Source organism: Paenibacillus sp. J31R120, from assembly GCF_056269225.1.
On record NZ_JBWDNN010000011.1, the window covers coordinates 55,938 to 159,319 of the forward strand.

A 103,382-nucleotide genomic window follows, 5' to 3' on the forward strand; every position below is an offset into this window, starting at 1 on the left:
TATGCCTTTCAGCGCCTGGAAGTTGTCGTAGCTTTTGGTTACATCGGTTATGTCGAGCAATATGTTGGTACCGGATGCTTGTGTCATGATGTTGCCTCCTTGCGGCGAAGCAGCAGCTCTATCGCCAATATGATGAGAATGACAATGAGGGAGCTTGTTACGGTAGCCGCGGAGGCATAGCCGAAGTTCAAGTCCTCGAATGCCTTATTGATCGCGACGGGAAGCGTCACGAACTTCGGCGGGAACAAGATCGAGCTGACAGCCAGATCGAATATGCTTGCGCCGAATGCCGCAAGACCAGCCGACAGCAGCGCTCCACGGATAAGCGGAAGGAGAATATAGCGCATCCGGTGCATAAAGCTGTCACCTTGAAGCTGGGCAGCCGATAGCAGGTTGCCAGGCACCTTGGCCATCGCTCCCGTCATAAGACGGGTAATAACCGGGATCGCTCCTGCGATGGCGGCCAGGACGAGAATCCAGGGCGTACCGTATAGAAGCAGCCCAAGAGGTTCCAGCCACTTTTGATTCCAGACGAAAATATAGCCGATGCCAAGCACGACGCCAGGAACGGCAAGCGTAATGATCGAGAAGACTTCAATGGACCGTTTGAATTGGAAGCGCGAATAAGTCAGCACATACGCAACGCCCAGGCCGATCAGCAGTCCCAGAATTGCGGCGGCTCCGGCAATCGCTAGCGAGTGCCATAAGCCGGTCAGCAGACTGCTCGACGTGCTGAATAAGCTGCGGTAATGCTCCAAGGTTAAATTGTCCATCGTAACGCCGCCGCCTTGCGTCTTCAGCAGGGAGCTGACGACGTTGGAGCCGACAGGAACTCCAATAACCAGCAGCAGGAACAGGAGGTTCAGCACCGTCAGCAGAGGCGTGAAGCGTCCTGCGGATTTCGGAACGGAGCGCGAGGCTCTCGCCGTCAGAAAGTCGTAGCGGGACCGCTTAAGCGCATAGAATTGCAGCATCATTGCCAGCCCGATCAGCGCGACCAGATAGAACGACAGCACGCCGGCCATATCGAAGCGGATCGGCGACGTATAGATGGCCGAATAGATGGAATAGGGCAGCGTGGGGAAACGATAGACAGCCGCGATGGAGGCGGGCATGCCGAAGTCCCCGATCGTATCCATGAACACAAGCGCGGCGCCGGCCAGTAGAGCCGGGAGTAGCAGCGGAGCATGGATGGTGCGCCATGTCGTCCATGCGGATGCGCCGCATAAGCGCGCAGCCTGCGAGAGCTGATCGACCTTCCACTCCAGAGCGGCGTGTACGCTTAAGTAAGCGAACGGGAATTTGCTCAGCGTCATCATAAAGATCAGCCCTGCGGGAGTGAAGATGCCATTCTTCACCCAATCCCAGCCGAATAGCTGGACGGCGATGCCGCCGCCGGATGCGAAGAGCACCCAGCCTTGCGCCAATATGAAGGACGGCGTAATGAGCAGCAGCCAGACGGAAGCGTCCAGCAGCTTCGCCGTCGGGAAGGACCAGCTGGAGCGGATAGCGGCAAGCGCCGCGCCCAGTAAGGTGCCCAGCAGCGTCGTGCCGATGCCCAGCATCAATGAGTTCTCAAGCGATTTTTGCCATAATGGCCGGTGAAAGATTTGGAGCAGCAGCTTCCAGTCGCCGAGTTGCCAATTGCCGAAGAAAACCCCTGGCAGCAGCACTTGTATCATGACTGCCGCCAAGGGGAGCATTACGAGGACGATGAGGATGGCGCTGACGCTCCATCCCAGCTTGTCCCTGCCAATCGATCGCATCGGTTATTGTACGGATTGGTCGGCGAACCATTGCTTGATCGCCGCTTCATTCTGGGATGCCCAGGAAGCGTCGGCTGCTACGAGCTTCGCATGGGCTGCGCGGTCCGGTCTAGGCGTAACGCCCTTCGCCGAAGGCTGGAAGTAGCTCTCGTCCCCTTCGTCGACCAGTGCTTGCTGCGTAGCTGGATCGAGCAGGAATTCGATAAATGCCTTGGCGGCATTCGGATTTTTGGTATCCTTCTGAATGGCGGCTACCCGCACGGATGCAGGCGCGCCTTCCTCCGGCCATACAATTTCAATTGGCTCGCCTTTGTTGACCATCGCATAGGCGTTGCTTTCCTGAAGCGCCGCAATGGAAATCTCGCCGCTGGTCAGAGCGCTGACCACGTTAGGATTTTTCGGATAGACCCTCAGGCCGCTCTTCATCAGTCCGTCGAAGTATTGCTGCGCTTTGTCCATACCAAGATTGTTGAAGAACCAGGACACGTACGGATAAGCGGGAGCGGCAATCGCGGGATCTGCCATGCCGATCATTCCCTTGTACTTCGCATCGTCGAATTGTTCCCATGAAGCGGGAGCGTCTTCCGCCTTGACCTTGTCCTTGTTGTAGACGATGACGCCGGCGGCATGAGCGCCAGTCGGGAAGTACCAGTGCTTCTCCGGCACGAAGCCTTGGGCGAAGTCGTCCAGATTGCCCAGATTGTCCGGCGTCCACTCCATCAGCTGGCCGGCCTCGCCCAGTCCGTGAATGGAAGGCATCGCATCCATCCAGAGTACATCCCAGTGCGGATTGCCCTTCTCGGCTTCGACGCGCGACATGATTTCCGCTCCGTTGCCTACCACCAGTTCGACCTTATAGCCGGTAGCGGCTTCGAAAAGCGGGGCGATCATATCGTCGAAGTCGTTCAGATAGACGGTTAATGTTCCTTCGTCTTGCGCGGCCGGCGTCTCGGACGGCTGGCTGCTCTGCTCCGGGGTTGCCGAAGGCGCCGTTGTGCCCGCGCCTGTATTCGCGCCCTTATTTCCATTGCCGCTGCCGCATGCGCTTAAGACGAGCGCAAGCGCCAGAATGAGCAAGAGGCTAAGCTTGCTGTTGCGGTACGTATTCATTGATTGATTCCCTCCACAAACGTTATTGGCCCTGCATGTCTAACTCTACCAACGGTTTGTCAGTTGAACGTTAACGGGATGTCGAGTTTTTGTTAAATAACATCTATATGTATTGATAAATATATAGATATCATCTATATTTTAGGCAATCGAAACGGTAGAGGGGATGCAGCATGAATATTCAGCAGTTGAAGGTGTTTATCGAGATGTGCGGAGGGAGGACGCTGGCGGAGTCGGCGGACAGGCTGGGTCTAAAGCAGCCTACCGTCAGCTTCCACTTGCGCAAGCTGGAGCAGGAGCTTGGGGTGGAGTTGTTCCGCAAGCAATCTCGAAGCCTGCACCCGAACGAAGCGGCGGCGGAGCTGCTTCCCTATGCACGGCGAATTGTGCATCTGACCGAGACGGCAAGCGGGGCTATGGCGGCTTATGGCAGCCAGAAGGGAGGCAGGCTGCGGATCGGGGCGAGCTACACGCCAGCAACCTATGTGTTGCCTCCGCATTTTGCATCCTATCGGAACCTGAGTCCGGATGTTTCGCTTATGCTGACGGTGAAGCAAGCGGAGTCGGTGCTGGCGATGCTGCGGGATTATGAGATTGATGCGGGAATTGTTTCGCTTGGCGCACTGGAGGAGAGGGGGCTGATCATTGTGCCGCTCGTTCAGGATGAGCTGAAGCTGTTGCTGTCGCCGCTTAATTCGTTGTCGGAAGCTGACCCTATTACGGTCGATCAGATACGGGAGGAGACTTTTTTGCTGCATGAGGTGGGTTCGACCTCGCGGACGCTGTCCGATGAATGGGCTAAGGGAAATGGCCTGCAGTGGGGTCAAGTAATGGAGCTGGGGGCGATCGAGACGATCAAGGAAGCGATCAAATGCAATATGGGGATCGGTATACTGCCTGCCCGCAGCGTAAGGCGGGAGGTGGAAGCGGGAGAGCTGATCATGCGCAGTCTCCCGCACTATGAGAATAAGCGGCATATTTGCCTTGCGTACCGGGATGAGGAGCAGCTTTCGGGTGTGGTGCGTTCCTTTATCGCGTTCATCCGGCAATCTCTGCGCACCGAGGACGGCAGCTGAGAGCCGCCACCTTTATCCTTTCATTTTCGTCACCCAGAATCCCGCAATGACCATGGCAAGTCCGGCATAGGTATTCCATTTTGGCACTTCCTTCATGAAGAAGAAGCCCAGTACAACGCAGACGATAATTTCGACGCCTTTGGACAGGGTGAGGGCAAACGTCAGGTTGCCGAATACCTGATGAACAAATTTAACCCCGTAACCGATCATCAGATTGGCGGCAAAAAAGAGCGGGATCAGCTTGGTCTGATACCAGACGGTCGTCCAGAAGGCAGGATCGATGTGCTTGCTCTGGTAGGCGAATATGCCGTTGACCGCAAATAATCCGACAAGTAGTAAAGCAAGAGCGTAAATGAGCAGCATGTCAGCCTCCGTCTCGTCATGTTGTAGCTTGCCGGACTTATGTTTCCCTCGGGAAAGTTTTTTAACCGTCATCAACTGGTGAACCGAACAGACATCTTGTCTGGTGTCCACTATCGGAACCATTCTACAACACTGATCATACTGAGCAATCCCAGCAAAAACGCAAAGGTCGCCGATCGCTCATAGCCATGCCCATGCGTCTCGGGAATGAGCTCCTTGTAGACGATAAAAAGCATGGCGCCGGCGGCAAAAGCAAGGCCATACGGGACAAGTGAAACCGCAAAGCTGGCCAAATGATAACCGAGAAAGGCGGCTACCATCTCGATCAATCCCGTTAATGCCGCGATGAGCACCGCTGTGCGCCGTCTCACGCGCTGATTCACAAGAAACAACGCGACGAGGAAGCCTTCGGGCGCATTCTGCAGCCCGATGGACAGCGAGACGATGACGCCGAGATTATCGCTTTCGCTGGCAAAGCTGGCCCCCACCGACAACCCCTCCGGCACATTATGAAGCGCCATCGCCATGACCAGCGTCAGTGATTCCCGCGGCAGCGCAACGCCTCCTCTCTCGTGATGAAGATCCACATGCGGCACGAATTGCTCCAGCAGACTAAGCAGCAGCGCCCCCATCAGCACGCTGAAGAAGAGCACATACAGATTAGTTAGCTTCAGCGATGCAGGAATAAGTCCATACGTAGACGCTGCGACCATGACCCCGGCTGTATAGGCCAGCAAGATATCCATTCGTCTATGGGAAATTCGGCGGAACAGCAAGACCGGAACGGCGCCGATGCCGGTAGAGAGCGCACACAGCACCATTCCCATTACATGTCCGTTCATGGACGCTAATTCCCCCTTTTTTGCTCCAAAAATACCATCCCGAATTCATTCCATCTTTAAGCTATATGTACAAGCCCGCATGAAAAGAAGTCCAAAAAAAGGTTGACAAATTGCCCTATGTCTACTATTTTGTATTTAACCATTAGTTTTGCCTTAAGGAAAAACTTTTGTAAACATTCACATTTTGTTGCCTTGGTCAACTAGGGTCGAGGGGAATCAGGAGGAGAGAGAAACGTGAAAAACGGGTTGATTGGGAAAAAGAGAGGTTGGACAGCCGTCCTGCTTGTATTGTCATTATCTTTGGTGCTAGCCGCATGCAGTGACGGAGGGAAGAAGCCGGGCAAGAGCGAGAGCGGCAAAATCAATATCGTCACGACCATTGCGCAGATCGCCGAGCCGCTGTCCGTCATTGGAGGCGACAAGGTGGAGGTACATAGCCTGATGGGGCCGGGCGTCGATCCCCATCTGTACACGGCTACGCAAGGGGATATTGCGACGCTTGAGAACGGCGACATGATTTTTTACAGCGGGCTGCATCTGGAGTCCAATATGCTGAAGGTATTCGAGGAGATCGGCAAGAACAGACCCGTCCTCGCCATCGGGGAAGTGATTCCGGAGGAGAAGCTGCTGAAGGACGAAGGCGGAGCGATCGATCCGCATATCTGGTTCGATATCGACCTGTGGAAGCAGGCGCTTTCGGCCGCTACGGATGAACTGAAGAAGGCCTATCCGGATGACGCGGATTACTTCGAGGGCAATCGGAAGAGCTACTTCGAGAAGCTAGACTCTTTGAAAGAAGACGCGGTCCAGAAGGTCAGCCAGATTCCGCAAGACAAGCGAATTTTGGTTACCGCCCATGACGCATTCGGTTACTTCGGCCGCTTGCTGGGCATTCAAGTGGTCGGCTTGCAGGGACTTAGCACGGAGGATGAGATCGGGCTGTCGGATATCGACGACACCATTACTACGCTGGTTGAGCATGATGTTCCTGCCGTCTTTATCGAGAGCAGCATCAATCCGGCCTCCATCAACGCCGTCATTGAAGGGGCGAAGAAGCAGGGGCTGAATGTGTCGCTAGGCGGAGAGCTGTTCTCCGATGCGATGGGCGAAGCGGGAACGAAGGAAGGCACTTACCTCGGGATGTATGCCCATAATGTAGACACGATAGCCGGAGCACTGAGCGGAGAGGAGAAGTAAATATGATGCCAGTCTTAAGCGTAAGCGGCTTATCCGCTTCTTACAGAAAGAACAAAGTGCTGAATGATGTCAGGTTCGATGTGCAGCCGGGAACGCTGACGAGCATCGTCGGACCGAACGGAGCGGGCAAGTCCACGCTGTTGAAAGTGATGCTGGATCTGCATCCGCGGCTGTCCGGCTCGGTCCAATTTTTCGGAACGGATTACAGCAAGGCCAAGTCCAGAATCGGCTATGTCCCGCAGCGGGGCTCCGTCGATTGGGATTTCCCGACGAATGCGCTGGATGTGGTCATGATGGGATTGTATGGCAAGATCGGCTGGCTGAAGTGGCCGAAGCGCACGCATCGCGATCTGGCCATGAACGCGCTGGACGAGATGGGCATGGCCGCATTCGCCGATCGCCAGATCAGCCAATTGTCCGGCGGGCAGCAGCAGCGGGTATTCCTGGCGCGGGCGCTCGTGCAGGATGCGGATCTGTATTTCCTCGACGAGCCGCTTGCCGGGGTTGACGCAGCTACCGAGCGGGCCATTATGGATACACTGAAGGTGCTTAAGAACAAGGGGCGCACGGTCATGGTCGTCCATCATGACTTGCAGACGGTAGAGGATTACTTCGATCAGGTGCTGATGCTGAATCGAAGCGTCGTGGCGCATGGACCGACGGCGGAGACCTTCACAAGGGAAAATATATTCCGCACCTATGGTGGAACGCTCAGATGGATGGGGGAGAAGCTGGGATGAGTATTGCATTGTCGCATAATGCCCAATGGGTGCTCTTCAGTACCTTGATTCTGGGAATGGCAGCCGGCGTGATGGGATGCTTCGCCTATTGGAAGCGGCAAAGCCTCATGAGCGACGCCTTGTCGCATGCCGCGCTGCCGGGCGTCATTATTGGATTTATGATCGCAGGGAGCAAGAGCCTGCCGCTTATGATCGCAGGGGCGGCGGCAAGTGCGCTGCTGGGGGCGCTGCTGATCCAGTGGATTCGCTCCTCCAGCCGGGTGAAGGAGGATGCCGCGATGGGGATGATCCTGTCCGTCTTCTTCGGGTTAGGCATTATGCTGCTGACCTTCGTGAACCGGATGGGCGGCGGCAGCCAAAGCGGCCTCGACAGCTTCATCTTCGGCCAGGCGGCTTCGATGGTCCGCAAGGATGTATTCACCATGTCAGGGGTTGCGCTGCTTGTGGTCTTTATCTCGATTATCGCATTTAAGGAATGGAAGCTCTATCTGTTCGATCCGCAGTTCGCGAAGGGTCTCGGACTCTCCAGCCGCTGGATGAGCAGCATTTATATGACGGTGCTTGTACTGGTCATCGTCATCGGCATTCAAGCGGTAGGCGTCATTCTGATGGCGGCGCTGCTTATCATACCGGCGGTCAGCTCCAGATATTGGACCAACTCATTCCTGTGGATGGTCGTGCTGTCGGGCGTCTTTGGCGGAGTGTCTGGAATGGCGGGAACGTTGATCAGCACCTTCGGTAAAGGATGGCCGACAGGCCCGTTCATTGTTATCGCAGCGTCTTCGATCTTCATCGTCTCCCTTGCATTCGGTGCGCGCAAGGGCATGCTCGTCCTGTTCCTGCAGCGATATGCGCAGAAGAAATCGCTCGAGCGGTCAGTACCTGCGCAGCGGGTGCTGGAGAGGGGGGAAGCGAGATGAGCTATGCAGGCTGGATATTGTTGACGGCATCGCTTGTGGGACTTTCCTGCGGCATCATCGGCGTATTGCTTATCTTGCGGAGAATGGCCATGATGGCCGATGCGATCAGCCATACGGTGCTGCTCGGCATCGTCGTTGCGTATTTGGTAACAAGGGAGCTTAGCGGCGTGCATATGCTCATCGGAGCCATCGCGGCTGGTTTGGTGACATCGGTGCTGGTGCAGTGGTTCCATGCCAGAGGTGTGCAGCAGGAGGCGTCCATCGGCGTTGTGTTCACCACGCTGTTCGCGATTGGCGTCGTGCTCATTGCGACGAAGGTCGGCAATGCGCATCTGGATGTGAAGCATACGTTGATGGGAGAGATCACCTTTATCCCTTGGGAGCGCATCGAGCTGCCATGGATCGGTTCTATTCCGGAAGCCGTCTTTATTCTGTCGATTGTACTGATTGTTGTTCTGGTCGCTGTGCTCGCTTTCTACAAAGAGTGGAAGATTACGTCCTTCGACCCGGCGCTTGCTGCTAGTCTGGGCTTGCCGGTCGTGCTGATGCATTATGTCTTTATGTCGCTTGTATCCGTGACGACGGTAGCGTCCTTCGACGCGGTCGGCGCGATTATGGTCGTGGCGATGCTAATTACGCCGGCTGCGGCAGCGTACCTATGGACGGACCGGCTGCTGGTTATGTTCGCGCTTAGCGGCGGGTTCGGCGTAATGTCTGCCGTGGCGGGATATTACGTAGCGGCTTGGCTCGACACCTCGATATCCGGTTCGATGGCCTTCGCGACAGGCATCGTCTTTATGATCAGCTTCATCGCCTCGCCCCGCCATGGCCTTGCGTCGCGCTGGTTCCGGCCACGCGCTGCCGCGATGCCGGAGGCGTAAAGGGTGGTGCGATGACGCTGACGCCGGTTATGGAGGATCATCTGAAGCAAATTTATATGCTGTCGAGAACAACGGGCTGCGTAAGAGTGTCGGAGGTAGCGGAGGCACTATCCGTCCATTTGTCCACCGTATCCAAGATGGCGCTGAAGCTGCGGGAGTCCGGTTATGTGATCTATGAGAAGTATGGGCAGATTGCGCCTACGTATGCCGGATTAAGGATGGGCAAGCAGCTCCTCGGCAAGCACCGGACGCTGGTCAGGCTGCTTATGCATGCGGGCGTGCCGGAAGACCTGGCCCTGAGGGAAGCGGAGCGGCTGGAGCATCATATCAGCTGGGAGTCGGCCTCCAGGCTGGAGGCGCTCCTTGGAATGATGGAGGAGAGCGCAAGTCTGGAGCCGCTGAGGAAGGCCGAGAATGACCATAGGGAAAAGCTGAATCTCGCAAAGCCATAGAAGCCTTCACACTTGCATCAAGCGGGTGTGAAGGCTTCCTCGCCTTTCAACCATGAACGCGGTCCCCAGTCGAACGCGTTCGTCCTTTACAGCTGCCTAATAGAAGATTCCCTCACAGCTACAGCTTTACAAAAAAACGAACCATCGCTTTGATCATATGCTCCCGTCCGATCGGCCCCCAAGGGTCCCATTCCCTGCTGTCAGGATAATAGACTCTATTCTCTCTGACGGCTCTCAGCTGCTGCCAGCGGGGATCGGCGCTGAACTGATGAATGACGGGCTCTTCGCTCCAGATGACGAGGAGCTGCTCCGGGTCCCATTCTACCAGCTGCTCGAAAGCGTCTTCCAGGTAGGTGCCGTGGCTGATCCGCTCTTCCGCCTGGAATTGGAGTCTTCCATAGAACAAGTCCGTCAATGCATGCTCCTTCACCCCATAAATGCGGCAATTGCCGGGAAGCAGCCGGATGATCGTCCATTTGCCTTGCTTCGTGACCGGCTCCAGCTTGCGCCTCGCTTCTTGCTCCAGCACAGACATGGCGCGGATCGAGCGTTCCGCCTCCGCCATCCGGTCAACCCGGCTGGCAATCGCACGGAAGTAATGCTCCCAGCTTGTCGAATGGTCGATGAGAATGGCGCTGCCCTCTTCGCCCCAATGCTTGTCGCCAAGATCATGCCTGAGCTTGGTGCGCAGAATAAGATCCGGTCCCAGCGGCACGACATCGCTGGATCGAATCGGATTCTCCGCATTGAGCGGGACTGTGCCGGCTAACCGCTCATGCAGATAGCTTGGGAAGCCCGACGGAGTCAAATGATAGGTCGGAAAGCTTGGAGCGGCGATAGGCAGAATGCCCAGCGCCAGCAAGTGGTCCTGCAGCGCAAGACTGCTTACGACGGCGATCTTGCGGTCGCGGCGCTTCAGGTAGACGGACGGGGAGATGCCCTCCGTCTTCTTGAAGACACGGCTGAAGTAGAGCTCGTCCTGATAGCCGACACTGACGGCGATATCGCGCAGCGATGCCTGCTTGTCGGTCATCAGCTCCTTCGCCTTCAGCATGCGCAGCTTGGTCAGATAGCTGCCGGGAGACAAGCCGGTCAGCTTCTTGAACGCCCGGCAATAGGAGCTTGGCGTCATCCCCGCCAGTCTTGGCAGCTCGCTGATCTGGAGCGGCTTGGCCAAGCGGCGCTCCATATATTCGATTGTCGTCTGAATGGAATCGGTGCCTGCCCGCGACGGTGCATGCTGATGAGCGTCCAGATGCAGCAGCAGCTCATATAGGGCAAGCTGCTTGCGCATATCGCCGATCACGCCGGATTCATTCAGCGCCAGACGCAGATTGGAGAGAAGAGACTCCGTTTGCGCGGAAGCGGCGCGGTAGGAGCAATGATCGCCTTGGACGAGCTCATACCCGCCAGCCGTCAGTCGATTCTCATCCAGCTGTGCGGCTGCATAATGGACCAGACTGAGCTTGAGGCTGCCGCCGGGATCAGCCATCAGCTCGAAGCTGATGGCGCCGGGCTGAGCGAAGAAGAAGGAGCCTTCCTGCAGCGGACAGGAGCGGCCATTGCTCAGGAACAACATGCCGGCTCCGCTCTGCACGATGCCAATTAAGCCGTGCTCCGCCTGCTGGGGCTCCGAGCGAAAACCTTCTTTATAATGATAAGTCGAGATATGAAGCGGGTAGCAAGAGAAATAAGAACGGGGGTTCATGGCACGGCAGTCCTTTGCTATTAGAAGTGCGATAATAGGCGCAGAAGTATAATATGATATTGATAATTATTATCACTCACAATTTTAGCAATATATTGGTTGGGCGGCAATAGAAATCTGACAAGCAGAATATAGAGTGGCTGAATCGTTTGAAATTTTTGTCCATGCGAATCGGGCAATATCGTGTATGGGAAACGAAAAACGGGCTAGGTACAATAGGTAATGAAAATGATTATCATTCACATGGAGTTTGGAGGTTGTGGAACGATTCGCTACATAATGCTCATGATGTTGGTTGTCTTCCTCTTGACTGGCTGCAGCGCAGGCGCTTCGGATACGAAGACGGAGCCGGGCGCGGTCGTCGCCGATGGCGGCGCGCAGACCGATAGCAAGCAGGATCGACTGGCCCTAATAGAGGCTGCCCAGATAGACGATGTGCTACTTGCGGCGGAAGAATTGTCCGGCTTGATCAAGACGTTCAAATCAGCGGTAGAGTCTGATGACCGCGACGAAGCCGTTCGCCAGGCTGAACGCATGGCGGCGCTCTGGAAGTCGCTCAGCGAGAAAGCGGCAAGCGCGCAGCCGGAGAAGCTGCAGCAGATCGAAGCAGATCTGGGCGGCGTACTGGAGGAGGTCGCTGCTTCGGAATGGGACAAGACGCGGCTGATTGATTTGGATTATTCCCTGTACCAAGGCTTTCGCGACGTGAAGCCCGCTTTGACAAATTAATGATAGGTTAGGAGATTGTGAACAAAATGATGAGAAGAAAATTATTATCCCTGCTAATGGCGGTGGCGCTTGTCGTTGGTCTCGTACCGGCTACGGCAGCGGTTGCCGCAGGCAAAACTGTCAGCGTAACGATCGACGGCAAGAAGCAATCATATAGTGTAAATCCCCGCATTGAGAACGGACGCACGCTCGTCCCTTACCGCGCTATCGCGGAAGCGCTGGGCGGAACAGTAAGCTATGACGCGAAGAGCAAAAAAGCTACGATCAAAAAGAGCGGTCAAACGATCGAGCTGACGCAAGGCAGCAAGTCGGCCCGCATTAACGGCTCGGCTGTAACGCTGGATGCCGCTCCGCTGAACGTAAGCGGAACGCTGCTTGTGCCGCTTCGCTTCGTAGGCGAATCGCTGGGCGTATGGGTAACCTGGAACGGATCTTCTTCCACAGCTGTACTGGAGACAAAGCGTACCTTCAAGCATGACCTTGGCAGCACGACGCTAAGCAGCGTTCCAAAACGCGTAGTCGTATTGTTCAATGGCGGCGTCGATATCTCTGTCCTGCTTAAAGTGAAGCCGGTAGGTGCGGTTGAATCGTATATCCAACAGCCGTTCTATGAATACATCCGCTCCAATCTGATCGGCGTGAAAACGCTTGGCGACGAGACGCAGCCGAACGTCGAAGCGATTGTTGCCCTAAAGCCTGACGTCATTATTGCAACAAAAGACCGTCATGAAGGCATCTATAAGCAGCTGAACAAAATCGCTCCGACAATTGTGACGAAGGATCTGGCAGATTGGCAAGACAATCTGCAAGTGATGTCCAAAGTATTGAATAAAGAAGATATCGCCGCTTCATTCCTGGCGGATTGGAAGAAGCAAGTTGCCGATTTCAAACGCAAGCTCCCTGCGAAAGATAAAGGCGCGGCGATCTCTATTATCCGTGTGAACCCGAATGGTACGGCACGTGCCTACAATACGGGCTTTGCCTACAAAATCTTCAAGGAGCTGGGCTTCTCAACTCCGAAGGCGCAGCTGGCGACAGGCGAGGAGATCATTCCAGTAGCCTCGACCGAACAAATCAGCTTGCTTGACGGCGACTATATCTTCGACTTCACGACAGACTGGGATGGCGACGGTGCCATTCTGCAGCATCAGAAAACATGGACCAGCAGCGCACTGTGGAAAAACTTGAATGCCGTTAAAAACAACAAGTATTACAAAGTCAATTCTGTCACATGGAATCTGTCCGGCGGTGCTCTGGCAGCTAAGCTGATGCTGGATGATCTGTACTTCTACTTCGGACTGGAATAATACCCAATTACACATAAGCAAGGCCAATGAAAGAATGGGCTGTCCAGCCCATTCTTTTGTTGCGTGTTTCGCATCAGGGGAGGAAGGAACAAGGTTATGGGAAGGAAGCTTAGAAGCAATGTCTATCGCAGCGCAGGACTGCTTGTGGGACTGCTGTTGCTGGCGGTCAGCTTCATAGCAAGCATGAGGTACGGATTTGTCTCGATCAGCTGGAACGATATCGTCTCTTCCATGATCAGCTATGATGAGGGGGAAATGAATCAGGTCGTCGCCCGAACGGCGAGGCTGCCCAGGGCGTTAATTGCCGCTTCGGTAGGCGGCTCGCTGGCTCTGGCGGGCGCCATTCTGCAGAGCGTAACCCGCAATCCGCTTGCGTCTCCAAGTGTGCTGGGCATCAATGCCGGCGCTTCGTTAGCCGTTGTGGCTGCGATTACATTGTTCTCGATCCGGGAGACGGAGCCTCTGATGTGGATTTCATTCTTCGGCGCAGCCGTCGCGGCGGCTGCTGTCTATGTGCTGGGCTCCGTAGGGAGAGAGGGGCTTTCGCCGCTGCGAATTATTCTTGCGGGCTCCGCCATGACCGCATTATTCGCTTCATTGACGCAAGGCATGCTCGTACGCAATGAAAGCGGGCTGCAGGATGTCCTGTTCTGGATAGCGGGGTCCGTAGCGGGCCGTACGACGGAGATGCTTCTGCCTGTGCTCCCGTATATGGGCGCTGGCTGGCTGCTTGCGCTCGCCTTGTCCAGACAGTGGAATATCATGGCGATGGGAGAAGAGTCGGCGAAGGGGCTTGGACAGAACATGACGCTGATGAAGGTGGCTGCCGGACTGATTGTAATCCTGCTTGCGGGCAGTGCTGTCGCAGTAGCGGGGCCGATCGGCCTGATCGGTATTATTGTCCCTCATGTAGCAAGAGGCATTGCGGGCCTGGATTACCGATGGCTGCTGCCCTATAGCGCCGTGCTTGGAGCAAGCTTGCTCTTGCTCGCGGATCTGGCAGCGCGATTTATTATTTTCCCGCTGGAGGTGCCGGTGGGCATCATGACGGCTGTTCTCGGGGCGCCGTTCTTCATCTATCTCGCACGGAAGGGGCGTGCGAAGCTATGAATGCACAACTCAATGGGGTCACCGCCGTCAAGCGGGGAACCAAACGAAATGCAGCGGCGCGGGTCATAGTCTGGCTGTTGCTCATAGTTATGGGATTATCTGTTCTATATCTCATGCTGGGCGACAGCTTTATTGGTATTCGCCGCGTATGGCAAGGGCTATGGGGTCGGGGTTTGGATGAGGATGTACTGATCGTACAGGCGCTTAGGGCGCCGAGGCTTGTTATTGCTCTGCTCGTTGGCGCAGCCTTGGCGTTATCGGGCGCCATATTGCAAGCCGTTATCCGGAATCCGCTGGCTGCACCGGATGTAGTCGGGATTACAGGAGGAGCTTCGTTTGGCGCCGTGCTGTTTCTGACCGTGCTGGCGGGAACATTTGGCCGCGAGCTGCTGCCTCTGGCTGCCATCATCGGAGCCTTCTGCGCATCCGCGCTTGTATACGTGCTGGCTTGGCGGAAGGGCGCGGATTCGCTTCGCCTGGTGCTGGTTGGCATTGGAGTCGCTTCCCTGCTGTCAGCTGGTACGTCGTTTCTGCTGACGTTCAGCAAAGCGTATTCCGCCACCTCGGCCTATATATGGCTGACGGGTACCATCTACGGCTCTTCCTGGGGAGATGTCGCTGTACTAGCCCCATGGCTCGCAGTGTTTGGGATCATCTTGTATTTCAATACCGGCAATTTGCATGCCCAATTGCTGGGGGATGAGCTTGCGATCGGCATCGGCTCACCCTTGCAGCGCCACAGGCTGCTGCTCGTATCGCTGAGCGTCGCGCTTGCCGGCTCTGCGGTCGCGATTGGCGGCTCTATTGGATTTGTCGGGCTTATTGCGCCCCATATGGCAAGACGTCTCGTCGGGCCGGTCATCCACCGGGTACTGCCGGTAAGCGCGTTGATCGGCGCTATCGTGGTCGCCGCAGCTGACCTGATCGGCAGAACCGTATTTTTGCCGTACGACATCCCGGTGGGCGTATTCACCTCTGCGGTAGGCGCGCCGTTCTTTATTTATTTGCTGTACCGTTCCAGGAAAACCGGTTAGGAGCGGGCAGGGATGCTTTAATAAACTACACAACAAAACCTCCGCTTCTGCCGATCTGGTAGAAGCGGAGGTTTTTGGTTGGTTTGGTCGATAGAATCGGTGCGGGCTAATCAGCGGATTCTGAGATCATCCAGCTTTTCATTGACTGGACTCCGGCATTAAGCCTTCGCTGTGGCATCATCAAATTCAACGTCAATCCGCAGTACCTCGGAGCGGCTTCCGATTCGAAGCGGCGGTCCCCAGAAGCCGAAGCCGGAGGATACGATCGCATGCAGGCCGCCCTTCCGCAAATACCCCCAGTCAAGCTCGAACATTCGTCTTGTAATGAGATGATTCGGCGCCAGCTGTCCTCTATGCGTATGGCCGGACAGGCTAAGGTCAACCCCGTTGTCAGCCGCAGCCGCCAGATCGGACGGCTGATGGTCAAGCATAATAACGGGAAGCGAGCGGTCAAGCGGCTCCACCAACTCTTGGATGCTCAGCCGTCCGCCATTCTGGCTGCCGACGGCTTTGTCCTTGCGGCCGACTACCGCAAATTCATCCCCGATCATGACGGTTTCGTCCATCAGCACCCGAATGCCGATGCTGTTCATCTCGGCGATGAATTCGGGAACCTTGCCGCCATAATATTCATGATTGCCAGTTACAGCATAGACGCCAAGCGGCGCTTTCAGTTGTCCGATAACATGCTTCATCCCTTTTTTGAGGAACGGAGCCAGGTCATCGTCCAGAATATCGCCGGGAAGCAAGATGATATCCGGGTTAATCTCCTCCACCTTGCGGAGCAGCTTGCGCAAATGGTTATTGCCGATCACTGTACCCAGATGCAGATCGGAGGCCATTGCGATCGTTAGCTTCCGGCGATTGCCCGCCGTCTTCGGAATGCGAATCTGATAGGTTCGAATGACGGGAGACCATGCGTTGCGCGAGCCAAGCGCGAGCAATATGATCAACAGCAAGAGGACGACTCCTCCGACAGCCGTAATGTAGATGTCCGCTCCCGCACCGCCCCACTTCAGCAATAGTCCCGCGATATCCGCAATCGGAAACAGCAAAATGCAATATTGCAGCAGTCCCAGCCAATAGGAGCCAATGAACTTCAGCGGGGTAGTCAGCCAATCCAGCGGCGCGGACTGCGCCAGTCTGCCGGCGATATAACCAAGTGCGAGCAGAGCGATGATACAGCTGTAGAGGATAGCGCTCTCCCATCCTGTCACTTGGGACAGGAAGAGCCAGCCGTTCCAGCCGATATAGCCCGCCAGCGCGCCATAAATAGCGAGAAATCCGATAATCGAAAAAACAGCACGCACATTCATGGGTGGACCAAGCTCCTTTTTATGAAAAATAGATGCTCTAGCAAGAAGGAATGCTCCTACTATAGCATAGTCGGACGGGCGGATGCTAATCTGCTAGAATGGGCCGGGAAGGGCGCTGCGAGGGGCTTCCTGCCCTGAATAAATGTACGATCGGGAAGCGGCGGATATGAGGTGTTTACGAACTTATCATATGGATGCCGTTGCGGTATCCGGGGTGAGCACAACCTTACAAAAATGTCATGTATGCTGTACGGAAAATCGATGGATAACGGCGCATGCCGGGCCGTATACTGGGCTTAGCACAATGGACGGAGGAAAGATGGATTATGTCATATAATCGGATCGATGAATTGGACTATTTGCGGGGATTTGCGCTGCTTGGCATCCTGCTGATGAACGCGACCGCGCTGCTACACTTGTCCCTGCCTGAGCCTGGCACTGGGAGCGAGCTGTACCAGCGACTGCTTTATTTGCTTGCTGAAGCCCGGTTTTTCAGCATATTTTCGTTTTTGTTCGGAATCGGATTTTATTTGTTTGTTATGCGTGCCCGTGACAAAGGGCGCAATGGGTTTCTGCTGTTCTTTATTCGTATCGCGGTGTTATTCGGGTTCGGATATGTTCATTCGATCTACCATCCCGGAGAGGCGCTGATGATCTATGCGATATGCGGCTTGCTGCTGCTCCCGTTCTATAAGGTGAATCGGTGGGTGAATGTGGCGCTTGGTGCGGTGCTGCTTGGGTTGTTCGCGGCGCTTGGCGCCAAGGTGCTGATGCCGATTCCGTTCATGCTGCTTGGGGTAGCGGCGGGACAGCTCAGGTTGTTCCAACGGATTCGCGAGAGGCGCCGGATGTTTGAGATTACGGCTGTAGTGCTGGTAGCGGTGGCGGCAGCGGCTCTTCAGTACCAATACGGACTGGCGCCAAGCGAGCCGTTCATTCCCGTTATGATGGAAGGTACGGGCGATCCGCAGATGGAACAAGCCAATCAATATTTGAAGGCGGGACTGCTAGTAGGACCGCTGGTCGCTATCGCCTATATGGCGCTGTTGCTGCTCCTGCTTCAGATCAAGCCAATCCGCGAGCTGCTAGACCCGATGAGGGCGGTGGGGAGGATGGCGCTTACGAATTATATTGGTCAAACAGTGCTGGTCCTGCTAGCCGGTCAATGGCTGGGGCTTGAAGGGACGGCGAATTGGGTAGATAGCTTGTGGCTGTGCCTGGGTATTTATCTGATCCAATTAATCGCAAGCTCGGTGTGGCTTCATTATTTTGCGATGGGACCATTGGAGTGGATCTGGCGGGCGGCAACGTATCTTAGTTGGCCTCCGGTGTTCAACAGGCAGCGTGCAGCGGTTGAGACTCAGTGAGGTCTAGCGGGGCGTATGCTGCGGTAAGAAGAGTGCTTTTGTCAGGAGCCGGAAAGCTTGCGATTGCTCGAATAAGAGCGGCTGCGCCGTTGCGCGGGCGCTGCTCCCTATGGTATCGTGTCACCATATGATATGGGATTGGGGAGAAGGGCATGAAATCACTTGTGCTGGCGGAGAAGCCTAGCGTGGCGAAGGAAATCGCCAGAGTGCTTGGTTGTACAACCAAGCAGAAAAGCTATATCGAAGGACCCGCTTACGTCGTAACGTGGGCGCTCGGCCATCTGGTGACGCTGGCGGAGCCGGAGGATTACGATGGGAAATATAAGACATGGAATCTGGAAGACTTGCCGCTGCTGCCGGCCAAAATGAATCTCAAGGTGCTGAAGGAAACGTCGCATCAGTTCCGGGCTGTCTCGCAGCTGTTCAAGCGCAATGATATTAATGAATTGATTATCGCGACGGATGCAGGCCGCGAGGGCGAGCTTGTTGCCCGCTGGATTATGGAGCTTGTGCACTGGCGCAAGCCGGTCAAGCGGCTCTGGATTTCGTCGCAGACGGACGGCGCGATCAAAGATGGCTTCAAGCGGCTGAAGCCGGGCAAGGATTACGAAGCGTTGTACGCCTCGGCAGTCTGCCGGGCGGAGGCCGACTGGATTATCGGCCTCAATATGACCAGAGCGCTGACGAGCAAATACAATGCGCAGCTGGCGGCGGGACGCGTACAGACGCCGACGCTCTCCATGCTGATGGAGCGGGAGCGGGAGATTGCCGACTTCCAGTCCCAGCCGTATTGGACGGTGCAAGCGGGATTCGGAAGCTTCGGTGCGCAATGGCGCGAGCAGGACGGCCACGACGGCAGAGCCTGGAAGAAGGAACGCGCGGAGGAAGTGGCGGCGAAGGCGATCGAGGCCGGCTCGGCCAAGGTTGTGAAGCTTCGCACCGCCGAACGTTCGGAACCTCACCCGCAGGCTTACGATCTGACTGAGCTGCAGCGCGATGCGAACCGGAAGCTCGGCTTCTCGGCCAAGCAAACCTCCAATGTGCTGCAAAAGCTCTACGAGGCGCATAAGCTGGTCACGTACCCGCGGACGGATTCCCGTTATTTGTCCAGCGATATGGTTCCTACGCTTAAAGGTCGGCTGGAGAGTGTAGCAGTAGGACCTTATGCGGCACTTGCGCGCAAGCTGCTTCGCACGCCGCTATCTGTAACGAAGCGGATCGTAGATGACAGCAAGGTGACCGATCATCACGCGATTATTCCCACAGAGCAATATGTGAATCTGGGAGCGTTGTCCAGCGACGAGAGACGGCTCTACGATCTGATCGTTCGGCGATTCATTGCGCTGTTCTACGGACCGTACCGCTATGACGAGACAAGCGTGACGCTTGAAGCGGGCGGCCAGCGGTTCTATGCCAAAGGAAAGACGGAGAAGGACAAGGGCTGGAGAGAGATTTATCAGGATAGTCACGCCTCGCATCAAGATGATGAAGATGATGATTCCGATAGCGGCGCAAGCCGGACGAACGAGGAGCGCCAGCAAGCGCAGTTGCTGCCGACGCTAGCGGAGGGGCAGACCTTGCCGGTCAAGAGCACGGGCGTGAAGGAGCAGCGCACGCTGCCGCCAGCCCGATACACGGAGGCATCGCTGCTTACACGAATGGAGAAGCATGGCCTCGGCACACCGGCGACACGGGCGGATATTATCGAGAAGCTGCTCTCTACCGACACGATTGAGCGCACGAGAAATTCGCTCGTGCCCACAGGGAAGGGCAAGCAATTGATTGAGCTGGTCGTAGAGGAGCTGCGTAGTCCCGAGCTGACGGCGAAGTGGGAGCACGAGCTGGAGTTGATTGCGAAAGGCAAAGGCGATCCAGCCGCTTTCATGAGGGGCATTCGCCAGCAGGCGCAGAAGTGGATCGGGGAAGTGAAAGCGGAGACGAAGGAATACAAGCCGCATAATCTGTCTCACTCCAGCTGTCCGGAATGCGGCAAGCGGATGCTGGAGGTGAATGGCAAGCGCGGCAAGTCGCTGCAGTGCCCTGACCGCGAATGCGGGTACCGCCGCTCGACTGAGCCGATCCTGCTGAACAAGCGTTGTCCGCAATGCCATAAAAAGATGGAGATGCATGACGGCAAGGCTGGCAAGTATGCGCAATGCCGCCGATGCAATGTCATCGAAATGCTTGGCGACAAAGATGGCGGACGCGTCAACAAAAGAGAGCAGCAGAAGCTCATCCAGCAGTTCAGCGACAATGCGCCTCTGACGAACAGCCTCGCGGATAAGCTGAAGGCTGCCCTGGAACAAAAGTCGGATTAATAAGTCGATAAATAGATGGATCATGGACAGTCCCATTGCCTGAAGGCAGTGGGACTGTCCGCTTTTCCCGCGACTACCTACGACATTCATCCAAGAGGGAAGGCTGCTATCGCCATATGATAGAGAGAAGGCGATAGGAAAGGAGATTGGTAGCATTGGCTAACCACTCGGGAAGGCAGCTGGCCAGCAAGTGGGCCAAAACGGAAGCGCTTCTCTCTCATCCCGGACTTGCGTCCCATGTCCCGCCGACTAGCAAGTATTCTCCACAGCAGCTTCGGCATATGCTGAACACTCATGGAATGGTCGTGATCAAGCCGATCGTCGGCTCTGGCGGCAGCGGGGTCATCAAAGTGTCGAGAACCGGCGACGGGGGCTACTCATTCACGCATCGGGCCCGGACGTCCAGATACGGAAGCTTTGATGCGCTGGCAGGCGCGCTTCGTTCAAGAACGAGCAAGCGGTACTATTTGATACAGAAGGGAATTTCATTGGCGACGGTGAACGGAAGGCCTATCGATTACAGGGTCAAATACGTCAAGTCGTTTGGCCGCTGGGAGTATCGGTCGCTCGTAGGACGTATTGCGAGACCCGGCTTATTCGTTACGAACCTGAGCCAAGGCGGACGCATGGTGCTGGCAGGGGAAGGAATCAGATCCTCACTTGGCCCGTCTCATGTGAAGTCCAAAAAGAGCAAAATGCGGGAAATCACTGTGATGGCGACGAGAGTGCTGGAGCAGCGGTATCCCGGCATCTCGCATTTGGGCTTCGACTACGGCATTGACCGCCAAGGCAAGATATGGATCTTCGAGGTTAATACGAGACCGCATTGACGCCAGAAGAACAGGGCTGTCCTCTCAGTCATGCCAACATGACAGGGGGACAGCCCTCTTTCGTGTTGGGGGGTAGGCGTTCAGCCGACAAGGCGCTTCTGCGTGTGATCGGACTTTGTACTCGGACTGAATGCTTCGCGTTTGCTTGGCTCCACGGATGCTCCATGGATGCCTGAATGCTTCACGATTGCCTAGCTCTACGTATGCTCCACGCATACCTGAATGTGCTTCGTATTTGCTTGGCTTCACGTATTGTTCCATGGATGCCTGAATGCTTCACGTTTGCCTAGCTCTACGTATGCTCCACGCATGTCTGAATGCTATATGTTGCCTGTCTTCACAGATGCTCCACGCATGCCTGAATGCCACATGTTTGCTTGGCTCCACATATGCTTCACGTATGCCTGATGCTCCGTATTGTTGGTTGTCATTGCGACTAATTGTAACTAAATCTATGTTTACGGTTTACTATGAGTTTTATCCTGCTGTTACTTACCCATGAATGCTGCAAGCCGAGAAACTCGGCTTAGAGGCGGGAATGTATGCGCGACGGCAGCTGCAAGCCGAGAAACTCGGCTTAGAGGCGTGAATGTGTGCATCGCGGCAGCTGCAAGCCGAGAAACTCGGCTTAGAGGCGTGAATGTGTGCATCGCGGCAGCTGCAAGCCGAGAAACTCGGCTTAGAGGCGGGAATGTATGCGCCACGGCAGCTGCAAGCCGAGAAACTCGGCTTAGAGGCGGGAATGTGTGCATCGCGGCAGCTGCAAGCCGAAAAAACTCGGCTTAAAAGCTCGAAGCTGCGCTCGCGGAGACGAAAGCAGTCGAAAAAACAGCGCGCTTTATCGAAAAATCACTTTAACGTGCTAACGTCGCATAGTCAGCTGGAGAAGGGCGTCAATCCAGGTAGTCATGTGTCGAATGAAAGGCATAAAAGGACGCACTTAAGTAACTGACAAACGCGTAAACCCTGTCATAGCAAGCGATCAGAGGCTATCTGCTCTCATGCCATGTAAACCGCCAGTATTACACGCACATGTCTAACTAAGGGGCAGATAAATAAGCTAATTAAGAACCCTACCATTTAATGACATTAAAATATTAAGTTGATAGAGTAAGAAAAGGCTATTAAAGTTTTTTATAGTATTAGAGACTTCAACAGGGTGTGGATAACCCTATCCACATTATCCATACTGAAAACACTGGAAATTTAAGGTCTATACACATCCCATTCACAAGGTATCCACATGCCTGTGTGCATAAGATGGTCTGTTGTTTCGGTTCTAGGACGATGCTACACTAAAAACTGTAAATCCCACGTGGCTATTAAAACGTTTTAACTATACGAATTTGGTGTAAAAAAATAGTAGAAGGTGAAGGAGGAGATTTTATGGATACCTTATCTGACGAGCTTCTTGTGGACACCTATTACGCCGCGATCGAATACAGGCTGGATCCGGAATTCATCCGAATGCTGGCGGTCGAGATGAAGCGTCGTGGCGTAGAACTGTCCTCGCACAAACATACAGCGTAACCCAGCGGAAGGTATTATGGATGAGGCGGGTTCTTCGGAGAACTAGCTAACATACTTTATATGCAAATAACCTGCTTTGCACTTGCATCATCGAATGATTATTCCCACTGCGTAACAATAGCCTCACTTGTCTGCTGACAGCTTGGGCAGTATACCGCATGACAGCAGCCAGCCTCAGATTGCATCGATAAAGCCGAGCTTACAGCTTGAGCATCAGCCGGCTCATAAGGCGCATAAGGTCCAGTCCAATCGGACAAGCGGCCGCAATCCGTTACCGTTCCACCGCAGGAAAGACAAGGAACTTGCAAGTCGACAATCCCGTTGCATACGGGGCATAACATAAGGGTATCCTCCTTGGCTTAAGATTGGCGTTTATTGCAATCCGCTTAACCAAGTATAGGATACCCTTCTGCTAACTTTACATGCGATTAGAGCTTCATGTTGCTGCTATGTCCCGGCGAGAGCTTCGCGCTAGGATCAATGTAGACCTTGGCGTTGTTGATCGCCGTTGGCGCTTCACCGAAGCCCACCGCAATCAGCTTCAGCTTGCCGGGATAGGTCGTGATGTCGCCAGCGGCAAAGATGCCAGGAATGTTCGTCTCCATTCTCGTGTCGACGATAATGGAACCGCCCTGAATGTTAATCCCCCATTCGGCAATCGGGCCTAGAGAGGATACAAACCCGAAGTTGACGATAACATCATCCACTTCAAGCTTCTTCAATTCCTTCGTCTTCACATCGCTCAGCGTCACTTCGGTTATCGTGTCTTCGCCAAGCAGCTCCGTAATCTCCGTTGGCGTGATGATATTCACAGTGGAATTCATAAGGTTCTCAACACTGTGCTCATGAGCGCGGAATTTATCGCGGCGATGAATGAGCGTGACACTCTTCGCGATCGGCTCCAGCATAAGTGACCAATCGACGGCGGAATCGCCGCCTCCGCTTATAAGTACACGCTTGTCTTTGAAGCGGCTAAGATCGCTGACGAAATAATGCAGGTTCTTCCCTTCAAAACGGGATGCCTCCGGCAGCTCCAGCCTGCGGGGCTCGAACGCTCCGACGCCTGCCGTAATAATGACGGCCTTGGCATAATGCTTCCCCTTATCGGTCGTTACTTCGAATAGCCGTTCATCATGTTTGGCTACCCCTATAACTTTCTCCTCCAGGCATACTTCGGGCTTGAACAGATCGATCTGCTCCTTCAATCGGTCCACAAGCTCCTGAGCCGTTACCTTCGGAAATCCTGCTACGTCATAAATATATTTCTCCGGATATAATGCGGCTAGCTGCCCGCCAAGCTGGGGCATGCTCTCGATGATCTTCACCGAGGCCTGACGCATCCCGCCATAGAATGCAGCGAACATGCCAGCTGGGCCGCCGCCGATAATCAAGATATCAACCGTATGTGTAGATGATTGCGCGTTTATCATTTTCATAAGCACCTCCTGCAAAAAATCCTTTACGTAACCCATTATAATGCTTCGCTTGCAGAGATGGTAATCTTTTAATTGTGCAAGACTCTAAAGTTTTTCGTTAAAATTACCCTTGAACTTTTTGTGAAAAGTCTGTAATATGTCTGATGTATATTGATGATATCCACCGTCCCGGAATATTGGCAAATGATGTCGGATTTCGGCGAATAACATTCGAATCGATGTGATAAATGTGCTTTTTCAAGCGCAAACTTCATAAGAGCATTATTTTTTGAATGAGTTTGTGTAATTTTTCACATTCTTTTGGATGAACATGCGTGGGGTTCGGCCTATAAAATGGTTTGTTAAGCGAACTCGCTTTATGCAAGCGGGGGATTTTTATATCGCCAATCAAAAGAAAATGAGGAATGGATGGGATTCTACGATGAGCAACATACCGAAAATTGTTATCCTTGGCGCCGGTTACGGCGGCGTGCTGACGGCGCTCCGTCTGCAGAAAGAACTAAATTATAATGAAGCGGACGTAACGTTGGTGAACAAGCATGATTACCACTACATTACGACGCATCTTCATATGCCGGCTGCGGGTACGGACAACCCGGAGAACGCACGTGTAAGCATCTCCAAGCTGATTGATGAATTCAAAATCGATTTCGTTAAATCGACTGTTGTTCAAATCCGTCCGCAAGACAAAAAAGTTATCCTCGAAGACGGCACATTGTCGTACGATTACCTGGTTATCGGCCTTGGCGGAGAACCAGAAACATTCGGCATTCCAGGTCTGGCTGAGAACGCAATGAATATTCGCAGTATTAACTCCGTTCGCCTGATTCGCGAACATATCGAATATCAATTTGCTCGTTACAAACGCGAGCCGCATCGCACGGACTACCTGACGTTCATCGTTGGCGGCGCCGGCTTTACAGGCATCGAGTTCGTAGGCGAATTGTCCGACCGCATTCCTGAGCTATGCAAGCAATTCGACGTAGATCCTTCCCTGGTGAAAATCTACAACATCGAAGCTGCCCCAACCGCTCTGCCAGGCTTCGATCCGGAGCTTGTGCAATACGGCATGGATGTGCTGCAGAAGAAAGGCGTTACGTTCCGCATCGGTACAGCTATCAAAGAGTGCACGCCTGAAGGCGTCGTAGTCGGCGAAGGCGAAGAAATCAAATCCGCTACGGTCATCTGGACTGGCGGTATCCGCGGCAACCGTCTGATCGAAGAAGCTGGCTTCGAGACGATGCGCGGCCGTGTGAAAATTGACGAGTTCCTGCGTTGCCCTGGCAGCGAGAACATCTACATCGTAGGTGACAACTCCCTGATGTTCAACCCGGAAGGACGTCCATACCCGCCGACAGCGCAAATCGCAATGCAACAAGGCGTTGTATGCGCGCATAACCTGGTCGCTTCGATCCGCAACCAGCCGCTGAAGACATTTGTATTCTCCAACAAGGGTACAGTGGCGTCGCTTGGTAAAGGCGAAGCAATCGGCATCGCTTTCGGCAAGAAATACAAAGGCCGCGTAGCTGCATGGCTGAAAAAAATGATCGATATCCGTTACCTGTTCATTATCGGCGGCATTCCGCTCGTTCTGAAAAAAGGTAAGTTCCTGTAATGAGACACTGCAGCGTACAAGTCCGCGGTTTATTGACGAGAGATGAACTGGATCGTTACAATGCCTTGATCGAGGTTGGTTCCTATCTGGAGTCGCAAACCCGCTATGACCTTGCTTATACGGTGCAGAAGGAAATCGACCTGTTGATCCAGCCCGCGATTGAGCGGCTGAAGGACAAAGGCCGCGAGCGCGACAGAGCGACGCAAGAGTATCTGGAGTCCAAACGCCTTGGTGCGGAATCGGACGAAGAGGAATAATGATAAAGGCTTTCGCCGTGCAATTGCTGCCGGTGAAAGCCTTTTTTGTGTTTTCGTGAGCATATGTCATGCATCTTTCCATGCTGGAATGTTCAGTCAGAGCAGCATAAGAAAGAACAGGCCCGCTGCGTTCAACGGACCTGTTCTTATTCAGAGCTATTACTTTGAAAATAGATGCTTATACCGAAAGCAGCTTTTCGAACTTCTCTTCGTCCAGGAAGTTGCCGACATAGAAGTCGCCGAAGTCGCCGAATCGTGCGCTGACTTCATCGAAGCGCATCTCATAGACAAGCTTCTTGAATTGAAGCGCGTCGTCCGCGAACAGCGTAACGCCCCACTCCCAGTTGTCGAAGCCAACGGAGCCGGTAATGATCTGCTTGACCTTCCCTGCATATTGACGGCCGATCATGCCATGGCTGCGCATCATCGCCTTGCGCTCGTCCATGCTCAGCATGTACCAGTTGTCGTTGCCGGAGCGGCGCTTGTTCATCGGATAGAAGCAGATATGCTTCCACTTCGGAAGAATCGGCTTCAGTCTGGCGACGATTTCCGGATTCTGCAGCGGGTCCGAGCCAGGTTGTCCCATGTAATTGCTGAGCTCTACGATGCTGACGTAGGAATGAACCGGATACGTAAAGCTGGCGAACGTCGTTTTGTTGAACGCCGTCTCTATTTCATTCAGTTCCTCCAGTGTTTCACGCAGATGCATGAAGACGAAGTCGGCTTTCTGTCCGACAATGGAGTAAACAGCTGTGCTGCCGAGCTTCTGCTCTTCAATCGCAGACCACTGGCCTAGGAAAGTATGCAGCTCGTCCAGTGCGCGCTTGCGCTCACCCTCGTCGGCTAGGCGCCAAGCGGTCCAGTCGATACTGCGAAAATCATGAAGGGCGTACCAGCCCTCTAATGTCTGTGCGGCTTCACTCATAGGGAAAAACTCCTCTCAGCTCCTAATTTAAGCTTCTATATATTGTATCTAACGTCTGCGGAATGAGCAAATGACGGACTTGTGACATTTGGGCTATGTCGATTGACTTCGGATGCCGCTTTCATTAAACTAATAAAGTCAATGATTATGCGCAGATTGGCGCATAACGTAAGCGGAGAGCTTGAAAGGAGCTATTGGAATGCCAGACATAGTCATTATGATCGTCCAAGCCGCAGTGGCGACGGTTCTGTTCTTTGTCATGATGTTCGGTATCGGCTTTATTCTGAACATGCTGCTCAAGACGACTTGGTTTCCGATGATCTTGTTTGCCATCGTCCTGATCGGACTGCTCATATGGTCGCCTTGGGACGCAGCGTCAAACCCGACATTGGATAATATAGGTACATATACGACGATCTACTATCTGCCTATTATCGGCGCCATGATCGGGGCGTACGTAAGCGGCTGGGCCATCAATGCGCTGCGCAAAGGCGGCTATAAAATGTTTTAATCTCCAAATCCCTCTTACGGGGGATTTTTCTATTTGTCCGATTCGCCAAACTTGTCCCTTTGTATGCTAGAATAGTAGAGATAAAGATAAGGATGGAGTCGGTGCGATGCGCATCAATCATATTATGCAATTTACGGAACATCACCGTTATTACATATTTCGGGATTTCTCGTTAAGCAGCCTTCATTATAAAATGTTGTCGTTAATCTATCAGCCAATGATCGGCGCGTTCGCCATCTCGATGTACCAGCAGCTCTATCACGGCATTGCCGATGACCGCTGCGGATATTCCTCCCTGGAGCCGCATCGCAAGCTGTTCCTGGGGCTTGGTCTTGAGATGAACGAGAAGAGCCGCCGTTACATCATCGATCAAGCTTCCAAGCTGGAGGCGGTCGGTCTGCTCTCGACCTCCCGTCTTGGCGTGCCGGAGCATGCCGATGTTATCTACGAATACGAGCTTATTCAGCCGCTCTCAGCTGCTGAGTTTTTCCAAAACATGCATCTGTCCATGCTGCTGCGGGACAAGGTGGGCAAATACGCCGTCATCGCGCTCAGGGAAGCGTTCGGCTCCAGCGAGCCCGATGAGCTGGCGCATGCGCAATTTACGAAGGAAAACATTTCGATGCCGTTCTATGAGCTGTTCAAGCTGAATCCGCAATCCTTTGATACGGAGCTGGAGCAGGCGCTGAACGAGGTTGCGCCGACAAGGCAATCGTCAGCGCGCACGGAGCTGGCTTCAGCGGGCATCCCTTATGGGGAGCTGATTATTCGCTTCCCGCGCAATTCTGCCAATCGGACTTATGTCGAACGTCTGAGACAGGATGCGGAAGGTCTCGCGCAGATTAATTACGTGGCGTACAAATATAACTTGTCGATCGTCAACTTGTGCCGTTTGTTGGATGAGGACGGAGCTTTCACAGAAGACGGCGAAGTGAATATGGACGAGCTTCAGCAAAGAGCGAATCAGCTATACAGACAGGACAAGAAGCGCGAGGGAGAGAGACAGCGCACGCTGGCCCATACGTCGATTCATACCGATTCGGCAGAACCGGAGGACGATGATGAGCCGGACGAAGAGTTCGAAGTCCAGGAGCAGGACTATCTTCCTGTGCCGAATCAACTGAAGGGCCGCTGCGATATTCAGCAGTACAATATGCTGATGCGCAATGAACCGCATACCCGTTTCCTGAAGCGCTTCTTCCCGGGAGCTGTTCCGGATTGGGTCGATCTCATCTTCGAGCGAATCGATCTCAATTACCGGCTGGCGCCTCCGGTTATTAATGTACTCATCCATTACGTGCTGGGTGAAAGCGACTCTGCACGCGTGACCAAGACGTTCATCGATGCGGTTGCCTCCAACATGCTGATGAAGGGAATTGATACCTTCGAGAAGGCGGTCAAATATGTGAGAGAGCAAGCGCAGCTTGAGCAGGATAAGGAGCGGCGGAAGGAGACAGGCGGTGCCTATGCTGGCGGCGCAAGAGGAGGGGCGCGAGGGGGCAACTCGCGCGGCACATCCCGCAAGCCGTCCATTCCGATCGTCTCGGAAGGGAACTCAGCAGCCTCCGTATCCGCCGATGAGCTGGAGGAGCTGCGCCGTCTGGCGCGGAAGCTGGACGGACAATCATAACGATCTTTACGAGGGGTGATAGAATTGGAATCGCTAGGCGAATTGTTGAAGTCATTTCCGGGAGGAAGATCCCTGTCGGAGGAAGCAGAACGCAAATTAAAGGAACTGATGCGAGACCCCCTCGTCATCAAGCTGCGGGAGAAGTATCCCGATGTGAAAGAAGAAGAGATCCGGCTGAACCTGAACCGGGTTTATCAATATGTATCTGAATATAAGAATTGCACCAATTGTCCGGGACTCGACCTGTGTCCGAATGACTATGAGGGGCATTATACGCTGCTTTCCTCGGAGACGATGAACGGCCATACCCAGCTCTATGACCGGAAGGTATCTTGCAAGAAGTTTCTGTCGAGACAAAGCGAGGAAGCGATCCGCAGCCGGATTCGCAGCTTCTATGTGGACAATGCCGCGCTTCGCCGCGGGTACTCCTCGGACGAGATATTGACCAATGACATGGAGCGGGCCAAGGCGGTAGGCCAGGTGCTTCGTTATATCGACCGTACAAGAGAACAAGGTCTTGGACATGAAGGCCTATATCTGGCTGGCCGGTTCGGCACAGGCAAGACATTCCTGATGTGCTACCTGCTTCAGGAGCTCGCGAAGGCGGGGCACTCCGGCGTTATCGTCTACATGCCTGACTTCGTAGAGGATCTTAAAGTGCTGATGCATGATCCGGCTAAGCTGAAGGAAACGGTCGAGATGATGAAGTCGACGGACTTGCTCATCTTCGACGATATCGGCGCGGAGAACCTCAATCCGTGGGTGCGCGACCATGTGCTGGGCGCGATTCTGAACTACCGGATGGAGCGCAAGCCAACCTTCTATACATCCAATTATGATCTGGAAGCGTTGGAGCGTCATTTCAGCTTTACCAGCAAAGATGGCGACGAGCTGCACAAGGGGCAGCGGATCATGGACCGTATCCGGCCGTATGTGGAAATGGTTATGGTTACAGGAGAAAACAAACGTGGACGGAAGTAAGCCGCAGGAAGCGCAGGCTTAAGGAACACCGCAATTCCATGCCCATATATCCAAGCCTTCGCCGAAATCGGCGGAGGCTTTTTTTCTGGAAGGAAAAGTTATATAACGAAAACTTATCGAACTCTTCAAAAAAACGAAATTTGTGTTGACAGAGGTGGGGATCGCTGGTAATATGCATTCATAACCAACTAATCGGGTAGGAATAATGTTTAATGACCGGACGAACCGGAGTTGACGAAGCCCTATCTCATCCAATGAAAATGAGGGGTGCAAGAAAAATGAAGAAAACTTCGGTTCGTATTCAAGCTATTATATTATTTGTCGTATTCGCGTTAACGCTTGCTGCTTGCGGCGGCGACAAAGGAACAGTCAACAACGGGGGAAATAAAGAGAACGCATCATCGCCTTCGCCATCGGCTTCACAGCCAGCGGAAGACAAGCAAGAGCCGCTTCCTCCTGTCAAATTGCTGAACGTCTCTTATGATCCGACTCGCGAGCTGTACGTAGAGTTTAACAAAGCATTCGCCGCCTACTGGCAAGCGGAGAAAAACCAGAAGGTTGAAATCGATCAATCCCATGGCGGCTCCGGCAAGCAGGCGAGAGCAGTCATCGACGGCCTGAAAGCCGATGTCGTCACATTAGCCCTTGGCTATGACATTGACGCTCTGATCGAAACAGGGCTGCTGGACAAAGAATGGCAGAAGCAATATGAGCTGAACAGCTCGCCTTATACATCAACGATCGTATTCTTGGTTCGCAAAGGCAATCCGAAAGGCATCCAGGACTGGAACGACTTGCTGAAGGATGGCGTGGAAGTCATTACGCCGAATCCGAAGACATCGGGCGGCGCACGCTGGAACTACCTCGCGGCATGGGGTTACGCGCTGCAGCATAACAACAATGACGAAGCGGCTGCCAAACAATTCGTAACGGATCTATTCAAGCATGTGCCGGTTCTCGACACTGGCGCACGCGGCTCCACCACGACTTTCGTAGAGCGCGGCATTGGCGACGTATTGCTTGCTTGGGAGAACGAAGCGTATCTGTCCATTAACGAGCTTGGTCCGGACAAATTCGATATCGTCTATCCATCGCTTAGCATTCTGGCCGAACCTCCTGTAGCGATCGTAGACAAAACGGTTGACGACCGCGGCACAAGAGAAGTGGCCGAGGCATACCTGCAATACCTGTACTCCGAGGAAGGACAGCGTATCGCGGGTGAAAACTACTACCGTCCTACGAACGAGACCGTCGCGGCAGAATTCAAGGATCAATTCCCGTCACTTGATCTCTTGACGATTGACGAAGATTTTGGCGGCTGGACGGAAGCGCAGACGAAGCATTTCTCCGATGGCGGAGTATTCGATCAGATTTACACGCCAGGCTCGTAATGAACAATATGGGAGAGAGCGGAGCTGACTTCTCATGAAAGGTTCCAAAAACCGCAGAGTACTGCCAGGGTTCGGATTGTCGCTAGGATTCACGCTGTTTTATATCAGCTTGATTGTCTTAATCCCGCTAGCAGGCATTTTCTTCAAAACCTTCGAGCTTACATGGGCCGAGTTCTGGAGCGCGGTGACGAATCCAAGGGTTCTGGCATCGTACCGCATCAGCTTCAGCACGGCCCTCTGGGCCGGACTCATCAACGCCGTATTCGGCTTGCTGGTCGCCTGGGTCCTCGTTCGCTACCGCTTTCCGGGCAAAAAGATCATCGACAGTCTGGTCGATATCCCGTTCGCCCTTCCTACAGCGGTAGCGGGCATCGCCCTGACGACGATCTATTCCAAGACCGGCTGGATCGGCTCCTTGCTTGATCCGCTTGGCATTAAGATCGCTTATACACAAGCCGGAATAACGATTGCGCTTATTTTTATCGGATTGCCGTTTGTCGTCCGGACGGTTCAGCCCGTACTCCAAGACCTGGATAAAGAGACTGAGGATGCGGCTGCAACACTGGGATCGTACCGGCTTCGGACGTTCCGGAAGGTGATCCTGCCGGAATTGATGCCGGCCTTGCTGACCGGGTTCGCCCTGGCGTTCGCCAGAGGCATTGGCGAATACGGCTCTGTCGTATTCATCTCCGGCAACATGCCTTTGAAAACCGAAATCGCCCCGCTGCTTATCATGACGAAGCTGGAGCAATACGATTACGCAGGCGCGACAGCGATCGCTGCCGTCATGCTGATCATATCGTTTATCCTGCTGCTAATCATTAATTTGCTGCAATGGCATATGCAGAGAAGGGCCGTCGCCAAATGACAGGCGGCGCAACCCTTCACAGGCGGCTGATTCGCATTCAAAGGAGGAGATGACCTATGGCAGGCGCCATTACGGTTTATACATCGAAGGAGGACGCCAAGCGTCCGAAGCATAATACCGAGCAACGCGGAGTACAATGGCTGCTGATCGGTATAGCGCTCTTATTTATCGGGCTGGTCGTAGTGCTGCCTCTCGTATCCGTATTCGTCGAAGCGTTCCGCAAGGGCGCGGACATGTACTTCAAGGCTTTGATCGAGCCGGACGCCTTGTCCGCTCTGAAGCTAACGCTCATCATTGCGCTGATTGCTGTGCCCGTCAATACGATATTCGGCGTCGCGGCTGCTTGGGCGATCAGCAAGTTCAGCTTCAAGGGCAAAAACTTCCTCATTACGCTTATCGATCTGCCGTTCGCGGTATCGCCGGTTATCGCAGGTCTCGTCTACATTCTGCTCTTCGGGGCACAGGGGTATCTCGGTCCTTGGCTTGGCGAGCAGGGCATTCAGATCGTATTCGCCATACCAGGCATTGTACTTGCGACCATATTCGTCACGGTGCCGTTTGTAGCGAGAGAATTGATCCCGCTCATGCAGGCGCAAGGCGTGCAGGAAGAGGAAGCGGCAGCGAGTCTGGGGGCGAGAGGCTGGTCGATCTTCTGGAAGGTTACGCTTCCGAACATCAAGTGGGGCTTGCTGTATGGCATCATCTTAAGCAACGCCCGGGCAATGGGGGAATTCGGAGCCGTGTCCGTCGTATCGGGCCATATTCGGGGCCAGACGAATACGCTGCCGCTCCATGTTGAGATCCTGTACAATGAATATCAGTTTTCCGCTGCATTCGCCGTTGCTTCGTTGCTTGTGATGCTGGCTGTACTGACGCTGATCGTAAAGGCGATCGTGGAATGGAAGTCGTCATCAAGTCATTGAATGCGGCATAATCTAACGTTATAAATCCGACTTAATATATCAAATTGGAGGGGATTCAAATGGCAAAACCGTTGGAAGTGGATGATGTATGGCAAGAAAGAATTTTGAATCAAGTGAGCGGATTGCAGTACGGGCAAGTCATCATTACCGTCCACGATGGCCGGATCGTACAGATCGACCGCACGGAGAGGACGCGTTACGATAATCCCGGTCAGAAGCAAGCGCCAGCTGAAGCCTCCAAGCCTTCGGCAAGCGCCCGCGCGAAGACTAGCGGCGTCGCAGACGGAGAATCGCTGAGAGCCGCTCAATAGGTTGATCGAATGATAAAAAGCTCCGCACATGATGTGCGGAGCTTTTTCAGTCTCTCTTATGTACTAAGAGATGATGAATTTCACGATAACGGCTACCGCGAATACAACGGTCATGAAAGCAAGCATGCCTCCAAAGCCGAACACGACATCCATCAAATCGTGGCGAGGCTCTTCATTATAGTGCTCGCGAGGGTCTCTTACATTCTCCATTGTTGACGTCCTCCTTAAAAGTTTGCCGGGCAAACTTTGAGTCGTAAGCATACGCCTAAGACCTAGCTTTCATTAGTATACCCAAAGTTTCGAACAAATGTAAAGAAGAAGCGGTGACAAATGTAAGGCAAAAGCGTAATGGATTATGCTAAAATTGAGAGTAGACCGTATTCGAGTCGGAGGAGAGCTAAGCATGACGAATCAAGGGGAATTTATAAGCATGGAAGCAGCCAAGGAAGCGATTCGCAACAAGCTGGCGCTATTGCCGGACAAGCCCGGCTGCTACCTGATGAAGAATCGTGACGGAGTTATTATATACGTAGGCAAGGCGAAGGTGCTGAAGAATCGCGTCCGCTCCTACTTTATCGGAAGCCATAACGCAAAGACGCAACGGCTTGTATCGGAGATTGTTGACTTCGAATTTATCGTCACCGGCAGCAACATGGAGGCGCTTATTCTGGAGTGCAATCTGATCAAGCAGCATCATCCGCGCTACAATGTATTGCTGAAGGACGACAAAACCTTTCCCTATATCAAAATTACGAATGAAGCACATCCGAGGCTGGAGGTTACGCGCAGAATCGTAAAGGATAAAGGCAAATATTTTGGCCCTTATCCGAATGCATTCGCCGCCCAGCAGACGAAGAAGCTGCTTGACCGCCTGTATCCGCTGCGCAAATGCAAGACGCTGCCTGATAAGGTATGTCTCTACTATCATTTGGGACAATGCGTAGCGCCATGCGAATACAAAGTGGAGCAGTCCACTTACGATGAAATGATCAGCGAAATTACGAAGTTTCTGAACGGCGGGGAAGACGTGGTCAAGGCCGAGCTGGAACGGAAGATGCAGGCTGCGGCAGAAGCGCTGGAGTTCGAGCGCGCCAAGGAATACCGGGACCAGATAGTCGCGATCGACGCCGTTATGGAGAAACAGAAGATTACGATGTCCGACGCCATGGACCGTGACATATTCGGTTACGCGGTAGACAAAGGCTGGATGAGTGTTCAAATTCTGTATATGCGAAAAGGCAAAATGATCGAAAGACATGGGACGACCTTTCCCTATTACGGCGAGGAATACGATGACTTTATGACGTTCGTCACGCAATATTACAGCGATAACCCGGCCTTGCCGAAGCAAATTCTGCTTCCTCATCCGCCGGAGCAGGATGCGGAGCGGGAGGACGAGATTATGACCTCGCTGCATGAATGGCTGAAGGTGAAGGTATTGATGCCTCAGCGCGGGAAGAAAAGCGAGGTCGTCAATATGGCGCTCGATAACGCCCGTGTTATTCTGGAGGAGAAGTTCCGTCTGATTGAGCGCGACGAGCAGCGCAGCGTGAAGGCTGTGCAATCATTGGCGGAGTGGCTCGGGATGGAGCAGGCGCGCCGTATTGAAGCGTTCGATAACTCCAATATTCAAGGCACGAGCCCCGTATCGGCCATGGTTGTCTTCACCGACGGGAAGCCGGACCGCAAGGAATACCGCAAGTATAAGGTGAAAACTGTTGTCGGAGCGGACGATTACGAGACCATGCGTGAGGTCATCCGCAGACGTTACGAGCGCGTATTGAAGGAAGGACTGAAGCAGCCCGACCTGATTGTTGTCGACGGAGGCAAGGGGCAGATCGCGGCCGCTCTCGACGTGCTGGAGAATGAACTGGGGTTATATATCCCCGTATGCGGTCTGGTGAAGGACGCCAAGCATAAGACGGCACAGCTTATGACAGGCGACCCGGCGGAGATTGTGCCGCTGCCCAGAGACAGTCAGGAATTCTACCTGCTGCAACGGATTCAAGACGAGGTGCATAGATTCGCCATTACGTTCCACCGCGAGCAGCGCGCCAAGTCGATGGTGGAATCCAGGCTGGACGCCATCTCAGGCATCGGCGAGAAACGGAGAAAGGCGCTGCTGAAGCACTTCGGCTCGCTCAAAAAAATAAGAGAGGCCTCCGTCGAAGACTTCAGGCCTCTCTCGATCGGCGATAAGCTCGCCGCAGATATTATTGCTGCCCTTAAGGATGAATCGTCGACCTAGTCGGCGGATTCGTCCTTTTTCGGTTGCTCCATGCTTTCAGGATGAAGGCGATAAAGAACGGCAGCGCGATAAAGAACAGCGCGGATACAATATTGACTGTTCCGCCGGCGAAGATCATGGAGCTGCCGACCGCAACGGAGTTGAAGATGGCATGCGTGAACATGGCGGTAATGAATCCGTACCGGACGAAGATGAAGCTGAAGATCAGGCCGATGACGATCAGCTCGAACAGCCTTGTCGTTGACGGGTAGAACGGATACATCACATGCCCCAGCGCCCAGACGATGGTCGGGATAATCGCCGCAGCGAAGGTATTGCGGAACCATCTGCGGAACAACCCGATGCCGAAGAAGCGGTAGACGGCTTCCTCGGAGATCGCCGCGGCCCAAGCTAGAACAGGCATGAGCCACAGGTATTTGATGTTATAAGGCGACATGGTTACATCCGTTGCTCCCCAAGTGCCGATCAGTTTCCCCAGCACGAAGAAGATGACAGGCTGCAGTCCGAGCATGATCAGCGCGAACAGATAGGATAAGCCCATGCTGCGCCAGACATAATCGCCATAGCCCGGGTCCTTCATTCTCGGCCACAGTGATCGTCCCTGTGCTTTCCACAAGCCGTCGCCCGCAACGAGCGAGAAGTAGATGGAGACAGCCATGGCGACAGACATGACAATTGTCGTTATGGTGACGCCAATGGTGAGGAAGCTATCCAAGCGCGTCTCGCCTTGCGAAGCGATTATGCCGTCCATCACGCCCAAATTCATGATGACATAGGCGATGAAGAATACTGCTGTCAAAATAATGCCATAAGTGAAGGACGTATGCTTGCGATACAGAACGGCATAGATGATCGCTAATATACCTAGCACAAAGCTCATAAACCCGTACCCGATGCCGGTCAGCCAGCCCGCGAGCTTATCTTGCTTTTTCACATAAGCCTTGTATGTATCGGGTACATCAAAGGCTGGCTTGTATTGACTCAGCACAAGCTTGCCGTCCATCGAGATCACCTTTGTCGCAATCGTCAGATTGGCGCCTTCCACCGCGTAGCCTCCGATGCGCTGGCGCAGCTCGCCGTTCCGACCCATCGTTGCATTGCTCCTGTCCTGACCTTGAAGGATGCCGCCTCCATACAGGAAGTCATTCGTCAGCTCTTGCGTCTCCTGCAGGGACGCTGCCGTTCCGTCGACAATCAAGTTCCAGCCGACGATCCCTTCATTGTACATATGCACATAGACAAAGCCGTAGCCCTTGCCGTCCGCAAAATTGACGTTGACCTGGAATGTATCTACGGGAAATTGAGCGTCGTATTTATTTTCGAATTGTTCGGTTTTCTTTTCTTTGGACAGATAGCCTGCAAGTAACTTATCCGACTGATGCACGGCATGTGCCTTCGTGACGGTCAGCCCCGTCTGTTCCGCCGCGAAGGCGCCTGCACGCTCTTCCGCGACCGTCTTGGGAATGACTTTGCCGCCATATTCATGCTTGTTGATTGCAATAATAGCCGGAACAATCTCCATAAAGATGAAGATAATCGTACATATAATGGCTGCTATGCCCAAAACAGTCCAATCCTTCGACTTGATCGTTTGATTCATAATTCACCCCTGTGTTAAATAATAGTATGGTCTTACACTACCTTATCACAACGCTGTCTAAATTATCCATTCGCCGGCCGACATATATAGGTAGTAACGATTCGGAAGGTCATCGGTTTCAAGGGATTTTGGGAGCGCAAGATGGCAATAACTATATTAATTGAACTTTGCTGTAATTTCGTTAATGCATTGCCTAACGGACGGGCTTAACGCCGCAGGGTCCAGATGAATGAGTGAAGTCGTCCGTTTGGCTTCCGCCAGCTCCTTGATCGGCACCACGATAAGATCATTATCCTCAAGCAGCTGCTCGCGCATGTAGGACTTGGGCAGCAGCGTTCCGGCTCTGCATGTATGCAGCAGCCGCAGGATTGCTTCGAAGGAGTCAATCTCCATGCGGACATCCGGGGAGATCCGGTACGTATCGAACAGCTCATCGGTCATGATGCGGTACCAGGTGCCCTTGGAGAACAGAATCATCGGCAAGCCGTTCAAATCTTCAATGTGAAGCATGCCTTTCTCTGTGACGACATGGCTGCGGGGCAGCACAAGCAGCAGATGGTCATCGAATAGAGGGACGCAGCGAAGCGCGGCATCATCAATTCCAGAGGCGACTATGCCGATATCTACTTTATGCTCTCTGACATAAGAGACGATCTCATGTGTCTTTCCTGTGACGGCCTTGATATCGAATTCAGGATGGGTCGACGTCAGCATCTGGATCAAATCCGGCAGCGTCGTCTGCAGCGTTGTGAGGCTCGCGCCAATCGTCAGCGAGGAACGGCCGGTCGCCGTAAATTCGGAGACGGTCTGCAAGTAATGACGGTGCAGCTGTCGCAGCTCCAGCGCATATTCATAGGTCAATTGTCCGATCCGCGTAAGCTCCAGCCGCTTGCCGACACGCCTGAACAGCTCGACGCCGATCTCATCCTCCAGCTTCGCAATCTTGCGCGACAAGGCTGGCTGCGACAGGTTAAGCAGCGCGGATGCTTTGTTCATACTGGATTGTTCGACGATTACCGTGAAGACATGAAGCTCTTCGTACATGGTGTTATAAGCCCCTTATATCATTTTGTTATAAGAAATTATAAAAAATATGCAATTCCATTATAAGCTGAAAAGGAGTAGGATGGAAGTGTGGCAAATATGTGTCGACATTTGTTGACGGGGGTACATGCTAGCGTTACAATGTAGAATGGTTTGTTTTACTACGAATGGGTAATTCACAGTCTTGAAAGGAGAAGGAAAAATGAAAGGAAATTCGTATTTCTCGCGCAAGCTGCACTCGCTTCTGGGGATTATTCCACTAGGCGGGTTCATTGTTGTGCACGGGCTCACGAACTACCAGGCGTTCGAACGGGGACCTGAGGGCTTCGACAAGGGCGTGCATCTGATCAACAGCTTGCCGATGATATCGCTGCTAGAAATCTTCGGCATTTACCTCCCGCTATTGTTTCACGGTATCTACGGCTTATACGTCGCATACCAGTCGAACTCCAATACGGGCCGTTTTCAATATGGACGCAACTGGGCGTTCACGGCTCAACGGGTAACAGGCGTTATCACATTTGTATTCGTTTTCTGGCATGTGTACCAGACGCGTCTGCAGGTGTACATGGGCAACATCACGCATGAGGAGCTTGGCTCGACGATGAATCACATCGCCAGCAGCCCTCTTATGTTCACGCTTTACGTGATCGGCGTGCTTGCTGCGGTATTCCACTTCAGCAATGGCCTGTGGGCATTCCTGATCAGCTGGGGCATTACAGTCGGCCCTAAAGCGCAACGTATCTCTTCTTATATTTGCATGGGCGTATTCGTCATCGTATCGGCCCTGTTCATTCTTTCTCTGGTTGCGTTTAGCGGCGACGAGTTCAAAGCAGCAGCAAGCGTCGCTTTGACTACGGCGAATATCGGATAGTTTTGAAGACAAGGAGCGAAGCGTAATGGCAAAAAATAAAATTATCGTCGTCGGCGGCGGCTTGGCCGGCCTTATGGCGACAATCAAAGCAGCGGAAGCCGGCGTGCACGTTGACCTGTTCTCCCTTGTACCGGTCAAGCGTTCGCACTCCGTGTGTGCGCAAGGCGGCATCAATGGCGCTGTTAATACAAAAGGCGAAGGCGACTCCCCATGGGAGCACTTTGACGATACCATCTATGGCGGCGACTTCCTGGCTAACCAGCCTCCAGTCAAAGCGATGTGCGAAGCGGCACCGGGCATCATCCACTTGATGGACCGTATGGGCGTTATGTTCAGCCGTACATCGGAAGGCCTTCTGGACTTCCGCCGGTTCGGCGGCACGAAGTATCACCGTACTGCATTTGCAGGCGCTACGACTGGCCAGCAGCTGCTTTACGCATTGGACGAGCAAGTCCGCCGCTGGGAAGCAGCTGGCCTGGTTAACAAATACGAGCATTGGGAGTTCCTTGGCGCAGTACTTGACGACGACGGCGTATGCCGCGGCGTATCGGCGCAAGATCTCCGTTCGATGGAAGTTCATACGGTACGTGCGGATGCGGTCATTCTGGCTTCCGGCGGTCCTGGCATTATTTTCGGCAAAACAACGAACTCCGTTATCAATACCGGTACTGCGGCAAGCGCCGTGTATCAGCAAGGTGTCAAATACGCGAACGGCGAGTTCATCCAAATTCACCCGACTGCAATTCCGGGCGACGACAAGCTTCGTCTAATGTCGGAATCGGCACGCGGCGAAGGCGGACGCATCTGGACGTATAAAGACGGCAAGCCTTGGTACTTCCTTGAGGATAAATATCCGGCGTACGGCAACCTCGTACCGCGCGATATCGCGACTCGTGAGATCTTCTCCGTCTGCGTAGACCAGAAGCTCGGCATCAACGGCGAGAACATGGTATACCTTGACCTGTCGCACAAGGATCCGAAGGAGCTGGACGTTAAGCTTGGCGGCATCATCGAAATCTATGAGAAATTCATGGGTGACGATCCGCGGAAAATTCCGATGAAGATCTTCCCTGCAGTTCACTACTCGATGGGCGGCATGTGGGTTGACTACAACCAGATGACGAACATCCCGGGCCTCTTCGCTGCCGGCGAGTGTGACTACCAGTTCCACGGTGCGAATCGTCTGGGCGCTAACTCCCTGCTGTCCGCCATCTATGGCGGCATGGTAGCAGGTCCGAAAGCGGTTGAGTATATCAAAGGCCTTAAGAAATCGGCTGAAGATGTATCTTCCTCCGTATTCGATCGTGCGACGAAGTCGCATACCGATAAATACAACAGTATTCTGGCCATGAACGGCACAGAGAATGCTTATGTAATCCACAAGGAGCTTGGCGAGTGGATGACGAACAACATGACGGTTGTTCGCTTCAATGACAAGCTGGAGGCTACAATCGGCAAGATCAAGGAATTGAAGCAGCGTTACCGCAACATCAACATCAATGACTCGGCGCAATGGAACAACGCAAGCGTTGCCTTCACACGCCAATTGTGGAACATGCTTGAGCTGTCCGAAGCAATGACGCTTGGCGCACTGATGCGGAATGAAAGCCGCGGCGCGCATTACAAGCCGGACTTCCCAGAGCGCGACGACGATCAATTCATGAAGTCGACGATTGCGGACTGGACGCCGGACGGACCGAAAATCTCTTACGAGGACATCGACGTAAGCCTGATTGCTCCGCGTAAGCGCGATTACTCCACTGACAAGAAGAAAGGAGAATAATCATGGCTGAAACGACTGTCGCATCCAAAACCGTTAAGTTTATCATCTCCCGCCAGGATAAGCCGGATTCCAAGCCGTATACGGAAGAGTTCGAACTGCCTTACCGTCCGAACATGAACGTCATCAGCGGTCTGATGGAAATTCAGCGTAACCCTGTCACGTCGAGCGGTTCCAAAACATCGCCGGTATGCTGGGAATCCAACTGTCTGGAAGAAGTATGCGGCGCATGCTCCATGGTCATTAACGGCAAGCCCCGCCAGGCGTGCAGCGCCTTGGTCGACCAGCTGGAACAGCCGATTCGTCTTGAGCCGATGCGCACGTTCCCGGTTGTCCGTGACCTCGTCATTAACCGCGAGCGCATGTTCAACGCACTGAAGAAGGTTAAAGCATGGATTCCAATTGACGGTACGTACGATCTGGGCCCTGGTCCGCGTATGGCGGAGACGAAGCGCCAGTGGGCGTACGAGCTGTCGAAGTGCATGACTTGCGGCGTCTGCCTGGAGTCCTGCCCGAACGTCAATGATCGCAACAGCTTTATCGGCCCGGCTGCGATCTCCCAGGTTCGCTTGTTCAACGCTCACCCGACGGGCGAGATGAACAAGGAGGAGCGTCTGGATGAACTGATGACCGACGGTGGCATTGAGGGCTGCGGCAACTCGCAGAACTGTGTGCGCTCCTGTCCGAAGGGCATTCCGCTGACGACTTCTATTGCGGCAATGAACAAGGACACCACCAAGCATCTGTTCAAGAAATGGCTGGGCATGTAAGATCATTAAGCTCCGTACGATTGTGATCGTATACGGTGATAAAGCTCTCAAGCGTTTACGCTTGGGGGCTTTTTTATGGGAATAAACGGTTGAACGTTGATATTGATAATTATTATCAATAATAATCAAAATAGGGGCTCTCTGTCAACTAGCCTTTCGTCTATGTGCTGTGAATTATGAGCTAAAATATAATTTCAAATAGGACCCGCTAAAGTGAAATGTTCATGGAAAAGAACTAGAAATGATTGTCAAAGAATGGGACAGGTGATACAATACCAATAAAAAAGTACTACGGTTGAACTATTTTTCTCCTTATGTCTCTTCCTTCTTTACCACTTCTATTCCATGAATACCTTCCTTATGACGATACCCATAAGTTTTTTTGTACTAGCCTGAGTGAACCTGCTTAATTCTTATAGGGAGGTGGTTCATGCACGAGCACGAGCTTTGCATGATAGGAACAGCTTCTAGTTAGGCATAAGTGAAACTGTAAGCGCTAAAAAACATTTAATTGAGGAGGAATTACAATGAATATTAAAAGAATGGGCCTGGGACTAATCGCTTTAGTTATGTTTTTGACTTTCGCTACAAGTGTTTCCGCAAGCACGACCCGTACAGATACCGGTACAACAACACATAGTGGGGGTAACCTTGCCCTTCAATATTACGCATATGATTCACATATACATGGTTGGATGTATGCAACGGTTTATCGTGTCACGGCTTCAGGTGATGTGTACGTCGGTTCCGGCAGCATTGAGGGCGGTATGCCTCACGGAGATGGAATCCGTACGGGCAATCTATATTTGGGCAATCAGCCTGCCGGCACTTACAAATACGTTATTACCCTGCCAAGCGGTTGGATGGGGCCATCCATCGTTTGGAGCACCTATTAATTCAAATTGCTTTTCTTATTTAATAGGGGATAGACACTAAGCTTGACTGGCAGTAACGCAACTTACACGCTTATGTTTTTTGGGGTCCCTCGACCCTTTCAAGGATCGCTCCGTTCTCCGCTGTGAGAGGGGCGGTCTTTTTTGTGTATTTTATGATAACGATTATCATTTTCGTTGAAATCTGCTACAATCATGTTCGAAGTAAGCTGGAGAGGATGGACAGAGTGAATGTTCGAACGTGACCAAATGGAGCTTTGGAATCATGCCTTTATTAAGGTGCTGGATGTACGTCACACGACGTTGGAGGCTGGCGATCGCTTGGGGGCATATAAGCTTCCGTCCAGCATGTTTATGTATGCTGTGCGCGGCGGAGCAGATATATGGATGGATGATCGGGAATATGCGGCTAGACGCTTTCATGTTATACATGGCGGTAAAGGGGCAACCTTGACTATCGATTTAACGGAGGAATTATTTGAGTTCTATATGATTTTCTATAAAGCGGTTATTCCGCTTCCGAATCGCCAAGAAATCTTGGAGTTGATGGAGCGAAAGAATCCGTTTGCCATGCAATATGGCTTTCAGCCGCAGCATCCGGCTTTGTTGCTGGAGATGGTTAGAGAACTATATGGTGAATGGGGAACTGAGGGCGAGCTGGAACGGTTTTATGTGAAAAAGCTGTTTTATGATTTTGTTTATGAGCTGCTGCGGCAGCTGACCAGTCAAAACATTCAAACGCATCTGCCCGACTTGGCAGAGCAAGCCATTCGATACATTCATGAACATTATCGAGAGCCGCTTACGCTGGAATCGCTCGCGCAGGCGCTCAATTACAGCGCGCCTTATGTGGCTAGGCAGTTCAAAAGCAAAACGGGCAGAAGCCTGATCGAATATTTAATTGAAGTGCGAATGGATGAAGCCAGGCAATTGCTGACAGACACGGATCTCCAGCTGCAGGAGATCGCAGCTGGCGTTGGCTATCTGGATATGTCTTATTTTATCCGCGTGTTCAAAAAAACGGTTGGCTTAACACCGGGGCAGTACCGTGAGAAGCATAAAGAACAAAGTTCGGATTATCCTGTAAACAGGTTCATATCGTCTGATGCCAGAAGCCGGAGGCCGCGATATATTGTTAATGATAGTAAGAATCATTTTCAATATATGAGGGAGAGGAAGTTAACTATGAACGGCAACAAGTCATCTTTGGCGGTTACATCTATGATGTTATGCCTGCTGTTATTGCTCGGGGCATGCTCTGGCGGAACGGGAGGCCAATCGGCTTCCAATGCTAGCGGAGGCGCATCGAGCTCGCCCGCGGCTGGAGTGAACGGAGACGCAGGGGAGAATGGGAATGCGCAGGCGGAGTCTAAGACGAGAATGGTGTCTACATTGAAAGGCCAGATAGAAGTACCCGCGAATCCGGAACGCATCGTTGTGTTGTATCATGTGGGTGATCTGCTGGCATTCGGCGCAAAGCCTGTCGGCGTATCGGAGGTATACGACGGAGCGGCGTTTCAGGAAGAGGTATCGGGTGTCCCTTCCTTAGGCCACTGGATGGAGCCAAGCCCGGAGGCTGTGCTTGCGCTGGACCCGGATTTAATCATCGTGCCTTCGGAGGATCCATATAAGGTGCTGAAGGATATTGCACCAACGGTATTTATGCCTTTTGAAAGCATGACGCTGGAAGAGAGAATGAAAACGCTAGGCGAGGTGCTGGGCAAGGAGAATGAATCCGATGCGCTGCTGCAGCAATTTTACGATAAGGTTGAGTCCAGCAAGGAGAAGCTGCGCGAAGCAGGCATGTTGGACAAAACGGTGACGATTATGGAGGGCGGCAAAGGCAATATGCTCATTACGGCGAGCAAAAAGTATGGACGAGGATCGGAAGTTGTATATGAATATTTGGGAATGAAGGCGCCGGACATCATTCAAAAGGATATTGACGCTACGGACAAGGTGTACAGTTATGAGATTTCTTTCGAAAAGCTGCCTGAATATGCAGGTGATATCATCATCCGCTCCGCCTATGAAGGGATGGAGAACCTGACGGACAGCACTGTATGGAACAACCTCCCTGCTGTTAAGGACAGACGTTTGATCGAGCTTGATTTTGGACTCAGCTATTATACCGACCTCTATTCGCTCGACAAGCAGCTCGATTTTATTGTGGACAGTTTGCTGAAAACAACATCTTGACCGAAATGCCCGTTCTGCCTAAGAGCGGGCATTTGTTTGAAAATGGATTAAAGATAATGACTTTTTTTAAAAAGTTCATTGATATTGATAATCTTTATCACTATAATGGTAGTCATATGAGCTTTTTGGGAGGCATAGCAGGTATGGATGCATCCATCTTTACGTTGAAGTCGGCAAGCCGGCTTCAATTACAGCACCAGGCTTCGGCCCTACAAGTAGAATTTCCATCCTTTATAGCGGCAGAGGGAGGGGTTAAGGTTAAGCTGGGCAGACGAACCGTGACGCTTCAGAACGGGGTTATGATGTTTCTGAGGCCATGGCAGCAGATCAAGCTTCTATCCAGCGGTACGCCGAATGCCAGGATTCATTATATTGCCTTCGAGTCTTACCGTCTAATGGAGGAGAGCGACAATCGAATGCTGTATCATGTCGATTGGTCGATCCTGCCGGAGAGCGGCTGGGTGTCGCCGAATCTGTCACAGCGAGCCTATTCGCAGCTGCGTCAATTGACAGAAGCTCCGATAGCGGGCAAGGTTAGCAGTCGCGCCAAGCGGTATATGCTGGAGGAGCTGCTGGATTTCGTGTTCTCCGGCGATGGCGGAGGCAAGGAAGACGTCCATTATGATAAGTTGATCGACGAGGCGATCGCGTATGTGCATGGGCATTATGAAGAACCGATTACGCGCGCTCAGCTTGCAGGGATGGCCGGCTTCAACGAAACGTATTTCTCCACGCTCTTCCGCAAGCGAACAGGCTGGGGATTCTCCGAATATTTGAATCGATTCCGAATCGGGAAAGCGAAGGAGCGGTTGCTTGCGTCGGATCAGACGCTGCATGAAATTGCGCTCAGTGTGGGGTACAAGAGCGGGTTGTACTTGAGCCGGAAGTTCAAAGCCGTAACCGGTATGACGCCAGGGCAGTTCCGCAGCTTGCCCAAGCCGGCACGCATCGCAGCCTTCCAGTTTGTAGGCCATCTCTTGGCATTAGGCGTTCAGCCGATTGCCACAGACGCAATCATCCTCCATCATTCGCTCTTGTTGAAGGACGAGTTGAGAGACGTCCATACGGTAAGCGAGCAGTACGGCGCGGATGATCTCAAGTCGCTTGGCGTGGATCTGATTCTTGCGCCAACCTACTTCTATCATACGCCGGACAAAATGAAGCAGCTGGAGGAGATTGCGCCAGTCGTCACGCTGGATTGGGCTAAGCTGGACCCGCTGGAGGAGGTAAGGCTAATCGGCAAGCTGGTGGGAAAAGAGGCTGCAGCGGAACAATGGATTAACCGTTATTTGGCCAAGGCCCGGTATGCCAGGCTGCGGCTCGCTGAACATATCAAGCCGAATGAAACGGTTGCGTTATATGAAATACGGGAGCAGTCCATCGGTATTTGGAATCGAAGGCTACGAGGGGCTTACAATTTGTACAACTCGCTGGGTATGACTGCGCCGGAGCGGATACAGCAAGAGGTGCTGCTGCCCGATAAGCCGATGTATATAACGGAATCCGAGCTGCCGGAGTATGCGGCTGATCATATGTTTGTCGTCATATGTGACAGCCCGGATTATGAAGGCGAGCTGAACCGTATGCTCCGGGAAGACGAAGCATGGCGCAGCTTGCCCGCCGCAAAGCATAACCGCATCTACCCGCTTAAGCTGGAGGAATGCTGGAGCTGCGAGGGACTATCGCTTGAGAAACAGCTGGAGAAGCAAGTGGAATGGCTGCTGTCCGGGCATGTGATCCAACATTAAGACATAACAAAAAGACAACTTCTTGAAATAGACGGTCATGTCTCCTGCTGATATGATTAGGTCCGTAACCGATAATGATTCTCATTATTGGCGATGTGATCACATCAAGTCTATTTCAGAGGAGTAGAGATACATGCAGAAGGCCAAACCTTATATTGGATTTATTAGTTTGTTAACGGCGCTTATCGTCGTATTGACCGCTTGCGGAAGCGGGGAAGGCGCTCAGCCCTCCAATCAGAAGGACAACCAAGCTTCTGAGTCCAGTCCTGCGACACGCATCGTAGAAACCGTAAATGGCGATCTTGAGATTCCTGCCCATCCGAAGCGTATTGTTGCGCAAGGCTATATGGCTACCTTATTGGCTCTTGGCGTCAAGCCGATAGGCGCGCCATTCTGGGATATTGAAAGTCCGCATGTACAAGGCTTGACGGACGGAATTGAAGATATCGGCAATATCGATAACAGCAGCGTAGAGAAGATTTTGTCGCTAGAGCCTGATTTGATTATTACGCTAAGCCAAGACCCGCAGCTCTACGTGCAGCTTTCCAAAATCGCACCTACCATTGTGTACACGTACGATACGTTCAAGGACACGCGAGATGAAATCCGCGAGTTCGGAAAGCTGTTAGGCAAGGAAGATGAAGCGGAGACGTGGGTTGCTGATTTTAATGCGACGGTAAAGGCCGCCAAAGGCCAAATAGAAGGCATTATCGGTGATGATGAGACGGTGACGGTAATGGGAGGCTTCGACAAAGGCATGTACATTTACGCCTCGGGAGTATGGCGCGGCGTACAAGCCATCTACAAGCATTTGGAGCTCACCCCGCCACCGCGTGTGCAGCAGATGATCGAGGCTGGCGAGGATAATAAGAAAATATCCTTCGAGCTGGTTCCGGAATTTGCGGGAGACTACATCTTTCTGGATTCTCCGCAGGAGGGACTGCTGGATCGGGAAGGCTCTGTATGGATGACGCTGGATGCGGTAAAGGAGAACCAGGTATTCGATCTGGACGGCGATTACTTCTGGCCATACGATCCGATTGCAATCAAAGCCCAAGTGCAAAAGGTGGCGGAGATGCTTCAGGCGTGGAAGCAGACGCAATAACGCTCTATACGTGAAACCGTTGACCACAGCCTTCCGCCGTCCGCATCATGAGCCGTAATACTCATATAAGAGGAAGGTTGGAAGGGTGTTATAGACGATGTTTGAACAGGAGCATATCGCATTATGGAATCATGCCTCGATCAAAGTGTTGGATATCAGGCACATGATCTTACGAAAAGGGGAAGAGTTGCGCGGGTACCAGCTGCCGGCGAGCATGTTCTTATTCGCCGCTAGAGGAGGCGCTGCTATTACGCTGGACGGAAAGGAATATCCTCTTCGTCCGTTTCATGTGCTCCATGGCGGCAAAGGCTCTATTATGGATATCCATATAAGAGAAGAGCAATGGGAGTACGACTTAATCTATTACAAAGCCGTACTGCCACTGCCATCCCGCAATATGACGGAGCTGCTGGCACGCTCTAATCCCTTCCGGACGGCGTATCAGCTTATGCCGGATGATCCACTCTCCTTATTCCGAATCGTCGAAGCAATGCGCCGGGAGTGGCTGATCGCAGGTCCGTTCGAGAGATTCCAGGTCAAATCGATGTTTTATGAGCTGGTCGGCATGATCCTGCAGCAGCTGCATCGGCAGGGCGTAGAGTCTGCGTCAGCGGTGCCGGATCTTGCGGCACGGGCTGTCCGGTATATGGAGAGGCATTATACGGAGTCTATTTCGCTGGAGTCGCTTGCAGCAGCATTAAATTACAGCGCCGCACATCTGTCGGATGTCTTCAAGAAGCAAGTGGGCTATAGTCCAATCGATTATCTGCTTCGTATCCGAATGGAAAAGGCAGCCTGTCTGCTTCTTGACACAGAAGCAAGCATCCGCGAAATCGCGGCATATGTGGGGTATGCCGACCCGTATTATTTTGGGCGCATGTTCAAGAAGATGATCGGAGTTTCTCCGCTTCAGTACCGGAACATACGACTCGAAAATAGCCAATCCGAGAAAAATCCATCTGCAATCCTAAGATCCTCCATTGCCGCAGTGGGGAAACGAGATCATACTGATAATGATAATTGTTATCAACATCAGAGCAGAGGAGATCATTTCATGTACAAATCGTTTTCAACTACAACCGCGGCAACGCTTTTGCTATGCCTCACTTTATTGCTGAGCGCATGCTCCAGCGGGACTGCCGCTTCCAATACGGGCAATGGACCGGCGCCGTCTTCGAATGCAGCGGAGGGAAGCTCCGGCACCACTCCGCAACCGACCGCCGTTGATTCAGAAACCAGAACGGTCGTCTCCGGCGGCAAGGACATACAAATTCCGGCTAATCCGGAGCGTATTGTGGCCGATCAGTATTTGGGCAGCTTAATTGTTCTTGGCGTTACGCCAATCGGGACGCCTGGCCTTCATTGGGACAATCCATATTTGGCCGAGCTGCTGGAGGGCGTCGAGGATATCGGCGAGGTGAATGGATCCTTGGAGAAGGTGGTCGACCTGCAGCCTGATTTGATCATTACAGGCGCCTCTATGGATGATGCCAGATACGAGCAGTTATCCAAAATCGCGCCAACCCTTGCTGTCCCATATGGCGAGCTTAAAAACGCCCATGAGGAGCTGACGTATTTCGGAGAGCTGCTTGGCAAGGAAAAGGAAGCGAAGGCTTGGCTGGAGGAATATGACCGCCGAATTGCCGCTGCGAAAGAGAAAGCCCTTCAAGCCGTGCAGGAGGGCGCTACCTTCTCGATTATTGAGTGGGCTGATAAAGACATTTATGTATACGGCGACAACTTCGGCAGAGGCGGTCAACCCGTCTACCAAGCGCTTGGCTTCCATCCGCCGGCGGGAATCGCCGCAGAAATTATGGAAAAGCAATGGGCTAGCCTGTCGAATGAAGCGCTGCCGCAATATGCAGGCGACTACATCATTCTGACCTCCAACGATCGTACCGTGGAGGATGTAAAGGCCGATCCGATCTGGGGCACGCTTGATGCGGTGAAAAATGACCGGGTTTATGTATGGAAGGAAAAGGATTCCTGGTATTATGATCCGCTTGCCGTTTTGTCCCAAACCGAGGAGCTTGCCGAATGGCTGGCAGGATTGAAATAACGAGCGCTGAAGCTCGCTGAAAATGGGGCAACCCTTTGATTGATTATGTGTAGCCGTGGAGGTAGTTATGTTACGTCGTTTTTTTGAATATTACCGCCCCTATAAGGGCTTGTTCATCCTGGATTTTTCTTGTGCGATAATAGCGGCCTTGCTGGAGCTGGCATTCCCGCTTGCAGTCAATCGCATCGTTGACGATCTGCTGCCGAGCGGCAATTGGGTGTGGATCTTATATGCTTGCCTCGGCTTGCTCGGCATCTACATCATCAGCTCCGCCCTTCATTATGTCGTGACCTATTGGGGTCATAAACTGGGCATTAACATCGAGTCGGATATGCGCAAGAGGCTGTTCGACCGGGTTCAGAAGCTTTCATTCCGATTTTTCGATAATAACAAAACCGGGCATCTGGTCTCCCGCATGACCAACGATTTGATGGATATCGGCGAGATTGCCCACCATGGTCCGGAGGATTTGTTTATCGCCATTATGACGCTGGCGGGTGCGTTCGGCATTATGCTGAGCATCAATTGGCAATTGGCGGTGCTGACCTTTATTATCGTGCCGATCATGATTTATTTGTCCATGTATTTCAGCAAGAAGATGTCGGCGGCCTTCAAAAGAATGTTCGCGGACATCGCTGACTATAACGCAAGGGTAGAGAACAACGTCAGCGGCATTCGCGTCGTTCAGGCGTTTGCCAATGAAAAGCACGAAATCAACCGTTTTGCCCAAAACAATGAACGGTTCCGAATCACTAAGCTGCTCACCTACCGGATTATGGCCTGGAACTCCTCTCTTAGCTTCATTCTGATGAAGCTGGTGTCGCTGTTCGTACTTGTATGCGGAACATGGTTTGTTATTGAAGACAGGATGTCGTACGGCCAGTTTATTGCGTTTGTCATGCTGTCCAATGTTTTCTTGGGACCAATCCAGCAGATTAACTCCGTCATCGAGACATACCCGAAAGGGATTGCCGGCTTCAAGCGTTACCTGGAGCTTCTGGAAACGGAACCGGATGTGGATGATGCGCCGAATGCCCGCCATGTGGAGCATCTGCGCGGAGAAATCCGCTTCAACGACGTAACGTTTGGCTACGAAGGCAAAGACAAGGTGCTGCAAGGCGTGAATCTGACCATTCGCGCCGGGGAGACAGCCGCGCTTGTTGGGCCGTCAGGCGCAGGCAAGAGTACCTTATGCTCACTGCTGCCGCGATTCTACGATGTAGAGGGCGGGGCGGTCACCATTGACGACATGGACGTTCGTAGCATGACGCTGGAATCGCTGCGCGCACAGATTGGCATTGTCCAGCAGGATGTCTTCCTGTTCGACGGTACCATTCGCGAAAACATCGCTTATGGCAGGCTGGGCGCAAGCGATGAAGCGATCTGGGAGGCCGCGAGACGCGCTCAGCTGGAGGATCTGATCAAGTCGCTCCCTGATGGCCTCGACACCTTTATAGGCGAGCGGGGCGTGAAGCTGTCCGGTGGACAAAAGCAGCGGCTGTCGATTTCTCGCATGTTCCTCAAAAATCCGCCTATTCTGATTCTCGACGAAGCGACTTCGGCGCTGGATACAGAGACGGAAGCCGCGATTCAATTGGCCTTGTCAGAGTTGTCGCAAGGGCGCACAACGCTTGTCATTGCGCATCGTCTTGCCACGGTCAAAAATGCGGACCGCATTATCGTCGTAGCGGAACAGGGAATTGCAGAGCAAGGCAAGCATGAGGAGCTCATTGCGCAGGAAGGCGTATACAGCCGTCTGCACCGCGCTCAATTCGGGATGTAAACAATTGATCAATCGGGCAACAAACGATTTACTACAATATGTCATCGCGATCTAGACAAATGAGGAGTAAGGTTATGTCGGACTTGACTAAAAAAATGAACATAGATGAAACTGGCGAGGACAGGACGCGACTGCGGTCGCGTCCTGTAGCCGCAACATTAATCTTGATCGGCGGCACGATTGCTCTATTGCTTAGCGTGGCGTTGTCCGTGTCGTTCGGAGCGGCTGATATTGAGTTTGCAACCGTGTGGAAAGCCATATTTTCCTTTGATCCTACGATAACGCAGCATCAGATTATTCAGGAGCTGCGTCTGCCGCGTGTTCTGGGCGGCGCTATGGTGGGCGCGAGCTTTGCCGTAGCGGGTGCGCTTATGCAAGGCATGACGCGCAATCCGATGGCGGATTCCGGCTTGCTGGGCTTGAATGCCGGAGCTGGCTTTGCGCTTGCCTTATGTTTTGCGTTTTTCCCAGGCATGCCTTTTATGTATCTGATTATGTATTCCTTCATTGGAGCGGGTGTCGGCGCTGGTCTTGTATTCGGCGTCGGGTCAATGGCCAAGGGCGGGATGACACCCGTCCGTTTGGTGCTTGCGGGTGCGGCGGTCAGCGCGCTGCTGGCGGCACTGAGCGAAGGTATCGCGCTTTATTTCCGCATCGGCCAGGATATGGCATTCTGGTATGCGGGTGGCGTAGCGGGTACGAAATGGAACCAGCTTGAGATTATGGCGCCATGGGTAGGCTTGGCGATTCTCGCTGCCATAATGCTGTCCCGGTCGATTACACTGCTTACGCTGGGGGAAGAGATTGCCGCAGGACTCGGGCAGCGAACTAAGCTGGTCAAGCTGGCGGGTACGGTTATTGTCCTGATTCTTGCGGGCTCTGCTGTATCCGTCGTCGGCGCAGTCGGCTTTGTCGGACTGATTATTCCGCATCTGACGCGTTTCCTGGTCGGCGTGGACTACCGCTGGATTATTCCTTGCTCGGCCGTGCTGGGCAGTCTGCTTGTCATGCTTGCAGACTTGGCGGCGCGTATGATTAATCCTCCATACGAGACGCCTGTAGGAGCGCTCATTGCGCTGATAGGCGTTCCGTTCTTTCTATATTTGGCAAGGAAAGAAAGGAGGGAGCTGTAATGCGGGAGGCAGATGTACTATCCGCCAGCGACAACCGGCTTCGAAGAGGGCTTATCGTCATGGCGATTTTGGCTGTACTCATCATTACTGCGTTCATCATCAGTATGAATACAGGATTTATCCGGCTCTCGCCGCTTGATGTGATGAAGACGTTATTCGGCATGGGAACGGAGAAGCAGTCGCTTATTCTTTATCAGTTCAGGCTTCCGCGTATTGTCATCTCCCTGCTGATCGGTGCAGGGCTCGCTGTATCCGGCTGTATTATGCAAGGCATATCGCGCAATGCGCTGGCCGACCCCGGCATCCTCGGCATCAATGCGGGGGCAGGGCTGATGGTGATGCTGTTCATCTCCTTTTACCCGACGACGGCGGCAGCGCCTGTATTTCTGTTGCCTGTGCTCGCCTTGATCGGGGCGGGCGCGACCGCAGCATTAATCTATGCGCTGGCTTACAAGCGGCATGAGGGGATATCGCCGACTCGGCTGATCCTGACAGGTATTGCTGTAGCAGCAGGGATAAGCGCGGCGATGATCGTATTGACGCTGCGGCTGGACCCGAACAAATATCAATTTTTGGCTACCTGGCTGGCGGGAAGCATCTGGGGCTCCAATTGGAAGTTCGTGCTCGCCCTGCTGCCTTGGATTGTCGTACTGCTCCCTTATGTATTCTATAAGGCTCGTGTTATGAACGTGCTCAGTCTAGGCGACCAGATTGCATCTGGGCTCGGCACCTCGGTGAAAGGCGAGCGAATGAAGCTGCTAATCGCGGCTGTAGGGCTTGCCGGCGCATCCGTCGCCGTCAGCGGAGGCATCGGGTTTGTCGGGCTGATCGGTCCGCATCTCGCACGGCGGATGGTGGGACCGAAGCATCAGCTGCTGCTTCCGGCATCAGCATTGGCGGGTGCTTTGCTGGTCATTATTGCCGACACAGTCGGTCGCTGGATACTCCAGCCGTCGGAGATACCGACGGGCATCGTGGTTGCCGTCATCGGCGCCCCTTATTTCTTGTATTTGCTCGCTCGCACGAGAACCTGAGGATGTGAGCAGCGTCTGAGAAAGACGTGACTAGACGATGATTCTTTAATAAGATTACGGGAGATGAGAGAGATGGAGAACAATCAACTATTTGATGTTACGATTATCGGCGGAGGGCCTGCGGGCTTATATTCCGCTTTCTATAGCGGCTTGCGCGAGATGAAAACCAAACTTATCGAATTTCAGTCGTTTTTGGGCGGCAAGGTGCATGTGTATCCCGAAAAAATGATTTGGGATGTAGGCGGATTGACGCCGATTACGGGCGCGCAATTAATTGATCAGACCGTGGCGCAGGGAATGACCTTTGATCCAGAGGTTGTCCTGGGGCAGAAGGTGACGTCTATCTCCAAGAATGAAGACGGACATTTTGTGCTGCACACCCAAACAGGCGAAGCCCACTATTCCAAAACGGTTATTCTGGCTGTTGGCGGCGGCATCCTGAAGCCGACGAAGCTGGAGGTTGAAGGCGCCGAGAAGTACGAACTGTCCAACCTGCATTACACGGTCAAATCGCTGGAGCGCTTCAAGGGGAAAACGGTGCTGATTTCTGGCGGCGGCAACGCGGCGATCGACTGGGCCAATGAGCTGGAGCAGATTGCGAAGAAGGTATATTTAACCTACCGCAAGGAGATGCTGAACGGCCACGAGGCGGAGGTAACACGATTAATGAACAGCTCGGTGGAATGTCTGCTTAATACGACCATTGAGAAGCTGGTTTCAGAGCCTGGCTATGAGAGAATAGACAACGTGGTGCTGAAGCGCAGCTCGGACGGCGAAGAAATCGTACTGAGCGTCGATGAGGTCGTCATTAATCACGGTTACGAGCGCGACAAGGAATTGCTGCAAAAGAGCGAGCTGAAGATCGAGATGGAAGACGAATATTGCGTAAAAGGAAAACCAACAAGCGAGACATCAGTAGAGGGTTTGTACGCCGTCGGGGATATTCTCTATCATGAAGGCAAGCTGCATCTGATTGCAGGCGCGTTCCACGATGCGGGCAACGCAGTTAATAAAGCAAAGCAGTATATTACCCCTGACGCCAGGGGGTGGGGCGTGGTTTCTTCTCATAATGAATTGTTTGACAAGAAAAACCGCGAGCTGATGAAACATTTGTATACAACCTAATACGTATTGAAACCAGGCTCCCGAGCGGCACATAACTGTTGCCCGGGAGCTTTTTTATGGGATTTGATACAGCCGGACTGGTGGAAGCGATTCCAATATTGTGCCCAAAAAGTCACTCTATGAATCTTATCCTCATGTATAATCGTATAGAATATAGCGTAATTGCGTAAGAGCATCTGGAGGGAGTCGATTTGCAGTTGGATATGATAGTAACCTTATCGGTATTGGCAGGGGCTGCCGCCTTGTTTGTAAGCGGCAGAGTGCGTTCGGACTTAGTCGCCATATGCGCCCTGGTCATACTGGTATTATTCGATATACTTACTCCGGCAGAGGCGTTGTCGGGCTTTGCCAATTCCGTCGTCATTATGATGATCGGCCTGTTCATAGTTGGGGGAGGCATCTTCCAGACAGGACTGGCTAATATCGTGAGCGGCAAGCTGCTCAAGCTTGCCGGCACGAATGAGACCAAGCTGCTTGTGACCGTGATGCTGTCCACATCGTTTATTGGTGCTTTTGTCAGCAACACGGGGACGGTTGCCGTTATGCTTCCGATTGTCATCAGTCTCGCGATGAGCGCTAATGTCAGTCCGGGCAAATTGCTGATGCCGCTCGCTTTCGCCAGCAGCCTTGGAGGAACGCTGACCTTGATCGGTACGCCGCCTAATATGGTGATTCGGGAGACGCTGGCGAAAAACGGCATTGCAGAGCTGACGTTTTTCTCCTTTACGCCGATCGGTCTAGTATGTCTCCTGCTCGGAACCGTTCTGATCATCGTGTTCAGCAAATGGCTGCTGAAGTCACGCAGCGGCGAAGACGACAGCCGCTCAGGCAATCAAAGCGTGCACCATCTGGCACAGCGTTACAGCCTTACCGGACATCTGTACCGCGTTCAGGCGGACAGCAAGTCCAGCGTTGTCTCGAAGCCGCTTAAGGAGCTGTCGGTTCTTCAACAATACGGCATACATATTAGCGAGGTCAGACGGAAGACGTCGCATAAGAATCCTTTTTTCAAAACGATTAATGGGGAGATGGCAGGCCCTGACACGGTCGTCATGGATCAGGATATTCTGTATGTAAAGGGCACGTTCCAGCAAGTGGAAGCTTTCGCCAAAGATTGCGGATTAACGCTGCTGGATCATCAGGCGACAGAGCGGGTGGGCGGAGCGGAGACGGACGGTTACGCATCCCCCGAGATCGGCATTGCGGAGGTGCTTATCCCGCCAAACTCCAAGCATATTAATCAATTGATTAAGCATGCCGGCTTCCGTGAGCAATACAGTGTCAATGTTCTTGGCATACAGCGCAAGGGAGAGTATGTGCTGCATGGACTCAAGGACGAGAAAATCCGGCGCGGAGACGCGCTGCTGGTTCAGGGCACCTGGAAAAATATCGCCACGCTGTCCAAGGAGCAGGCCGATGTTGTCGTTGTAGGGCAGCCACTGGAGACGGCCGCTTCTATGCCGCTTAGCCATAAGGCGCCGCTCGCAGGCGGCATCATGGCCTTGATGGTTGCGCTCATGATCGCAGATTTATTCCCGGCGGTGATATCCGTTATGATTGCTGCGGTGCTAATGGTAGCAACCGGATGCTTGAGAAATATGGATTCCGCATACAAGACGGTTAATTGGGAGAGCGTCGTCCTTATCGGGGGCATGATTCCCATGTCGGTGGCGATCGAGAAGACTGGAGCGGCTACGCTGATCTCGCAAGGGCTTGTCGACAGCTTGGGCAGCGCCGGACCGCTTGCGCTGCTGGCGGGGATATACTTTGCGACGTCGACTCTGACGCTGTTTATCAGCAACACAGCCTGCGCCGTCTTGTTCGCGCCGATTGCACTTGCGGCGGCAGTCCAGTTGGGCGTTAATCCGGTGCCGTTCCTGTTCGCCGTAGCGCTCGCCTCCAGCATCTGCTTCGCCGTGCCATTCTCCACGCCGCCGAATGCGCTGGTGATGTCGGCAGGACGTTACACCTTTATGGATTATGTGAAGGTCGGCTTGCCCGTTCAGCTGCTGCTGGGGGTGGCGATGGTTGCGCTGCTGCCGCTGTTTTTCCCGTTTTAATGGTTCGGGAGAAGTCGGAGTAGAAGCAAGGGCAAATAAAAAAACCGCCTGCAATGGCGGTTTTCTTATGTCTTACATCCAAGTCTCGCCCCATGCCTGTATGGATTCGATGACTGGCTGCAGGTCTCTGCCCTTAGGCGTAAGCTCGTACTCAATCCGAACGGGCATCTCTGGATACACTTGACGGTTGACGATGCCGAGCGTTTCGAGTTCTTTCATCCGGTCGGTCAGCATCTTGTCGCTCATTTCCGGAATTTGTTCCTTAATATCTTTAAACCGCTTCGGTCCGCCTAATAAAACTCGAATGATTCTACCTGTCCATTTTTTGCCTAATAGATCAGCCGCAGCTTCATACCTCGGGCACATTGTCGAATAATCCAACAGAATCACCCCTCTTTTCATAGTTCTATTGTAGCATATGTACGAACGAAAAGTAAGTGTGCCAGGCAACAAAGACTTTTGGCGAGCTTATGCGCAGGCAGAGACTGACTTTTTACCAAGTTGGATAAAGCGTTATGTTTGTAAGGAGGAGCACCGAGGTGCCTTCCAGATAACGCAGCTTGATATCATATCGTCCAATAGCAGGAACATAGAGTTCTATATGTTCATTGTTCAGTGCGAATACGACAATGCCGCTTATCGTCGTTCGTTTGCTTTGTTGACTATTCTTCAACACTAACGTATGAAAGAGTATAAAGGTTGCAAGAAATCTGCAAAATATTTACATCTTAATTACGATGAGTCCGGCAAGCATGAACAGGAATGCGGCCCACTGTTGCAAGGATAATCTTTCTTTGTAAAGCAGAATGGAGCCGATGGCCACTACCAGGCTGTTGGTCGCGAAGATCGGAGCCGCCAGATTCGCCTGGCCGGTCGAAATGGCAACCGCATAAAGCTGGAGGCCGCCGTAGGAGAACAAGCCGGCTGCAAGCCCAAGCTTGAGACCCATGCGTCTGGACGCCGGTGTAATGATCTCGCTCGATGGAATAAGGAACCACGCAATCGACAACGCATAAGCGACGAACAAGACCGGCGCACTCGAAAGACCAAGCTCGTCTGTCACTTTAAGTCCGCCGTTGCGCAAGGTGAACATGAGGATCGCCAGCCCGACAATCAGGAACCAGCGTTTTTCTTTAATCGTGAGCGGTTCCTTGCGCTTGTAGGCGATCAGCATAACTGACAACAGAAGCAGGAAGACGCCAACTCCCTGCGGCAAGCTTAGCGGCTCATGGTACCATAGCGTAGCCATCGCTACAACCAGGACGATATTCAAGTTCGTTAAGGGAGAGGTCAAGCTGGCGGGACCATGCTCAAGCGCCTTCATGAACAAGGCATTGCCCCAGGCAGAACCGGCGCCGATAACGAGGCCTGCTGCCCACACTCTTATATCCAATAAAGCGCTAAGACTACCCTCGATAGCCGTATGAATGCCGAAGCCTGCTGTGCCTGCGCTGTAGAGAGCAAGGAGCAGCAGGCGGGTAGAACCCCCGCGCATTTGCGATACCTTCATCCACCAGCCTGCCAGTCCGAAGAGGACTGCGCTGCCGATGGCTATTGCTAACCACATTGAATTTCACACTCCCGAATTTGTTACACAAATGAAATAGTCCTGTTACCGCCCTAACATATGGTTGGGCTATTATAATAAACAAGACCCCCTTTTATATAACCTTTTAGGGCCTGCGGCGTGCAGGCCCGCTTTTTTTTGTCTTGAAAGGTCTCCAACGCAGCTTGATCTGCGGATCAGGTTCCACACACAGAAGGGGAGGGACGCGGTACGCATCCCTCCCCCATGTGGCTATAGCGGCACGATAACTTGCTGTCGCTGACGGTAGAATACCCAATGCTTAAAGCCGATCTCCTTCAGCCGCTTGGCGACCAGTTCCCATTCATCTCCGACGCGGCTAGGAATATGGGCGTCCGATCCGAACGTGACATCCACGCCGAAGTGAAGCGCCCGCTCCAGAATGGTGTCAGACGGATACCAGCCCCCAACATCCTTTGTGCTGCCCGATGTGTTGATCTCGATCGATACGCCGCAGTCTGCAATGGTACGCAGCGTATCGTCAATATGCTCATGTCCAGGAATATCCGAGAATGCGGGGTAATACCCCTTCATTGCATCGATATGTCCCAATATATCGAACATGCCGCTTTGTGCGGATTGCTTGATCAGCTCGTAATAGCTTTTCTTTTCATTTCGATGTCCGGCCTCGTCCAGGTTCTTCCAGCGATTTCGATTGAAGATGCTGACCCCGCTGACCTGATGCACGGAACCGATCAAGTAATCGAACGGAACGCCCTTATAGGCTTCCCGGTACGCTTCGGCGTGATCGGCGAAGTAGTCCGACTCCATGCCGAGCAGCACTTCGATGCGTCCTGCATACTTCTCCTTCAGCCGCAGTACTTCATTTACATAATTGGCAAAGTCGCTTCTCGCCATAGCGATGCCCGGCCAAGGCTGATCCTCTTGATGGAAGAAATAAGGGGAGTGGTCGGATATGCCGATGACACTTAGTCCGGCATCGATACCGGCGAGAATGTAGTCTTCAATTGTACCATCCGCATGTCCGCATCTGACGTGATGTGTATGTAGATCGAATTTCAACGTAAACCCTCCTACTCGCTGCTGATGAATGAATGCTCTGGCATGCCTTTCAAATCGCTCAAAAACTGCTGCATGGCCGTATTCAGATAACGGCCCGACTTATAGACGACGCCAACGGGGTGGCTGGCTTCAAGCTCATTGATTTTAATGATTTTAAGCGTGCCATGCTTAAGCTCTGTAGGAATGGACAGCTTGGAGACGATGGCGGCGCCAAGATCGATCTCGACCATCCTCTTCACTTCTTCGCTGCTGGACAGCTCCATGACGATATTCGGTTGAACATTGTATTTCCTGAACATGGCGTCTACGTATCGCCTGCCCAGCGTGTCCGGTGCAAGCATAATCATCGGGACGTCTTTCAGCTTGTCAACGGTAGTATGCGTCAGGCTGCTGAGCGGATTCTCCGGGGAGACAACAAGTTCGAACGTATCGTAATAAAGAGTGGATGAGGCAATGTTCGGATTTTTCTCCGATAGATAGGTTATGCCAACGTCCACGGAACCATTCTCGACGCAGGTCATAACCTGGGATGATGGCATGGTATGTATCGTTGTCTTGATAAGCGGGTATTGATTCTGAAAGTAAGACAGCACCCGCGGCAATATTTGAATCGCGATGGATGAGGTCGTGCCAAGCGTAATATGGCCTTGGGGCGTATGATTCAGATCGTTGAGCTTCTGCTTAAGCTCCTCGACGATGGCAAGCATGCGCTCCGCATGTTCCAGGAAAACCTGTCCATGTTCCGTAAGGGTAACGGGCTGGTTGCGGTCGATCAGGACGGTTTTGAATTCATCCTCCAAGCTTTTTATCTGAGCCGATACGGCTGGCTGCGTCAAATTGAGAAGCTCGCCTGCCTTGCGGAAGCTCATCGTCTTGGAGATGGTGAGCAGTGTTTCCAACTGGCTAATATTCATGTCCAGTATTCCCCCTTCCGACGTTCACTGGGCATAGGTCTATTATATCTTATCTAAAAGTATGCAGCAAAAAAAGGAATGGCTCTCAGAGCCACTCCTTCTTGCGGAAAATAATAAACATGCCAAATCCCAGTACAATCATAATGCCGAGCAAAATATAGGCTCCAAGCTTGAAGTGAATACCTGGAATATCGTCAAAGTTCATGCCGTAGATGCCCGTAATAAAGGTGAGCGGCATGAATATCGTCGTAATGGCTGTGAACACGCGCATGATTTCGTTGGCGCGACTCGTCAGGCTGGACTGATACGCCTCGCGAAGGTTGCCCATCAGATCGCGGTACGTCTCGAAGGACTCCGATACTTTGATGGCATTCTCATAGACGTCGCGGAAGTACTTTTGCAGCTGATCGTCAATCAGCTTAAGCTCCTTCTTGTTCAGCGTGAAGATCACTTCGCGCTGAGGGCCAAGCACCTTCTTCACCCAAAGAATCTCGCCGCGCAGACCAATGATCTCATTCAGATGCGACTTCTTTGTATGCATCAGGATGTCTTCCTCAAGCGTCTCGATCCGGCTGTCGATCCGATCGCCGACGAGGAAGTAATTGTCTACGACAAGGTCGACCAGGTAATACAGGAACTGGTCCGGACGATTGACCTCCTGCTCCCATAGAATAGGCTTCAGGGAACGGAGCTCGTTAATTTTTTGTTTTGTTACCGTAATAATATAGTGGCGTCCCAGGAATATATTGAGCGCCCGCAAAAAAATATCTTCATCATCAAAGCGAATGCTGTCAATGACGATAAAATAATGATTTTCGTAGATCTCGATTTTGGGTCGCTGCTCCTCATCGTTGAGGCAATCCTCGACCGCAAGATCATGCATGCCGAATATCGGCTGCAGCACCTCAAGATCCTCTACATCTGCATCAATCCAGTAGAAGCCTTCTTCAGGCGCCAGGCGCGTCTGATCGATGTCTTCCACCATCGTAAATTTTCCATTGTTTACATGTCTGATTTTCATACGCAGTTCTCCTCTCTCGTCTTACAGGAGACTGCCGGCTGGAACCCAAAACAGAGCCGTCGGCCCGTTATCCGTTCCACATCAAAGTGCGTGCAGGAACGAGGGAGGGGCGGCTTTGAATCGGCAGAACCGACAGTGGCCTATTACAGTTGGCTTCGGGCTTAGGTCGATCACCTTCCATGTCCTCATACACTCCTTTAATGTCGAATGAATGTCCCAATCCTTGTCTAGTATACTCCCGCACTGGCAGAACATTCAAGGGAAAAATGGCTTGATGGAGGTCGGTTTCACAGTATATGCGGCGGAGTTCTTGACGGGAAGGGCAGAATGGATTAAAGTAGTCTTAATTGGAAATACAACAACTGAATAGACTACTTTCTTATCAAGAGCAGGCGGAGGGACTAGCCCGATGAAGCCCGGCAACCGGCATTTAAGCACGGTGCTAATTCTTGCGGAAACATTTTAGTTTCTGAGAGATGAGAGAGGCGGACGGCTACTTGCCGAGCATACGACCTTTTCTCACGCAGAAGGGGTCTTTTTTGTTTGTCGACTTCTAATGACTACCGATATTTAGGAGTGTGATCAGAGTGCCTATCAAAGTACCAGACAACTTGCCGGCGAAGGAAATCTTGAGCAATGAGAACATATTCGTCATGGATGAGAGTGTTGCCTACCAGCAGGACATTCGTCCGCTGCGTATTGCCATACTGAATCTGATGCCGACCAAAGAAACGACGGAGACGCAGTTGCTTCGCCTGATTGGCAACACGCCTTTGCAAGTGGAGGTTGTCCTGCTCCACCCGAGAACGCATCAGTCCAAAAACACGTCTGCCGAGCATCTGGAGTCGTTCTACAAAACGTTCGACGAGATCTCCCATCAATATTTTGACGGCATGATCATTACGGGTGCTCCGGTAGAGCATCTGCCGTTCGAGGAAGTGAACTACTGGGAAGAGCTTCAGGAAATCATGGACTGGACGAAGCGGCATGTTACTTCGACCTTCCATATCTGTTGGGCTTCCCAAGCGGGACTCTACCATCATTACGGCGTGCCGAAGTACAATCTGGACTTCAAGGTGTTTGGTGTCTTCCCGCATACCGTTGCGGAAGAGAAGCGGAACGTCCAACTGCTCAGAGGTTTCGACGAGCTGTTCTTCGTGCCTCAATCCCGTCATACAGAAGTGCGTAAGGAGGACATCGAGCCGATCGAGGAGCTGGACATTTTGTCGGAATCCGTGGAATCGGGCATTTATATTGTAGCTTCACGCGACGGGAAGCAAATCTTCGTCACGGGCCATTCCGAATACGATCCAACCTCGCTCAAGTTCGAATATGACCGTGATGTAACGAAGGGAATGGACATCGAGCTTCCTAAAAATTATTTCCCGGGCGATAATCCTTCTTGTATGCCTTTGTCCACATGGAGAGCGCATGCCAATCTGCTCTTCTCCAACTGGCTGAACTATTATGTGTACCAGCAAACGCCTTACGATCTCGGCGCTGGCATCTAGTTGTGCGTGTTCAAACCTCTAATTACATGTTAAGGGAGTTGCGAAGTTAAGATGAAAATCGAAAGTCACTTGGCTCAAATCGGTTCCGTACAGGAGCCTGTTACGGGAGCGGTCAGCTTCCCGGTCTATCAAGCAACGGCATTCCGTCATCCCAAGCTGGGACAAAGCACGGGGTTCGATTACGCCAGAACCAAAAGCCCGACCAGAGCCGTGCTGGAAGAAGCGGCAGCGAAGCTGGAGTCCGGTGACGCCGGCTTTGCCTGTAGCTCCGGCATGGCAGCGCTGCAAACCATATTTGCTTACTTCAGCCAAGGCGATCATCTGATTGTATCTCTGGATTTGTATGGCGGCACATACCGTTTGCTGGAGCGCATTATGTCGAGATTCGGCGTAACGGCATCTTATGTCGATACGAATGATATAGACGGTATGTCCAGCTTGCTGCAGCCGAACACGAAAGCCGTATTGATCGAGACGCCGACAAACCCGCTTATGATGATCACTGATTTGGAGCGAGTATGCGCATGGGCCAAGTCGAGGGGGCTTTTGTCGATTGTCGACAATACGCTGCTTACTCCTTATTTGCAGCGCCCAATCGAGCTGGGAGCTGACATTGTCATTCATAGCGCGACCAAATATTTGGGCGGACATAATGATGTGCTGGCGGGCTTGATCATTACAAAAGGCGAGGAACTATCGCAGCAGATGGCGATTCTACATAACTCCATAGGCGCCGTATTGGGACCGCAGGATTCCTGGCTGCTCATGAGAGGGATGAAGACGCTTGCGCTTCGGATGGAGCGGCATCAGTACAATGCGACGAGGATTGCAGAGTATCTGCTGGAGCATGAAGCTATCGAGGATGTATTTTATCCCGCTTTGCCACATCACCCGGGACATGAGGTTCAGAATAAACAATCGTCCGGCAATACAGGCATCTTCTCATTCCGAGTGAAGGATGCTCGTTACGTAGAGCCGATTCTGCGCCATATTAAGCTGATTGCATTCGCAGAGAGCCTTGGCGGCGTGGAATCATTGATGACGTATCCCGCTGTGCAGACACATGCCGATATTCCGGAAGAGATTCGCAAGGCTGTTGGCGTGGATGACCGTCTGCTGCGCTTCTCCGTCGGCATTGAGCATGTCGATGATCTGATTGAAGATCTGGAACAAGCGCTTCGCGCGGCGAAGCAGGAGATTGCAGAGCAATAGAGCCCGCATACAGACACGGCTGCCGATCCGATCGGCTAGTGCCGTGTCTGTCTTCTTATTACTATAGTAGACTTTATAAGTTTTCCGAGGTATCGGATTTAAAATTTCTATCTGGCGATAAACCTACATCATTCTTACGAGGCGGGTTTGCCATGCAAACCTGTAGGTCGCTCATCTTGAATGGCCTCGATAAAGGTTTTCTCAAATTTCGCTAATTTGCCATATTGGTTTTGTAGTGAATGGATGACTAGTCTTCTTAATCTGTGATAGGATTAAGTATTGCTACTTATTTGACTGAACAAGTTAAGGAGGTCTTGCGGATGAGCGCGATAGACCGTATATTGGACAAAGCCCTGAGCGGCGACAGATTGAGTCTGGAAGACGGGATGGAATTGCTCGCTTCCGATCAGATCGAGAAGATGGGACATGTAGCCAACCAGCTGATGCTGAGAAGGCATCCGGAGCCGATTACGACGTTTGTGGTAGGACGCAACGTCAATTATACGAACGTATGCGACGTATATTGCCGGTTCTGTGCTTTCTACCGAGCACCAGGCTCGAAGGAAGGTTATGTACTGGATGACGAGGTCATTTTAAATAAGATTCAGGAAACGGTAGATGTTGGCGGTACCGAAATCTTGATGCAAGGCGGTACGAATCCGAATTTGCCATTCACGTATTACACGGATTTGCTTCGCAAAATCAAGAATCGCTTCCCTAACATTACGATGCACTCCTTCTCCCCGGCCGAAATCCAGAAGATGAAGGTTGTCTCTGACGGGTTGTCTCTGGACGAAGTCATTGCCCAGCTTCATGAGGCTGGACTCGACTCCCTGCCGGGCGGCGGCGCGGAAATCTTGGATGACCGTACCCGCAGAAAAATAAGCCGGATGAAAGGCACGTGGACGGATTGGATGGATGTGATGAATTCCGCTCACCGCCACGGTATGAATACGACAGCTACGATGGTGTATGGCTTGGGTGAGACGATCGAGGAGCGGGCGCTTCATATGCTTCGTATCCGTGACGAACAGGATAAGGTGCTGGCGAACGGCTATCCGACGCCGGGCTTCATGGCCTTTATCTCCTGGCCGTTCCAGCCTGATAATACGAATCTGAAGCTGGAGAAGGCGAAGCCGGAGGAATACCTCCGTATCGTTGCAGTTAGCCGCATGATGCTGGACAATATCAACAACTTCCAGTCCTCGTGGGTGACGATGGGGCCAGAGATGGGCAAACTCAGCTTATCGTACGGCTGTAATGACTTTGGCAGCACGATGATTGAGGAGAATGTCGTATCCGCTGCCGGCACGACGCATAAAGTGAACATCGACCTTATACTTCAGCTTATTCGCGAAGCAGGCAAAATCCCGGCTCAGCGTGATACCAAATATAACATCCTTCGCATGTATCATGAATCGGAGAAAGCGGAACGCGACTTCATTATGCAAAATTAATTCTCATTCTTAGTCAGCACTTATAAAATCAAGACCGCCCGATACGGCTCATTAACCGTACGGCGCGGTCTTTTTTTGATGCGAAAGCTGCGCGCCATGCCAAACTCTTCTTTGTATATACGCTGCCTATGGGCCATATACTGTAACGGAAGGAAAGGGGTGAGCGCATGGATTTGTTCAGAATCGCATTGCCAGATGAGGAATCAGTCGAGAGCCTGCAGTCGCTGCTTAAGGAACAAGTAAATGCTGATTTACATAGGTCGGCCCGGGAGGTTGGTCTTCCGCTCGTTCAATTTGTGCACGAGAAGGGAGCCGTATGCTGCATTGCCCAGCTTCCGCAATTCCAACTAAAGAGCGATGGCCCTTTGTTATATAAATCGACCGCCAGTGCAATTGCTGAATACGTGGTGCGACATATGGAGCCAGACCTGCTGTCGTCGATTATCCGCAAGAAATATCGGGGCAATCCATCCATGGATGCCGTTATCATTGAAAAGTATTGCCATGATCTCCTGCACGGCAAGGAGTGGGAGGGTCTCGGAAGTCGTTTCCAGGAAGCGGACCGTGCCAGACGCAAAGGGAAAATTGCCGATGAAATCGCGAAATTTCTTGAAGTGGAGACGGAGCTGAATCTGAGTGGGCTGCTTACATTCCGCCTGCGCACCTATCGCAAGGAGCTTACGGAAATTGTGGAGTATGCTCTGGATGAATATGTGCTGGATAAACAGTATCAGGAATTCATCTCGCTGCTGAAGTATTTTGTCCAGCTACAGGAGTCCAAGATAGCGCTTGTGCATCTGGTGCACAAAGGCGGCCATGATTTTATGTTGTACAATGAAAGCTTCCAGACGCTGGAGCCGAAGCCTCCGTCGGATCGGATCGTAGCGGAGATGCTGGAGACGGAGATGAATATCGAGGACATGGTCATCAGCTCGCTGATCTCGGTATCTCCGAAGCAGATTATGATTCATACGCGCCATCCTGATATGCAGGTTATTCGGACAATCGAGACGATCTTCGACAGCCGGGTGAAGGTATGTGTGAAATGCCCGTCCTGCTCCAGCACTCTGGATGAGCTTATTCACCCTTAGGAAGCTGCGCAACTTGCGATTGCGCCCTTGACCATTTTCTCTTCTCGGTCTATAATGATGCTGATAAACATTGCAACAGCCATGACCAGAGTCATGTGTCTGCCAGATGCGCTTGGACCAGAGAGAGGAATTCCAGCTGAAAGTTCCTTCCTAGACGCGGGCAGATATACCCCTCTATTAGCTGTATGGTTGAACCTGCAGAATGATCTGCGGCTGTAAGCCATACCGGATATCTCCGTTACCAGATAATTACGAGGACTGCCGTCCCTAAGCGCAAGATCGGGACATCAGCAGTTGAAGTAGGGTGGAACCACGAGCCGACAAGCACTCGTCCCTTTTGCGGGATGCGTGCTTTTTTTGTTGCGTTCTTGCTGCTTCGCTTGCAATAGAAGAAATGGGAGGATGAAGGAAAATGAGTATTAAAATTACATTGCCGGACGGCGCAGTCCGTGAATATGAAGCCGGCACAACCATTGAAGACGTAGCAGGCTCGATTAGCTCGGGACTAAAGAAAAACGCGATCGCCGGCAAAATCGACGGCAAAGTCGTTGATGTATATACACCGATCGAGCAGGATGCGGCGATCGAGATTGTAACGGTTGAATCTGCAGACGGTCTTGAAGTATACCGTCACAGCACAGCGCATTTGCTGGCACAGGCGCTGAAGCGCATTTATGGCAATAAGGAAGTCAAGCTGGGTATCGGTCCTGTAATCGAGGACGGCTTCTACTATGATATCGACATGGAGCATTCCTTGACGCCAGACGATCTGGCAGCCATTGAGAAGGAAATGAACAAAATTATCGGTGAGAACCTGGAGATTCGCCGCAGAGTTGTAAGCCGCGACGAAGCGCTGGCCATCTTCACGGAGCTGGATGACAATCTCAAGCTGGAGCTGATCCGCGACTTGCCGGAGGATTCCGTGATTACGATGTACGACCAAGGCGAGTTTTTCGATCTTTGCCGCGGTCCGCATCTGCCGTCGACTGGCCGGATCAAAGCGTTCAAGCTGCTGAGTGTTGCGGGCGCTTACTGGCGCGGCGATTCCAAGAACAAGATGCTTCAGCGTATCTACGGCACTGCTTTTCCTAAGAAAGCACAGCTGGACGAGCATTTGCACTTCCTGGAAGAAGCGAAGAAGCGCGATCACCGGAAGCTGGGCCGTGAGCTGAAGACGTTCACCTTCTCGCGCGAGGTTGGCCAGGGTCTGCCGCTATGGCTGCCTAATGGAGCGAAGATCCGCAGAACGATGGAACGTTATATCGTCGATCTGGAAGAGCGTCTTGGCTACGAGCATGTCTACACGCCTGTACTGGCTAATGTTGAGCTGTACAAAATCTCCGGTCACTGGGACCACTATAATGAAGATATGTTCCCGACGATGGTTATGGATAATGAAGAACTGGTGCTTCGTCCTATGAACTGTCCGCATCATATGATGGTATTCAAGAGCGACATGCGCAGCTACCGTGACCTGCCGGTTCGTATTGCCGAGCTAGGCACGATGCACCGCTACGAGATGTCCGGCGCGCTGACTGGCTTGCACCGCGTTCGCGCAATGACGCTGAACGACGCTCACATCTTCTGCCGTCCGGATCAGATCAAGGAAGAATTCGCGCGTGTCATTAACTTGATTCGCAAGGTGTATGAAGATTTCGGCATTAAGGAATACCGCTTCCGCTTGTCCTATCGTGACCCGCAGGATACAGAGAAGTACTTCCAGAACGACGAGATGTGGGAAATGTCCCAGCGTATGCTGCGCGAGGTTGTCGAGGAGCTGGAGCTTCCGTTCTTCGAGGCGGAGGGCGAAGCTGCATTCTACGGACCGAAGCTGGACGTACAGATCAAGACAGCACTGGGCAAGGAAGAGACGCTGTCGACTGCACAGCTGGACTTCCTGCTGCCTGAACGCTTCGAGCTGGAATATGTCGGGGAAGACGGCAAGAAGCATCGTCCAGTCGTTATCCACCGCGGCATTATCAGTACGATGGAGCGTATGACTGCGTTCCTGCTTGAGAACTTTGCGGGTGCGCTGCCGCTATGGCTGTCGCCGGTACAAGCCAAAATCATTCCGGTTTCGACTGCATACGAGGCTTATGCTCGTGAAGTGGCAGAGAAGCTGCAAGAGGCCGGCATTCGCGTAGAGAGTGACCTGCGCAACGAGAAGCTGGGTTACAAAATCCGCGAGGCTCAGCTGGAGAAGGCTCCTTATATGCTGGTCGTTGGCGAAAATGAGATGCAATCCGGTTCCGTCTCCGTCCGCAAACGCGGCGAGGGCGATATCGGCGCCAAGTCCATCGCAGAAATTATCGAGTATTTGCAAAGCCAGATCGCATCCAAAGCGTAGGCGGTAACCTCCCTGCGCATAAAGCTTGAACCATCAGGGCAATATTCTTCTGAGGAGGAGTTTGCCCAGATGGTTACAAGCTTTTTTCTTTGCGCAAAAAAGGGGATGATCCTGCTGATCGCCACACTCGCAGCGCTTGGTGCGCCAATCGCATACAGTGCGCCCGCTGAATCTGCAGCCAATCATCATCCTAAGCAATCGAATACCACAACAACAGCTGCACTGGATGTTATAGAGGTGGTGGCAACAGGTTACACGGCAGGTGTCGAGTCCACAGGCAAACGTCCTGGCCATCCCGGATACGGTATTACGTATTCGGGGGTGAAGGTCAGACGCGACCAGGTATCGACCATTGCAGCCGATCCCAAGCTGTTCCCGATCGGAACGCTGCTGCATATCCCGGGATACGGCTACGGCGTAGTAGCCGACACCGGATCGGCCATCAAAGGAAATCGCATCGATCTGTATTTTGAGACGATCAAGGAAGTATATGAGCAATGGGGCAAGCGCAAGGTCGAAGTCCAGGTGCTAAGGCGAGGAAGGGGCAAGCTGACCCAATCCTGGTTGAATGAAATCAATCAGGCGATAGAAGTCGGCAAGCCGATTCCCCAGTCTTACCTGGAATCGTAATTTCTGCATAAGAAGCCGAAGGCTTGCCATACTAATGGTGAACGGGGAGGTGACGACCATGACAAACAAAAACAAAAACAAAGCTGCACAAAATCAAAACCAAAACAATCAGTACAACGCTGAATTCGCTGAGGAATTCAACCAAAATAATGCAGCTAACAATCAAGCTGCTAACCAAAACGCGAATCAAGCAGCTCAAAACAATCAAAACAATCAAAACCAACAATAAGGTTAGTTAAGGTGACATGAGTCGCCAAAAAGAGAGAGAAACCGGCAACGGTTTCTCTTTTCTTTTGTCTAATACTGGATTATAATGTAGGGAAAACTCACATCACCCACGGAGAGGGGCGGTCTTACATATGCGACCTGCAGCCCGATGGTTTTCCCGAAATACGGATAGTGAACCGATCAAGCCGGAACAACAGGACAAGATGGTGACGCTGCTCCATGAATCGGTGGTCATTTCCGATCAATTGAATGCGGCAGTAGATGAGGTGGATGGAGCTATTCTTCAGCTTACCGACATAGCTAACCGTTCGGCAGCTCAGGAGCTGATGCTCCGAAGATCCAGCACAGGCGCGATGAGCCAGATGGAACAATCGTTCTCCGCGCTTCAGGAGGTTGCTTCGGCGGCTGAGCAGATTAGCGGGGCTTCCTCCCGTTTGAGGCTCAAGAGCAACGAGACAAAAGAAATGGTACTGGATGTAAGCCGCTCCCTGCAGACTGCCAATGAAGTCATGAATGAGCTGATTATTCAGAATGGAGAGATGGATGCGCATATTCGCGAGCTGATCGAACAGATGTCTCATGTCAGTGAGATGAACGCGCTTATCCAAGCGATCGTATCCCAAACGTCTTTGCTTGCGCTGAACGCATCTATCGAGGCTGCGCATGCAGGGGAATACGGCAGAGGTTTTGCGGTCGTCGCCGATCAGATCAAGAAGCTGGCTGAGCAGAGCGGAGAAGCGGTCAGAAGATCGTCGCAGGTCGTCGAGCAGATTGAGAATGGTGTCAAGCAAGTCATCCGGGCGGTAGATGAGGAGAAGAGCTCTGTCGGACGCGGCGCAGACGAGATGAGAACGACGCAAGGCAGAGTGGACGATATATTGTACAAAATATCCGAGGTGGACGAGCTGGCAGGCAATACGGATGTGGCAAGCGCAAGGCAGACGGATCATATGGCAGATATGACCCGCATGCTGAAGGAAGTCGTGAATTCCGTCAATGAGACAGTGGAAAGTGTCGATGAGACACTTAAGATGACGGAGCAACAGCGGGAGCAGATCGCCAAGCTGGGCCGGATTAAGGGCAATCTGGGCCGTTCGTCGGGAGAACTGGTGAAGGCTATTGATTATGTCGGTATTAAACATACAATCAATAAGGCGATGGGCAATGTGGCGGCCTTGCAGCAGTGGCTGAGGCAAGCCGCAGCCGACAGCAGACTGCAGTCGCTTAAGGAAGAGGAGCACCGGTCCGTATTGACGGAGTTGCTCCGTTCCAAGCCGGATATCGAAGCAATCTGGTCGAATCGCAAGGACGGCTCCTTTATCGTATCCTTGCCTGAGGCTGGTCTGCTGAATGCCAAAGGCAGGGAGTGGTGGAAGCAGGCGATCGCAGGACATGCCTTCCAGTCCGACATCTACGTATCGGCCATAACGAAGCAATTGTGTATGACGATCTCTGTGTCGATTCACGATGAAGCCGGGAATCCGATCGGCGTAATCGGCGCGGATATGTCGATTCAATAGCGGGTAGGCCGTCATTGCCGAGGCAATGGCGGTTTTTTGTTGTGAATATGTAAATAACATCCAATCATATCGGTCTCGAGACCGAGATGAAGTTCAATCGGCCGTCCCTTATACGACAGACGGGCAATCAGGTATACTAAGAATATAAATTGAAGGGCATGGGAGTTGGCGTCATGAATGGAAACTTCGCAAGCCGGTTGCTGACCGGACTTGTCATCATTTCGTTGGGAATAGCGTTTTTGCTTAGACAGCTTGGTTATTTGTATTTCAGCATAGGGGACGTCTTCTCGACCTTTTGGCCGTGTATCCTGATCTATTTTGGATTAACGCAGATGCTGAGCGGCCGCAATCATGGCGGTTCAAGTTGGTGGGGAGGGTTCATGGTTATTCTGGGCGCTGTCTTCCTGGGCAATAACCTGGATTTCTTGACCTGGTCTATTGGGGATATTATTCCGTTCCTGATTCCTGTCATTATTATCTTTGTCGGCCTTCGTATGATCTGGAGTCCGCGCAGAAAGCGTCAGACACCTCCATCCGAGGAGTGGCAGTCATACCGTCCCTATCAGGATGAGTCGCCTGTACCTCCGGCACCGCCGCTTCACCCGGACCCGACAGGCAGAGACGGCTCGGATGAGTTCAGTAGTCAGGATGACTATGCTGATGATTCGAAGAAATCGCAATCGAAGCATCAGGGGTTTGACGAAGCCGGATCAAGCAGCTCTTATGGCACGGATGACGGGTACAGCAAGTACAAGAAACGGGGCAAGCAAAGCGGTTGCTACGAAAGCGGCCACAAAGAGCATGTAGAATGGTGGAACCATGATGCAAGTACAATCAATCGCACCGGCTTCATCGGCGATATCCATATGGGCCATGATTATTGGGAGCTGAAGCCGATGAATATTTCCCACTTTATCGGCGATACCGTTCTCGACCTGACCAAAGCGCAAATTCCGTTTGGCGAAACCAAAGTTACGATCTCTTCCTTTATCGGAGATGTCAAGGTATACGTGCCGAATGACTACGAGGTTGGCGTACAAGTGGTATCCAGCGCGTTCATCGGGGATGTCAAGGTGCTTGGGCAGAAGGAAGGCGGATTGTTCACGAATGTGAATACGAAGTCGCCTCGTTATGCCGATGCCGACAAACAAATCAAGATCGTCATCAGTACCTTTATTGGCGATACGCGTGTAACAAAGGTAGGGTGACGCTGGCATGATGGTCCGATTTTTGCGCAGCGGCAAGTGGGAGCTTATCGGCATGTTCGTCTTGTCGTCGGCCGTATCCGTGCTGCTCGCCATGTTATTATGGAGTGTAGTGGTTGGTCAGTTCACGACGATTGAGCTGAAGTTATGGTCGGGCTTACTCATCTTGCTTGTAAGCGGCGGATTTGGATATTGGGCAGCGCAGCGGTTCGGCCAGAGGCTGGATACGCTGCATTTGTCCTTGAAGCAAGCGGTGAACGGCAACTACGAGGTGCGCATCACAGAGCAAGGACATAACTCTTTTGTCCCCATCTACCGGGAGTTCAATGAGCTGGCCGAGCAGATGGAAGAGAAAATGAAGCTGCTTCAGCAAATGGGAGAAGAGAAGGTGCTTGCGGAAGCGGCTTCGAATGAAGCTGCTGTGCTGGAAGAGCGCAAGCGACTGGCGCGTGATTTGCATGATACGGTCAGCCAGCAATTATTCGCCATCCATATGTGCGCCTCGTCCTTGCCGAAGCTCCAGCAAGTCGATGAAGAGCGCGCCAAGTCCGTGCTGGATCAGCTGATTCAGATGTCTAATCTGGCACAGAAGCAGATGCGTAATTTCATCGCACAGCTGCGCCCTATGGAACTGGAGGGAAGGACGCTTCAGGAGGCGCTGGACAAGTGGTTCCCGGATTATTGCCGCCAGAATGGCCTGCAAGGTTCAATGGAATGGAGGCTGTCCGAGCAGCTTAGCGAAGCGAAGGAGCATCAGCTGTTCCTGATCGTACAAGAGGCGATGGCGAATATCGTGAAGCATGCGGGAGCAGGCAACTGCACGCTTACACTGGCGGATACGGAGCGGCAAGTCGTAATGATGCTGGTGGATGACGGCAAAGGCTTCAAGGCGGACCAGGTGAAGAGCGGGTCGTATGGCTTGTCGACCATGCAGGAGCGGGCGCAGAAGCTGGGCGGCAGCGCCGATATCGTCAGCAAAGTAGGCAGCGGTACGAGAGTGAAGGTAACAATTCCGAAAATATACCGGGGAGAGCAGAGCCGATGAATGGATCCGATACGATAAAGGTTATGATTGTCGATGACCATGATATGGTCAGAATTGGACTTCGCACTTATTTGATGCTGGAGCCTAAGCTCGATATTATTGCGGAAGCGGGCAACGGCCGGGATGCGCTAAGCTGGCTGGAGGCCAGATCGGAGGAGGAGCGTCCGGACATCATCCTGATGGACCTGATGATGCCGGAGATGGACGGCATCGAGACGACGCGAGCGGTCATTGCGAAGTATCCCAATATGAAAATCGTGATGCTCACCAGCTTCCTCGAAGACGATAAGGTATACGGGGCGATTGAAGCGGGTGCTGTCAGCTATGTGCTCAAGACCGTCTCAGCGGAAGAGCTAATCTATGCGATCAACGGCGCGTTCAAGGGCATGCCGGTGATGACGACTGACGTATCGCAGGCGTTGACGCGAGGGCTGCGGCAGCGGACGGCCCAGTCGGGTGACGAAGACTTGACGGAGCGGGAGAAGGAAGTGCTGCTGCTTATAGCGGACGGCCTGTCCAATAAGGAAATTGCCGATGAGCTGCATATTAGCATCAAGACGGTCAAGACGCATGTGAGTAATCTGCTTATGAAGTGCGAGCTGGAGGACCGGACGCAGCTGGCGGTGCTGGCCCACCGCAAGGGCTGGGCGAATCGCGTGTAGCATAAGGAGATGGGACGGCGGGCATACTACCTTTTAGCAAATACGGAAAAAAGGTTGGAGGTATGCCGCATGATTCCTATCGCTTCGGAAGTGGAAGGCATAGAGAAGAAATTTACAGAGATGCAGGTGCTGCTGGCGGAGCGCCAGTTCACGCTTGGCGGCAATTGGGATTATGACGGCGGCTCGTTCGATCGCGCGCTCGATGATGAGAACAAGGTATGGCTGCGTATCCCGTTCCAGGTGACCGACGGCAACATCGACAGCGAGCTGTCGGAGAACAATGCCATTATCCGCTTCGGTACACCCTATGTGCTTCGGCATCTTTATCAAGAGGGAAATGACCCCGAAGCATCCGTTCGAGTGGCGGGAGCTCTGTTCGACCAGTTTCAGGCCCCGTCCGATCCTGACGCCCCGGTAGATCACCGCTGGACGGAGCAGGCGAAGGAGATTATGGGTGAAGTGGATAGTCTGTTGAAGCGCTAAACAATCTCCATAAATGAGAAGAGGACTCTCTGGCCGACGGCTGGAGAGTTTTTTGGTTGTTTTAACATGGTAAATAAGCAAATTGTAATCAACTTCATAAAGCATTGAAACGTTTAGAACATATAATCATAATTTCATCGGAGGTGCTTGCATGAGAGTTTTTATCGGACTCATAATGATTGTGATCATAGTTAGCGGTTGTACAAGCCAGAAGGATAGCAAGCTGGAATCTGCCATTTCTGTTGCTGAAGCTTACAAAAAGACTGAACTCGAGGCCAAGCACTTCGAGGATTCAGATGATGCAATGCTCGAACAAATAAGAAGTAAAGATGCTAAGCTTCGCCCGCTGACAACAGATTCATTTTTCCAAAAGAAATCGGTTGATCGTATTTTCATCAATTCACTGGAAATCGCACAAATTAAAAAAGCGGATCTCCGATTATCTGACCTGGTAATTGAAGAACGAGAAACCGATGATCCAGCTGTAATAAAGCTAAAGTATGAAGGCGTGCTTCAGATTGGCGATGAAGACATGGCTATCTCCGGACGCATAGAGCTAATTGAAGAAGGAGGGACTTGGAAGGTCAAGTATGATTCATATAACTTGAAAGATTTGTTAAAAATTATAGATGAGGATATTCTTAAGCGGATAGGGTAGGGAGGCCAGTCTTGCCGCCGAAAATATCGATATGATAAAATATAAGAGAGCCGTGTGTAATTTTACCCTCGGCTCTTTCTATTTATTGATCTGTATCTGTTGGTTGCCCGCAACTTGCCCACAATAGGCATTGTATCTAAAAGCTCAATAGTTTGCGGTTTTGCGCAAAACCCAATAATAATAAGGAGTAGCGAGCCCAAAAGTTATCTAAATTTCATGGTTTTTTAAGTTTGTTTTAAGGTAGAATGTGCAAGATAGAACTAACAAATAATTTGTATTGAAATAGATTAATCAAGCAGTCGAACGGAGGAGAACGCATATGGATGATCAAAACAAAAAAAATGGATACGACGACTTTTTCAATCCGGAGGAGCCGAAGCGTTCAGACGATACGAACGAAACGAGTGAACAGGCTGCCGAGCCTGCTCACGTCCAGGAGCCAAAGCCTTCTTATTATTATTCATACGGCCCGACCGTCAATGAACCATCACAGCCAATCGCTAGCGGCAATGGCTACGAGAGAGCAGACGGATATGATAGAGGGGCGCAGCAACCGCCGCTGTCTTATCCGCCCCAGCTTAGACCGGTTCCGCCAGCAGGCGGCGGTAATGTAAAGAATGCTTTTCAAGTGAGAGAGAAGAAAAAAGGTCCAACGTTCAAATCGATGTTCCTCTCCTTTATGGCAGGCGTGCTTGTTGTCGGAGGACTTATGTATGCGGCGGATACGCGCAACTGGTTCACGTCAGGCAACACGGTAGCTACGCAATCGGAAGGCAGCGGCTCAGGTTTGGGAACGACGGCAAGCGGCAGCGGCGCGGGAAGCGGGGCTAACGTTGTGGCTAGGCCGGACAATATCGCTCAGCTCTTCGAGCAAGCAAGCCCGGCTGTTGTGAAGATTGAGACGTATGCGAAGGTAAGAACGAACAATGGCGGCAACAGCTTGTTCAATGATCCGTTCTTTAGACAGTTTTTCGGTGATAACTATCCGGGTACAGAGGCGCCAAGTGAAGAGAAGAGCGGCGATCTGCAGCAGTCCGGTATCGGTACAGGCTTCTTCTTCGAAGCGGATGGCCATATTCTGACGAACCAGCATGTGGTCGGTCAAGCGGACGAAATCCGGGTGACGGTACAAGGCTATGACAAGCCGTTCACTGCGAAGCTGCTGGGCTCAAGCTATGATTTGGACCTCGCTGTTCTGAAAATCGAGGGAGACAAGGCGTTCCCGACGCTGCCGCTGGGAAGTTCCGATGATATCAACATTGGCGACTGGGTTGTGGCGATCGGCAATCCGTACGGCTTTGACCATACCATTACAGCAGGGGTGCTTAGCGCGAAAGAACGTCCAATCGATATTCCGGATCAGCAGGGCGAGCGCAATTACAAGCATTTGCTTCAGACGGACGCTTCCATTAATCCCGGAAATTCCGGCGGTCCGCTCCTTAACGTAAAGGGTGAGGTTATCGGCATCAATACAGCAGTCAGCTCGCAAGCGCAAGGCATCGGCTTTGCGATTCCGACCAGCACGATTAATGAAGTGCTTGAGAGCTTGAAGAACAACACAGAAGTTCCGAAGGAAGCGGCACCGTTCATTGGCGCAGAGCTTTATGATATGACTGATGAATTTGCGAAACAGCTTGGCCTGGAGAAGGCGGAAGGTTCGCTCGTGAAGAGCGTATACTACAACTCGCCAGCTTATCTGGCAGGACTTACACAGTTCGATGTCATCGTTGGCGTTGAAGGCAAAAAGATGTCCACATCGGCAGCATTGATTGCTGATATTCAATCCAGAAAAGTCGGCGAGCAAGTTGAATTCAATATTATCCGTCAAGGAAAAGAAATGAATTTGAAGGTTGAAATTGGCGATAAAAACGTATTTGGCCTGCAATAATCAGCTGCTGCTCGAATTGGCGAACAAGGCGCAGAGTTTCTACTCTCTGCGCTTTTTGTTCGGTAGAAAGGAAAGATGCCCGTGAGACCGCATATTGTAGTGGTGGATGATGATGAAAGAATTATATCGATGCTGCGCCGCAGCCTGGCATTCGAAGGATACGAAGTAACGACGGCTTCCAATGGAGCAGAGGGGCTTAAGACGCTTCTAACCGTTGATCCGGATCTTATTATATTGGATGTGATGATGCCTCAGATCGACGGATGGGAGGTTTGCCGCCGCGTCCGCGAAAGCGGAAGCGCCGTGCCAATCATGATGCTGACGGCAAAGGACGATGTGATTGACCGTGTGAAAGGGCTTGATCTCGGTGCGGATGATTATCTGGTGAAGCCTTTTGCGCTGGAAGAGCTTCTGGCCAGGGCCAGAGCGCTGCTGCGCCGCAAGTCGGACAAGCTGGATGAGACCAGCAGCCATCAGCTGGCGTTCGAGGACCTGATATTGGATATGGACGCGCGCGAGGCCATTCGTTCGGGACGGCGTATTGAATTGACGAGCAAAGAATACGATCTGCTGCTTCTCTTTATGCAGAATCCAAGGCGTGTGCTGACGCGCGATGCCATTATGGAGAAAATATGGGGATTTGACTTTAGCGGCGAATCCAACGTGCTGGAAGTTTACATCGCCATGCTGCGCCAAAAGGTAGAAGAGGGCGGCGGAAAACGAATCATTCAGACGGTTCGCGGCACGGGCTACGTGCTCAGGGGGGAGGCAGGATAGAGGCATGTCCATTCGGCTTCGACTAACCTTGTGGTACACGGGATTGCTGGCGATGACATTGCTTGTGTTCGGCGTCAGTGTTTATTTGTTTGTGAATTGGAATACTTACAATGATCTGAGGGACATGATTAAAAAGCAAAGCGATCAAATCAATGTGAACATGACATATATCCTGAGCCGAAATACGCTGGATCTCGATCTGATCTCCAAATCACCATTCGTAGATAAAGATGTTTTCGTCCAGCTCGTTAATTATCATGAAAAACTGATTATACAGCCAACGAGTCTGTTGCAACTGGGAGTCAAGATCAACTACCCCGATGCGGCGAGCAAGCCGGAGAAGGGTTTTTATAAGCGCACGATTGAAGTGGGCAAAGTAAAATATGACTTGTTAACGTATCAAAGGCCTGTACTTTCCCCGATATCGGAAGGCCAAGTGGTGGGCTTGCTGCAGGTTGGCGTGTTGACTTATAACGAAGACAAGTACTTGTCGGGACTTCGCAATACACTTATTTTCTATTCGATCCTTGTTGTCTTCATCGCCTTTACAGTCGGCATGCTCATTGCACGTCAGGCGCTGCGTCCGATTGGCCGCGTCATCGACGCCACGCAACAGATTGAGAAGGGTTCCGATCTGAGTGTACGTATCCCTTCGGATGGACCCAAAGATGAGGTCGGCGTGCTGGTCGATACCCTTAATTCCATGCTCTCACGTCTGGAGACAGCGTACAATGAACTCGATGAAGCGTATAAGGCGCAGCGGAGATTCGTCTCCGACGCCTCCCATGAGCTTCGTACGCCGCTGACGACCATTCGCGGCAATATCGATTTGCTGGAGAAGATGTGGTCTCGCGCCAAGGAATCCGGCTTACCCAAAGGAACGGACGGTCTTATGCTGACGACGGATCATTGGCAGATGTCCAGTGAAGCGATGTCAGATATCGCGGCGGAAGCCAGACGAATGAGCACGCTTGTCGGCGATTTGCTGGCGCTGGCACGCGCGGATGCGGGTTATGTGATGGAGAAGGAGCAGCTGCAATTGCTGCCGCTGACGGAAGAAGTCGTGAGAAGAGCGCAGCTACTGCCTCGCACTGCCGAATGGCAGATCGGAGACTTGTCCAAGCTGGTTGGCGTACCGGTGTACGGGAATCATGACTACCTGCAGCAGCTGTTGTTCATATTTATTGAAAATGCGTTCAAATACACTTCCTCCGGCCATGTGGAGCTGAGCTCTGTACGTACGGACAGCTATGTCGGCTGGCGAATTCAAGATACGGGCATCGGCATGAATCCGGACGAAATTCCGCATATTTTCGACCGCTTCTACCGAGCTGACGAATCGCGCGGCGTAACGGTAGGGACAGGGCTTGGGCTGTCGATTGCCAAGTGGATTCTCGATGAGCACGGAGGGTCGGTCGAGGTGGTTACATTGGAGAATGAAGGGTCTACTTTCACGATCTGGTTGCCAATAGACTTTTCCGGGCGGGAGGATTCGTCTATAATAGTAGAAACGGATCCGAACTTAAGCTAGCGTTCGCATAATGAGGTTCGTTAGAAAGTAGGTGCAACGGGATGGAAATCGTGAAAATATCGCCGAGAGGCTATTGCTATGGCGTGGTTGACGCCATGGTGCTTGCTTTGCAGACGGCAAAAAATTTGGAGTTGCCAAGACCGATCTACATTCTTGGCATGATTGTTCACAACGCCCATGTGACGGAAGCGTTCGAGAAGGAAGGCGTCATCACGCTTGACGGTGCGAATCGTCTTGAAATATTGGATCAAATTAATGAAGGCACCGTTATTTTCACCGCTCACGGGGTTTCGCCTGAGGTGCGCGAGCGCGCCCGGCAGAAGGGCTTGTCGGTCGTGGACGCGACATGCCCGGATGTGACGAGGACGCATGATCTCATTCGGGAGAAGACGGCGGCAGGCTATCATATTATTTATATCGGTAAGAAGGGTCATCCCGAGCCGGAAGGCGCGATTGGCGTAGCTCCCGACCAAGTCCATCTCATTGAGAAGGAACCGGAGATCGAAGAGCTTAACGTTACGCATGACAAGATTATCATTACGAACCAGACGACGATGTCGCAATGGGATATTCGCCATATCATACAGCGGCTTCAAGAGAAGTATCCTCATGCCGAAGTGCATAATGAGATCTGTCTGGCTACTCAGGTGCGCCAGGAAGCTGTTGCGGGTCAGGCGGGAACGGCTCAACTTTGTATCGTTGTCGGCGATCCGCGTAGCAATAACTCCAACCGGCTGGCGCAAGTATCCGAGGAGATTGCCGGCGTGAAGGCGTACCGTGTCTCCGACGTCAGCGAGATCAAGCAAGAATGGCTTCAAGGGATTGACCGCGTAGCCGTTACGTCCGGCGCATCAACGCCGACACCGATTACGAAGGAAGTCATCACTTATTTGGAGCAGTATGACTACCGAGACTCCTCTACCTGGGAGATCAAGCGGACCGTCAATATGAACAAGCTGTTGCCGAATGTGCGTGTGAAGTCGACAGGCAATGCGGAAGCGTCTGTATAGAGTTACGAATTTAGACGAAATTGAATCGCTCAAAGGTGTTGACGTTGGGCGATTATTTCGGTATATTTACTTTAGCGATTAAAAGCATAAAAGCTTAAAAGCCAAAAAGCTTAAAAGCGCGAAAGAAATGATTGGCAATGACTTGGAGATTGCCACATTGAACAATTGAGGAGAGATGAACATGATCGTCATTACCAAACATAACATCGCCGATGAGCGAATTAATGAGATTGTCGCATATATCGAGAATGCCGGTGTTCAAGCTCATGTGTCGAAGGGAACAGATCGTACGGTTATTGGCATTATTGGTCAGGCGGACCCGACACTGGCCGAACATCTGCGTCAGATGAAAGGTGTAGACAATGTGATCAAGATTTCGAAGTCTTACAAGCTTGCAAGCCGTGATTTCCACCCAGATGACACCATTATTGACATCAAAGGCGTCAAGATTGGCGGCAGCAACCTGGTCGTCATGGGCGGACCATGCGCCGTTGAGACACCGGAGCAGATCGATGAGATCGCAAGACTGGTCAAGGCAGCGGGCGGACAGGTGCTGCGCGGCGGGGCATTCAAGCCGAGAACAGGACCTTACAGCTTCCAGGGCGTTGGCGTAGAAGGTCTCGTCATGATGGCGGAAGCGGGCAAGAAGCATGGCCTCTTGACCATTACGGAAGTGATGACGCCGGAATACGTGGATGTATGTGCGGAATACGCGGATATCCTTCAGGTTGGCACGCGCAATATGCAAAACTTCGATCTGCTGCGCAAGCTGGGCACGATCAAGACGCCTGTCTTGCTGAAGCGCGGCTTCAGCTCCACTTACGATGAATTCCTCAATGCAGCGGAATACATCCTGGCCGGCGGCAATCCGAATGTCATGTTATGTGAACGCGGAATCCGAACGTTCGAGACGTACACGAGAAACACGCTTGACCTGAGCGCAATTCCAGTGCTGCAATCACTTAGTCACTTGCCTGTCATCTCCGACCCGAGCCACGGCACGGGCAGACGCGAGCTGGTGGAGCCGATGACGAAGGCATCGGTTGCAGCCGGAGCGAACGGTCTGATTATCGAAATGCATACCGATCCTGATAATTCCATGACAGGAGATGGCGTCCAGTCGCTGTTCCCGGATCAATTCGCAGCTCTTCTTAAGGACCTTGCCCTGCTTGCTCCGATTGTCGGCAAAACGTTCGATACGGAGAAAGCGCCGGCAGAAGCCTTTAAGGAATGGAAAATCGTATAACGATCGTATAACCCGAAACTTCGCGTCCCGTCTGCTCTCCCAAGCAGGCGGGATTGTTTTGTTTGTGCCGAAAACGCTATCATTGTGAACAGGTGTTCAAACTTGTAAGTATACCTGACATGAGAATAAAAAATACCTGACATAAGTATTGACGGAGGGGAAAGTGTAGTTTTATAATAACAACAAGATTCGGAGCAATTATTGAACAATAAACGCTCATACACTAGTTAATGTTCGGAAATGGAGGAAATTTAGATGTCAGTTCAAAAAGTTTTGGAGACAATTAAAGAAAACAACATTCAATTCGTAGATTTCCGTTTCGTGGGTCTATCCGGTGGCGCACATCACATCTCGTTGCCTTCTACAGAGGTGGACGCTGATACGTTCGTGAACGGCGTTGCTTTCGACGGTTCCTCGATCCCTGGTTTCCGCGGTATCGAAGAGTCCGATATGGTTATGATGCCTGACACTGAAACAGCTTATGTTGATCCTTTCACTAGCCATCCTACTTTGAACATTATGTGTAACATCCACACTCCAGACGGACAGCGTTATGACCGTGACCCGCGCAGCATCGCTCAGAGAGCGGAAGAGTACCTCCAATCGACAGGTATCGGCACGACTGCATTCTTCGCACCAGAATCCGAGTTCTTTATTTTCGACGATGTTCGCTACGAAAGCTCGATGCACACTTCTTTCTTCGCAGTTGATTCTGAAGAAGGAGCATGGAATACTTCCCGCAAAGAAGAGGGCGGCAACCTGGGCTTCAAAATCCCGGTTAAAGGCGGTTATGTGCCAGTAGCTCCAGTTGACTCCCAACAAGACATCCGCAGCGAAATGGTTCGCCTGATGCAAGAATCCGGCCTTCGCGTTGAGCGTCATCACCATGAAGTAGCAACAGCTGGCCAAGCGGAAATCAACTTCCGTTTCGACACATTGACTAAAACGGCAGACAACCTGCTTAAATACAAATACATCGTGCACAACGTAGCTCGCCAATGGGGCAAAGTGGCAACATTCATGCCAAAACCATTGTTCGGCGACAACGGAAGCGGCATGCACGTTCACACTTCCATCTTCGACGGCGACACGCCTTTGTTCTATGACAACAAAGAGTACGCTAACCTGAGCAAGATGGCTATGAGCTACATTGCAGGCGTCCTGTACCATGCTCCTGCCCTGATCGCGATTACAAACCCAAGCACGAACTCCTTCAAACGTCTGGTTCCAGGCTACGAAGCGCCGGTTAACCTGGTATTCTCTAAAGGCAACCGTTCCGCAGCTGTTCGTATTCCAATCGCAGCTGTAACGCCTAAAGGCTGCCGTATCGAGTTCCGTACGCCGGACTCCACGGCTAACCCTTACCTGGCATTCGCAGCTATGCTGCTTGCAGGTCTGGACGGCATCAAGAAAGGTCTTGACCCAATCGCACTGGGCTACGGACCGTTCGACAAAAACATCTATGATCTGCCAGAAGAAGAGAAGAAAGAGATCCGCAGCGTTCCAGGCACACTGGACGAAGCGCTTGACGCTCTGGAAGCAGATTCCGGCTTCCTGACAGAAAGCGGCGTGTTCTCCCAAGACTTCATCGACAACTACGTGGCACTTAAACGCCAAGAAGCAAAAGCAGTAGCCATCCGTATTCATCCGCATGAATATAGCCTCTACTTCGGTTGCTAATTTCAGCAGAAAAAAAACGAGCCTAACAGGGCTCGTTTTTTTATGCAATGGAGTGGAGATGAACAAAATCCGAATATTTAATTCAGGTTTTAATAATATGTTCGACTTTTACACAAAATTGTCCGGAATCTACTTGATGCAGGCGTGCAAACTTGCTATCATAACCATATCATATACAAAGATTGAAGAGGTGGGATGGGAGAATGGCTAGAGCTTATAACTTTAATGCAGGCCCGGCAGCGATTCCGCTGGAAGTTCTGCAGCAAGCGCAAGAGCAATTTGTCGATTACCACGGTGCCGGAATGTCCATTATGGAGATGTCCCACAGAAGTCCGCTTTATGAGGGCGTGAACAACGAAGCGCAGACGTTAATGCGTGAATTGTTCGGAATTCCGGACAACTACAAAGTATTGTACCTTCAAGGCGGAGCAAGCACGCAATTCGCGATGCTGCCAATGAACTTCCTGCGTCCGGGCCAACCAGGCGCTTACGTTCAGACTGGCGCTTGGGCTGACAAAGCAATCAAGGAAGCAAAGCTGATCGGTGAAACGGTGATCGCCGCTTCTACAGCATCTGACAACTTTATGCGTGTGCCAAATTTGTCAGAAATTGAAGTTCCGGCTGATGCATCCTACCTGCATCTAACCTCTAACGAAACGATTGGCGGAACGCAGTTCCATGAGTTTCCATCGACTGGTAATGTGCCGCTTATTGCCGACATGTCCAGCGATATTCTGAGCCGTCCCATCGATATTAGCCAATTCGGCGTCATTTATGCCGGCGCTCAGAAAAACCTGGGACCATCAGGCGTAACGGTCGTTATTATCCGCGAGGACCTGGTTAAGGAAGGTTCGAAGTCAATCCCTGCGATGTTCCGTTATGAGACGCATGCGAAGGCGGATTCGCTCTACAACACGCCACCATCCTTCTCTGTCTATATGGTTACGCTCGTACTTAAGTGGATCAAAGAAAGAGGCGGCGTCGCGCAGATCGAGCAGTACAACCGCGACAAGACGAAGCTGATCTACGATGCAATTGACCAAAGCGGCGGCTTCTATCGTGGCTGCGCACAGCCGCAAAGCCGTTCCCTGATGAACATCACGTTCCGTCTGGGCAGCGAGGAGCTGGAGAAGCAGTTCATCAAGGAATCCGAGCAGAACGGCTTCGTAGGCCTGAAGGGCCATCGTGACGTTGGCGGCCTTCGCGCTTCGACGTATAATGCGGTTCCGATGGAGAGCTGTCAGGCGCTGGCTCAATTTATGGCCGATTTCCAAAAACGCAACGGATAGTTTACCATAAACAAACCGCCCTTCCCTCGCCGCAGGCGATAGGAAGGGCGGTCTTTTGTCATGAGTTGTATCCGTAATGGCTAAGCGAGCGAGGATTCACTGGCAGCAGCGCTGGGACCATGCATCTTGTATCCGACATTACGGACGGTCATAATGTATTCCGGCGAACGGGCATTCTTCTCCAGCTTGTCGCGAAGATGGCTAATATGAACATCGACGATTCTTGTATCGCCGAGGAAGTGGTAGTCCCATACGCCATGCAGCAGCTGCTGGCGGCTGAGCACCTTGCCCTTGTGTCTGGACAGGAACAGCAGCAGCTCGAATTCCTTCGGAGTCAGATCAATTAGCTTCCCGTCCAAAAACACTTCGCGCTGATCAACATGAACGGACAGTCTGCCAATGGAGATCATCGTCTCGTCAGATGATCCCGGCAGCGTCTGCAATCGGCGGAATATAGCACCGATCCGTGAGATCAATTCCTGGGGACTGAACGGCTTGGTCATATAATCGTCGGCACCGTTATCGAGCCCTGTAATTTTGTCGGTCACGTCCTGCAGAGCGGTCAACATGATGATCGGAACGCCGTTGTTCTGTTTTCGCAATTCTCGGCACACCTGAATTCCATCCATCTTGGGCAGCATAAGGTCGAGAACGATCAGATCAGGGCGGAACGGCTTAAGCATATCGAATACGGCTTCGCCGTCGCTCACGCATCGAACTTCGTAACCCGCGAGCTTTAAATTGAATTCGATTAACATGGAGATGGAAGGTTCGTCATCCACGACCAGTATCTTTTTTCGCATCAATTTATCTCCTTTGCCTCCTAGTATAAGGTATAGTATGAAGGGAGACGTTTTGCACTAGATTAACCGTGCGTAAAGTGAATGTAAAATTATAGCGTTCTTAAAGGTGGGAAAAGACAGCAATGGCCTTTCATATTGTGCTTGTCGAGCCGGAAATTCCGGCCAACACAGGCAATATTTCGAGAACATGCGCAGCAACAGGCACACATCTCCATCTGGTTCGCCCTCTGGGCTTCGATACGGATGATAAGACGCTCAAGAGAGCGGGGCTCGACTATTGGCATTCCGTTAACATTCATTATCATGACAGCTTCCAGGAAGTCAGGGAGCTCTTCCCGGATACCCGCTTCTTCTTCGCGAGCACTAGAGCCACCAAGGTTTATTCGGAATTCGACTACCGGGATGGTGATTTCTTCGTATTCGGCCGGGAGACAAAGGGGCTGCCTCAGGAACTGATTGACGCGAATTTGGATACATGCATCCGCATGCCTATGACGGATAATGTCCGTTCGCTCAATCTTTCTAACTCTGCAGCAATTGTCGTTTATGAGGCTTTCAGGCAGATAGAATTTCTAGGACTTAGATAGTTGCCTGAATTTTAGAAATTAATTTTTCGGGAAGGAAAACATGAGGGTATGTCGAACTAATAATATTGCAAAGGTTTCTCAAGCTACTTACAAAATAGACACAAAAGAGGTGAATATGATGAAACCAGCAGGCGTTGTTAGAAAGGTAGACCAGCTTGGACGCATTGTTCTTCCGAAATCGTTGCGCAAACGCTATTTGATGAACGAGGGGGATCCCGTTGAAATATTTGTTCAAGGCGATCACATCATTCTAGAGCGTTACCGTCCGAAATGCGTATTCTGCGGTTCCATGAACGAGGTTCGTGAGTTCAAGGAGCGCTATGTGTGCGGAGAATGTATGGAAGAAATGGGATATTTGAAGCGCTAGTCGTTGCAGCGGGCCGAACGCTGCAGGCGATTCTGCCGCTGAATGACGAAATGAAGCTTCCTGCCTTAAGCGATTGCTTAGGGTGGAAGCTTCATTTGTTTCTAAATGGCGCATAGTATCGAATGATACGAATGTGTGCTGCTTACAGACCTTTAGTCTTATCGTCGTTGTAAGAGCTGGTCAGAATGGCGGTAATGAACAGGATAAACACGGTCATTACGATCAAAAAGTTCATGTTTTCGACACCTCCAATTAGCTAGCTTTATTATAACCAACATGTTTCAAAAAGAAAACTTTAAATGTTGTGAACACATTGTTAACATAAAGGATATGAGTAGTAGAAGATGGACTTCGGCGCGAAGCTCCGTATGCAAGCTACATCCATAGACTATGTTTGAAGGGGCGAGGGGAATGGAATACCGTTTTTCATCCAGAGTGTCGCAGCTGAAATCATCGGCTGTACGTGACATTCTGAAGCTGACGCAAGGCAAAGACATGATTTCGTTCGCAGGCGGTCTGCCAGCCGAGGAGCTGTTCCCGGTACAGGCTGTGCGCGAAGCGGCCGGACGTGTGCTTGATAAAGGAACCGGTGCGCTGCAATACGGGTTGACGGAGGGATTTCTTCCTCTTAGGGAGCAGCTATGCGAGAGGATGGCTGCCAAGGGCATGGTTGTGACCCCGGAGGAGATGATTCTCACGACTGGCTCGCAGCAAGCGATTGACTTGCTCGTAGGCGTGTTGACCGAGCCGGGGGACACGATTCTGGTCGAACGGCCGACTTACTTGGCTTGCTTGCAGGTATTCGCCCTTCATGGTCTCAACGTTGTATCGGCGGAGAGTGACGAGTTCGGCATGGTGCCGGAATCGGCGGAAGAGCTGATTCGCAAGCATAAGCCGAAGCTGTTGTACGCTGTTCCAACCTTCGGCAATCCGACAGGCCGTGTCTGGAGCCAGGAGCGCCGCAAGCGGATGCTGGAGCTGGTCAAGCAATATGACATGCTTATTATTGAAGATGATCCTTATGGCGACATTAAGTTTAATGAAGAGGAGTATCCTTCCCTGTTCGCAATGGCGGGCAGTGCCCAGGATAATCCCGTCCTGTATACGAGCACATTCTCCAAGACGGTAGCGCCGGCGCTCCGTACCGGATGGGCAATCGGCGACAGCCGTGTAATCCGGATGGTGGAGAAGGCGAAGCAAGCGGCGGATCTTCAGTCGAGTACGATGGATCAGCAAATCTTGAGTCAGCTCTTGAGCGGCTTTGATCTGGATGTTCATATTGCATTGATCTCCAAGGAATATGGGACCCGGATGAATGAGATGGACGCGCTGCTAAGACGTGAAGCGCTGCCTGGCCTAAACTGGGTGAAACCTCAAGGCGGTATGTTCCTGTGGGTCGAATTGCCGGAGGGGCTCGATGCGGAGGCACTGCTCAGGTGCGCTGTGCAGAAAGGCGTAGCCTTCGTGCCGGGAAGCTCCTTCTATGCTGATCAGCCGAAGCGCAATACCGCTCGACTGAACTATACGTATACTAAAGACGAGCGCACGGTGCAAGGCGTGGCCCGCCTGGTTGAAGCCATCGGGGAGTTTACAGTTCGCAGCTAGCAATCCAGTCCGCGATAACTTCCCTGTATAGATCAAGCGCCTCTACGCCCTGCGGAAGCAGGGCGTATTTGCCGCGTTCGACACGCTGGAACCAGCCGTAATAATTGCTGCGAAGCATATCTCCGCTTTTGCCGATACCGGTGGCCGCAACAAGCTCGCGTGGCGCAGAGGGTCCCTTTTGATGCAGGACATAAGCGCATTTGAGCGCCTTCTCGCGATAAGCGGTCACGAGCTTCCTGCCGGTGCTGCCGCCGACATTATAGTCGCCGCTGCGCTCTCTGAATTCCATTAGCAGCCTGCTCCGCTTGCGATGGCGCGCACCGCGGACGGGAGGTTCCCCTGGCTCGCATAATACGTCGATGACCGGCGCTTTGGTTTTGTAGAACGTAACGGTCATCAGTCCAAGACCCAACATCCGGCACAGCTCAGTCAAATCGCCAAAGCGTTGATTATGAGCGCCGCTTTTCTTGCGGTTCCGTTCTACAGCGAGCACCACATCTCCATTAAGCCGAAGACGTTCGATCCCTTGCAGCAGCAAGGCGAGATTGAACGTTTTTTTCATTTCCACAATAACGGTCTCGTCCCGCTCTGGATGTACCGCGACCAGGTCGCAGTGCATCACCTCCGCTTTGACGGTATAACCCCGCTGCTCATAGAAGCGTTTGATCGGGACGTACATTTCTTCTTCCAATTGAACAGCCAACCCTCATTCTCCTCTCCATGGACGTGGCTTAGCTCTGGTTCACCTATTATACCAAAGGACATGGGGCGCTTGTCGATATTTGCGGGAAGGCAGTATAAAATAGTGGTCAATTTCCGCTTGGAATAAGCATAGGTATGTAATACTTCAAAAAAATGATGGCCTTAAGGTTAGCGCATGGTATGAATCCCGAGCGGAGAGGAAATAGCGTATTAGCGGAAGCGATGGGAGGAGGCACGGCATGGACATTTTCAAGCGAATATCGGAATATCAGGCAGAAGGCGAAAGATTGGCGTGGACAGGAAACTTCAAGGAATTCATCGAGCTGCTGAGGAAGGATCCCACCCCGGCCATGACCGCACATGCACGCGTGTACGAGATGATCGAATCCTATGGGGTCGAGGAAGCTGGCGGGCGAAAAACGTATAAGTTTTTCGAACAGGAAATATTCGGCCTGGACCGGGCTGTGGAGAAGCTGGTGGAGGAATACTTTCACTCAGCCGCCCGGAGGCTGGATGTCCGTAAGCGGATCCTGCTGCTGATGGGCCCGGTCAGCGGAGGCAAATCGACGATTGTCACGATGCTGAAGAAAGGACTCGAGCGTTTCTCCCGTACGCAGAAAGGCGCCGTTTATTCGATTAAAGGCTGTCCGATGCATGAGGACCCTCTTCATCTCATTCCCCATGAATTAAGACCCGAGATTGAGAAGGAGCTGAATGTCAGAATAGAAGGCAATCTGTGCCCTTCCTGTCAGATGAGATTGAACACGGAATATGATGGGCGGATTGAAAGCGTGCTGGTGGAGCGCGTCTTTATCTCCGAGGATAACCGGGTGGGCATCGGAACGTTCAGTCCTTCTGATCCGAAGTCGCAGGATATTGCCGATTTGACCGGAAGCATTGATTTCTCTACCATTACCGAATTCGGCTCGGAGTCGGACCCGAGGGCTTATCGATTCGACGGAGAGCTGAACAAAGCGAACCGGGGATTGATGGAATTCCAGGAGATGCTGAAATGCGATGAGAAGTTCCTGTGGAACCTGCTGTCGCTAACCCAAGAGGGCAACTTCAAGGCGGGGCGGTTCGCGCTCATTAGCGCTGACGAATTGATCGTCGCGCATACGAATGAATCCGAGTACAAATCGTTTATCGCCAACAAGAAAAACGAAGCGCTCCAATCGCGGATGATCGTCATGCCGATTCCATATAATCTGAAGGTATCGGAAGAAGAAAAAATTTATACGAAGCTAATCTCACAGAGCGACATGCGCCATATTCATATTGCCCCTCATGCGCTCAAATCGGCAGCTATCTTCTCCATTCTGACGCGGCTTAAGGAAACAAAGAAGCAAGGGATGGATCTCGTTAAGAAGATGCGCATGTATGACGGCCAGGAAGTGGAAGGCTTCAAGGAAGCTGACCTGAAAGAGATGCAGAACGAATATATGGAAGAGGGCATGTCAGGTATTGATCCTCGTTATGTCATTAACCGTATATCGAGCGCGCTGATCAAGCAGGATATGCAATGCATCAATGCGCTGGATGTGCTTCGAGCTCTCAAGGATGGACTGGATCAGCATCCGTCGATTACGAAGGAGGAGCGCGAGCGGTACTTGAATTTCATCTCTATTGCGCGTAAGGAATACGACGGTCTTGCGAAGAAAGAAATCCAGAAGGCCTTTGTCTATTCCTTCGAGGAATCGGCTCGCACACTGTTCGAGAATTATCTGGACAATATTGAAGCGTATTGCAATTGGGCCAAGATCAAAGACCCGCTAACGGGAGAAGAGATGGACCCGGACGAGAGGCTGATGCGATCCATAGAGGAACAAATCGGCGTATCGGAAAATGCAAAGAAAGCGTTCCGCGAAGAAATCCTGATTCGGATATCATCCTACTCGCGCAAAGGCAAAAAATTCGACTTCACCAGCCATGAGCGTCTGAGAGAAGCAGTGGAGAAAAAGCTTTTTACCGATCTGAAGGATATCGTGAAAATTACAACCTCGACCAAGACGCCGGATGAGAGCCAGCTCAAACGGATTAATGAAGTGACGAAGCGGCTCATTGACGAGCATCTTTATTGCCCGGTATGCGCAAATGAGTTGCTCCGGTATGTAGGCAGTCTGCTGAACCGCTAATGGTGAGAAGAACCTTTGTCACGGCGACAAAGGTTCTTCTTATTTCCATTATATCCACTCCCTGTGCGTTGACGCGCCTGCGGGGAAGGGATTATAGTTTTCTTATTACTGTCATACCTGCAGGGGTATTGTGATTAAACTTGTCCATTTTGTCGTAATGAATCCAGGTAGTATTCATCCTTAATGGAAAAGGGGCGCGTCCATGAAAGAAATGATGCCGTATGAAGTAGAGCAGCTGCTCAGGCATAAGCCGGTAATTGTGGATGTCCGGGAGCTGTCGGAGTGGATGACGAACGGACATATCCCAGGAGCGATTCATATTCCGCTTGGACAACTTGAGGAGAAGGCTGCGGAGCTTGACCGAACCGCAGATATCATCGTGGTGTGCAGAAGCGGCAGCAGAAGCGGGACTGCCTGCGAATGGCTGCAGGCCTCCGGTTATCGGGTCTATAATATGAAGGGCGGCATGTCTTCCTGGTTTTGGGACAAGGCCTATGGATAACAAGCGCGACTCTATCATTTGAATCCGAAAAAAGATTATGGGAAATTGCGGAATAGTCGATATATAATAGATACTAGACATTCAACTATAACCGCTAAGGAGTCGTGCGCATTGATTAACGTAACTGCAGAACGTCGGAAGCAACTGGACTATACGGGAATTGGGGAGCATGACTTGCAATTGCTTAACGATTGCAGACCGATATTCCAGCAGGTCGTGGAAGAGGTTGTAACTCGCTTCTATGATAAGATCGGACAGCAGCCGGAATTACTGGCACTAATCTCGAAAGTGAGCACGGTAGAGAGATTGAAAGAAACACAACGCGTATACTGGATGTCGCTCACCGATGGTGTCATCGATTCCGACTTTATTGATAACCGTATCAGAATCGGCGCCGTTCACTCCAGAATTGGATTAACGACGGACTGGTATCTGGGATCGTATATGACTTATCTGGATATCGCGACGGATGTGCTGAAGCGTACCATGCCTGAACGCTGGCAGCTTGTTGTGCATGCGCTTTCGAAAATGTTCAATTTGGATTCCCAGTTTGTCCTGGAGGCCTATAACCTGCATGAGCAGTATCGGATTCAGAAGCTTGCGGATTCCCGCTCGCATATGCTGACAACGGTGACCAGCGCTGTTCAGGAATTGGTTAGCTTAATGGTAGAGCTGGACGAAGGGGCGCAAATCATTGCGGCTACCGCAATATCAACCTCGCAGTCACAGGATAAGACGCATACGTTGCTGGGAGAACTGCGTTCAGAGCTGGATGGTATTCATGAGATGGGCAGCCTCATTCGCGGTTTGTCCGATCAGACGCATCTGCTTGGTCTCAATGCTGCCATCGAAGCGGCCAGAGCAGGAGAGAACGGCAGAGGTTTCGAGGTTGTAGCGAATGAGGTCCGGAAGCTGGCTGCCTCCTCGCGCGGAGCTATGGAGGGCATCACGTCCAAGCTGGAAGAGATCGAGAGGAAGCTAAGCGAAGTGCGCCGTGAATCAGAGCAGACATCGGTGGAGGCGCGCAATCAGGCCGGACGCTCGCAAGAGCTGGCTTCCTTCGTTCAGATGGTAGAGAAAGTAACCAAAGATTTGCAGCAGTTGAATCAATCAGATGACGAATAAGGAAAGTTAAGGAGCGCTCATAGCAGTGCTTCTTTTTTAATTGTTCCGGTGAAAGGCGTATACAGAGGGGCATAGGAGCGCAGGCGCTCAAGGTTGCTACGGATGTATGCCAGACGTAGGAATAAGTGCTGAGATATGTATATTTAAGTAGCCTTCGTACATGTTAAGAGCATACACGGAGGTGCTTGAAGATGAGGATGCATATCAGAACTTCGCTATCGATTGTCATTGTAACAAGTGCGCTAGTTATGACTGGCGGCTGTGGGAATGAGCCTGACGATTATACGAATCGTGATCGGCAGATCAGGCAGAATGCGATTAAGCCGCTTAACCGGATTTCATCCGATGGGAAGGCTATACCGGATGACCATACAGGAAGACCGGCTGGAGAAGTGAATACCAATCCAAACAGAATTAATCACGACCAGCTTGCCCATATAGCAGAGAACGTGCCTGGTGTCAAGACTGCAATTGCTGTCATGAACGACACCGATGTGCTGGTTGGTCTTGAGACCGATCATAACACCGGCAATAAAAGAATAATTGAGAAGCGGGTCATGTCTGCGTTAACTTGGCAATATCCGGAGTACCGCTACCATATTACGGCCAGTGACGAGCTGCGCGAGCGCATCAAATCGGTAAGCGCGAGACAGAACAAAGGTTACCGGGCTTACATGCGGAATCAGGATATCGGCATATTGGCGGATGCCATCGATGTATCTTCCATTCGCCCTTAATTAGCCGGGAAGGAATAGAGAAGCCTTCAAGGGCTCGCGAGATCGCGATTCTTGAAGGCTTCTCCATATGTTATCTAGATTATGTGCGATCGCGGTCGCGGCTTCTCATGCCGGCAAGTCCGAGCAAGCCTAGCAGACCGAGCCAGCCCCAGCTAAATCCGCGGTTGGCATTCGTTGTTGTGTTTGCTGTCGCTCTGTAGTTATTGCGATTCATGTTCGCATTGTTGCGATTGTAGTTGTTGTTGGCATTGTTGGTGGTGTAAGCATTGTTGTCGCGTACGCCAAGTGCACGATTTGCACCATTCTCCATGCCTGTAACGGTACGATTCACACCGTTTTCTACGCCGGTTATTGCACGGTTCATGCCATTTTCCATGCCGTTAATGGTGCGGTTTACTCCATTCCCTACATTGGTAGTGGCACGGTTCAGATTATTCGTCACGGTGTTGCCATTCGGATAAGCTGTTGGTGACGGGGCTACCGACATCGAACCGTTTGGTTCGACCATGCTGGCGCGGTTAGCGTCGGCTGTTGGAACCGTGAAGACCATGGTGAAGCATGCGAACATAATGGCGAATAATCCTGCTTTTTTCATTAGCTGTGAACATCCCTTTCTTTAATGAATTAGCTTTCCGGCTTATGATCGTCCGTATTGGACTTTCGTATGCAAGCCATTGGCTAGATCAGGGATGGTAAGTAACGGGGACACGCCTTAGACGAACTTTCTGCTCGTTTTTTTCCCGTCACAGCTAAATACTAATTTCTTATCCTCGACGATGGTTTCCAGATGCACGTTTTTTCCCCAGAGCTGAACGACGTAAGGCAGTGTCCGCTCCACATATTTCAGGTCAAGCTCCGTTCCTTCATATTGATGAATGAGATACAATTCCCCTACTCGGTTGAAGTCGCCATCCTTTACGAACAAGCTGGGAAATCCCCCATTTACCTTGGAGTAAACGAGCTGATCCCGAATGTTCTCCCACGACTTGTCGGTAATTTTCCACTCAGGTCCTTTCTTCTCGAATATATACAAATCCAGATCGTCGACCAGATTTTTGGTCAAATAATTGCGCAGGAAGGAAATATCGGAATCGAATTCCCTTACCTCGAATATCTTCTCGCGTCCCTTGCCGGGCACGCGTCCGAATCGCTCCTGCTCCTCTTTTGTTGGGTTGTCCCAGCGGCGTTCAATATCTTCGAAAACTTTCAGCCCCAAATAATACGGATTCAGGCTGTGTCGGGACGGTACGACGACCGAGGAATTCAGCTTGGCGAATTCAATGGTTTCGTCGCTTGTCAGATCCATCTCCCGAATGATACGCTGATGCCAATACGAAGCCCAGCCTTCGTTCATGATTTTGGTCTCGATTTGCGGCCAGAAGTATAGCATCTCATCGCGCAGCATCGTCAGGATGTCCCGCTGCCAGTCCTCCAGAATGGGGGAATATTCTTCGATGAACCATATGATGTCCTTCTCCGGCTTAGGTGGGAAGCGTCTCGCTTCTGCTGCCAGTTCCTCGGCTACCGCTTTAGCTTCTGCGACAGCTTCGGTATCCAAATTCCACAATTCCTCGTAGGCGTTCGGTTGGGCGGGTCCAGCGGAACGTTCCTGTTCCTTTTGGCTCATCTCAATGTATCGTTTCTTATCCAACTGATAGGGTTTAATTAAAGTGGGATCTACATGTTCCTGAATGGCGAGGATGGCATCAATAAATTTCTCGACAGCTTCGGAGCCGTATTGCAGCTCGTACTGGTGAATCCGATCGGCTGTAGCCGACATGCTCTCCACCATGTTGCGGTTCGACACGCCGAAGCGGGCGTTATTTTTGAAGAAATCGCAGTGAGCTAAGACGTGAGCAACAATTAATTTGTTCTGAATGAGGGAATTGCCTTCCAGCAGAAAGGCGTAGCACGGGTTAGAGTTGATGACGAGCTCGTAAATTTTGCTAAGCCCGAAATCATATTGCATCTTCATCTTATTGAATGTCTTCCCGAAGCTCCAATGGCTGAAGCGGGTAGGCATGCCGTAAGCGCCGAACGTATAGATAATGTCCGCGGGGCAGATCTCGTATCGCATCTGGTAGAAATCCAGGCCGAAGCCCTGCGCGATCTCCGTTATCTCATCGATGGCTCGCTCCAGTTCGCGAATCTCATCCTGATTCATCTCTCATCCCTCCAGGTGGGTGTATAAAACACGGTTCATACCATATGTATGAATGGAGAGGGACGGTTATGTGGAGGATAGACGATTTGGCCTGTACAGGTAAGCAGAGTATTAGTCGTTTTTATCGCTGTTTTTCATATCGTACATGGAGTGGTCGGCATCGGTGATCAGTTCGCGCAGTGTCGAGCCTCCGCCTTGCTTGGAGCTCATGCCGACGCTGGCATAGATATAGACGAGCTGGCCGCCGATCAGGTAGGGCTGCTTGAGCGAAAGCTTGATTTTGTCTGCGATAATGGCCAGATCGCTATCATCCGCAAGATGCTGGAAGCAGATCAGAAATTCATCGCCGCCATACCGAATGAGAACATCGGAGCGGCGCACGCTCGCCCGAAGCCTTGACGCTATCTCTTGCAGCAGGAAATCGCCTGTGTCATGCCCATAGCGGTCATTCACTTCCTTGAAATCATCGATATCAATAAAGAGGACGCTATACAGCTTGTCCGAGCCATTGTTGCACAGATGGGTAAGATATCTGCGGTTATACAATCCTGTCAAACTGTCGGTTAGGCTGGCGTTCTCCAGTTCAATGATGTAACCAAGCAGCGAGGATAAGGATTGCAGCGAGTCCTGCTCGGCTTCTGACAGCTCGATAGGGGACTTGTCCAGCAAGCAGATGGAGCCGATAAGCGCAGAGGAATCGGCTTTATAGATCGAGACGGAGACCATAGAGCAGTCGCTGATAAAGGGTAAAGGGGCTGAGGCTGTCATTCGACTGTCGTCCATGACGCTCGGAATGTGATGAAATTGGGTGGTTTGTTGATGCGGCAGCGAGTTCGCCAGGATCGGCATAGCCGCTCCATAGGGTACAAGCTGCTGATCGCGGTTATAGACGCCAATAATGCGATTGGACAAGGTTCCGTCATTCGCGGTCACGCAGATCGTGTTGACCTTGGAGATATGCTTCAACGTTTGAATGATCCCTGCTGCTGCATCTTCGATTGAGCGGACATGGCTGCTCATAATCTCAACTCCTGCCTTGTAGTAAGGGCGATAGTCCTTGATTTCAGTAGCTTATCTAGTACTATAGTAGTCTAAACAATGGACGTCCTCAACCATTTTAGGAGCAAAGTAGGAATTTATCCCTAGAATATGGAATTAGTATCCCTCGAACCAACATACGGGATAGATCCATGCCATTTTTGGCCGGAAGGCTTTATAATAATAGATGTATATGGAAACTAAATAGGACATCATGGGATGGTGCCGGAGAGGACGTTTAGCAATGAGAACTGTTTTTTCTTATTTGAAACGATACCGGGTTGCGGCGATCGTTGCGCTGTCGCTTATGCTGACAGAACTTTTGATAGAGCTGTTCCAGCCCTATATTATGGCGAAAATGATTGATGAAGGCATTCAGATGCGCGATACGGAAGTAATCTTCCTGTGGGGCGGCATTCTGCTGCTGTGTTCTGTCTTGGCGTTTGCGGTCGGAATTTTAAGCTCCTTCTATGCCGCTCATGTCAGCCAGAGCTTTGGTTATGACCTGCGGGAGAAGCTGTACGAGAAGATCCAGTCCTTTTCCTTTGCCAACTTCAATAGCTTTCCCGAATCTTCCTTAATTACAAGGCTGACCAATGACATCATTCAATTGCAAAATACGGTATTTATGGGGCTGCGAATCATGCTGCGGGCTCCGCTCTTTATTGTAGGAAGCGTCATTATGGCGTTTGTCGTGAATCCGACGCTGGCGTTATGGTTCGCGGGAGCCATACCGTTTCTGGCTGTTTTTCTGTATCTGGTTATGAAAAGGGGGGAGAAGCTGTTCCGCTCCGTCCAGCAAAGGCTCGACCGGGTGAATGCCATTATGCAGCAAAATTTGATCGGCATGCGGCTGATTCGCGTATTCGTGCGTATGAAGCATGAGCGGGGCAGATTCGACAAGTCCAGCGGGGAATTGATGGACCGGACGGTTGCGGCGCTTCGGCTGACGGAGATGACAATGCCGATTATCCTTCTGGTCATGAACGCAGGCATTATCGCGGTGCTCTGGTTCGGGAGGGTACAACTCGAAGCGGGCAGCGCATCTGTTGGCGAGATTGTTGCCATTGTCAATTATGCGACGCGTACCGTAGGCGTCTTTTCTTTGATCTCGATGATTGTTGTGAATTTCTCCAAGGCAAAAGCTTCCTCGGAGCGAATTGAGGACGTACTGGTCACAGACGCAACGTTAAAGGATGGAGAAATTGCTTCTTCCCGTTCTCAAATGGAGGGAAGCATCTCGTTCCGGAATGTGACCTTCCGCTACCCGGACACAGAGGAGCCGATACTGAGCGATATCTCGTTCCGTGCCTTGCCTGGAGAGACGCTGGCGATTATGGGGGCTACGGGTTCTGGCAAGTCGACGCTGCTCCAGCTTATTCCCCGATTCTACGATACGGCTGAAGGCACCGTATGCATTGACGGACAAGATCATGAAAGGATGAAGATGGAGAACCTGCGCAGGGCGATCGGCTATGTGCCGCAAGACATTGTTTTGTTTTCGGGGACAGTAGCGGACAATATACGCTTTGGCAAGGATGACGCATCGATGGAGGAGATCATGGAAGCGGCCAAGTTGGCTCAAATCCATGAGACGATCATGCGGTTTCCCAATCAGTACGATACCGTGATCGGACAGATGGGCGTGAATTTGTCTGGAGGACAGAAGCAGAGACTGACGATTGCGAGGGCTCTTGTGCGGAAACCGGCCATTCTATTGCTGGACGATTGCACCAGCGCGCTGGATGTTCGGACGGAGGCGGCTTTGCTGGAAGCGCTCAAAGCGATGAATTGTACGACGCTCCTTGTGACACAGAAGGTAAGCTCGACCGCCAATGCGGACCGGATTTTGCTGCTTGACGAAGGTAAGCTGCTGGCGAGCGGCACCCATGAGCAGATGAAGCAAGAATCCGCGCTCTATATGAAAATTTGCCAGTCTCAATCCGGAAAGGCGGGTGCAGCGCATGCTTGAATCGTTAAAGGAGCCATTCCGTTATGATCCTCCGAAAACGCTGAGCGAAGGATCAGGCACTCGCGATACAGGTAAAAAGCGACCAGCGAAGGCCAAGGATGCTTCGGGAACACTGAAGCGGCTTTGGCGCTATCTGGCATCACATCGCATGAAGCTGGCGGCTGTATTCGTGATGATCGTGTTCAGCACGATATTGTCTTTGCTTGGCCCTTATTTGGCAGGAACAGCGATTGATAGATTTATAGAGGTGCAAAATACGGGCTTCGTCCCTTTCCTGATCGGCTTGGCAGTTGTCTATGGGCTTCACGCATGGACGATGTGGCTGCAAAATATATGGATGATAGGAGTAGCGCAGGAAACGGTTCGCGGGATGCGCCGGGATTTGTTCGCCCATCTGCACAAGCTGCCAATTCCGTTCTTCGCGAAGCGCCAGCATGGCGAATTGATGAGCCGCGTTACGAACGATATCGAAAATGTCAGCTCATCGCTGAACAGCTCGTTCATCCAGCTCGTATCGAGCATCTTGCTGCTGGTCGGCATTGTCGGCGTGATGCTGTCGCTTAGCCCGCTGCTTACGCTGCTTACCTTCATGGTCATTCCGCTTATGGTATTTGGCATGAAGTGGATTACGAGTCGTACAAGCCGCTTGTTCAAAGAACAGCAGCGCAATATCGGCGAACTTAACGGATTCGTAGAGGAAACCTTGTCTGGCCAGCGGATTATTAAAGCTTTTTCCCGAGAAGCCGTTGTCATTGAAGCCTTTAATGAGCGCAATAAACGAATACACATGTCCGGTTTCTGGGCGCAGGCGATCTCCGGTTTTATTCCGAAGCTGATGAACGGACTCAATAACTTGAGCTTTGCGTTAATCGTCGGAGTAGGCTCGCTTCTCGTCATTGGGGGGCATGGTGTTACAGTCGGTACGATATTGATATTCGCGGAGTTTTCACGTCAATTCACGCGCCCGCTGAACGATCTGGCCAATCAGTGGAATACGCTATTGTCCGCTATGGCGGGAGCCGAACGTGTTTTTCAAATTATGGACGAACCCGTGGAAGCGGCGGATGAGCGGGAGGCGGCTGCGCTGGGTACAATGAAGGGACGGGTGGAATTTCGCGACGTTTCCTTTGCGTATCAGGAAGGCCATCCGATTCTGCGACAGATCAGCTTCGATGCGGAGCCTGGTGAGACGGTCGCATTCGTAGGGCCGACGGGAGCGGGCAAATCTACGATTATCGGGCTGCTTTGCCGATTTTATGAGCCTTCGGCCGGTTCCATTCGGATTGACGGTCGGCCTGCAAGCGGCATACGGCGCGACAGCTTGCGCTCCCATATGGCCTTTGTCCTGCAAGATCCATTCTTGTTCGAAGGCACGATACGGGAAAATATACGTTACGGCAAGCTAGACGCTACTGACGAAGAAGTGGAGGAGGCTGCGAAGCTCGCTAACGCCCATTCCTTTATTATGAGAATGAGAGGCGGATATGGAGCAAAGCTGAAGCCGGATGGCGGCGGAATCAGTCAAGGCCAGAAGCAGCTTATTGCCATAGCGAGAGCCATACTGGCGGACCCGGCTATTCTCGTGCTAGACGAAGCGACCAGCAGTATCGATACGGTCACGGAAATAAAAATTCAAGAGGCGCTCCAGCGGTTAATGAATGGGAGAACCAGCTTTGTCATCGCCCATCGTCTCAATACGATTCAGACGGCGGACCGGATTATCGTCCTGCAGGACGGGGAAGTCACGGAGAGCGGCACGCATGATGACCTGCTGCTGCGGAACGGCTTCTACAGCAAGCTGGTTCATGGTCAGGTTGTGCTAACGTGAGAGCTGCTTTTATGGCAAATGAAACGTTTCTGATCCTTTGCAGTATTATGGGGTAACACAAGCTTCAAGGAGGCTATCATATGGAACGATCAGATCAAGAGGGACAAGCCCAAGATGGATATGCTCAAGAGCATCGGGAAGGTCTGGATTATCGGGAGCCGTCCGCTGCTGAGCAAGTCGAAGCGGAGCAATTAGAGGAGAAGGATATCCAGAAGTGGACCGGCAAAATCGGGGATTATAACCAGCAGGCGAAGTATGTGCAGGAGGGCTTCTGGGGCAAAGTGAAGCGCTATGCGTCCAAGGTTCCTTTTGCACGCGAAGTCGTGACGCTCTATTATTGCGCCACCGATCCGGCGACGCCGATGAAGGCCAAAGCAACGGCGATTGGCGCATTGGCGTATTGGATTCTGCCGATTGACCTCATTCCGGATTTTGTGCCCGTTGCGGGCTTTGCGGATGATGCGACAGCCGTCCTGCTTGCATACAAAGCGCTCAGCAGCCAAATTACGGACGAGCATCGGGAGAAAGCGGAGCAGTTTTTTGCGATCAACCGCGATTTCAAAGTGATTACACGCCCATAGCGGGGCGGTTCATTTCTGCAGCCGATGGGGCAACTGGCGCTTGTTATGGAGTCTTGCTTTACTGACCATAACTTAGCGACGGATCGCCAATATGCGAATGATATGAATACGACAAATGAAAAATATACGCGTATTACCCGGCTGCAGAACAATAAGTTATAAACATTAAAGGGCTATGGGCCAGCAAATTGATTTGCTGGCCCGTAGCCCTTAATTGTTTTACTTTTTATTAGAACAAGCTCCAATCCATTTCCTTCGAGAGCGTCTCCAGCAGATGAACGCCGGCAATGCTGTTGCCTTTCGGGTTCAGGGACGGACCAACGACACCGATGCCGTACCTCCCCGGCACCATCGACAGAATGCCGCCGGCTACGCCGCTCTTGGCCGGAAGTCCGACCTCGATGGCGAATTCGCCTGAGGCGTTGTACATGCCGCATGTGACCATAAACGTCTTGGCGATCTGCACGTAACGGCGGGGAACGAGATTTACGCCTGTTATCGGATCGGTACCGTTGTACGCAAGCACGAGCGCCATTCGAGCCAAGTCCGCACAGTTGACGCCGATGGAGCAATGACGGAAGTAGACATCCAGCACATCGTTCACGTTGCCTTTTAACACGCCGTTGTCTTTTAGAAAATAGGCCATGGAACGGTTCAAGTCCGCAGATTCGGCTTCCGAGTGATAGACAGCCATATCATAGGTGAGGGAGTCATTCCGTGCCAGCTTGCGGAAAAACTGCAGCGTACGCTCTGATTTTTCCTCAGAGCTGCCTCCCGCAATCAGGGAGGAGATGGCGATTGCTCCCGCATTGATTAACGGATTAAATGGAATGCCGGGTTGAACGAGCTCGAGCTTCAGCATGGAGTTGAAGTTGTCGCCGGTCGGCTCCATTCCTACTTTGTCGAACACAACATCCTCGCCATTGTCCATTAGCGCAAGGAGGAGGGTGAATACTTTTGATATGCTCTGCATGGTGAAGGTCAGGCTGCAATCACCGGCGGTGACAGAGCAGCCTTCCTGGTCGATGATATGAATGCCCAGCGCTTCTTGTGGCGCTTTGGACAATTCGGGTATGTAGGAAGCGACTTTTCCTTCCCGACACTGCTCTTTGCTGGATACCAGCCATAAAGGCAACTGCCGTTGCAGCAATTCAAGCTCTGATTCGTGATGATGTGCTTGTGACACCGGCCTCACTCCTTAGGTACGCTTTTTCTGAAATTATAATGGATGGGGGATCATGGATACAACAGCGGCATGGCTTGAAGCGGGAAGCCGTTATGGAGCTGTTGAAATCATTACGGTTTTGTGGACAGCATCCCATTGCACTTCGTTGCCAAAGGCGCTGCCGATAAAGCGCACAGGCACAAAAGTAGTTCCTTTGATGATAACTGGAGGAGCATCGAGCTTTTCTTTTACGCCATTAATAGAAGCGAAGTTTTCTCCCACCGTCAAAATAACCGTATTGCGATCCTTTGTAGCCGTAATGGTTTTAGTATTGGCGTCCACTTGATGCCATCCCCCGTATATCCGTTACCCCATGCCCACAGTGTTCCATCCGTGCGGATCGCCATTAAAATTTCTATTCTTTTCCTATTATATTGTGCAGGGCTTGTGCGGATTTACGTGTTTTATGAAATGGATTTTATTGAAAAACACTAGGGTGGTTCATGCAAGCAACTATCGGGTAAAGTTTTTTTATAAAAGTGCTTGACCAAATGAAATAGACTATGGTATATTCTAATTCCGGCCGAGAAATACGGCGGACGTCAACGACAAGCTGAAAAAGATTTTTAAAAAAGCTTGCACGATGACGGGATATATGATAGGATAACAAACGTTGTCACTGAAATTGATTGTTCTTTGAAAACTGAACAACGAGCGAAACTGCCCTGTTAATTCTAAGGAATTAATAGATAGAAGAAGAGCTCACATTGACCTTGGTCAGTGTGAAGAACTTCGAAGCAACAACGTTATTGAGCAAGTCAAACACTTTTATGGAGAGTTTGATCCTGGCTCAGGACGAACGCTGGCGGCGTGCCTAATACATGCAAGTCGAGCGGACTTGATGGAGTGCTTGCACTCCTGATGGTTAGCGGCGGACGGGTGAGTAACACGTAGGTAACCTGCCTGTAAGACTGGGATAACATTCGGAAACGAATGCTAATACCGGATACGCGAATCGGTCGCATGACTGATTCGGGAAAGACGGAGCAATCTGTCACTTACAGATGGACCTGCGGCGCATTAGCTAGTTGGTGAGGTAACGGCTCACCAAGGCGACGATGCGTAGCCGACCTGAGAGGGTGATCGGCCACACTGGGAC

At 51.9% G+C, this 103,382-nt stretch carries 93 protein-coding genes, 1 rRNA gene and 1 riboswitch (1 of these 95 only partly in view); of the genes, 69 read left to right on the forward strand and 25 right to left on the reverse strand.

Features of this window, described 5'->3' with window-relative positions:
* The 3 genes from AC0YNW_RS26435 to AC0YNW_RS26445 all read right to left on the reverse strand — a co-directional run.
* On the reverse strand, nt 1-87 hold the start of the coding sequence (locus tag AC0YNW_RS26435) for an ABC transporter ATP-binding protein (RefSeq protein WP_475834440.1). It extends 1,047 nt beyond the left edge of the window; 87 of the gene's 1,134 nt are visible here — the first part of the coding sequence; it begins with the start codon at nt 85-87; its stop codon lies off the left edge, out of view.
* Nucleotides 84-1,682, reverse strand: coding sequence for an ABC transporter permease (locus AC0YNW_RS26440; protein WP_475834441.1), 1,599 nt, complete (start codon nt 1,680-1,682; stop codon nt 84-86). The genes AC0YNW_RS26435 and AC0YNW_RS26440 overlap by 4 nt, the downstream gene beginning before the upstream one ends.
* Nucleotides 1,683-1,769: 87 nt before the next feature.
* On the reverse strand, nt 1,770-2,876 hold the full coding sequence (locus AC0YNW_RS26445) for an extracellular solute-binding protein (protein WP_475834442.1): 1,107 nt from the start codon (nt 2,874-2,876) through the stop codon (nt 1,770-1,772).
* Nucleotides 2,877-3,049: 173 nt separating this feature from the next.
* Here AC0YNW_RS26445 and AC0YNW_RS26450 point away from each other — a divergent pair, with 173 nt between their 5' ends.
* Nucleotides 3,050-3,952 (forward strand): LysR substrate-binding domain-containing protein, encoded by a 903-nt coding sequence (locus AC0YNW_RS26450; RefSeq protein WP_475834443.1) that lies wholly within the window; start codon nt 3,050-3,052, stop codon nt 3,950-3,952.
* A 12-nt stretch (nt 3,953-3,964) separates the two neighbouring features.
* Here AC0YNW_RS26450 and AC0YNW_RS26455 read toward each other — a convergent pair whose 3' ends face one another.
* Both AC0YNW_RS26455 and AC0YNW_RS26460 read right to left on the reverse strand, forming a co-directional pair.
* Complete coding sequence (locus AC0YNW_RS26455; RefSeq protein ID WP_387468950.1) at nt 3,965-4,426, reverse strand: hypothetical protein; 462 nt, start codon at nt 4,424-4,426, stop codon at nt 3,965-3,967.
* A complete protein-coding gene (locus tag AC0YNW_RS26460; RefSeq protein WP_475834444.1) occupies nt 4,426-5,157 on the reverse strand; it encodes a ZIP family metal transporter in 732 nt (243 codons plus the stop codon). The genes AC0YNW_RS26455 and AC0YNW_RS26460 overlap by 1 nt, the downstream gene beginning before the upstream one ends.
* Nucleotides 5,158-5,391: 234 nt before the next feature.
* Here AC0YNW_RS26460 and AC0YNW_RS26465 point away from each other — a divergent pair, with 234 nt between their 5' ends.
* From AC0YNW_RS26465 to AC0YNW_RS26485, 5 genes are read left to right on the forward strand one after another with little or no spacing between them, the layout of a single operon-like run.
* A complete protein-coding gene (locus tag AC0YNW_RS26465) occupies nt 5,392-6,354 on the forward strand; it encodes a metal ABC transporter solute-binding protein, Zn/Mn family (protein ID WP_475834445.1) in 963 nt (320 codons plus the stop codon).
* A 5-nt stretch (nt 6,355-6,359) separates the two neighbouring features.
* A complete protein-coding gene (locus AC0YNW_RS26470) occupies nt 6,360-7,094 on the forward strand; it encodes a metal ABC transporter ATP-binding protein (RefSeq protein WP_475834504.1) in 735 nt (244 codons plus the stop codon).
* Nucleotides 7,091-8,014: a metal ABC transporter permease gene (locus AC0YNW_RS26475; RefSeq protein WP_475834446.1), complete on the forward strand. Its 924-nt coding sequence runs from the start codon at nt 7,091-7,093 to the stop codon at nt 8,012-8,014. The genes AC0YNW_RS26470 and AC0YNW_RS26475 overlap by 4 nt, the downstream gene beginning before the upstream one ends.
* The gene (locus tag AC0YNW_RS26480) at nt 8,011-8,895 is read left to right on the forward strand and encodes a metal ABC transporter permease (protein ID WP_475834447.1); all 885 of its coding nucleotides are present in this window, start codon (nt 8,011-8,013) and stop codon (nt 8,893-8,895) included. The genes AC0YNW_RS26475 and AC0YNW_RS26480 overlap by 4 nt, the downstream gene beginning before the upstream one ends.
* A gap of 11 nt (nt 8,896-8,906) precedes the next feature.
* Complete coding sequence (locus AC0YNW_RS26485) at nt 8,907-9,347, forward strand: metal-dependent transcriptional regulator (RefSeq protein ID WP_475834448.1); 441 nt, start codon at nt 8,907-8,909, stop codon at nt 9,345-9,347.
* 118 nt (nt 9,348-9,465) lie between these two features.
* Here the strand turns inward: AC0YNW_RS26485 and AC0YNW_RS26490 are convergent, their stop codons facing one another.
* Entirely contained in the window at nt 9,466-11,055 is a 1,590-nt protein-coding gene (locus tag AC0YNW_RS26490; RefSeq protein WP_387468938.1) for a helix-turn-helix domain-containing protein, read from the reverse strand.
* Between the two features lie 222 nt (nt 11,056-11,277).
* Between AC0YNW_RS26490 and AC0YNW_RS26495 the strand changes: the two genes are divergently transcribed.
* From AC0YNW_RS26495 to AC0YNW_RS26510, 4 genes are all read left to right on the forward strand, one after another.
* Nucleotides 11,278-11,784 (forward strand): hypothetical protein, encoded by a 507-nt coding sequence (locus AC0YNW_RS26495; RefSeq protein ID WP_387468936.1) that lies wholly within the window; start codon nt 11,278-11,280, stop codon nt 11,782-11,784.
* A 26-nt stretch (nt 11,785-11,810) separates the two neighbouring features.
* Nucleotides 11,811-13,091: a stalk domain-containing protein gene (locus tag AC0YNW_RS26500; RefSeq protein WP_475834449.1), complete on the forward strand. Its 1,281-nt coding sequence runs from the start codon at nt 11,811-11,813 to the stop codon at nt 13,089-13,091.
* A gap of 96 nt (nt 13,092-13,187) precedes the next feature.
* The gene (locus AC0YNW_RS26505; RefSeq protein ID WP_387468932.1) at nt 13,188-14,201 is read left to right on the forward strand and encodes a FecCD family ABC transporter permease; all 1,014 of its coding nucleotides are present in this window, start codon (nt 13,188-13,190) and stop codon (nt 14,199-14,201) included.
* Nucleotides 14,198-15,235 carry a FecCD family ABC transporter permease gene (locus AC0YNW_RS26510; RefSeq protein ID WP_475834450.1) on the forward strand — a complete coding sequence of 346 codons (1,038 nt, stop codon included), beginning with the start codon at nt 14,198-14,200 and terminating at the stop codon, nt 15,233-15,235. The genes AC0YNW_RS26505 and AC0YNW_RS26510 overlap by 4 nt, the downstream gene beginning before the upstream one ends.
* 158 nt (nt 15,236-15,393) lie before the next feature.
* On the opposite strand, the gene AC0YNW_RS26515 is transcribed toward AC0YNW_RS26510, so the two are convergent.
* A complete protein-coding gene (locus tag AC0YNW_RS26515) occupies nt 15,394-16,551 on the reverse strand; it encodes a metallophosphoesterase (protein ID WP_475834451.1) in 1,158 nt (385 codons plus the stop codon).
* Nucleotides 16,552-16,877: 326 nt separating this feature from the next.
* Here AC0YNW_RS26515 and AC0YNW_RS26520 point away from each other — a divergent pair, with 326 nt between their 5' ends.
* The 5 genes from AC0YNW_RS26520 to AC0YNW_RS26540 all read left to right on the forward strand — a co-directional run bounded on the left by AC0YNW_RS26520 (nt 16,878) and on the right by AC0YNW_RS26540 (nt 22,596).
* Complete coding sequence (locus tag AC0YNW_RS26520; protein ID WP_475834452.1) at nt 16,878-17,918, forward strand: DUF418 domain-containing protein; 1,041 nt, start codon at nt 16,878-16,880, stop codon at nt 17,916-17,918.
* Nucleotides 17,919-18,070: 152 nt separating this feature from the next.
* Nucleotides 18,071-20,236 (forward strand): DNA topoisomerase III, encoded by a 2,166-nt coding sequence (locus AC0YNW_RS26525; protein WP_475834453.1) that lies wholly within the window; start codon nt 18,071-18,073, stop codon nt 20,234-20,236.
* 155 nt (nt 20,237-20,391) lie between these two features.
* Entirely contained in the window at nt 20,392-21,066 is a 675-nt protein-coding gene (locus tag AC0YNW_RS26530; RefSeq protein WP_475834454.1) for a YheC/YheD family protein, read from the forward strand.
* A gap of 498 nt (nt 21,067-21,564) precedes the next feature.
* Nucleotides 21,565-21,852, forward strand: a complete 288-nt coding sequence (locus tag AC0YNW_RS26535) for a hypothetical protein (protein ID WP_475834455.1) — start codon at nt 21,565-21,567, stop codon at nt 21,850-21,852.
* Between the two features lie 600 nt (nt 21,853-22,452).
* Nucleotides 22,453-22,596 (forward strand): sporulation histidine kinase inhibitor Sda, encoded by a 144-nt coding sequence (locus AC0YNW_RS26540; RefSeq protein WP_387468918.1) that lies wholly within the window; start codon nt 22,453-22,455, stop codon nt 22,594-22,596.
* A gap of 98 nt (nt 22,597-22,694) precedes the next feature.
* Here the strand turns inward: AC0YNW_RS26540 and AC0YNW_RS26545 are convergent, their stop codons facing one another.
* The gene (locus tag AC0YNW_RS26545) at nt 22,695-22,937 is read right to left on the reverse strand and encodes a hypothetical protein (RefSeq protein WP_387468916.1); all 243 of its coding nucleotides are present in this window, start codon (nt 22,935-22,937) and stop codon (nt 22,695-22,697) included.
* 87 nt (nt 22,938-23,024) lie between these two features.
* Nucleotides 23,025-24,026 (reverse strand): NAD(P)/FAD-dependent oxidoreductase, encoded by a 1,002-nt coding sequence (locus tag AC0YNW_RS26550; RefSeq protein ID WP_387470494.1) that lies wholly within the window; start codon nt 24,024-24,026, stop codon nt 23,025-23,027.
* A gap of 427 nt (nt 24,027-24,453) precedes the next feature.
* On the opposite strand from AC0YNW_RS26550, the gene AC0YNW_RS26555 reads away from it, so the two are divergent.
* Both AC0YNW_RS26555 and AC0YNW_RS26560 read left to right on the forward strand, forming a co-directional pair.
* On the forward strand, nt 24,454-25,647 hold the full coding sequence (locus tag AC0YNW_RS26555) for an NAD(P)/FAD-dependent oxidoreductase (protein WP_119800831.1): 1,194 nt from the start codon (nt 24,454-24,456) through the stop codon (nt 25,645-25,647).
* Complete coding sequence (locus AC0YNW_RS26560) at nt 25,647-25,904, forward strand: hypothetical protein (RefSeq protein WP_387468913.1); 258 nt, start codon at nt 25,647-25,649, stop codon at nt 25,902-25,904. Before AC0YNW_RS26555 ends, AC0YNW_RS26560 begins: the two co-directional genes overlap by 1 nt.
* 178 nt (nt 25,905-26,082) lie before the next feature.
* Here AC0YNW_RS26560 and hemQ read toward each other — a convergent pair whose 3' ends face one another.
* Nucleotides 26,083-26,829 carry a hydrogen peroxide-dependent heme synthase gene (gene hemQ, locus AC0YNW_RS26565; RefSeq protein ID WP_475834456.1) on the reverse strand — a complete coding sequence of 249 codons (747 nt, stop codon included), beginning with the start codon at nt 26,827-26,829 and terminating at the stop codon, nt 26,083-26,085.
* A 199-nt stretch (nt 26,830-27,028) separates the two neighbouring features.
* Between hemQ and AC0YNW_RS26570 the strand changes: the two genes are divergently transcribed.
* The 7 genes from AC0YNW_RS26570 (at nt 27,029) to AC0YNW_RS26600 (ending at nt 33,444) form a co-directional block, all read left to right on the forward strand.
* Nucleotides 27,029-27,340, forward strand: coding sequence for a YuiB family protein (locus tag AC0YNW_RS26570; RefSeq protein WP_387468909.1), 312 nt, complete (start codon nt 27,029-27,031; stop codon nt 27,338-27,340).
* Nucleotides 27,341-27,446: 106 nt separating this feature from the next.
* Nucleotides 27,447-28,970, forward strand: coding sequence for a replication initiation and membrane attachment family protein (locus tag AC0YNW_RS26575; protein ID WP_475834457.1), 1,524 nt, complete (start codon nt 27,447-27,449; stop codon nt 28,968-28,970).
* Nucleotides 28,971-28,994: 24 nt separating this feature from the next.
* Nucleotides 28,995-29,951, forward strand: coding sequence for a primosomal protein DnaI (gene dnaI / locus AC0YNW_RS26580; RefSeq protein ID WP_475834458.1), 957 nt, complete (start codon nt 28,995-28,997; stop codon nt 29,949-29,951).
* Nucleotides 29,952-30,229: 278 nt separating this feature from the next.
* Nucleotides 30,230-31,342: a sulfate ABC transporter substrate-binding protein gene (locus tag AC0YNW_RS26585; protein ID WP_475834459.1), complete on the forward strand. Its 1,113-nt coding sequence runs from the start codon at nt 30,230-30,232 to the stop codon at nt 31,340-31,342.
* A 34-nt stretch (nt 31,343-31,376) separates the two neighbouring features.
* On the forward strand, nt 31,377-32,210 hold the full coding sequence (cysT, locus tag AC0YNW_RS26590; protein ID WP_387468901.1) for a sulfate ABC transporter permease subunit CysT: 834 nt from the start codon (nt 31,377-31,379) through the stop codon (nt 32,208-32,210).
* A 56-nt stretch (nt 32,211-32,266) separates the two neighbouring features.
* Nucleotides 32,267-33,133, forward strand: a complete 867-nt coding sequence (gene cysW, locus AC0YNW_RS26595; RefSeq protein ID WP_475834460.1) for a sulfate ABC transporter permease subunit CysW — start codon at nt 32,267-32,269, stop codon at nt 33,131-33,133.
* 59 nt (nt 33,134-33,192) lie between these two features.
* Nucleotides 33,193-33,444 carry a YezD family protein gene (locus tag AC0YNW_RS26600; protein WP_387468897.1) on the forward strand — a complete coding sequence of 84 codons (252 nt, stop codon included), beginning with the start codon at nt 33,193-33,195 and terminating at the stop codon, nt 33,442-33,444.
* Between the two features lie 63 nt (nt 33,445-33,507).
* On the opposite strand, the gene AC0YNW_RS26605 is transcribed toward AC0YNW_RS26600, so the two are convergent.
* A complete protein-coding gene (locus AC0YNW_RS26605) occupies nt 33,508-33,654 on the reverse strand; it encodes a YqzM family protein (protein WP_119800723.1) in 147 nt (48 codons plus the stop codon).
* Nucleotides 33,655-33,847: 193 nt separating this feature from the next.
* On the opposite strand from AC0YNW_RS26605, the gene uvrC reads away from it, so the two are divergent.
* Nucleotides 33,848-35,692 (forward strand): excinuclease ABC subunit UvrC, encoded by a 1,845-nt coding sequence (gene uvrC, locus AC0YNW_RS26610; protein WP_475834461.1) that lies wholly within the window; start codon nt 33,848-33,850, stop codon nt 35,690-35,692.
* On the opposite strand, the gene AC0YNW_RS26615 is transcribed toward uvrC, so the two are convergent.
* Both AC0YNW_RS26615 and AC0YNW_RS26620 read right to left on the reverse strand, forming a co-directional pair.
* On the reverse strand, nt 35,670-37,292 hold the full coding sequence (locus AC0YNW_RS26615) for a CPBP family intramembrane glutamic endopeptidase (protein ID WP_475834462.1): 1,623 nt from the start codon (nt 37,290-37,292) through the stop codon (nt 35,670-35,672). The two genes, uvrC and AC0YNW_RS26615, sit on opposite strands and share 23 nt — an antisense overlap.
* Before the next feature lie 156 nt (nt 37,293-37,448).
* On the reverse strand, nt 37,449-38,336 hold the full coding sequence (locus AC0YNW_RS26620; protein ID WP_387468890.1) for a LysR family transcriptional regulator: 888 nt from the start codon (nt 38,334-38,336) through the stop codon (nt 37,449-37,451).
* 202 nt (nt 38,337-38,538) lie between these two features.
* Between AC0YNW_RS26620 and AC0YNW_RS26625 the strand changes: the two genes are divergently transcribed.
* From AC0YNW_RS26625 to AC0YNW_RS26685, 13 genes are all read left to right on the forward strand, one after another.
* Nucleotides 38,539-39,210 (forward strand): succinate dehydrogenase cytochrome b558 subunit, encoded by a 672-nt coding sequence (locus AC0YNW_RS26625; RefSeq protein ID WP_387468888.1) that lies wholly within the window; start codon nt 38,539-38,541, stop codon nt 39,208-39,210.
* Nucleotides 39,211-39,235: 25 nt separating this feature from the next.
* Nucleotides 39,236-40,993, forward strand: a complete 1,758-nt coding sequence (gene sdhA / locus AC0YNW_RS26630) for a succinate dehydrogenase flavoprotein subunit (RefSeq protein ID WP_387468886.1) — start codon at nt 39,236-39,238, stop codon at nt 40,991-40,993.
* A 2-nt stretch (nt 40,994-40,995) separates the two neighbouring features.
* A complete protein-coding gene (gene sdhB / locus AC0YNW_RS26635; protein WP_387468884.1) occupies nt 40,996-41,760 on the forward strand; it encodes a succinate dehydrogenase iron-sulfur subunit in 765 nt (254 codons plus the stop codon).
* Nucleotides 41,761-42,287: 527 nt separating this feature from the next.
* The gene (locus tag AC0YNW_RS26640) at nt 42,288-42,656 is read left to right on the forward strand and encodes a hypothetical protein (protein ID WP_387468881.1); all 369 of its coding nucleotides are present in this window, start codon (nt 42,288-42,290) and stop codon (nt 42,654-42,656) included.
* 228 nt (nt 42,657-42,884) lie between these two features.
* The gene (locus AC0YNW_RS26645) at nt 42,885-44,852 is read left to right on the forward strand and encodes an AraC family transcriptional regulator (protein WP_475834463.1); all 1,968 of its coding nucleotides are present in this window, start codon (nt 42,885-42,887) and stop codon (nt 44,850-44,852) included.
* A 143-nt stretch (nt 44,853-44,995) separates the two neighbouring features.
* Nucleotides 44,996-46,600, forward strand: a complete 1,605-nt coding sequence (locus AC0YNW_RS26650; protein WP_475834464.1) for a helix-turn-helix domain-containing protein — start codon at nt 44,996-44,998, stop codon at nt 46,598-46,600.
* Nucleotides 46,601-46,733: 133 nt separating this feature from the next.
* On the forward strand, nt 46,734-47,705 hold the full coding sequence (locus tag AC0YNW_RS26655) for an ABC transporter substrate-binding protein (RefSeq protein ID WP_475834465.1): 972 nt from the start codon (nt 46,734-46,736) through the stop codon (nt 47,703-47,705).
* 97 nt (nt 47,706-47,802) lie between these two features.
* Nucleotides 47,803-49,764, forward strand: a complete 1,962-nt coding sequence (locus AC0YNW_RS26660; RefSeq protein ID WP_475834466.1) for an AraC family transcriptional regulator — start codon at nt 47,803-47,805, stop codon at nt 49,762-49,764.
* A gap of 67 nt (nt 49,765-49,831) precedes the next feature.
* A complete protein-coding gene (locus AC0YNW_RS26665) occupies nt 49,832-51,547 on the forward strand; it encodes an ABC transporter ATP-binding protein (RefSeq protein ID WP_475834467.1) in 1,716 nt (571 codons plus the stop codon).
* A 74-nt stretch (nt 51,548-51,621) separates the two neighbouring features.
* A complete protein-coding gene (locus AC0YNW_RS26670; protein ID WP_475834468.1) occupies nt 51,622-52,680 on the forward strand; it encodes a FecCD family ABC transporter permease in 1,059 nt (352 codons plus the stop codon).
* The gene (locus tag AC0YNW_RS26675; RefSeq protein WP_387468866.1) at nt 52,680-53,714 is read left to right on the forward strand and encodes a FecCD family ABC transporter permease; all 1,035 of its coding nucleotides are present in this window, start codon (nt 52,680-52,682) and stop codon (nt 53,712-53,714) included. The genes AC0YNW_RS26670 and AC0YNW_RS26675 overlap by 1 nt, the downstream gene beginning before the upstream one ends.
* Nucleotides 53,715-53,786: 72 nt before the next feature.
* The gene (locus tag AC0YNW_RS26680) at nt 53,787-54,839 is read left to right on the forward strand and encodes an NAD(P)/FAD-dependent oxidoreductase (protein WP_475834469.1); all 1,053 of its coding nucleotides are present in this window, start codon (nt 53,787-53,789) and stop codon (nt 54,837-54,839) included.
* A gap of 203 nt (nt 54,840-55,042) precedes the next feature.
* Nucleotides 55,043-56,899, forward strand: a complete 1,857-nt coding sequence (locus tag AC0YNW_RS26685) for an SLC13 family permease (RefSeq protein ID WP_475834505.1) — start codon at nt 55,043-55,045, stop codon at nt 56,897-56,899.
* Nucleotides 56,900-56,971: 72 nt separating this feature from the next.
* On the opposite strand, the gene AC0YNW_RS26690 is transcribed toward AC0YNW_RS26685, so the two are convergent.
* From AC0YNW_RS26690 to corA, 5 genes are all read right to left on the reverse strand, one after another.
* The gene (locus tag AC0YNW_RS26690; protein WP_119800736.1) at nt 56,972-57,280 is read right to left on the reverse strand and encodes a winged helix-turn-helix transcriptional regulator; all 309 of its coding nucleotides are present in this window, start codon (nt 57,278-57,280) and stop codon (nt 56,972-56,974) included.
* 340 nt (nt 57,281-57,620) lie between these two features.
* Nucleotides 57,621-58,466: an EamA family transporter gene (locus tag AC0YNW_RS26695; protein ID WP_475834470.1), complete on the reverse strand. Its 846-nt coding sequence runs from the start codon at nt 58,464-58,466 to the stop codon at nt 57,621-57,623.
* Between the two features lie 231 nt (nt 58,467-58,697).
* Nucleotides 58,698-59,507 (reverse strand): histidinol-phosphatase, encoded by an 810-nt coding sequence (locus AC0YNW_RS26700; RefSeq protein WP_475834471.1) that lies wholly within the window; start codon nt 59,505-59,507, stop codon nt 58,698-58,700.
* 11 nt (nt 59,508-59,518) lie between these two features.
* Nucleotides 59,519-60,421 (reverse strand): LysR family transcriptional regulator, encoded by a 903-nt coding sequence (locus AC0YNW_RS26705; protein WP_387468857.1) that lies wholly within the window; start codon nt 60,419-60,421, stop codon nt 59,519-59,521.
* Nucleotides 60,422-60,506: 85 nt separating this feature from the next.
* A complete protein-coding gene (corA, locus tag AC0YNW_RS26710) occupies nt 60,507-61,442 on the reverse strand; it encodes a magnesium/cobalt transporter CorA (RefSeq protein WP_119800740.1) in 936 nt (311 codons plus the stop codon).
* 376 nt (nt 61,443-61,818) lie between these two features.
* Nucleotides 61,819-61,925: riboswitch (SAM riboswitch) on the forward strand.
* Nucleotides 61,926-62,029: 104 nt separating this feature from the next.
* Here corA and metA point away from each other — a divergent pair.
* From metA to serC, 20 genes are all read left to right on the forward strand, one after another.
* Complete coding sequence (metA, locus tag AC0YNW_RS26715) at nt 62,030-62,953, forward strand: homoserine O-acetyltransferase MetA (protein ID WP_475834472.1); 924 nt, start codon at nt 62,030-62,032, stop codon at nt 62,951-62,953.
* A gap of 51 nt (nt 62,954-63,004) precedes the next feature.
* On the forward strand, nt 63,005-64,165 hold the full coding sequence (locus tag AC0YNW_RS26720) for a PLP-dependent transferase (protein ID WP_475834473.1): 1,161 nt from the start codon (nt 63,005-63,007) through the stop codon (nt 64,163-64,165).
* A gap of 320 nt (nt 64,166-64,485) precedes the next feature.
* Entirely contained in the window at nt 64,486-65,622 is a 1,137-nt protein-coding gene (gene mqnC, locus AC0YNW_RS26725; protein ID WP_475834474.1) for a cyclic dehypoxanthinyl futalosine synthase, read from the forward strand.
* Nucleotides 65,623-65,789: 167 nt separating this feature from the next.
* Nucleotides 65,790-66,713: a putative sporulation protein YtxC gene (locus AC0YNW_RS26730; RefSeq protein WP_475834475.1), complete on the forward strand. Its 924-nt coding sequence runs from the start codon at nt 65,790-65,792 to the stop codon at nt 66,711-66,713.
* 412 nt (nt 66,714-67,125) lie between these two features.
* The gene (gene thrS / locus AC0YNW_RS26735; RefSeq protein WP_475834476.1) at nt 67,126-69,060 is read left to right on the forward strand and encodes a threonine--tRNA ligase; all 1,935 of its coding nucleotides are present in this window, start codon (nt 67,126-67,128) and stop codon (nt 69,058-69,060) included.
* 69 nt (nt 69,061-69,129) lie between these two features.
* A complete protein-coding gene (locus AC0YNW_RS26740; protein ID WP_475834477.1) occupies nt 69,130-69,690 on the forward strand; it encodes a 3D domain-containing protein in 561 nt (186 codons plus the stop codon).
* A gap of 58 nt (nt 69,691-69,748) precedes the next feature.
* On the forward strand, nt 69,749-69,919 hold the full coding sequence (locus AC0YNW_RS26745; protein WP_387468839.1) for a hypothetical protein: 171 nt from the start codon (nt 69,749-69,751) through the stop codon (nt 69,917-69,919).
* Between the two features lie 130 nt (nt 69,920-70,049).
* On the forward strand, nt 70,050-71,438 hold the full coding sequence (locus AC0YNW_RS26750) for a methyl-accepting chemotaxis protein (protein ID WP_475834478.1): 1,389 nt from the start codon (nt 70,050-70,052) through the stop codon (nt 71,436-71,438).
* A 173-nt stretch (nt 71,439-71,611) separates the two neighbouring features.
* Nucleotides 71,612-72,646 carry a cell wall-active antibiotics response protein LiaF gene (gene liaF, locus AC0YNW_RS26755; protein ID WP_475834479.1) on the forward strand — a complete coding sequence of 345 codons (1,035 nt, stop codon included), beginning with the start codon at nt 71,612-71,614 and terminating at the stop codon, nt 72,644-72,646.
* A 7-nt stretch (nt 72,647-72,653) separates the two neighbouring features.
* Entirely contained in the window at nt 72,654-73,688 is a 1,035-nt protein-coding gene (locus tag AC0YNW_RS26760) for a histidine kinase (protein ID WP_387468833.1), read from the forward strand.
* Nucleotides 73,685-74,350 (forward strand): response regulator, encoded by a 666-nt coding sequence (locus AC0YNW_RS26765; protein ID WP_475834480.1) that lies wholly within the window; start codon nt 73,685-73,687, stop codon nt 74,348-74,350. Before AC0YNW_RS26760 ends, AC0YNW_RS26765 begins: the two co-directional genes overlap by 4 nt.
* 69 nt (nt 74,351-74,419) lie before the next feature.
* Nucleotides 74,420-74,833, forward strand: coding sequence for a YugN family protein (locus AC0YNW_RS26770; RefSeq protein WP_387468828.1), 414 nt, complete (start codon nt 74,420-74,422; stop codon nt 74,831-74,833).
* A gap of 151 nt (nt 74,834-74,984) precedes the next feature.
* A complete protein-coding gene (locus AC0YNW_RS26775; RefSeq protein ID WP_475834481.1) occupies nt 74,985-75,491 on the forward strand; it encodes a hypothetical protein in 507 nt (168 codons plus the stop codon).
* A gap of 319 nt (nt 75,492-75,810) precedes the next feature.
* A complete protein-coding gene (locus tag AC0YNW_RS26780; RefSeq protein WP_475834482.1) occupies nt 75,811-77,379 on the forward strand; it encodes a trypsin-like peptidase domain-containing protein in 1,569 nt (522 codons plus the stop codon).
* Nucleotides 77,380-77,460: 81 nt separating this feature from the next.
* A complete protein-coding gene (locus AC0YNW_RS26785; RefSeq protein WP_475834483.1) occupies nt 77,461-78,156 on the forward strand; it encodes a response regulator transcription factor in 696 nt (231 codons plus the stop codon).
* A 4-nt stretch (nt 78,157-78,160) separates the two neighbouring features.
* The gene (locus AC0YNW_RS26790) at nt 78,161-79,687 is read left to right on the forward strand and encodes a sensor histidine kinase (protein ID WP_475834484.1); all 1,527 of its coding nucleotides are present in this window, start codon (nt 78,161-78,163) and stop codon (nt 79,685-79,687) included.
* A gap of 41 nt (nt 79,688-79,728) precedes the next feature.
* A complete protein-coding gene (locus AC0YNW_RS26795) occupies nt 79,729-80,697 on the forward strand; it encodes a 4-hydroxy-3-methylbut-2-enyl diphosphate reductase (RefSeq protein WP_387468818.1) in 969 nt (322 codons plus the stop codon).
* A 181-nt stretch (nt 80,698-80,878) separates the two neighbouring features.
* Nucleotides 80,879-81,943 (forward strand): 3-deoxy-7-phosphoheptulonate synthase, encoded by a 1,065-nt coding sequence (gene aroF / locus AC0YNW_RS26800; protein ID WP_475834485.1) that lies wholly within the window; start codon nt 80,879-80,881, stop codon nt 81,941-81,943.
* Nucleotides 81,944-82,198: 255 nt separating this feature from the next.
* Nucleotides 82,199-83,623, forward strand: a complete 1,425-nt coding sequence (gene glnA / locus AC0YNW_RS26805; RefSeq protein ID WP_475834486.1) for a type I glutamate--ammonia ligase — start codon at nt 82,199-82,201, stop codon at nt 83,621-83,623.
* Between the two features lie 203 nt (nt 83,624-83,826).
* Nucleotides 83,827-84,912, forward strand: coding sequence for a 3-phosphoserine/phosphohydroxythreonine transaminase (gene serC, locus AC0YNW_RS26810; protein ID WP_387468811.1), 1,086 nt, complete (start codon nt 83,827-83,829; stop codon nt 84,910-84,912).
* Nucleotides 84,913-84,992: 80 nt separating this feature from the next.
* Here serC and AC0YNW_RS26815 read toward each other — a convergent pair whose 3' ends face one another.
* A complete protein-coding gene (locus AC0YNW_RS26815; protein ID WP_387468809.1) occupies nt 84,993-85,715 on the reverse strand; it encodes a response regulator in 723 nt (240 codons plus the stop codon).
* A gap of 122 nt (nt 85,716-85,837) precedes the next feature.
* Between AC0YNW_RS26815 and trmL the strand changes: the two genes are divergently transcribed.
* The 3 genes from trmL to AC0YNW_RS26830 all read left to right on the forward strand — a co-directional run bounded on the left by trmL (nt 85,838) and on the right by AC0YNW_RS26830 (nt 88,274).
* Nucleotides 85,838-86,302 carry a tRNA (uridine(34)/cytosine(34)/5-carboxymethylaminomethyluridine(34)-2'-O)-methyltransferase TrmL gene (gene trmL, locus AC0YNW_RS26820; protein WP_475834487.1) on the forward strand — a complete coding sequence of 155 codons (465 nt, stop codon included), beginning with the start codon at nt 85,838-85,840 and terminating at the stop codon, nt 86,300-86,302.
* A gap of 118 nt (nt 86,303-86,420) precedes the next feature.
* Nucleotides 86,421-86,669: an AbrB/MazE/SpoVT family DNA-binding domain-containing protein gene (locus AC0YNW_RS26825; RefSeq protein WP_116045976.1), complete on the forward strand. Its 249-nt coding sequence runs from the start codon at nt 86,421-86,423 to the stop codon at nt 86,667-86,669.
* A 411-nt stretch (nt 86,670-87,080) separates the two neighbouring features.
* The gene (locus tag AC0YNW_RS26830; protein WP_475834488.1) at nt 87,081-88,274 is read left to right on the forward strand and encodes an aminotransferase-like domain-containing protein; all 1,194 of its coding nucleotides are present in this window, start codon (nt 87,081-87,083) and stop codon (nt 88,272-88,274) included.
* Here the strand turns inward: AC0YNW_RS26830 and AC0YNW_RS26835 are convergent.
* A complete protein-coding gene (locus tag AC0YNW_RS26835; protein ID WP_387468803.1) occupies nt 88,258-88,977 on the reverse strand; it encodes a DUF2161 family putative PD-(D/E)XK-type phosphodiesterase in 720 nt (239 codons plus the stop codon). The two genes, AC0YNW_RS26830 and AC0YNW_RS26835, sit on opposite strands and share 17 nt — an antisense overlap.
* A 238-nt stretch (nt 88,978-89,215) precedes the next feature.
* Between AC0YNW_RS26835 and AC0YNW_RS26840 the strand changes: the two genes are divergently transcribed.
* The 4 genes from AC0YNW_RS26840 to AC0YNW_RS26855 all read left to right on the forward strand — a co-directional run bounded on the left by AC0YNW_RS26840 (nt 89,216) and on the right by AC0YNW_RS26855 (nt 93,475).
* Entirely contained in the window at nt 89,216-91,111 is a 1,896-nt protein-coding gene (locus AC0YNW_RS26840) for a PrkA family serine protein kinase (protein WP_475834489.1), read from the forward strand.
* 202 nt (nt 91,112-91,313) lie between these two features.
* A complete protein-coding gene (locus tag AC0YNW_RS26845; protein ID WP_475834490.1) occupies nt 91,314-91,613 on the forward strand; it encodes a rhodanese-like domain-containing protein in 300 nt (99 codons plus the stop codon).
* A 111-nt stretch (nt 91,614-91,724) separates the two neighbouring features.
* Nucleotides 91,725-92,738: a protoglobin domain-containing protein gene (locus AC0YNW_RS26850; RefSeq protein WP_475834491.1), complete on the forward strand. Its 1,014-nt coding sequence runs from the start codon at nt 91,725-91,727 to the stop codon at nt 92,736-92,738.
* 191 nt (nt 92,739-92,929) lie between these two features.
* Complete coding sequence (locus AC0YNW_RS26855) at nt 92,930-93,475, forward strand: YhcN/YlaJ family sporulation lipoprotein (RefSeq protein ID WP_475834492.1); 546 nt, start codon at nt 92,930-92,932, stop codon at nt 93,473-93,475.
* Between the two features lie 79 nt (nt 93,476-93,554).
* Here the strand turns inward: AC0YNW_RS26855 and AC0YNW_RS26860 are convergent, their stop codons facing one another.
* The 3 genes from AC0YNW_RS26860 to AC0YNW_RS26870 all read right to left on the reverse strand — a co-directional run bounded on the left by AC0YNW_RS26860 (nt 93,555) and on the right by AC0YNW_RS26870 (nt 96,659).
* Nucleotides 93,555-94,070: a WGxxGxxG family protein gene (locus AC0YNW_RS26860; protein WP_475834493.1), complete on the reverse strand. Its 516-nt coding sequence runs from the start codon at nt 94,068-94,070 to the stop codon at nt 93,555-93,557.
* A 117-nt stretch (nt 94,071-94,187) separates the two neighbouring features.
* Entirely contained in the window at nt 94,188-95,639 is a 1,452-nt protein-coding gene (locus tag AC0YNW_RS26865; protein ID WP_475834494.1) for a SpoVR family protein, read from the reverse strand.
* Between the two features lie 111 nt (nt 95,640-95,750).
* Nucleotides 95,751-96,659 (reverse strand): GGDEF domain-containing protein, encoded by a 909-nt coding sequence (locus tag AC0YNW_RS26870; protein WP_475834495.1) that lies wholly within the window; start codon nt 96,657-96,659, stop codon nt 95,751-95,753.
* 262 nt (nt 96,660-96,921) lie between these two features.
* Here AC0YNW_RS26870 and AC0YNW_RS26875 point away from each other — a divergent pair, with 262 nt between their 5' ends.
* From AC0YNW_RS26875 to AC0YNW_RS26885, 3 genes are all read left to right on the forward strand, one after another.
* A complete protein-coding gene (locus tag AC0YNW_RS26875) occupies nt 96,922-98,649 on the forward strand; it encodes an ABC transporter ATP-binding protein (RefSeq protein WP_475834496.1) in 1,728 nt (575 codons plus the stop codon).
* Entirely contained in the window at nt 98,642-100,477 is a 1,836-nt protein-coding gene (locus AC0YNW_RS26880; protein WP_475834497.1) for an ABC transporter ATP-binding protein, read from the forward strand. The genes AC0YNW_RS26875 and AC0YNW_RS26880 overlap by 8 nt, the downstream gene beginning before the upstream one ends.
* 80 nt (nt 100,478-100,557) lie before the next feature.
* Nucleotides 100,558-101,058: a YkvA family protein gene (locus AC0YNW_RS26885; RefSeq protein WP_475834498.1), complete on the forward strand. Its 501-nt coding sequence runs from the start codon at nt 100,558-100,560 to the stop codon at nt 101,056-101,058.
* 229 nt (nt 101,059-101,287) lie between these two features.
* Here AC0YNW_RS26885 and glsA read toward each other — a convergent pair whose 3' ends face one another.
* On the reverse strand, nt 101,288-102,244 hold the full coding sequence (gene glsA, locus AC0YNW_RS26890) for a glutaminase A (protein WP_475834499.1): 957 nt from the start codon (nt 102,242-102,244) through the stop codon (nt 101,288-101,290).
* A 90-nt stretch (nt 102,245-102,334) separates the two neighbouring features.
* Nucleotides 102,335-102,565: a copper amine oxidase N-terminal domain-containing protein gene (locus tag AC0YNW_RS26895; protein ID WP_475834500.1), complete on the reverse strand. Its 231-nt coding sequence runs from the start codon at nt 102,563-102,565 to the stop codon at nt 102,335-102,337.
* Between the two features lie 485 nt (nt 102,566-103,050).
* Between AC0YNW_RS26895 and AC0YNW_RS26900 the strand changes: the two genes are divergently transcribed.
* Nucleotides 103,051-103,382, forward strand: a 16S ribosomal RNA gene (locus AC0YNW_RS26900); the annotation flags it as partial.

Coding starts and splice junctions, on each gene's coding strand:
- AC0YNW_RS26440 (WP_475834441.1), bottom strand. CDS start 1,682: ATGATACAAGTGCTGCTGCCAGGGGTTTTCTTCGGCAATTGGCAACTC.
- AC0YNW_RS26445 (WP_475834442.1), bottom strand. CDS start 2,876: ATGAATACGTACCGCAACAGCAAGCTTAGCCTCTTGCTCATTCTGGCG.
- AC0YNW_RS26450 (WP_475834443.1), top strand. CDS start 3,050: ATGAATATTCAGCAGTTGAAGGTGTTTATCGAGATGTGCGGAGGGAGG.
- AC0YNW_RS26460 (WP_475834444.1), bottom strand. CDS start 5,157: ATGAACGGACATGTAATGGGAATGGTGCTGTGTGCGCTCTCTACCGGC.
- AC0YNW_RS26470 (WP_475834504.1), top strand. CDS start 6,360: ATGCCAGTCTTAAGCGTAAGCGGCTTATCCGCTTCTTACAGAAAGAAC.
- AC0YNW_RS26475 (WP_475834446.1), top strand. CDS start 7,091: ATGAGTATTGCATTGTCGCATAATGCCCAATGGGTGCTCTTCAGTACC.
- AC0YNW_RS26480 (WP_475834447.1), top strand. CDS start 8,011: ATGAGCTATGCAGGCTGGATATTGTTGACGGCATCGCTTGTGGGACTT.
- AC0YNW_RS26485 (WP_475834448.1), top strand. CDS start 8,907: ATGACGCTGACGCCGGTTATGGAGGATCATCTGAAGCAAATTTATATG.
- AC0YNW_RS26490 (WP_387468938.1), bottom strand. CDS start 11,055: ATGAACCCCCGTTCTTATTTCTCTTGCTACCCGCTTCATATCTCGACT.
- AC0YNW_RS26495 (WP_387468936.1), top strand. CDS start 11,278: ATGAAAATGATTATCATTCACATGGAGTTTGGAGGTTGTGGAACGATT.
- AC0YNW_RS26500 (WP_475834449.1), top strand. CDS start 11,811: ATGATGAGAAGAAAATTATTATCCCTGCTAATGGCGGTGGCGCTTGTC.
- AC0YNW_RS26505 (WP_387468932.1), top strand. CDS start 13,188: ATGGGAAGGAAGCTTAGAAGCAATGTCTATCGCAGCGCAGGACTGCTT.
- AC0YNW_RS26510 (WP_475834450.1), top strand. CDS start 14,198: ATGAATGCACAACTCAATGGGGTCACCGCCGTCAAGCGGGGAACCAAA.
- AC0YNW_RS26515 (WP_475834451.1), bottom strand. CDS start 16,551: ATGAATGTGCGTGCTGTTTTTTCGATTATCGGATTTCTCGCTATTTAT.
- AC0YNW_RS26520 (WP_475834452.1), top strand. CDS start 16,878: ATGTCATATAATCGGATCGATGAATTGGACTATTTGCGGGGATTTGCG.
- AC0YNW_RS26525 (WP_475834453.1), top strand. CDS start 18,071: ATGAAATCACTTGTGCTGGCGGAGAAGCCTAGCGTGGCGAAGGAAATC.
- AC0YNW_RS26535 (WP_475834455.1), top strand. CDS start 21,565: ATGAATGCTGCAAGCCGAGAAACTCGGCTTAGAGGCGGGAATGTATGC.
- AC0YNW_RS26540 (WP_387468918.1), top strand. CDS start 22,453: ATGGATACCTTATCTGACGAGCTTCTTGTGGACACCTATTACGCCGCG.
- AC0YNW_RS26545 (WP_387468916.1), bottom strand. CDS start 22,937: ATGTTATGCCCCGTATGCAACGGGATTGTCGACTTGCAAGTTCCTTGT.
- AC0YNW_RS26550 (WP_387470494.1), bottom strand. CDS start 24,026: ATGATAAACGCGCAATCATCTACACATACGGTTGATATCTTGATTATC.
- AC0YNW_RS26555 (WP_119800831.1), top strand. CDS start 24,454: ATGAGCAACATACCGAAAATTGTTATCCTTGGCGCCGGTTACGGCGGC.
- AC0YNW_RS26560 (WP_387468913.1), top strand. CDS start 25,647: ATGAGACACTGCAGCGTACAAGTCCGCGGTTTATTGACGAGAGATGAA.
- hemQ (WP_475834456.1), bottom strand. CDS start 26,829: ATGAGTGAAGCCGCACAGACATTAGAGGGCTGGTACGCCCTTCATGAT.
- AC0YNW_RS26570 (WP_387468909.1), top strand. CDS start 27,029: ATGCCAGACATAGTCATTATGATCGTCCAAGCCGCAGTGGCGACGGTT.
- AC0YNW_RS26575 (WP_475834457.1), top strand. CDS start 27,447: ATGCGCATCAATCATATTATGCAATTTACGGAACATCACCGTTATTAC.
- AC0YNW_RS26585 (WP_475834459.1), top strand. CDS start 30,230: ATGAAGAAAACTTCGGTTCGTATTCAAGCTATTATATTATTTGTCGTA.
- cysT (WP_387468901.1), top strand. CDS start 31,377: ATGAAAGGTTCCAAAAACCGCAGAGTACTGCCAGGGTTCGGATTGTCG.
- cysW (WP_475834460.1), top strand. CDS start 32,267: ATGGCAGGCGCCATTACGGTTTATACATCGAAGGAGGACGCCAAGCGT.
- AC0YNW_RS26600 (WP_387468897.1), top strand. CDS start 33,193: ATGGCAAAACCGTTGGAAGTGGATGATGTATGGCAAGAAAGAATTTTG.
- AC0YNW_RS26605 (WP_119800723.1), bottom strand. CDS start 33,654: ATGGAGAATGTAAGAGACCCTCGCGAGCACTATAATGAAGAGCCTCGC.
- uvrC (WP_475834461.1), top strand. CDS start 33,848: ATGACGAATCAAGGGGAATTTATAAGCATGGAAGCAGCCAAGGAAGCG.
- AC0YNW_RS26615 (WP_475834462.1), bottom strand. CDS start 37,292: ATGAATCAAACGATCAAGTCGAAGGATTGGACTGTTTTGGGCATAGCA.
- AC0YNW_RS26620 (WP_387468890.1), bottom strand. CDS start 38,336: ATGTACGAAGAGCTTCATGTCTTCACGGTAATCGTCGAACAATCCAGT.
- AC0YNW_RS26625 (WP_387468888.1), top strand. CDS start 38,539: ATGAAAGGAAATTCGTATTTCTCGCGCAAGCTGCACTCGCTTCTGGGG.
- sdhA (WP_387468886.1), top strand. CDS start 39,236: ATGGCAAAAAATAAAATTATCGTCGTCGGCGGCGGCTTGGCCGGCCTT.
- sdhB (WP_387468884.1), top strand. CDS start 40,996: ATGGCTGAAACGACTGTCGCATCCAAAACCGTTAAGTTTATCATCTCC.
- AC0YNW_RS26640 (WP_387468881.1), top strand. CDS start 42,288: ATGAATATTAAAAGAATGGGCCTGGGACTAATCGCTTTAGTTATGTTT.
- AC0YNW_RS26645 (WP_475834463.1), top strand. CDS start 42,885: ATGTTCGAACGTGACCAAATGGAGCTTTGGAATCATGCCTTTATTAAG.
- AC0YNW_RS26650 (WP_475834464.1), top strand. CDS start 44,996: ATGGATGCATCCATCTTTACGTTGAAGTCGGCAAGCCGGCTTCAATTA.
- AC0YNW_RS26655 (WP_475834465.1), top strand. CDS start 46,734: ATGCAGAAGGCCAAACCTTATATTGGATTTATTAGTTTGTTAACGGCG.
- AC0YNW_RS26660 (WP_475834466.1), top strand. CDS start 47,803: ATGTTTGAACAGGAGCATATCGCATTATGGAATCATGCCTCGATCAAA.
- AC0YNW_RS26665 (WP_475834467.1), top strand. CDS start 49,832: ATGTTACGTCGTTTTTTTGAATATTACCGCCCCTATAAGGGCTTGTTC.
- AC0YNW_RS26670 (WP_475834468.1), top strand. CDS start 51,622: ATGTCGGACTTGACTAAAAAAATGAACATAGATGAAACTGGCGAGGAC.
- AC0YNW_RS26675 (WP_387468866.1), top strand. CDS start 52,680: ATGCGGGAGGCAGATGTACTATCCGCCAGCGACAACCGGCTTCGAAGA.
- AC0YNW_RS26680 (WP_475834469.1), top strand. CDS start 53,787: ATGGAGAACAATCAACTATTTGATGTTACGATTATCGGCGGAGGGCCT.
- AC0YNW_RS26685 (WP_475834505.1), top strand. CDS start 55,043: ATGATAGTAACCTTATCGGTATTGGCAGGGGCTGCCGCCTTGTTTGTA.
- AC0YNW_RS26695 (WP_475834470.1), bottom strand. CDS start 58,466: ATGTGGTTAGCAATAGCCATCGGCAGCGCAGTCCTCTTCGGACTGGCA.
- AC0YNW_RS26705 (WP_387468857.1), bottom strand. CDS start 60,421: ATGAATATTAGCCAGTTGGAAACACTGCTCACCATCTCCAAGACGATG.
- corA (WP_119800740.1), bottom strand. CDS start 61,442: ATGAAAATCAGACATGTAAACAATGGAAAATTTACGATGGTGGAAGAC.
- AC0YNW_RS26720 (WP_475834473.1), top strand. CDS start 63,005: ATGAAAATCGAAAGTCACTTGGCTCAAATCGGTTCCGTACAGGAGCCT.
- mqnC (WP_475834474.1), top strand. CDS start 64,486: ATGAGCGCGATAGACCGTATATTGGACAAAGCCCTGAGCGGCGACAGA.
- AC0YNW_RS26730 (WP_475834475.1), top strand. CDS start 65,790: ATGGATTTGTTCAGAATCGCATTGCCAGATGAGGAATCAGTCGAGAGC.
- thrS (WP_475834476.1), top strand. CDS start 67,126: ATGAGTATTAAAATTACATTGCCGGACGGCGCAGTCCGTGAATATGAA.
- AC0YNW_RS26740 (WP_475834477.1), top strand. CDS start 69,130: ATGGTTACAAGCTTTTTTCTTTGCGCAAAAAAGGGGATGATCCTGCTG.
- AC0YNW_RS26745 (WP_387468839.1), top strand. CDS start 69,749: ATGACAAACAAAAACAAAAACAAAGCTGCACAAAATCAAAACCAAAAC.
- AC0YNW_RS26750 (WP_475834478.1), top strand. CDS start 70,050: ATGCGACCTGCAGCCCGATGGTTTTCCCGAAATACGGATAGTGAACCG.
- liaF (WP_475834479.1), top strand. CDS start 71,612: ATGAATGGAAACTTCGCAAGCCGGTTGCTGACCGGACTTGTCATCATT.
- AC0YNW_RS26760 (WP_387468833.1), top strand. CDS start 72,654: ATGATGGTCCGATTTTTGCGCAGCGGCAAGTGGGAGCTTATCGGCATG.
- AC0YNW_RS26765 (WP_475834480.1), top strand. CDS start 73,685: ATGAATGGATCCGATACGATAAAGGTTATGATTGTCGATGACCATGAT.
- AC0YNW_RS26770 (WP_387468828.1), top strand. CDS start 74,420: ATGATTCCTATCGCTTCGGAAGTGGAAGGCATAGAGAAGAAATTTACA.
- AC0YNW_RS26775 (WP_475834481.1), top strand. CDS start 74,985: ATGAGAGTTTTTATCGGACTCATAATGATTGTGATCATAGTTAGCGGT.
- AC0YNW_RS26780 (WP_475834482.1), top strand. CDS start 75,811: ATGGATGATCAAAACAAAAAAAATGGATACGACGACTTTTTCAATCCG.
- AC0YNW_RS26790 (WP_475834484.1), top strand. CDS start 78,161: ATGTCCATTCGGCTTCGACTAACCTTGTGGTACACGGGATTGCTGGCG.
- AC0YNW_RS26795 (WP_387468818.1), top strand. CDS start 79,729: ATGGAAATCGTGAAAATATCGCCGAGAGGCTATTGCTATGGCGTGGTT.
- aroF (WP_475834485.1), top strand. CDS start 80,879: ATGATCGTCATTACCAAACATAACATCGCCGATGAGCGAATTAATGAG.
- glnA (WP_475834486.1), top strand. CDS start 82,199: ATGTCAGTTCAAAAAGTTTTGGAGACAATTAAAGAAAACAACATTCAA.
- serC (WP_387468811.1), top strand. CDS start 83,827: ATGGCTAGAGCTTATAACTTTAATGCAGGCCCGGCAGCGATTCCGCTG.
- AC0YNW_RS26815 (WP_387468809.1), bottom strand. CDS start 85,715: ATGCGAAAAAAGATACTGGTCGTGGATGACGAACCTTCCATCTCCATG.
- trmL (WP_475834487.1), top strand. CDS start 85,838: ATGGCCTTTCATATTGTGCTTGTCGAGCCGGAAATTCCGGCCAACACA.
- AC0YNW_RS26825 (WP_116045976.1), top strand. CDS start 86,421: ATGAAACCAGCAGGCGTTGTTAGAAAGGTAGACCAGCTTGGACGCATT.
- AC0YNW_RS26830 (WP_475834488.1), top strand. CDS start 87,081: ATGGAATACCGTTTTTCATCCAGAGTGTCGCAGCTGAAATCATCGGCT.
- AC0YNW_RS26840 (WP_475834489.1), top strand. CDS start 89,216: ATGGACATTTTCAAGCGAATATCGGAATATCAGGCAGAAGGCGAAAGA.
- AC0YNW_RS26845 (WP_475834490.1), top strand. CDS start 91,314: ATGAAAGAAATGATGCCGTATGAAGTAGAGCAGCTGCTCAGGCATAAG.
- AC0YNW_RS26855 (WP_475834492.1), top strand. CDS start 92,930: ATGAGGATGCATATCAGAACTTCGCTATCGATTGTCATTGTAACAAGT.
- AC0YNW_RS26860 (WP_475834493.1), bottom strand. CDS start 94,070: ATGAAAAAAGCAGGATTATTCGCCATTATGTTCGCATGCTTCACCATG.
- AC0YNW_RS26865 (WP_475834494.1), bottom strand. CDS start 95,639: ATGAATCAGGATGAGATTCGCGAACTGGAGCGAGCCATCGATGAGATA.
- AC0YNW_RS26870 (WP_475834495.1), bottom strand. CDS start 96,659: ATGAGCAGCCATGTCCGCTCAATCGAAGATGCAGCAGCAGGGATCATT.
- AC0YNW_RS26875 (WP_475834496.1), top strand. CDS start 96,922: ATGAGAACTGTTTTTTCTTATTTGAAACGATACCGGGTTGCGGCGATC.
- AC0YNW_RS26880 (WP_475834497.1), top strand. CDS start 98,642: ATGCTTGAATCGTTAAAGGAGCCATTCCGTTATGATCCTCCGAAAACG.
- AC0YNW_RS26885 (WP_475834498.1), top strand. CDS start 100,558: ATGGAACGATCAGATCAAGAGGGACAAGCCCAAGATGGATATGCTCAA.